The 115,343-nt window shown below is 48.1% G+C and carries 105 protein-coding genes, 6 tRNA genes and 1 rRNA gene (1 of these 112 running past the window's edge); 54 read left to right on the top strand and 58 right to left on the bottom strand.

The window, feature by feature from the left end:
* The 6 genes from ABD980_RS04380 to ABD980_RS04355 form a co-directional block, all read right to left on the bottom strand.
* A protein-coding gene (locus tag ABD980_RS04380; protein ID WP_260649876.1) for an NADH-quinone oxidoreductase subunit A crosses the window boundary here: on the bottom strand, nt 1-263 show its 5' portion. The gene continues 97 nt to the left of window position 1, outside the view; 263 of the gene's 360 nt are visible here — the first part of the coding sequence; it begins with the start codon at nt 261-263; the stop codon falls past the left edge of the window.
* A gap of 353 nt (nt 264-616) precedes the next feature.
* On the bottom strand, nt 617-1,804 hold the full coding sequence (locus ABD980_RS04375; protein WP_345369874.1) for a porin: 1,188 nt from the start codon (nt 1,802-1,804) through the stop codon (nt 617-619).
* Between the two features lie 364 nt (nt 1,805-2,168).
* Nucleotides 2,169-2,253 (bottom strand) — tRNA-Leu (locus ABD980_RS04370).
* 121 nt (nt 2,254-2,374) lie between these two features.
* Nucleotides 2,375-2,788 carry a preprotein translocase subunit SecG gene (gene secG / locus ABD980_RS04365; protein WP_260649878.1) on the bottom strand — a complete coding sequence of 138 codons (414 nt, stop codon included), beginning with the start codon at nt 2,786-2,788 and terminating at the stop codon, nt 2,375-2,377.
* Nucleotides 2,789-2,807: 19 nt separating this feature from the next.
* A complete protein-coding gene (gene tpiA, locus ABD980_RS04360; protein ID WP_345369872.1) occupies nt 2,808-3,548 on the bottom strand; it encodes a triose-phosphate isomerase in 741 nt (246 codons plus the stop codon).
* Nucleotides 3,549-3,624: 76 nt separating this feature from the next.
* Nucleotides 3,625-4,599 (bottom strand): NAD(P)H-quinone oxidoreductase, encoded by a 975-nt coding sequence (locus ABD980_RS04355; protein ID WP_345369902.1) that lies wholly within the window; start codon nt 4,597-4,599, stop codon nt 3,625-3,627.
* A 177-nt stretch (nt 4,600-4,776) separates the two neighbouring features.
* Between ABD980_RS04355 and ABD980_RS04350 the strand changes: the two genes are divergently transcribed.
* Together ABD980_RS04350 and ABD980_RS04345 are read left to right on the top strand one after the other, a co-directional pair.
* Nucleotides 4,777-4,866 (top strand) — tRNA-Ser (locus ABD980_RS04350).
* Between the two features lie 14 nt (nt 4,867-4,880).
* A tRNA-Leu gene (locus ABD980_RS04345) sits at nt 4,881-4,967 on the top strand.
* A gap of 137 nt (nt 4,968-5,104) precedes the next feature.
* On the opposite strand, the gene pnp is transcribed toward ABD980_RS04345, so the two are convergent.
* Nucleotides 5,105-7,255 carry a polyribonucleotide nucleotidyltransferase gene (gene pnp, locus ABD980_RS04340; protein ID WP_345369871.1) on the bottom strand — a complete coding sequence of 717 codons (2,151 nt, stop codon included), beginning with the start codon at nt 7,253-7,255 and terminating at the stop codon, nt 5,105-5,107.
* Nucleotides 7,256-7,344: 89 nt separating this feature from the next.
* Entirely contained in the window at nt 7,345-7,614 is a 270-nt protein-coding gene (rpsO, locus tag ABD980_RS04335; protein WP_260649881.1) for a 30S ribosomal protein S15, read from the bottom strand.
* 181 nt (nt 7,615-7,795) lie between these two features.
* On the opposite strand from rpsO, the gene ABD980_RS04330 reads away from it, so the two are divergent.
* Nucleotides 7,796-8,281, top strand: coding sequence for a hypothetical protein (locus ABD980_RS04330; protein WP_345369868.1), 486 nt, complete (start codon nt 7,796-7,798; stop codon nt 8,279-8,281).
* Nucleotides 8,282-8,299: 18 nt separating this feature from the next.
* On the opposite strand, the gene pssA is transcribed toward ABD980_RS04330, so the two are convergent.
* From pssA to ABD980_RS04285, 9 genes are all read right to left on the bottom strand, one after another.
* Nucleotides 8,300-9,073, bottom strand: coding sequence for a CDP-diacylglycerol--serine O-phosphatidyltransferase (pssA, locus tag ABD980_RS04325; RefSeq protein ID WP_345369866.1), 774 nt, complete (start codon nt 9,071-9,073; stop codon nt 8,300-8,302).
* A gap of 111 nt (nt 9,074-9,184) precedes the next feature.
* Entirely contained in the window at nt 9,185-10,228 is a 1,044-nt protein-coding gene (ilvC, locus tag ABD980_RS04320) for a ketol-acid reductoisomerase (protein WP_260649979.1), read from the bottom strand.
* 15 nt (nt 10,229-10,243) lie between these two features.
* Nucleotides 10,244-10,735 carry an acetolactate synthase small subunit gene (gene ilvN / locus ABD980_RS04315; protein WP_260649883.1) on the bottom strand — a complete coding sequence of 164 codons (492 nt, stop codon included), beginning with the start codon at nt 10,733-10,735 and terminating at the stop codon, nt 10,244-10,246.
* The gene (ilvB, locus tag ABD980_RS04310) at nt 10,735-12,468 is read right to left on the bottom strand and encodes a biosynthetic-type acetolactate synthase large subunit (protein WP_260649884.1); all 1,734 of its coding nucleotides are present in this window, start codon (nt 12,466-12,468) and stop codon (nt 10,735-10,737) included. The genes ilvN and ilvB overlap by 1 nt, the downstream gene beginning before the upstream one ends.
* Nucleotides 12,469-12,944: 476 nt before the next feature.
* Nucleotides 12,945-14,138: an acyl-CoA dehydrogenase gene (locus ABD980_RS04305; protein ID WP_345369863.1), complete on the bottom strand. Its 1,194-nt coding sequence runs from the start codon at nt 14,136-14,138 to the stop codon at nt 12,945-12,947.
* Nucleotides 14,139-14,171: 33 nt separating this feature from the next.
* A complete protein-coding gene (locus ABD980_RS04300; RefSeq protein ID WP_345369861.1) occupies nt 14,172-15,395 on the bottom strand; it encodes a CaiB/BaiF CoA transferase family protein in 1,224 nt (407 codons plus the stop codon).
* A 14-nt stretch (nt 15,396-15,409) separates the two neighbouring features.
* Nucleotides 15,410-15,832 carry a DUF1850 domain-containing protein gene (locus ABD980_RS04295; RefSeq protein WP_345369859.1) on the bottom strand — a complete coding sequence of 141 codons (423 nt, stop codon included), beginning with the start codon at nt 15,830-15,832 and terminating at the stop codon, nt 15,410-15,412.
* Nucleotides 15,823-17,853 carry a TRAP transporter permease gene (locus tag ABD980_RS04290; protein ID WP_345369856.1) on the bottom strand — a complete coding sequence of 677 codons (2,031 nt, stop codon included), beginning with the start codon at nt 17,851-17,853 and terminating at the stop codon, nt 15,823-15,825. Before ABD980_RS04290 ends, ABD980_RS04295 begins: the two co-directional genes overlap by 10 nt.
* Nucleotides 17,854-17,934: 81 nt before the next feature.
* The gene (locus ABD980_RS04285; protein WP_345369855.1) at nt 17,935-18,903 is read right to left on the bottom strand and encodes a TAXI family TRAP transporter solute-binding subunit; all 969 of its coding nucleotides are present in this window, start codon (nt 18,901-18,903) and stop codon (nt 17,935-17,937) included.
* A gap of 271 nt (nt 18,904-19,174) precedes the next feature.
* On the opposite strand from ABD980_RS04285, the gene ABD980_RS04280 reads away from it, so the two are divergent.
* Entirely contained in the window at nt 19,175-21,490 is a 2,316-nt protein-coding gene (locus tag ABD980_RS04280) for an FUSC family protein (protein WP_345369852.1), read from the top strand.
* On the opposite strand, the gene yaaA is transcribed toward ABD980_RS04280, so the two are convergent.
* On the bottom strand, nt 21,447-22,229 hold the full coding sequence (yaaA, locus tag ABD980_RS04275; RefSeq protein ID WP_300648239.1) for a peroxide stress protein YaaA: 783 nt from the start codon (nt 22,227-22,229) through the stop codon (nt 21,447-21,449). The genes ABD980_RS04280 and yaaA overlap by 44 nt on opposite strands.
* A 14-nt stretch (nt 22,230-22,243) precedes the next feature.
* Nucleotides 22,244-23,026 carry a 3-hydroxybutyrate dehydrogenase gene (locus ABD980_RS04270; RefSeq protein ID WP_300648241.1) on the bottom strand — a complete coding sequence of 261 codons (783 nt, stop codon included), beginning with the start codon at nt 23,024-23,026 and terminating at the stop codon, nt 22,244-22,246.
* 162 nt (nt 23,027-23,188) lie between these two features.
* Between ABD980_RS04270 and ABD980_RS04265 the strand changes: the two genes are divergently transcribed.
* Both ABD980_RS04265 and ABD980_RS04260 read left to right on the top strand, forming a co-directional pair.
* Nucleotides 23,189-23,278, top strand: a tRNA-Ser gene (locus tag ABD980_RS04265).
* A gap of 151 nt (nt 23,279-23,429) precedes the next feature.
* Nucleotides 23,430-23,801: a hypothetical protein gene (locus ABD980_RS04260; RefSeq protein WP_345369848.1), complete on the top strand. Its 372-nt coding sequence runs from the start codon at nt 23,430-23,432 to the stop codon at nt 23,799-23,801.
* 97 nt (nt 23,802-23,898) lie between these two features.
* Here the strand turns inward: ABD980_RS04260 and serS are convergent, their stop codons facing one another.
* The 4 genes from serS to ABD980_RS04240 all read right to left on the bottom strand — a co-directional run bounded on the left by serS (nt 23,899) and on the right by ABD980_RS04240 (nt 29,801).
* Nucleotides 23,899-25,239 (bottom strand): serine--tRNA ligase, encoded by a 1,341-nt coding sequence (serS, locus tag ABD980_RS04255; protein ID WP_345369846.1) that lies wholly within the window; start codon nt 25,237-25,239, stop codon nt 23,899-23,901.
* A 65-nt stretch (nt 25,240-25,304) separates the two neighbouring features.
* Nucleotides 25,305-26,639 (bottom strand): replication-associated recombination protein A, encoded by a 1,335-nt coding sequence (locus ABD980_RS04250; RefSeq protein WP_345369844.1) that lies wholly within the window; start codon nt 26,637-26,639, stop codon nt 25,305-25,307.
* 3 nt (nt 26,640-26,642) lie between these two features.
* Entirely contained in the window at nt 26,643-27,275 is a 633-nt protein-coding gene (lolA, locus tag ABD980_RS04245) for an outer membrane lipoprotein chaperone LolA (protein WP_345369842.1), read from the bottom strand.
* 30 nt (nt 27,276-27,305) lie between these two features.
* Nucleotides 27,306-29,801 (bottom strand): DNA translocase FtsK, encoded by a 2,496-nt coding sequence (locus ABD980_RS04240; RefSeq protein ID WP_345369840.1) that lies wholly within the window; start codon nt 29,799-29,801, stop codon nt 27,306-27,308.
* Between the two features lie 45 nt (nt 29,802-29,846).
* On the opposite strand from ABD980_RS04240, the gene trxB reads away from it, so the two are divergent.
* The 3 genes from trxB to ABD980_RS04225 are packed head-to-tail and all read left to right on the top strand — an operon-like array spanning nt 29,847 to nt 31,849.
* A complete protein-coding gene (trxB, locus tag ABD980_RS04235) occupies nt 29,847-30,806 on the top strand; it encodes a thioredoxin-disulfide reductase (RefSeq protein ID WP_260649899.1) in 960 nt (319 codons plus the stop codon).
* On the top strand, nt 30,793-31,518 hold the full coding sequence (locus ABD980_RS04230) for a Smr/MutS family protein (protein WP_345369837.1): 726 nt from the start codon (nt 30,793-30,795) through the stop codon (nt 31,516-31,518). The genes trxB and ABD980_RS04230 overlap by 14 nt, the downstream gene beginning before the upstream one ends.
* A gap of 1 nt (nt 31,519) precedes the next feature.
* A complete protein-coding gene (locus ABD980_RS04225; protein ID WP_260649981.1) occupies nt 31,520-31,849 on the top strand; it encodes a DMT family transporter in 330 nt (109 codons plus the stop codon).
* A gap of 220 nt (nt 31,850-32,069) precedes the next feature.
* Here ABD980_RS04225 and ABD980_RS04220 read toward each other — a convergent pair whose 3' ends face one another.
* Nucleotides 32,070-32,369: a helix-turn-helix domain-containing protein gene (locus ABD980_RS04220; RefSeq protein WP_300648256.1), complete on the bottom strand. Its 300-nt coding sequence runs from the start codon at nt 32,367-32,369 to the stop codon at nt 32,070-32,072.
* Nucleotides 32,370-32,570: 201 nt separating this feature from the next.
* On the opposite strand from ABD980_RS04220, the gene ABD980_RS04215 reads away from it, so the two are divergent.
* The 3 genes from ABD980_RS04215 to ABD980_RS04205 all read left to right on the top strand — a co-directional run bounded on the left by ABD980_RS04215 (nt 32,571) and on the right by ABD980_RS04205 (nt 35,268).
* Nucleotides 32,571-32,885, top strand: coding sequence for a DUF485 domain-containing protein (locus ABD980_RS04215; protein ID WP_300648258.1), 315 nt, complete (start codon nt 32,571-32,573; stop codon nt 32,883-32,885).
* Nucleotides 32,882-34,546 (top strand): cation/acetate symporter ActP, encoded by a 1,665-nt coding sequence (gene actP, locus ABD980_RS04210; protein WP_345369833.1) that lies wholly within the window; start codon nt 32,882-32,884, stop codon nt 34,544-34,546. Before ABD980_RS04215 ends, actP begins: the two co-directional genes overlap by 4 nt.
* 65 nt (nt 34,547-34,611) lie before the next feature.
* Entirely contained in the window at nt 34,612-35,268 is a 657-nt protein-coding gene (locus tag ABD980_RS04205) for a response regulator transcription factor (protein WP_345369831.1), read from the top strand.
* Here ABD980_RS04205 and ABD980_RS04200 read toward each other — a convergent pair.
* On the bottom strand, nt 35,265-38,696 hold the full coding sequence (locus ABD980_RS04200) for a hybrid sensor histidine kinase/response regulator (protein WP_345369829.1): 3,432 nt from the start codon (nt 38,694-38,696) through the stop codon (nt 35,265-35,267). The genes ABD980_RS04205 and ABD980_RS04200 overlap by 4 nt on opposite strands.
* A gap of 127 nt (nt 38,697-38,823) precedes the next feature.
* Here ABD980_RS04200 and ABD980_RS04195 point away from each other — a divergent pair, with 127 nt between their 5' ends.
* Entirely contained in the window at nt 38,824-40,533 is a 1,710-nt protein-coding gene (locus ABD980_RS04195; protein ID WP_300648266.1) for a sulfate adenylyltransferase, read from the top strand.
* A 77-nt stretch (nt 40,534-40,610) separates the two neighbouring features.
* On the opposite strand, the gene ABD980_RS04190 is transcribed toward ABD980_RS04195, so the two are convergent.
* Nucleotides 40,611-41,552, bottom strand: a complete 942-nt coding sequence (locus tag ABD980_RS04190) for a LysR family transcriptional regulator (RefSeq protein ID WP_345369825.1) — start codon at nt 41,550-41,552, stop codon at nt 40,611-40,613.
* Between the two features lie 70 nt (nt 41,553-41,622).
* Between ABD980_RS04190 and scpC the strand changes: the two genes are divergently transcribed.
* Entirely contained in the window at nt 41,623-43,134 is a 1,512-nt protein-coding gene (gene scpC, locus ABD980_RS04185) for a succinyl-CoA:acetate CoA-transferase ScpC (RefSeq protein ID WP_345369823.1), read from the top strand.
* 169 nt (nt 43,135-43,303) lie between these two features.
* Here scpC and icd read toward each other — a convergent pair whose 3' ends face one another.
* Nucleotides 43,304-44,560, bottom strand: coding sequence for an NADP-dependent isocitrate dehydrogenase (icd, locus tag ABD980_RS04180; protein ID WP_260649909.1), 1,257 nt, complete (start codon nt 44,558-44,560; stop codon nt 43,304-43,306).
* Nucleotides 44,561-44,798: 238 nt separating this feature from the next.
* On the opposite strand from icd, the gene ABD980_RS04175 reads away from it, so the two are divergent.
* From ABD980_RS04175 to ABD980_RS04160, 4 genes are read left to right on the top strand one after another with little or no spacing between them, the layout of a single operon-like run.
* A complete protein-coding gene (locus ABD980_RS04175) occupies nt 44,799-45,224 on the top strand; it encodes a DUF1841 family protein (RefSeq protein ID WP_345369821.1) in 426 nt (141 codons plus the stop codon).
* Between the two features lie 9 nt (nt 45,225-45,233).
* On the top strand, nt 45,234-46,073 hold the full coding sequence (locus ABD980_RS04170; protein ID WP_345369819.1) for an AAA family ATPase: 840 nt from the start codon (nt 45,234-45,236) through the stop codon (nt 46,071-46,073).
* A gap of 7 nt (nt 46,074-46,080) precedes the next feature.
* A complete protein-coding gene (locus ABD980_RS04165; protein ID WP_345369899.1) occupies nt 46,081-47,253 on the top strand; it encodes a vWA domain-containing protein in 1,173 nt (390 codons plus the stop codon).
* 22 nt (nt 47,254-47,275) lie between these two features.
* Nucleotides 47,276-50,026 (top strand): M16 family metallopeptidase, encoded by a 2,751-nt coding sequence (locus ABD980_RS04160; protein WP_345369818.1) that lies wholly within the window; start codon nt 47,276-47,278, stop codon nt 50,024-50,026.
* Between the two features lie 86 nt (nt 50,027-50,112).
* On the opposite strand, the gene dnaJ is transcribed toward ABD980_RS04160, so the two are convergent.
* From dnaJ to hrcA, 6 genes are all read right to left on the bottom strand, one after another.
* Nucleotides 50,113-51,246: a molecular chaperone DnaJ gene (gene dnaJ, locus ABD980_RS04155; protein ID WP_345369816.1), complete on the bottom strand. Its 1,134-nt coding sequence runs from the start codon at nt 51,244-51,246 to the stop codon at nt 50,113-50,115.
* A gap of 100 nt (nt 51,247-51,346) precedes the next feature.
* Complete coding sequence (gene dnaK / locus ABD980_RS04150; protein ID WP_300647720.1) at nt 51,347-53,257, bottom strand: molecular chaperone DnaK; 1,911 nt, start codon at nt 53,255-53,257, stop codon at nt 51,347-51,349.
* A 107-nt stretch (nt 53,258-53,364) separates the two neighbouring features.
* Nucleotides 53,365-53,952, bottom strand: coding sequence for a nucleotide exchange factor GrpE (gene grpE, locus ABD980_RS04145; protein ID WP_300647719.1), 588 nt, complete (start codon nt 53,950-53,952; stop codon nt 53,365-53,367).
* 95 nt (nt 53,953-54,047) lie between these two features.
* Nucleotides 54,048-54,608, bottom strand: coding sequence for an LbetaH domain-containing protein (locus ABD980_RS04140; protein WP_260649916.1), 561 nt, complete (start codon nt 54,606-54,608; stop codon nt 54,048-54,050).
* An 86-nt stretch (nt 54,609-54,694) separates the two neighbouring features.
* Nucleotides 54,695-55,765: a ferrochelatase gene (gene hemH / locus ABD980_RS04135; protein ID WP_260649917.1), complete on the bottom strand. Its 1,071-nt coding sequence runs from the start codon at nt 55,763-55,765 to the stop codon at nt 54,695-54,697.
* 11 nt (nt 55,766-55,776) lie between these two features.
* Nucleotides 55,777-56,784 (bottom strand): heat-inducible transcriptional repressor HrcA, encoded by a 1,008-nt coding sequence (hrcA, locus tag ABD980_RS04130; protein WP_300647716.1) that lies wholly within the window; start codon nt 56,782-56,784, stop codon nt 55,777-55,779.
* A gap of 114 nt (nt 56,785-56,898) precedes the next feature.
* On the opposite strand from hrcA, the gene ABD980_RS04125 reads away from it, so the two are divergent.
* A complete protein-coding gene (locus ABD980_RS04125) occupies nt 56,899-57,792 on the top strand; it encodes an NAD kinase (RefSeq protein ID WP_260649919.1) in 894 nt (297 codons plus the stop codon).
* Between the two features lie 6 nt (nt 57,793-57,798).
* The gene (gene recN, locus ABD980_RS04120) at nt 57,799-59,451 is read left to right on the top strand and encodes a DNA repair protein RecN (protein ID WP_345369811.1); all 1,653 of its coding nucleotides are present in this window, start codon (nt 57,799-57,801) and stop codon (nt 59,449-59,451) included.
* A gap of 32 nt (nt 59,452-59,483) precedes the next feature.
* Here the strand turns inward: recN and fur are convergent, their stop codons facing one another.
* Entirely contained in the window at nt 59,484-59,939 is a 456-nt protein-coding gene (fur, locus tag ABD980_RS04115) for a ferric iron uptake transcriptional regulator (protein WP_260649921.1), read from the bottom strand.
* 204 nt (nt 59,940-60,143) lie between these two features.
* On the opposite strand from fur, the gene ABD980_RS04110 reads away from it, so the two are divergent.
* Together ABD980_RS04110 and dapB are read left to right on the top strand one after the other, a co-directional pair.
* Complete coding sequence (locus tag ABD980_RS04110) at nt 60,144-60,572, top strand: outer membrane protein assembly factor BamE (RefSeq protein ID WP_377536066.1); 429 nt, start codon at nt 60,144-60,146, stop codon at nt 60,570-60,572.
* Nucleotides 60,573-60,623: 51 nt separating this feature from the next.
* Complete coding sequence (gene dapB / locus ABD980_RS04105; RefSeq protein WP_345369807.1) at nt 60,624-61,415, top strand: 4-hydroxy-tetrahydrodipicolinate reductase; 792 nt, start codon at nt 60,624-60,626, stop codon at nt 61,413-61,415.
* 57 nt (nt 61,416-61,472) lie between these two features.
* Here dapB and murB read toward each other — a convergent pair whose 3' ends face one another.
* Nucleotides 61,473-62,498 (bottom strand): UDP-N-acetylmuramate dehydrogenase, encoded by a 1,026-nt coding sequence (gene murB / locus ABD980_RS04100; RefSeq protein ID WP_345369897.1) that lies wholly within the window; start codon nt 62,496-62,498, stop codon nt 61,473-61,475.
* A 285-nt stretch (nt 62,499-62,783) separates the two neighbouring features.
* On the opposite strand from murB, the gene ABD980_RS04095 reads away from it, so the two are divergent.
* The 5 genes from ABD980_RS04095 to ABD980_RS04075 all read left to right on the top strand — a co-directional run bounded on the left by ABD980_RS04095 (nt 62,784) and on the right by ABD980_RS04075 (nt 67,466).
* A tRNA-Gly gene (locus ABD980_RS04095) sits at nt 62,784-62,859 on the top strand.
* 131 nt (nt 62,860-62,990) lie between these two features.
* A complete protein-coding gene (locus tag ABD980_RS04090) occupies nt 62,991-63,791 on the top strand; it encodes an enoyl-CoA hydratase (RefSeq protein WP_345369805.1) in 801 nt (266 codons plus the stop codon).
* Nucleotides 63,792-63,807: 16 nt separating this feature from the next.
* Nucleotides 63,808-65,439 carry an acyl-CoA synthetase gene (locus tag ABD980_RS04085; RefSeq protein ID WP_345369803.1) on the top strand — a complete coding sequence of 544 codons (1,632 nt, stop codon included), beginning with the start codon at nt 63,808-63,810 and terminating at the stop codon, nt 65,437-65,439.
* Complete coding sequence (ggt, locus tag ABD980_RS04080; protein WP_425571451.1) at nt 65,429-67,198, top strand: gamma-glutamyltransferase; 1,770 nt, start codon at nt 65,429-65,431, stop codon at nt 67,196-67,198. The genes ABD980_RS04085 and ggt overlap by 11 nt, the downstream gene beginning before the upstream one ends.
* A gap of 73 nt (nt 67,199-67,271) precedes the next feature.
* Nucleotides 67,272-67,466, top strand: a complete 195-nt coding sequence (locus ABD980_RS04075) for a YqaE/Pmp3 family membrane protein (RefSeq protein ID WP_345369801.1) — start codon at nt 67,272-67,274, stop codon at nt 67,464-67,466.
* Nucleotides 67,467-67,505: 39 nt separating this feature from the next.
* On the opposite strand, the gene ABD980_RS04070 is transcribed toward ABD980_RS04075, so the two are convergent.
* The gene (locus tag ABD980_RS04070; RefSeq protein ID WP_300647706.1) at nt 67,506-68,078 is read right to left on the bottom strand and encodes a DNA-3-methyladenine glycosylase; all 573 of its coding nucleotides are present in this window, start codon (nt 68,076-68,078) and stop codon (nt 67,506-67,508) included.
* 127 nt (nt 68,079-68,205) lie between these two features.
* On the opposite strand from ABD980_RS04070, the gene ABD980_RS04065 reads away from it, so the two are divergent.
* The 5 genes from ABD980_RS04065 (at nt 68,206) to ABD980_RS04045 (ending at nt 71,523) form a co-directional block, all read left to right on the top strand.
* Nucleotides 68,206-68,279 (top strand) — tRNA-Cys (locus ABD980_RS04065).
* 130 nt (nt 68,280-68,409) lie between these two features.
* Nucleotides 68,410-68,994 (top strand): NUDIX hydrolase, encoded by a 585-nt coding sequence (locus ABD980_RS04060; protein WP_345369798.1) that lies wholly within the window; start codon nt 68,410-68,412, stop codon nt 68,992-68,994.
* Between the two features lie 17 nt (nt 68,995-69,011).
* Nucleotides 69,012-69,749, top strand: a complete 738-nt coding sequence (gene aat / locus ABD980_RS04055) for a leucyl/phenylalanyl-tRNA--protein transferase (protein ID WP_377536195.1) — start codon at nt 69,012-69,014, stop codon at nt 69,747-69,749.
* A gap of 9 nt (nt 69,750-69,758) precedes the next feature.
* A complete protein-coding gene (locus tag ABD980_RS04050) occupies nt 69,759-70,478 on the top strand; it encodes an arginyltransferase (protein WP_345369793.1) in 720 nt (239 codons plus the stop codon).
* A 1-nt stretch (nt 70,479) separates the two neighbouring features.
* The gene (locus ABD980_RS04045) at nt 70,480-71,523 is read left to right on the top strand and encodes a quinone-dependent dihydroorotate dehydrogenase (RefSeq protein ID WP_345369791.1); all 1,044 of its coding nucleotides are present in this window, start codon (nt 70,480-70,482) and stop codon (nt 71,521-71,523) included.
* 138 nt (nt 71,524-71,661) lie between these two features.
* On the opposite strand, the gene phaP is transcribed toward ABD980_RS04045, so the two are convergent.
* Entirely contained in the window at nt 71,662-72,240 is a 579-nt protein-coding gene (phaP, locus tag ABD980_RS04040; protein WP_300647701.1) for a TIGR01841 family phasin, read from the bottom strand.
* A 213-nt stretch (nt 72,241-72,453) separates the two neighbouring features.
* On the opposite strand from phaP, the gene ABD980_RS04035 reads away from it, so the two are divergent.
* On the top strand, nt 72,454-72,750 hold the full coding sequence (locus ABD980_RS04035; RefSeq protein ID WP_300647699.1) for a DsrE family protein: 297 nt from the start codon (nt 72,454-72,456) through the stop codon (nt 72,748-72,750).
* Here ABD980_RS04035 and ABD980_RS04030 read toward each other — a convergent pair.
* The 3 genes from ABD980_RS04030 to ABD980_RS04020 all read right to left on the bottom strand — a co-directional run bounded on the left by ABD980_RS04030 (nt 72,747) and on the right by ABD980_RS04020 (nt 75,268).
* Nucleotides 72,747-73,541 (bottom strand): IclR family transcriptional regulator, encoded by a 795-nt coding sequence (locus ABD980_RS04030; RefSeq protein ID WP_260649984.1) that lies wholly within the window; start codon nt 73,539-73,541, stop codon nt 72,747-72,749. The two genes, ABD980_RS04035 and ABD980_RS04030, sit on opposite strands and share 4 nt — an antisense overlap.
* A gap of 108 nt (nt 73,542-73,649) precedes the next feature.
* Nucleotides 73,650-74,444, bottom strand: a complete 795-nt coding sequence (locus ABD980_RS04025; RefSeq protein WP_260649935.1) for a competence/damage-inducible protein A — start codon at nt 74,442-74,444, stop codon at nt 73,650-73,652.
* Between the two features lie 11 nt (nt 74,445-74,455).
* The gene (locus ABD980_RS04020) at nt 74,456-75,268 is read right to left on the bottom strand and encodes an EI24 domain-containing protein (RefSeq protein ID WP_300647697.1); all 813 of its coding nucleotides are present in this window, start codon (nt 75,266-75,268) and stop codon (nt 74,456-74,458) included.
* A 46-nt stretch (nt 75,269-75,314) separates the two neighbouring features.
* On the opposite strand from ABD980_RS04020, the gene ABD980_RS04015 reads away from it, so the two are divergent.
* Nucleotides 75,315-75,698 (top strand): thioredoxin family protein, encoded by a 384-nt coding sequence (locus ABD980_RS04015; protein WP_300647696.1) that lies wholly within the window; start codon nt 75,315-75,317, stop codon nt 75,696-75,698.
* Here ABD980_RS04015 and ABD980_RS04010 read toward each other — a convergent pair.
* Genes ABD980_RS04010 through ABD980_RS04000 form a run of 3 tightly spaced genes read right to left on the bottom strand, consistent with a single transcriptional unit; the run spans nt 75,678 to nt 78,118 of the window.
* Nucleotides 75,678-77,009 (bottom strand): DEAD/DEAH box helicase, encoded by a 1,332-nt coding sequence (locus ABD980_RS04010; protein ID WP_300647695.1) that lies wholly within the window; start codon nt 77,007-77,009, stop codon nt 75,678-75,680. The genes ABD980_RS04015 and ABD980_RS04010 overlap by 21 nt on opposite strands.
* 32 nt (nt 77,010-77,041) lie before the next feature.
* Entirely contained in the window at nt 77,042-77,377 is a 336-nt protein-coding gene (locus ABD980_RS04005; RefSeq protein WP_260649939.1) for an AzlD domain-containing protein, read from the bottom strand.
* Nucleotides 77,378-78,118 (bottom strand): AzlC family ABC transporter permease, encoded by a 741-nt coding sequence (locus ABD980_RS04000; RefSeq protein WP_377536193.1) that lies wholly within the window; start codon nt 78,116-78,118, stop codon nt 77,378-77,380.
* Nucleotides 78,119-78,206: 88 nt separating this feature from the next.
* Here ABD980_RS04000 and ABD980_RS03995 point away from each other — a divergent pair, with 88 nt between their 5' ends.
* Together ABD980_RS03995 and ABD980_RS03990 are read left to right on the top strand one after the other, a co-directional pair.
* On the top strand, nt 78,207-78,410 hold the full coding sequence (locus ABD980_RS03995) for a zinc-finger domain-containing protein (protein ID WP_260649940.1): 204 nt from the start codon (nt 78,207-78,209) through the stop codon (nt 78,408-78,410).
* A gap of 24 nt (nt 78,411-78,434) precedes the next feature.
* A complete protein-coding gene (locus tag ABD980_RS03990; RefSeq protein WP_260649986.1) occupies nt 78,435-79,529 on the top strand; it encodes a YheT family hydrolase in 1,095 nt (364 codons plus the stop codon).
* Here the strand turns inward: ABD980_RS03990 and ABD980_RS03985 are convergent.
* Both ABD980_RS03985 and ABD980_RS03980 read right to left on the bottom strand, forming a co-directional pair.
* Nucleotides 79,526-81,007: a beta-barrel assembly-enhancing protease gene (locus ABD980_RS03985; RefSeq protein WP_300647694.1), complete on the bottom strand. Its 1,482-nt coding sequence runs from the start codon at nt 81,005-81,007 to the stop codon at nt 79,526-79,528. The two genes, ABD980_RS03990 and ABD980_RS03985, sit on opposite strands and share 4 nt — an antisense overlap.
* 9 nt (nt 81,008-81,016) lie before the next feature.
* A complete protein-coding gene (locus ABD980_RS03980) occupies nt 81,017-81,883 on the bottom strand; it encodes a cytochrome c oxidase assembly protein (RefSeq protein WP_345369785.1) in 867 nt (288 codons plus the stop codon).
* 138 nt (nt 81,884-82,021) lie between these two features.
* Here ABD980_RS03980 and ABD980_RS03975 point away from each other — a divergent pair, with 138 nt between their 5' ends.
* Genes ABD980_RS03975 through ruvA form a run of 6 tightly spaced genes read left to right on the top strand, consistent with a single transcriptional unit; the run spans nt 82,022 to nt 87,196 of the window.
* Nucleotides 82,022-83,173, top strand: coding sequence for an FAD-dependent monooxygenase (locus ABD980_RS03975; RefSeq protein WP_300647692.1), 1,152 nt, complete (start codon nt 82,022-82,024; stop codon nt 83,171-83,173).
* A gap of 6 nt (nt 83,174-83,179) precedes the next feature.
* Nucleotides 83,180-84,208, top strand: coding sequence for a tRNA dihydrouridine synthase DusB (gene dusB, locus ABD980_RS03970; RefSeq protein WP_300647691.1), 1,029 nt, complete (start codon nt 83,180-83,182; stop codon nt 84,206-84,208).
* A 20-nt stretch (nt 84,209-84,228) separates the two neighbouring features.
* The gene (locus ABD980_RS03965) at nt 84,229-84,468 is read left to right on the top strand and encodes a helix-turn-helix domain-containing protein (RefSeq protein ID WP_260649945.1); all 240 of its coding nucleotides are present in this window, start codon (nt 84,229-84,231) and stop codon (nt 84,466-84,468) included.
* Nucleotides 84,469-84,485: 17 nt separating this feature from the next.
* Nucleotides 84,486-86,075 carry a bifunctional phosphoribosylaminoimidazolecarboxamide formyltransferase/IMP cyclohydrolase gene (purH, locus tag ABD980_RS03960; protein WP_300647690.1) on the top strand — a complete coding sequence of 530 codons (1,590 nt, stop codon included), beginning with the start codon at nt 84,486-84,488 and terminating at the stop codon, nt 86,073-86,075.
* Nucleotides 86,075-86,620, top strand: coding sequence for a crossover junction endodeoxyribonuclease RuvC (ruvC, locus tag ABD980_RS03955; protein ID WP_300647689.1), 546 nt, complete (start codon nt 86,075-86,077; stop codon nt 86,618-86,620). Before purH ends, ruvC begins: the two co-directional genes overlap by 1 nt.
* Before the next feature lie 3 nt (nt 86,621-86,623).
* Complete coding sequence (ruvA, locus tag ABD980_RS03950; protein ID WP_260649948.1) at nt 86,624-87,196, top strand: Holliday junction branch migration protein RuvA; 573 nt, start codon at nt 86,624-86,626, stop codon at nt 87,194-87,196.
* Here the strand turns inward: ruvA and ABD980_RS03945 are convergent.
* A complete protein-coding gene (locus ABD980_RS03945) occupies nt 87,185-88,147 on the bottom strand; it encodes a threo-3-hydroxy-L-aspartate ammonia-lyase (protein ID WP_345369778.1) in 963 nt (320 codons plus the stop codon). The two genes, ruvA and ABD980_RS03945, sit on opposite strands and share 12 nt — an antisense overlap.
* Before the next feature lie 112 nt (nt 88,148-88,259).
* Here ABD980_RS03945 and ruvB point away from each other — a divergent pair, with 112 nt between their 5' ends.
* On the top strand, nt 88,260-89,318 hold the full coding sequence (gene ruvB, locus ABD980_RS03940; protein WP_300647686.1) for a Holliday junction branch migration DNA helicase RuvB: 1,059 nt from the start codon (nt 88,260-88,262) through the stop codon (nt 89,316-89,318).
* On the opposite strand, the gene recQ is transcribed toward ruvB, so the two are convergent.
* The 5 genes from recQ to ABD980_RS03915 are packed head-to-tail and all read right to left on the bottom strand — an operon-like array spanning nt 89,307 to nt 96,189.
* Nucleotides 89,307-91,127 carry a DNA helicase RecQ gene (recQ, locus tag ABD980_RS03935; RefSeq protein ID WP_260649951.1) on the bottom strand — a complete coding sequence of 607 codons (1,821 nt, stop codon included), beginning with the start codon at nt 91,125-91,127 and terminating at the stop codon, nt 89,307-89,309. The two genes, ruvB and recQ, sit on opposite strands and share 12 nt — an antisense overlap.
* 2 nt (nt 91,128-91,129) lie before the next feature.
* On the bottom strand, nt 91,130-92,023 hold the full coding sequence (locus ABD980_RS03930) for a fimbria/pilus outer membrane usher protein (protein WP_345369772.1): 894 nt from the start codon (nt 92,021-92,023) through the stop codon (nt 91,130-91,132).
* Nucleotides 92,024-93,799 carry a ClcB-like voltage-gated chloride channel protein gene (locus ABD980_RS03925; RefSeq protein ID WP_300647684.1) on the bottom strand — a complete coding sequence of 592 codons (1,776 nt, stop codon included), beginning with the start codon at nt 93,797-93,799 and terminating at the stop codon, nt 92,024-92,026.
* 3 nt (nt 93,800-93,802) lie between these two features.
* The gene (locus ABD980_RS03920; protein WP_345369770.1) at nt 93,803-94,852 is read right to left on the bottom strand and encodes a cytochrome d ubiquinol oxidase subunit II; all 1,050 of its coding nucleotides are present in this window, start codon (nt 94,850-94,852) and stop codon (nt 93,803-93,805) included.
* Nucleotides 94,849-96,189, bottom strand: coding sequence for a cytochrome ubiquinol oxidase subunit I (locus ABD980_RS03915; protein ID WP_345369768.1), 1,341 nt, complete (start codon nt 96,187-96,189; stop codon nt 94,849-94,851). The genes ABD980_RS03920 and ABD980_RS03915 overlap by 4 nt, the downstream gene beginning before the upstream one ends.
* Before the next feature lie 110 nt (nt 96,190-96,299).
* Here ABD980_RS03915 and ABD980_RS03910 point away from each other — a divergent pair, with 110 nt between their 5' ends.
* The 4 genes from ABD980_RS03910 (at nt 96,300) to minE (ending at nt 100,042) form a co-directional block, all read left to right on the top strand.
* Complete coding sequence (locus ABD980_RS03910; RefSeq protein ID WP_300647679.1) at nt 96,300-98,057, top strand: glutamine--tRNA ligase/YqeY domain fusion protein; 1,758 nt, start codon at nt 96,300-96,302, stop codon at nt 98,055-98,057.
* A gap of 43 nt (nt 98,058-98,100) precedes the next feature.
* On the top strand, nt 98,101-98,811 hold the full coding sequence (gene minC, locus ABD980_RS03905) for a septum site-determining protein MinC (RefSeq protein WP_300647677.1): 711 nt from the start codon (nt 98,101-98,103) through the stop codon (nt 98,809-98,811).
* A 149-nt stretch (nt 98,812-98,960) separates the two neighbouring features.
* On the top strand, nt 98,961-99,776 hold the full coding sequence (minD, locus tag ABD980_RS03900; protein ID WP_345369765.1) for a septum site-determining protein MinD: 816 nt from the start codon (nt 98,961-98,963) through the stop codon (nt 99,774-99,776).
* Between the two features lie 2 nt (nt 99,777-99,778).
* Entirely contained in the window at nt 99,779-100,042 is a 264-nt protein-coding gene (gene minE, locus ABD980_RS03895; protein ID WP_300647673.1) for a cell division topological specificity factor MinE, read from the top strand.
* A gap of 62 nt (nt 100,043-100,104) precedes the next feature.
* Here the strand turns inward: minE and ABD980_RS03890 are convergent, their stop codons facing one another.
* Both ABD980_RS03890 and ettA read right to left on the bottom strand, forming a co-directional pair.
* Nucleotides 100,105-100,332, bottom strand: a complete 228-nt coding sequence (locus ABD980_RS03890) for a glycine zipper 2TM domain-containing protein (RefSeq protein WP_260649961.1) — start codon at nt 100,330-100,332, stop codon at nt 100,105-100,107.
* Nucleotides 100,333-100,470: 138 nt separating this feature from the next.
* Nucleotides 100,471-102,147, bottom strand: coding sequence for an energy-dependent translational throttle protein EttA (ettA, locus tag ABD980_RS03885; RefSeq protein ID WP_300647670.1), 1,677 nt, complete (start codon nt 102,145-102,147; stop codon nt 100,471-100,473).
* A gap of 85 nt (nt 102,148-102,232) precedes the next feature.
* Here ettA and ABD980_RS03880 point away from each other — a divergent pair, with 85 nt between their 5' ends.
* Nucleotides 102,233-102,706: a hypothetical protein gene (locus ABD980_RS03880; protein ID WP_300647668.1), complete on the top strand. Its 474-nt coding sequence runs from the start codon at nt 102,233-102,235 to the stop codon at nt 102,704-102,706.
* On the opposite strand, the gene ABD980_RS03875 is transcribed toward ABD980_RS03880, so the two are convergent.
* Together ABD980_RS03875 and ABD980_RS03870 are read right to left on the bottom strand one after the other, a co-directional pair.
* Nucleotides 102,675-103,670 (bottom strand): glycosyltransferase family 2 protein, encoded by a 996-nt coding sequence (locus ABD980_RS03875; RefSeq protein WP_345369761.1) that lies wholly within the window; start codon nt 103,668-103,670, stop codon nt 102,675-102,677. The two genes, ABD980_RS03880 and ABD980_RS03875, sit on opposite strands and share 32 nt — an antisense overlap.
* A gap of 172 nt (nt 103,671-103,842) precedes the next feature.
* Nucleotides 103,843-103,971, bottom strand: a complete 129-nt coding sequence (locus tag ABD980_RS03870) for a hypothetical protein (protein WP_260649965.1) — start codon at nt 103,969-103,971, stop codon at nt 103,843-103,845.
* Between the two features lie 127 nt (nt 103,972-104,098).
* On the opposite strand from ABD980_RS03870, the gene uvrA reads away from it, so the two are divergent.
* Genes uvrA through ABD980_RS03855 form a run of 3 tightly spaced genes read left to right on the top strand, consistent with a single transcriptional unit; the run spans nt 104,099 to nt 111,429 of the window.
* Complete coding sequence (gene uvrA, locus ABD980_RS03865; RefSeq protein WP_345369759.1) at nt 104,099-109,666, top strand: excinuclease ABC subunit UvrA; 5,568 nt, start codon at nt 104,099-104,101, stop codon at nt 109,664-109,666.
* Nucleotides 109,667-109,672: 6 nt separating this feature from the next.
* The gene (pabB, locus tag ABD980_RS03860; protein ID WP_345369757.1) at nt 109,673-110,788 is read left to right on the top strand and encodes an aminodeoxychorismate synthase component I; all 1,116 of its coding nucleotides are present in this window, start codon (nt 109,673-109,675) and stop codon (nt 110,786-110,788) included.
* A 2-nt stretch (nt 110,789-110,790) separates the two neighbouring features.
* Nucleotides 110,791-111,429, top strand: a complete 639-nt coding sequence (locus ABD980_RS03855) for an aminotransferase class IV (RefSeq protein ID WP_345369755.1) — start codon at nt 110,791-110,793, stop codon at nt 111,427-111,429.
* Here ABD980_RS03855 and ABD980_RS03850 read toward each other — a convergent pair.
* Nucleotides 111,426-112,214, bottom strand: coding sequence for a tRNA threonylcarbamoyladenosine dehydratase (locus ABD980_RS03850; RefSeq protein ID WP_345369753.1), 789 nt, complete (start codon nt 112,212-112,214; stop codon nt 111,426-111,428). The genes ABD980_RS03855 and ABD980_RS03850 overlap by 4 nt on opposite strands.
* Nucleotides 112,215-112,338: 124 nt before the next feature.
* Here ABD980_RS03850 and ABD980_RS03845 point away from each other — a divergent pair, with 124 nt between their 5' ends.
* From ABD980_RS03845 to purU, 3 genes are all read left to right on the top strand, one after another.
* On the top strand, nt 112,339-112,953 hold the full coding sequence (locus tag ABD980_RS03845; RefSeq protein ID WP_345369751.1) for a gamma-glutamylcyclotransferase: 615 nt from the start codon (nt 112,339-112,341) through the stop codon (nt 112,951-112,953).
* A 2-nt stretch (nt 112,954-112,955) separates the two neighbouring features.
* Nucleotides 112,956-113,585, top strand: coding sequence for a pyridoxamine 5'-phosphate oxidase (gene pdxH / locus ABD980_RS03840; RefSeq protein WP_345369749.1), 630 nt, complete (start codon nt 112,956-112,958; stop codon nt 113,583-113,585).
* A 150-nt stretch (nt 113,586-113,735) separates the two neighbouring features.
* The gene (gene purU, locus ABD980_RS03835) at nt 113,736-114,584 is read left to right on the top strand and encodes a formyltetrahydrofolate deformylase (RefSeq protein ID WP_260649972.1); all 849 of its coding nucleotides are present in this window, start codon (nt 113,736-113,738) and stop codon (nt 114,582-114,584) included.
* 63 nt (nt 114,585-114,647) lie between these two features.
* Here the strand turns inward: purU and ABD980_RS03830 are convergent, their stop codons facing one another.
* Complete coding sequence (locus ABD980_RS03830) at nt 114,648-115,010, bottom strand: DUF4870 family protein (protein ID WP_300647588.1); 363 nt, start codon at nt 115,008-115,010, stop codon at nt 114,648-114,650.
* 120 nt (nt 115,011-115,130) lie between these two features.
* Nucleotides 115,131-115,244: ribosomal RNA gene (gene rrf, locus ABD980_RS03825) — 5S ribosomal RNA — on the bottom strand.
* Nucleotides 115,245-115,343 lie beyond the last annotated feature (99 nt).

Here is a 115,343-nt window from a genome sequence, read left to right as displayed (position 1 = left end):
ACCGTGCCCTGAGCCATAGCCCATGGGAACAAAAAGGCGATTTCCAAATCAAACATAATGAAAAGAATGGCGATAAGGTAGTATCGAATATCGACTTTCATGCGAGAATCGCCAAAAGCCTCGAAACCACACTCGTAGGGAGAGAGTTTTTCATCGTAGGGGCGGTGCGGTCCAAGAATACGCCCCGCTGCAATTAAAGCAAAACCGATTAAGGTTGCCACGATGATGAAGAGTAAAACGGGAAAATAATTTTGCAGATTCATGCAAACACCCACTCACAGTAAGTAAACTCTTTGATTGTAGCATTTTACATCTGGAGTTTACGTAAATCTGCCCATAAAACAAGCATTTATGGGCTTTTTAACGTGTAAGGCGCACCAGCATTCAGTTTAGAAACATTATCAGTTTTATCTAGCTGTACGTAGTGCGTACGAATTATTGCAAGCGTTTTGCAACGCACTTATTTTAACAGAGTTATCACTCTTATATAAGAGTAAACCCCAGATAATGTACTATATAAAACAACACTTTGATGACTTATAGGCATAAAAAAAGCCACTCCGAAGAGTGGCTTTTTATTCCAGTGTATTGCAACGCAGTCATCTGCGTTAAACAATTAGAACTGGTGACGTAGGCCTACACCAACCAAAGTGGATTTGGCATCAGGTGCAAACTGAACGTTTTTGGCGTAAGAACCAATTGCGTACACATTGGTGCGCTTGGATAGGGGGTGTGTGTAACCCAAGCTGTATGTGTGCTGTTTTTTGAACTCGAGGCCAGACAGATTACGGACAGCCTCAGGCGCTTTGTCTAGGTCAGCCATGTGCCAGGAGGCCATTACTTTACCAGCACCCACAGGAGCGCTTAGACCAGCTAGGTAGGAGTTAACACGTAGACCTTTCAAACCCTGGAAGCTAGGCAAGAAGCTCTCATCAGCGTAGGACTGTGTTGCAAACATACCGTCGCGTGTTTGACCACCAGCTAGGTGTAGCTTAACAACCTCGAAGTCGTAGCTGAAAGCCGCTGCCCAAGCTTTAGCCGTTACATTACCTACATCGTTAGCTTTAATGCCATTACGGTCCTTAAACTGATCGTAAGATAGCGCCGCACCGATAGGGCCGTTTACATAACGTAGACCGGTTGTCCAACCTGCCTTGTTGTTTTTGTTACCGTCACGATCCCAATCGTCGCCGTCTTTAGCATCAACGTTGGTAGAGTAACCCACACCAAACTGGAAGCCAGAGAAGTTAGGGGTTTGGTACATGACCATGTTGTCGTAACGAGCGGTGTTCGCTGCAGACAAAGCACCACCGATGTTAGCTTGGTCGAAACCACCACCAAAAGGATCACCCACACCAGGGATGTATTTGGAGGCGATGTTGGTTTGACGACCTAGGTCTAGTTGACCCCAGCTGTCACCAGCCAAACCTAAAGTGGCTTGACGACCGAACAAACGACCACCTTGAGCTTGGTTACCGTTAGCGATGTTGAAACCGCTCTCTAGTACGAATACAGCACGTAGGCCGTTACCTAGATCCTCGGAACCTTTTAGACCCCAACGGTTACCGGACTGAATACCACCGATCAAACCAGTACGCTTGTTTTTGAAGTCCTGACCACGCGTATTAGAGTAAGGATTACCAACAACTTCACCCTCGTCATTAAGTACAGGGTTAACAGAACCTTTAATTTGCTGGAAACCGATACCACCGTCAAGGATACCGTATAGAGTTACAGAAGTTTCTGCTTGAGCGATGCCAGCAAAACCGGCCATCAGAGCAGCAGCGAGCAGAGTCTTTTTCATTTGTGAAATCTCCGTGGATTTTTTGAGTAAATCAGAGCAGCCCAACAATCAATTTGTGTGCTACTGCTCTTTCTAACTCCGCAATGGGAAGTTGATGCTATTGCAGCAAAATTCTGGCCTACTGGCTATGGTTTGCAGCGAAAAACCGACATATTCCTGCTTTTTCGTTGCTTAACCACAACATTTCGTGGTTTTGTTGCCACAACCCAGATTTAGCTCGGGTTATGTAAAACAGCCAGTCCATGCATTTGCTTTGACGTGCATCACTTCAACCAAAGCAGTGAAGTGTTGATTCTATTTAAGCCTGTATCGGCATAAATATGCAAGCATAAAAAAACCGAGCCAGGCTCGGTTTTTAGTATTCTGGTGCCGACGGCGAGAATCGAACTCGCACAGCTTTCGCCACTACCCCCTCAAGATAGCGTGTCTACCAATTCCACCACGTCGGCATTGTCTGCGCTAACGCGCCAAACAACAAGATTTAAACTATAGCACCATTTTCACAAAAAAGGATGGTTTCCAGCAAAAAAACGACAAAACCACCCTGGTTCGTATAAAAAAAACAACAAATTAATCTTGTTGCTCTGCTGGGCTTGTGTTTTCTACATTAGGCACCGCGTCCACTGCGCTGGGCACAGAAGGCACACTTAAATTATTTTCTGGTTGTTGTACTGGTGCAACAACACCACCAGGAATAGCTGGCTCAAAGCCCTGCATAATGCTGCTCTCGGCCTCGACACGCACTGGATGATGAGCTACCCATGCTAAGCCCCCTGTAGCGACAAAGAACACAATCGCCGCCCATTTCGTCATCCGTGATAAAAAGTTAGCCGCACCTGCTGCACCAAACACACTACCCGAGGCCCCAGCCCCAAAGGCAGAGCCCATATCCGCGCCTTTACCCTGTTGTAAAAGCACCAAACCAATAATAGATAGAGAGGCAATGACTTGCACTGCTTGTAAAACGGAAGATAACCATTCCATGAAATATTCTCCGAGCCGTTTAGGCGGCCGCTATAGATAAAAAATCGTTGGCTTTTAAAGAAGCCCCGCCAACCAAAGCACCATCAATATCAGGCATTTTAAACAAATCGGCTGCATTTGTTGGATTTACACTGCCGCCATATAGGATACGTACGTTGGGGGCTTCGGCCTGTTGTAATAAACCACGAATATAAGCATGTACGCTTTGGGCTTGCTCGGGGCTTGCACTTTTCCCTGTTCCTATTGCCCATACCGGCTCGTACGCAATGACCAATCGGCGCAATAAATCAGGGCTTAATTCTAATAACTGCTGGAGCTGCTGCAAAATCACCGACTGGGTTTGGTTTTGCTCATGTTCGGCTTCTGTTTCACCGACACAAACCACCGGTGTCAGTCCGGCCTGCAAGGCGGCCTGCGTTTTAGCTAAAACCAGTGTATCGGTCTCGCCATATAATGCGCGACGCTCAGAATGCCCGAGCAACACCCATTGGCACCCAAAATCTTTTAGCATGGTGGCAGAGACTTCGCCTGTGAATGCCCCCGCTTCGTGCTCGCTCATGTTTTGAGCCCCCCATTGGATGGGCGAACCCGACAAAAGCTGTTGTAACTGGGCTAAATAAGGGTGTGGTGCGCACACAACAATATCTGTCTGTGAGTGGGCATTGCCTAGGTCAGCGATGAGCTGATTTAGTAACTGCGCATTTTGGTCCAAAGACCCATGCATTTTCCAGTTACCCATTACTAATCGTTTTTTAGTCATACAAAAACCCGGTTGTGTGGTTTACACCACAATTATTCTCAAACCCATTATTGTAGCCTGTCGCCCTAGCCTATGCCTAGACAGCCAGAATAATTTTACCGATCTGATCCCCCCTTTCCATTAAGGCATGCGCCTGTGCAGCCTCTGCCAAAGGAAAGGTTTGATAAATTAATGGTTTAACTTTCCCCTGTTCGAGTAAGGGCCAAACCTCTTGATATAAGGCTTGTGCTACCTGAGCTTTAAAAGCGGATTCTCTGGGGCGCAGGGTAGAGCCTGTAATTGTTAAACGACGGCGTAAGATTTGCCCAGCATCCAGCTGCGCTTTAGCTCCCCCTAAGAGCGCAATCACAACAATACGCCCATCATCCGCCAAACACGCTAGATCTCGATTTAAATAATCCCCGGCCACCATGTCTAGAATGACATCAACACCCCGACCATGTGTATGCGCTAACACCACCTCTTCAAAAGATTGCGTTTTATAGTTAATACCAATCGCGCCTAGCTGCTCTACAGCTTGAACTCGCTCATCTGACCCCACCGTCGCAAAAACCTGATGACCTTTAGCAACGGCAAGCTGAATGGCGGTAGTACCAATACCACTCGCCCCACCATGCACTAAAAGGCTTTCGCCTGCTTGTAACTGAGCACGCATCCAAACATTGCTATAGACCGTAAAAAAAGTTTCAGGAATGCCAGCGGCTTCGGTTAAAGACAAGCCTTTTGGCACGGGTAAACAATGCGAGGCGTCAACAGCAGCAAACTCAGCATACCCCCCGCCGGGCAGTAAAGCACAAACCGTATCCCCTATTTTTAAGCTCGTCCCGCGCAAATCCCCCGCTATCAAGGTGCCAGCCACCTCTAGCCCTGGCAGATCTGAGGCACCGGCCGGAGCAGGATAAGCCCCTTTACGCTGAAACACATCGGGGCGGTTAACACCTGCGGCCGCAACCTGGATCAAAACCTGACCTGCTGCTAGAGTAGGCATCGGACGCTGCGTAGGCTGCAATACCTCGGGACCACCTGGGGCGGTGATTTCTACAGCTAACATGGTGTTGGTCATATTTCCTCCTTAAATGGCTTTAAATCGAGACTGATTACATTGTAATTCAGTATTTTGCTCTATTTTCCGTACTTTTATAAAAAAAACGTGACAAATTTATTTTAATCGGTTAATATTATTTTTTTAGCAGTTATAGCAACTACTAAATATGTGTGATTAGGCACCGGAAGCGTGCCAGAGTGGTTGAATGGACTGGTCTTGAAAACCAGCGATGGGGTAACCCATCCGTGAGTTCGAATCTCACCGCTTCCGCCACAACACACAGCGCCGCATCCATGGCGGAATAGGTAGACGCAAGGGACTTAAAATCCCTCGAACGCAAGTTCGTCCCGGTTCGATTCCGGGTGGATGCACCAAAATTCAAAGCCCTGACAGGTAAAAACTTGTCAGGGCTTTTTATATTTGTTTTGCGTATAAAAAAAGCTGAGCGTACTCAGCTTTTCTTTACACCAATGGATTTTCTGTTTTAACAGAAAACCCGTGCTTGCGAAATTTACTCGTTTTCTTTGGTGTCTTTAGGGCCCTGAGGACCGCCTTGGGCTTCGATGCCACCAATGGCTTTCATCGACAAGCGTAAGCGACCCTTGTCATCGGCTTCGATAACCTTAACACGAACCTGCTGCCCCACCGCCAATACATCATTAATGTTATTGATACGGTAGTTAGCAATTTCAGAAATGTGCAATAGGCCATCTTTACCAGGCAGGACTTGAACAATAGCACCAAAGTCCAATACACGCATCACTGGCCCCTCGTATTCTTGACCCACTTCGACTTCGGCTGTGAGCTCTTTAATACGACGCTCTGCTTCTTGGGCTTTATCCAAGTCAGCACTTGAAATAGTAATGGTGCCGTCTTCACCAATGTCAATCTGTGTACCGGTTTCTTCGGTTAGGCTGCGAATCGTTGCCCCGCCCTTACCGATGACATCGCGGATTTTATCGGGATTGATTTTAAGGGTGAGCATGCGAGGAGCAAAAGCGGATAGCTCTGTACGCGAGCCCTCGAGCGCCTCTTTCATTTTTCCTAAAATATGTAAGCGACCCTCTTTGGCTTGAGCCAAGGCCACCTGCATGATTTCAGTGGTAATACCCTGGATTTTAATATCCATTTGCAGTGCTGTAATACCTGCTTCGGTACCAGCCACTTTAAAATCCATATCACCTAAATGGTCTTCGTCACCCAAAATATCGGTCAGAACGGCGAATTTACCACCCTCTTTAATTAGCCCCATTGCTACACCCGCCACGTGATCTGCCATGGGCACACCCGCATCCATCATGGATAGCGAGCCACCACATACAGACGCCATGGAAGACGAACCGTTGGACTCGGTGATCTCAGAAACTACACGAATGGAATACTGGAAGTCTTCTGGGCTAGGCAATAATGGAGTCAATGCACGCTTAGCTAAGTTGCCGTGACCAATTTCACGACGTTTAGGTGCCCCAAAACGCCCGGTTTCACCAGTAGCAAACGGAGGGAAGTTGTAATGCAGCATAAAACGATCACGCGACTCGCCCATCACGGAATCAATAATCTGCTCGTCTTGCTTCGTGCCCAAAGTTGCTACCACCAAAGCTTGGGTTTCACCACGCGTAAAGAGAACGCTCCCATGCGCACGTGGTAATACCCCCAAGCGAATAGAAATAGGACGCACTGTGCGAGTGTCACGCCCATCAATACGAGGCTCCCCGCTGAGGATTTGACCACGTACAATTTCACTTTCGAAATCAAAGAGAATGTTATCGACTTCGACACTATCGGGGGCATCGGTACCGGCGGCTTCCGCTTGCTCGACTAAACCAGCGTGAACTTTAGCATAAACATCGTTCACAGCCGCTGTACGCGCTTGCTTTTGACGAATTTGGTACGCGGCTTTTAAGTCTTCGTAAGCTAAGGCTTTAACCGCATCAATAAGAGGCTGATTCACAGGCGCTGGCTGCCAATCCCACTCGGGTTTACCGGCTTCCTCGACCAGCTCATTGATTGCATTGATCGCTACTTGCATTTGTTCGTGACCGAATGCAATCGCCCCTAACATGACCTCTTCGGAAAGCTGCTGCGCCTCGGACTCTACCATGAGCACGGCGGCCTCTGTACCTGCGACCACCAAATCCAAGGCGGACTGATCGAGCTGGCCAGAAGAAGGGTTCAGCACATAATTGCCATCCACATAGCCCACACGGGCGGCACCAACGGGGCCATTGAATGGAATCCCAGAAATAGCCAAAGCAGCCGATGCCCCAATCAGAGCAGGAATATCCGGACTGATTTCAGGGTTAACCGACAAAGCATGAATAATAATCTGGACTTCGTTATAAAAGCCTTCGGGGAATAAAGGACGCAATGGACGGTCAATTAAACGAGCCGTTAACGTTTCACGGTCAGAAGGCTTACCTTCGCGCTTGAAAAAACCACCCGGGATACGACCGGCGGCATAGGTTTTTTCAACATAATCAACAGTTAAGGGGAAAAAGTCCTGCCCAGCTTTGGCCGTTTTTGCGCCAACAACAGTAGCTAAAATAACAGTATCTTCGATAGAAACAAGAACAGCACCGGAGGCTTGGCGAGCAATCTCACCGGTTTCGATCACAACTTGATGCTGTCCATATTGAAATGACTTCGTCACTTTATTGAACATTAGGAGATATCCTTACAATAAAAAAGCCGCGCACATGCGAAGCTATGTTCGCACCATGCACGGCTGTATCGCGGGGCAATGCCCGTGAATCACTTACGTAAACCGAGTTTTTGAATTAGTTCACTGTAAGCGCTAGGTTTACGGTTTTTGAGGTAGTCGAGTAATTTACGACGACGGCTAACCATACGTAATAGACCACGACGAGAGTGATGGTCTTTTTTGTGGCTCTTGAAGTGCTCAGTTAACACATTAATGCGTGCGGTTAATAGCGCTACTTGGACTTCGGGAGAGCCGGTATCACCTTTAGCACGTTGAAATTGTTCAACGACTTCGGCTTTATTGATGTTTGTTCCAGACATAATTTCCTCGAAAAACTGGCGTTAGGGCCGAGTATGCCCTAACGTGCAATAACAACAAATAGATAAGAGTGTAATTATAGCGGATTTTAACCAAAAAGCCGATGCTTATGTTTAAAATCCGTAAAGTCGCTTATATCCAAGGATATACTACACCATCCAGCTTGATTTCCCGAGATTTACTATGCTTCGTCTTTCAGCTCTTTGCCTGCTGCTATTAGGAGCTTGCACCACTATTAGCGAAACCCCTACGGGCACCCCCATCGAACAGGTTTTACAGCGCTATGGTGCGCCCACCTCTGTGTGCCCTGCACAACACCCTACTCGCTATATCTGGTCACAACAACCTAATGGACGCTACGCATGGGCGATAGAGGTAGACGCTAATAAGCAAGTCACCCATGCTTCTCAAGTACTCACCGATCATGAGTTTGCCCGCCTACAAATAGGCGTTTGGACTAAAGAGCAAGTGCGCTGCCATTTTGGTCCCCCAGCTGAAAGAAGCATTACCCCCTATCGAGGCATAAAAAGATTAGTCTGGTCCTACCGCTATAAACAAAATAGCGTATGGGAATCACTCATGCATGTGTATTTTGATGAAAATGGTGTAGTACAGCACTACCACCCAGGTCCAGACCCACAAGTCATTGATGAATGGAACCTGTGGTAAACAGCAGTGACAACACGATCACATCGAAGGGCCATTCGTCGCTTTACGTTGGCGCAGTTGGCGCGCTTTGCGCCAACGCCAAAACATCACCACCCAGCCCGAAACGCTGTATAAAATAAATAAACTAAATAAGACGATGGGCGGGTCTGATGACACAAAAACAAACAGCAGCACAAATAGCAACATGACCCAAAAAGGAACACTACGCCCTAAAGCAAAGGATTTCCCACTGTAAAAAGGTGCATTTGAGACCATCGCTACCCCCGCATATACGGTTAGCGCAAAAGCCCCCCAAGCCAAAGGTTGGGCGTCGATATTCAACTTGTTATCTACGGAAAGCCAAACAAAACCTGCTATTAATGCCGCCGCGGCTGGACTAGGTAACCCCTGAAAAAAGCGTTTATCTACCACAGCGATATTGGTATTAAAGCGCGCTAAACGCAACGCGGCCCCAACAACAAATACAAAAGCGGCCAGCCAGCCCCAACGCCCTAGGTCTTGTAAGGCCCACACATACATCACAAAAGCTGGTGCTACCCCAAAGGAGATAATATCTGCCATTGAGTCATATTGCTCCCCAAAAGCAGATTGTGTATTTGTCAGCCGAGCCACACGCCCATCCATGCCATCAAATACCATAGCTAAAAAGATGGCAATGGCTGCTATTTCAAAGCGGCCATTCATGGCTTGCACCACAGCATAAAAACCGGCAAATAAATTCGCTGTCGTAAACGCATTGGGCAATAAGTAAATGCCACGGCGGCGTTTATCATCGGAATGGTAATCAGGCATAAGCACCTAACAGATGGAAAAGAAAAGCCTATTTTAACGCCAATCAGACCAAGCGACAAAAAAACCTCCGCCATTTTAGGTGGCGGAGGTTTTTAATAGTGACCAGCAAAATTAGTTCTTGCTTTGGTCTACTAGTTTATTAGCTGCAATCCAAGGCATCATCGCACGTAACTGAGCACCCACTTTTTCAATTTGGGACTCTTCGTTAATGCGACGACGTGCTGTCATGGATGGCGCACCGGCAGCGTGCTCAAGAATGAAGTTTTTCGCGTACTCACCATTTTGAATATTGGTTAAGCACTCACGCATGGCTTTGCGCGTTTCGTCGGTAATGATCTTAGGACCAGTTACGTACTCGCCGTATTCCGCGTTATTGGAAATGGAGTAGTTCATGTTGGCAATACCACCCTCGTAGATCAAGTCCACGATGAGCTTGAGTTCGTGCAAGCATTCGAAGTATGCCATTTCGGGGGCATAACCTGCTTCGACCAAGGTATCAAAACCGGCTTTGATGAGCTCAACCGCACCACCACAAAGAACCGCCTGCTCACCAAACAAGTCAGTTTCGGTTTCTTCACGGAAGTTGGTTTCGATAATACCAGCACGGCCACCGCCATTAGCACTGGCATAGGAAAGCGCGATATCACGAGCAGCACCTGATACGTCCTGATATACAGCGATCAGATGGGGCACACCGCCGCCTTGCTGGTAAGTACCACGTACGGTATGGCCAGGGGCTTTAGGAGCCACCATGATTACATCCACGTCTTTGCGGGGTACAACTTGACCGTAGTGAACGTTAAAACCATGTGCAAAAGCCAACGCGGCACCGGCTTTCATGTTGGGCTCTACTTGGGTGCGGTAAACCTCTGCAATATTTTCGTCAGGCAGTAGGATCATGACCACATCGGCATCTTTAACGGCATCCGCCACTTCTTTTACGTTAAGGCCAGCGGCTTCGGCTTTTGCCCAGGAGGCACCGCTTTTACGTAGACCAACCGTTACGTTAACACCCGAGTCATTTAAGTTGTTCGCATGCGCGTAGCCCTGGGAACCGTAACCGATGATGGCAACGTTTTTGCCTTTAATTAAAGACTGATCGCAGTCTTTGTCGTAAAAAACTTTCATGGATAACTCCAAATTAATTTGTGTAATCTGCTTACTACAGCGTTATAGCTTTAAAATTCGTTCGCCACGGCTAATACCTGAGACACCGGTACGTACCGTTTCAAGAATAGCACTGCGATCGATGGCTTGGATGAAGGCGGATATTTTTTCCTGCACCCCAGTTAATTCAATCGTATAGGTTTTGTCCGTTACATCGATGATACGCCCACGGAAAATATCCGCTAAACGTTTCAGTTCTTCGCGCTCTTTACCTACAGCACGGACCTTGATGAGCATTAGCTCACGCTCTACATGGGGACCCTCGGATAGATCAACGACTTTGACCACATCCACTAAACGATTTAAATGTTTTGTAATTTGCTCGATGACCTCGTCTGAACCAATGGTGACGATAGTCATGCGCGATAGTGTATCGTCTTCTGTTGGCGCGACGGTGAGGGTTTCAATGTTATAGCCACGAGCAGAAAACAAGCCTACCACACGAGACAACGCGCCGGGTTCGTTTTCGAGCAGGATAGAGATTACGTGTTTCATTATTCGTCCCCCTCTAGGTCGGCAGCGCTAAGGATCATTTCCGTGAGGCCTTTGCCCGCTTTTACCATAGGCCATACGTTTTCGGTTTGGTCTGTAATAAAGTTCATAAATACCAAACGGTCTTTATGCTTGGTAAAAGCTTCGCGAATGGCTGGCACCACATCCGAGGGGCTCTCAATATGTAAGCCTACATGCCCATAGCTTTCGACTAGCTTTGTGAAATCAGGCAAAGCATCCACGTACGATTCAGAATAACGGGAACCATAATCGATTTCCTGCCATTGACGCACCATACCTAAATAGCGGTTATTTAAGCATAAAATCTTGGGTGTAAGGCGATACTGACTGCAGGTGGAAAGCTCTTGAATATTCATCTGAATCGAGGCTTCACCAGTGATCACAGCCACATCGGCATCTGGGTTCGCCATTTGTACCCCCATGGCGTAAGGCAAGCCAACCCCCATCGTCCCCAATCCGCCAGAGTTAATCCAACGGCGTGGGTGGTTAAAGCGATAGTATTGTGCGGCCCACATTTGGTGCTGTCCAACGTCTGAGGTCACAAAAGCGTTGCCGCCAGTGACTTCCCAAAGCGCTTCTACTACTGACTGTGGTTTAATGACGCTATCGGATTTTTCGTAGGATAGGCTTTTTACGCCACGCCACTCATTGATCTGCTGCCACCATTTGGCCAATGCGGTTTTTTTCGCATTCGAGGCAGATTTGGTTTGGGCGTAAAACTCGTTTAATTCGGTTAGGACGTCTTTGACACAACCAACAATGGGAACATCGGCTTTAACCCGTTTTGAAATTGAAGACGGATCAATGTCAATATGGATGATTTTGCGTGGTACTTGAGCAAAATGACGGGGATTGCCGATTACACGATCATCAAAACGTGCGCCCACCGCAATCAACACATCACAATGCTGCATGGCCATATTGGCTTCGTAAGTGCCGTGCATACCGGGCATACCTACGTACTGATCATCGCAGCCGGGAAAAGCGCCCAAAGCCATGAGCGTGGTTGTACACGGGGCCCCGGTGAGCTTAACCAGTTTATTGACCTGCTCAGAAGCATCGCCCAAAATAGCACCACCGCCCACATATACCATGGGGCGCTCAGCCTGAGCGAGCAGCTGCGCGGCTTTTTTGATCTGCCCCTGATGGCCTTTAGTGACGGGCATGTAGGAGCGTAGTTTAGGCTCGCCCCGTTTAGGCGTATAACGCGCCATTGCTACGGTAATGTCTTTAGGGATATCGACAAGCACCGGACCAGGACGACCCGTTTTAGCAATATAGAAGGCTTTGCGAATAATATCCGCCAAATCTCGTACATCACGTACTAAGAAGTTATGCTTAACACAGGGGCGGGTGATACCGACCGCATCACATTCTTGGAAAGCGTCCTCGCCAATAGCCTGTGTGCCGACTTGGCCACTGATAATCACCATAGGCACTGAGTCCATGTAGGCGGTAGCAATGCCTGTTACGGCATTCGTTAGCCCGGGGCCACTGGTCACTAAAGCCACGCCGACTTTGTTAGAGGAGCGGGAATAAGCATCTGCAGCATGTACTGCAGCTTGTTCATGACGAACTAAGATATGACGAAATTTGTCTTGTTTGAATATCGCATCGTAGATGTATAAAACCGCACCGCCGGGGTAACCAAAAACATGCTCCACCCCTTCTTCGGCCAACGTGCGAACTACGATATCGGCGCCATTGAGTTCCATAATATAAATATTTCCTTTCAGGTTTTGCTCGAATATCCCACCTGGCACCTAAGCCGGAGTCTGGACCAGCTACAGCAACATGATTTAGCGCTTTAAAGCCCACTGAGCTTTTCCACCTAAACACATTACAGAGCCGTCTGCACTCTGTGGAACACGGCAAGCACGCAAACAGTGCGTATAGCTTGAAACGAAAGCTCGGCACCACACGCTTGTGACGCGGCCAGCAGCAGTAAAAAGGCGCAAATTAACAGGCGGATAACCGTAAAACTTAGCCTATTATCCATTCTGGTAAGAATGAATCAAATAGAATAACCCGTTTGGTTCACCCTAAGCAACCCTAAGCCATCGCATGTTGGTATTGTGCAAAGCAAAACCTACATCGTAACGTGTTTTTACAACAAAGGGAGTAAAAAGCGAAAAAAGCCAGCATCCTGTGAAAAACTGGCTTTTTTACTACAAAGGAATTGCGTTATTTTTTAAAAAAAGGCTTGCAGTCCTGTTTGCGCTCGTCCCAAAATCAACGCATGAATATCATGGGTACCCTCATAGGTATTTACCACCTCTAGATTCACCAAATGACGCGCTACACCAAACTCGTCAGAAATCCCATTGCCCCCTAGCATATCTCGCGCTAACCGCGCGATGTCTAATGCCTTGCCGCACGAGTTTCTCTTCATAATTGAGGTAATTTCTACCGCCGCGATCCCCTCGTCTTTCATACGCCCCAAGCGCAAACACCCTTGAAGCGCCAAGGTGATTTCGGTTTGCATGTCCGCAAGCTTTTTCTGAATAAGTTGATTAGCGGCCAATGGGCGCCCAAACTGCTTACGATCTAATGTGTACTGACGTGCGGTGTGCCAACAATCTTCTGCCGCACCCAATGCCCCCCAAGCAATTCCATAGCGCGCCGAATTCAAACACGTAAAGGGTCCACGTAAGCCCGCGACCTTAGGCAACATATGCTCAGCACCGACTTCTACGCCATCCATTACTATTTCCCCAGTAATGGAGGCACGCAAACCAACTTTGCCATGAATCACTGGAGCCGATAACCCCTTCATGCCTTTTTCTAAAATAAAGCCACGGATTTTGCCGTCGTCCTCACCGCCCACGACTTTGGCCCAAACGACAAACACATCAGCAATAGGGGAGTTAGTAATCCACGTTTTATTTCCATGTAAAACATAACCGTCAGCGGTTTTTTTAGCGCGTGTCTCCATCGCCCCCGGATCCGAACCATGGTTCGGCTCTGTTAAACCAAAACAACCTACCCACTCACCACGCGCAAGTTTAGGTAAGTATTTTTGTTTTTGCTCCTCGGAACCAAACTCATAAATCGGCACCATCACCAACGATGACTGCACGCTCATCATGGAGCGATAACCCGAATCAACGCGTTCTACCTCTCGCGCAATCAAACCATAGGACACATAATTTAAACCTGCCCCACCATATGTTTCCGGTATCGTCGCCCCTAATAAACCTAGCTCCCCCATTTCCTGAAAAATAGCGGGATCCGTTTGCTCATTTCTAAAAGCCTCTAGTACCCGAGGAAGTAACTTTTCTTGGGCGTACGCATAGGCAGCATCACGCACCATACGTTCATCCTCATTGAGCTGCAAATCCAAAAGTAATGGATCTTCCCAATGAAAGGTTGGGTTCACAGACATAATGACTCCTTTAGTCGTAAAAGTTAATGCGCTTTAATTTTGTAGCGCTTGTATTTGTGCCTCGGACAGCCCCAACCATGTCGATAACACCTGTTGGGTATGTTCCCCCAGCAAAGGTGGGGGGGTGTCATAGCGTACAGGACTCGCCGAAAACCGTAAGGGGCTGGCTACAAAGTGAGCTGGTCCTGCCAAAGGGTGATCCATGGTGATTTTCATTTGCCGTGCTTGCACCTGTGGGTTGTCATAGACCTGATCTAACGTATTGATGGGGCCAGCCGGCACATTTACCGATTCAAACAAAACCAACCACTCATCGCGAGGCCGCTGTTGGAGTTGCTCTGCTAGTAAAGGAATCAGTTGATCGCGGTGGCGGACTCGCTCAGGATTAGTGGCAAAACGTGGATCCTTGGCTAACGTCGGCAGCCCTATCGCTTGAGTAAATGCTTTAAATTGAGAGTCATTTCCTACCGCTACAATCATATGCCCATCGGCGACACTAAATACTTGATAAGGCACCAAGTTGGGGTGAGCATTACCCGTGCGTGTAGGCGGTTGCCCTGAAGCTAAATAATTCATATTTTGGTTTGCTAGCATCGCTACCTGACAATCCAATAGTGCCATATCAATATGCTGTCCCAAACCACTACGCTGGCGCTCATAAAGCGCAGCTAGCACCCCAACGGTGGCATACATACCAGTCATCAAGTCCGCCACCGCCACCCCCGCTTTTTGTGGGCCCCCACCAGGTAGATCATCTCGCTCCCCGGTGATGCTCATTAAGCCCCCCATCGCCTGGATCATAAAATCATAACCAGGGCGAGTGGCATAAGGCCCATTTTGACCAAAACCTGTAATCGAGCAATAAATCAAGCGCGGGTTCACGGCTCGTAGGCTTTCATAATCCAACCCATATTTTTTTAATCCGCCCACTTTAAAGTTTTCAACTAAAATATCGCACTGTGCCGCAAGCTCACGGATGGCGTGGGCTCCTGCCGTAGTAGACATATCAATGGTGACGGATTTTTTATTCCGGTTCGCTGCAGCATAATAAGCCGCCTCGGTCGTGTCTTGCCCCTTTTGGTCTCGCAGATAAGGCGGCCCCCAGCCTCGGGTATCATCACCGCTTTGTGGGCGCTCGACTTTAATCACCTCGGCACCTAAGTCCGCTAAATTTTGGGTACACCAAGGCCCAGCTAAAACGCGGGTTAAATCTAAGACACGGATCCCAGTCAAAGGGGCTTGTCGTTGTTCTGTCACGGTTCTTGTCTCCGTTATTGGTTATGTTCTATAGCTTTGATACAAGGGCTCAATAACGTTACACCGCCGTCGCGCGGCATATACGCCGATAAGGGCAAACAACCCGATGAGTCACACCACTCATAATCTGGCGTAAACTCTGAGCGCATCAAAGGAAGCGTTTGCGGTGTAGGTGCTAAGGGCTGATATACGTACCAACCCTGCTCCCAATACGACTGCTCGGGTGGCTCCATCCCTGCCGCGGAGCCCCGTATCCGTGTTTTGAGCGCTTTGAGTACAGGTTGTTTCTGATCGGCGTCATACTCTACTCGATAATGCTCTTCCCAGCGCTGTTTTTCAATCGAATGTGTCCAAGACAAAACAAAATCTGCACTAGGGATAAAAACCGGAGGTATATGCAACGCTGCCGCCAACTGCAAACAGACACCTAATTGCATAAAGGCGGTGTTCCTAATTTGTGCCGGCGTACCCGCCACCCATGCCAAATAAAAAACAATACCGTTGCTACAGCCCCGATTTGATCAGAAACCGGATTTGCCCATACCAACAACGCAGCAGCGGCCACAACATAAATACGCTCAAGCCAGTTTAAATGTGTTAACAAAAACCCGGTGGCGCCCGCCCCCCACAGCACAATGGCCAGTACGGCTTTAACAAGCACAAATATGACTTCGCCAAAATGGCTATAGTTTTGCAGCATCAATGCTGGCGCATACACAGCCATATAAGGCACAACAAAGCCGGCAATCGCTACCCGTATGGCTTGAAAACTGATTTTTAAGCCTGTGCTTTTTGCAATAGGAGCCGCTGCAAATGCCGCCAACGCCACTGGTGGGGTTAAATCCGCCATGATGCCAAAATAAAAAACAAACATGTGGGACACAATCAGCGGTACGCCAAGCTTAAGTAAAATCGGAGCCGCCAACGAACTAGTAATAATATAGTTGGGAATAGTCGGAATCCCCATGCCCAAAATCAAGCATGTCACCATAGTTAAAAACAGGGCCAGCAATAAATTATCTTGCCCGATGGCGATCACTTGCCCACCGAATTCGGCGGCCACACCGGTTAAATTGATCACGCCAATGATGACACCAACCAGCGCGCAGGCCACGGCGACGGGTAAAGCATGACGTGCCCCATCCGCTAAGGAAAGTATGGATTCTTTTAAAACCGGCTCAGACGTGCGACGCCACAGCAAAAGCGCTACCAGTACAGCAACAATCACAAAAAAGCTGATCACGCCAAACTGCAAAAAACCACTGCACGCTAAAGCAAGTAACACCCAAAACAAATAGTGCAGTGAGCGTCTGGAGACACCTGTAATGACCGCAGAGCCAAAAATCAAAATCACAGTTAAACCCAAGCCTACTGTCCCTGAAAACAAGGGCGTATAACCCGAGAATAACAAGGCAACTAAGCCCACGAGAGGAATCAGCAAATACCATCGCTCACGTACAGCAGCCCATGGATTTGGGCACTCTGACTTCGGTAAACCGTCTAACCCCTTGCGACCCGCTTCCAAATGCACCGTCCAAAATACCGTAAAAAAGTAAAGAATCGCTGGAATAATGGCGGCCTTAACAATCTCCACATAGGGCACATTAATGGTTTCAGCCATAATAAACGCCACGGCACCCATCACTGGTGGCATGATCTGCCCCCCCATACTGGATGTGGCCTCTACGCCCCCAGCAAACGAGGGAGAATAGCCAAAACGCTTCATCAAAGGAATGGTAAATTGTCCCGTGGTCACCACGTTTGCTACACCGGAACCATTAATCGTGCCCATTAGCCCTGAGCTCACTACAGAAACCTTAGCGGGTCCCCCGCGACTATGTCCGACCGTACCCATCGCGAAATCACTAAATAACGTGATCATGCCCGCCCGCTCTAAAAAGGAACCAAATAAAATAAACAAAAAAATGTACGTCGAAGACACATAGGTAGGCGTTCCATAAATACCCTCAGTGCCAAAACTTAATGTGCTTATAATTTGATCAAAACCATATCCTCTATGCATAAAAGGCCCTGGTAAATACTCGCCAAATAAGCCATAGAGTAAAAACAACGCACAAATCAACGGTAGAGCCAGCCCCATCACCCGCCGCGTGGCATCAAATACCAATACCAACAACACAATGCCCACGATCATATCGGTCTGTGTCATTTCTCCTGCTCGAGCGGTCAGGTCCGACTCAAACACCCAATGATAAAAACTAAAAACAAACCCTACTAACCCAAATCCTGCCCCTAGCCATGGCACTCGTCGCCCAAAAAAGTAGGGATACAGGCTAAATACCATCCACAGCACAAACCCAACATGTAAGGCTCGAATGACTTGGCTCGACATGGGGCTAAAAGCAGCCGTGTAAATTTGGAACGCTGAAAACAAAACCGCAATGCCAAATACCCAGCCTGTTAACGGGGTAGCGGTTGTACTTTGATCTTGTGTCATGAAACCGACCTTTTTGTATGGCTTAGTGCAGGAGACCCGTTGGATAGCGGTCTCCTGATGAGCTAAAAACAAGACAAAGCTTTATTGCATGATGCCTTTTTCTTTGTAGTAACGCTCCGCTCCCGGATGAATGGGCACAGGCATACCATTTACCGCGTTTTCTATACGAATCGCTTTAGCTGCATTATGTGAAGACTGTAGTACGTCAAGGTTTTCATACAAGACCTTGGTCATCTCATAAGCCAGCTCATCTGATACCCCAGAATGGGTCACCAGAAAATTAGGAATAGCTGCAGTCGGTAAATCCTCGGTTTGACCGGCATAGGTATTCGCTGGAATCACAGCAGGCTGATAGGCCGCATCCCCCACCTTTTCTACCACCTCGTGTGGCACGGGCACTACGACGATTTTAACTGCCGTAGCTAAGTCTCGAATGGAGGCAACGCCCAATCCGGCCGACTGCAAGGTGGCATCCAACTGCCGGTTTTTCATTAGCTCCACCGATTCTCCAAAAGGTAAATATTCCACCTTGGAAAAATCGTCATAGCTTAAACCAGCCGCTTTAAAAATTGCCCGCGCATTCAGCTCTGTACCAGAGCGAGCCGCACCTACCGAAATTCGTTTGCCTTTTAAGTCTTCTAAAGACTGAATCCCCGCTTCAGCATTGGCCACAATTTGAATGTAATTGTTATACGTTGCCGATAAACCGCGTAATTTATCTAATTTTTTCGTAAAACCGGCCTCGGCATTACCTTTCCAGGCATCCGACACGGAATCCGCCAAAGCCCAAGCCAGCTCTCCTCTTCCGGCTTGTAAAAGATTCATGTTCTCTGCTGAAGCCTTGGTAACTTGCGCTATGGCTTTAACCCCTGGGATTTTTTGCGCATACAACTGCGATAACGCCACACCCAATGGGTAATAAACTCCGCTCTGCCCCCCTGTTAACACATTCACAAATTGCGCTTTTTGTGCTTGCACCGCTCCTGACACCAAAGCCGTTAATGAAATCAGACCTGCTGCTGCCCCTACCGCCCATTTTTTTATACGCATAGGATGTCTCCTGTTGTGTTGATAAACACGTTTTATAAAAGTTGATTAGTCATACAATCACGCCAAGCCCCCTTTTACACAAGCAGGGATTTCCCTCAAGCCGATATAAAACACCTTGTACTTTTGGACTTAGGTCCTGATGGCTCACTGGCTTTTTCATTCCTTTGGCTCCCCTAAAAATTACGTCTCTAGGTATACTTAGTCCTTAGGTATTTTTAAATTAGCTCGCCCTAAAACGCCGCCTCTTAAAGCGGGGAAGATATCCACTTCTATGCTATTGCCCATCCCTCCATTACAGCGTTTTATCTACAGTCATTATTTACTGGGTGGCTTGCGACAATCATTAGGGGTATTGCTCCCTGTTACCATTCTGGGTGGCTTTTTTAAGCTGTATGACATTGGGGTGGTGATCTCCATGGGCGCACTCTGCGTAGCTATTGTCGACCAGCCGGGTGGGCCACGGCGCTATCGCAGTAATGAAATGCTGGGCGCGGCAGCTTTAGGTACATTCACTGTCTTTATTACCGGGCTAAGCTCTTCTTCACCGCTCCTAATTTGGTTGCTTGTGCCGATATTGAGCTTTGTGTATTCCATGCTCAATGTTTTTGGTAAGCGCGGCGGGCTCATTGGCTTTGCGTGCTTGCTATTAATGGCGTTGACCTTACGCTTTCCTATGAGTCCAAACGAGGTCTTCATCCATACGTTGTATTCGGGTAGCGGCGCCTTTTTTTATTTTTTATTCAGCAGTTTATTCAGACAAGTTCTGCTCTACCGAGAAGAACGACGCACCTTATCCGTTGCCTTGTTTTCCACAGCCGAATACATGGTGCGGCGCTCTCGTTTTTACGATCCTGACACCGATCTGGATGCTAACTATCGTGATTTAATTCGTATCCAAGCCGATATGACAGAGGCTCACCAAGCAGCACGAGACATGGTTTTACGCGAATTACCCCGAGGCGGAAAAGGCCATGCTGAAACACACCGTCTCGCGCTGCTCAGCCTTTTTGTAAATATGATTAGCTTGTTGGATTCGATGGTTGCCACCCACACCGACTATGCCAATTTACGGCGTCGAATGGCGGACAGCGATTTTATGATTTTTGCGCGCGATGCCTTGTTTAAAATGGCCTTAGATGTAGGACATATCGCTCTAAATGTATCGCGCCATCGTAAAACCAAACAGCGCCAAAGCGTCAAAGCAGAACTACGGGCAATGGAATATGAGTTAGAGCGTTATAAACGAAGTGGACTCAACCGCGAAGAGCCGGAGATTTATGCGCTTTTAGTACAGATTCTAAGGCGCTTGCGCAATGCCCAAAAAACCATCGATCATATGGCAGCGCAGACCCGTAGCCCCAGCACAGATATTCCATTGGATCAATATCTAGAAAAATCGTTAAGCCGCTTTTTATCCCGCGAGGAAATTCGCCTAGGCATGCTAACGAGTAACCTACGTTGGGATTCTTCGAGTTTTCGCTATGCTGTGCGGGTTAGCTGTGCCACGTTATTGGGCTTAACCGTCCCCACTGTCGTTGCTTATTTCTCACCGAATATTGAGATCCTAAATGCAATGACTTCGTACAGCCATTGGATTATTTTGACCTCTTTAGTTATTTTAAAACCCGGCTTTGCATTAACCAAACAACGCAATAGTTGGCGACTGATCGGCACTGTACTGGGTTGCGCGCTAACTTTTTTCCTATTTCGATTCACCTCTAATCTGGATGTGTATTTTGTCATTATGCTGTTTGCTTATATTTTGGGTAACAGCCTTGTCCAGATGAATTTTATGCTCTCCGCGGTATTTAACACCATTTTTGTTTTGGTGTCGTTCCAGTTTTTACATACCGAGGGTAGCTTTGTAATTGGTGAAAGACTCCTCGACACAATTATTGGTAGTGTGATTGCCCTTATTTGCAGTTATGTGTTGCCATGGTGGGAGTCCAATTCCATGAGCAATTTTGCTAACGAAGCTCTAGGTGCAAATAAAAACTATTTACAAACCGGGCTGCACTATGCAGCGCTTCAACGCCAATACAATGCAGCAACCACCACGCCCCATTCCGCAGCTCAGGCACTGGCGCTTAGCCCGGACACGCTTGCGAAACTGGAATATGACTTAAATGAAGCCGACACCCAATGGCAACTGGCGCGTCGTAATGTGCACGTAGCCTTTAGTAATTTTGCCTCGGGCTTTTATCGCATGATGAATGAGCCCACTAGCCGCCAATATAATGTGGCCTTATTGAATAATTTATTAATCCAGAACCATGTGCTGGCATCCCAAATCAGTGCCGCTGTCCCGCTGCTGGCCTCATTAACAGAGATCCCCCCAGGGATAGAAACGGCGCTGGTAGCTATTGAGCGTGAGCTAAATAATGCCGATGCACCACCAGTGGGGTCGTTAGAGACGGAGGGGGATTTTGCAATGCTAGCTTATCCATTACGACAAATGATAAAAGCCGCACAGCTGATCCGACAAGATATGCGCGGCTTAGTATTGAGCTCTGGACCACCCACCCCCACCCAGCTAGATCTACTTAAACCGATTCCGGTCGACGAAAAACCAACTTCGTCGCTGTAGATACTTCGGGGGTATAACGATAGCCATCGCTATTAAACCCCTGTAGCTCCTCCACATGTTGCACTTGGTTATCAATGGCATAGCGCACCATCAGCCCACGCGCTTTTTTGGCATAAAAGCTGATGATTTTCCAATCCTCGCCCTTTTGATCTTGGAAAACACACTCCACTACTGAAGCGCGTAATGATTTGGTATCCACCGCTTTGAAATACTCGTTGGACGCCAAATTCACTACCACCGGATTCGGATCAGCCTGTTGAGCAAAATGCTGATCGATATAGGTCGCTAATTGGCTCCCCCAGTACTCGTAGAGATTTTTGCCTTGAGGTGTAGCAAGCCGTGTGCCCATCTCTAGCCGATATGGCTGCATTAAATCCAAAGGTCGTAGCACCCCATAAAGACCGCTTAACACCAAAACATGTTGCTGCGCCCATTGCAGTTGTGCATCGGATAGCGTTTTCGCTTGTAACCCCTCGTAAACGTCCCCATCAAAAGCCAAAATCGCTTGACGCGCATTATCCAGCGAAAACTCAGGTGACCAATCCGCATAGCGTTGTACATTCAGCGTAGTTAACGCATCGCTTAATTTCATTAGTTTTTGCACTTGCTCTGGCGTTTGCTCTCGTAAGACTGAAATCAAAGCTTGAGCTTGGGGAATGAATTGCGGTTGCGTATGTAAGGTTGTACGCACTGGCGAATCATAGTCCAGTTTTTTAGCAGGAGATAATAAAAATAGCATACTGACTTCCTGTTTTAACGCGCCGTCCAGCCACCATCCAGCGTCATCGTTGTACCTGTCATCTGCTCAGCGGCCTCTGAACACAAAAAGACCACCGCCCCCCCAATTTGAGCTGGTGTCACAAACTGCAAAGAGGGTTGTTTTTCAGCAAGAAGCGCTTTTGCCGCGGTTTCTATGTCACAGTTATTTTTGGCAGCCAAAGCTTCAATTTGAGCCTCGACCAAAGGCGTGCGGACCCACCCTGGGCAAATCGCATTACATGTAATCCCTGAGCCAGCGTTCTCTAGAGCAGTGACCTTAGTCAAGCCGACCACACCATGCTTAGCAGCCACATAAGCCGATTTGTTTTCTGAAGCCACAAGACCATGCGTAGAGGCGATATTAATAACACGCCCCCAGCCTTTTTTCTGCATATGTGGTAAAGCCGCTGCCGTCGTGTGGAACACTGCGGATAGGTTTAAGGCAATAATTTGATCCCAGCGGTCAACAGGAAAATTTTCAATGCGGTCTGTATGCTGGATACCAGCGTTATTCACTAAAATATCAATACCACCTGTTAACTGAGCTGCTTGTTGAATAAACTGGCGCGTGGTTTCAGGCTGACTGAGGTCGGCATGCAAATAATACGCTTTCACATCATTTTGGAGTTCGATATTCACGCGAAGTTTTTCAATCTCATCCGCATCACCAAACCCATTTAACACCACATTTGCGCCATGCGCGGCCAATTGTTGTGCAATTGCTAACCCAATCCCACTGGTGGAGCCGGTAATAACAGCGGTTTTATCAGTAAGCATATATTTCTCCAGATAACTGTGGTGTTGACCACGAAAAGAACCTATTAAGTGTAACGCGTCACCCTAAAAGGGAAAACCGATTTTATCTATTTAAAGGGCTGGTCTTTTTAGTGGTTTTTCTGCTAGAATGACTGCTTTACATTTTTAGTAAAAAATGAATGCGGACAGGTGGCAGAGTGGTCGAATGCGCTGGACTCGAAATCCAGTATACGTGCAAGCGTATCGTGAGTTCGAATCTCACCCTGTCCGCCACCCTATACCCAATCCCGTGCCTAGGCGCGGGATTTTTTTGTCCAAAATATGCTTGCAAAGCACGTGGTTGGCTTTTATATTAGTTAAGACAACATCGTTAATGATTTGTCACCCGTGCATTTTAGGCGGGTCTCTTTTAAAGGAGTCCGTTATGCATATTCAATCTTTTCAATGGGTTATTGATCAAAACGCGGATGGGCGTATCAGCTACTGGGAAACTTGGGAAACCGTGCGCTGGGCCTTCCACCTTCCGGGTAATCTTTTCATTGAACTCTTAGGCCAATTCCCAACTCTAGCTAACCTTTTACATATCTCGGCTTCAAGCTCTACTGGCTATGCCAGCTTAAATAGCTTATTAAGCAAAGCCCTTTCTTTATTTGTTTGGTTAACACTTATGGTATGGCTACTTAATCGTAGCTCTCGTCCAAAACGCCAAAAACACTACCTAGATGAAAACTCTGGTACACAACCTTTACTTTTACCGATGCCCAAAGATTACCCCGTACTACGTAATCGTCACTAAATCATATAATAAGCCCGCTCTAAAGCGGGCTGTTTATATTAGTCTTTTACTGATTTTTCATCTATGACAAACCCAGCTTAAGCTAGGTTAAATAAACTTAAGCCTCAGTGGGGTAAAGATGTGTTTCCCCCCCCATATAAGGGCGCAAGACCTCTGGGATCACCACACTGCCATCGGCTTGTTGATAGTTCTCTAATACGGCGACTAAAGCACGCCCTACCGCTAAACCAGAACCATTTAGCGTATGCACATATTCTGGACGCCCTTTTTCGGGACGGAAACGCGCCTGTAAGCGTCGAGCCTGAAACGCCTCGCAGTTAGAAATAGAAGAAATCTCTCGCCACGTATTTTGTGCGGGCAGCCAAACCTCTAGGTCATACGTTTTGGCAGCAGAAAACCCCATATCCCCAGTGCATAAGGACACCACACGATAAGGTAAGCCCAAGCGCTGTAAGATGCTTTCAGCATGGCCTACCATCTCTTCCAGTGCAGCATACGAATGCTCAGGATGCACGATCTGAACCATTTCTACTTTATCGAATTGGTGTTGACGAATAATCCCTCGTGTATCACGCCCACCACTACCGGCCTCGGAACGGAAACAAGGCGTGTGCGCCGTTAAACGCATGGGTAGCTCTGTCGAAGCTAAAATCTCATCACGCACGGTTCCTGTCAAAGTAATTTCCGATGTGGAAATCAAATAGAGGTCCTCGGCAGGGCCTTCTTCCTCGTCCGTATGGTTCTGCCCACCTTTGGTGACCCAAAACATATCCTCTTTAAACTTAGGTAACTGTCCGGTGCCATACAAAGTAGAGCTATTTACAATATAGGGGGTATAGCATTCGGTATAGCCATGCTCCTCGGTTTGCACATCCAACATAAATTGTGCTAGGGCCCGATGTAGCTTAGCTATCTGCCCACGTAACACCATAAATCGAGCCCCTGATAGTTTTCGTGCTGCCTCAAAATCCAAGCCCAGCTTTTCGCCTACAGCAACATGATCTTGGGTTTCAAAATCAAAAGGGGTAGGCAAAGCATCCGCTGCTGCATTTCCTGGTACCCAACGACGTACCTCTACATTCTGCTCCTCGGACTCACCAACAGGAACGGATGCATGGGGTAAGTTAGGAATACCGCTCAACCACTCGTGCAGTTCGGACTGGATGGCAGTCAACTCTTTTTCTAGTTCATGCAACTGCTGCGGAATGGCTTTGGACTCAGCCATTTCTTTAGAAGCGTCTTCGCCTTTCGCTTTTAGCTGCCCAATGAGTTTAGACACGGTGTTACGACGCGCCTGGAGGTTTTCTGTTTCTACTTGTACGGCCTTACGACGCGACTCGAGTCGGTTAAAACGCTCCGTATCAAAAACAACCCCACGGGTGGCCAAGGCCGCTACGACCTCATCTAAATTTTTACGCAACAGTGTAATGTCTAACATAACAATAGGCTCAAGGAATGATAAGAATTAAAGAATTGTAGCGAAATCAGCGCGAATAATTAAGCTTAGGAGGTTTTTTTAGAGCGTGCCTGCCGATCCAGCTCGGCTAAAAACTGTAACTTCGCTTTGATTTTTTGCTCTAAACCTCGATCGGTTGGCTGATAAAAGCGCGGCTTTAAACCGTCAGGAAAATAGTGCTCGGCCGCCGCATAACCATGGGGCTCATCATGGGCATACCGATAAGCTTTGCCATGCCCTAGCTGTTTCATGAGTTGAGTTGGCGCATTGCGCAAATGCACAGGGACCGGGGCACTGCCATGCTCTGCAGCAAAACGACGCGCTTGATTGTAAGCCATATAACCCGCATTGCTTTTAGCCGCAACCGCCAAATAAATCACAGCTTGTGCCAAAGCGAGCTCGCCCTCGGGTGAGCCTAGCCGCTCATACGTAGTGGCTGCATCATTCGCAATTTGTAGCGCCCGAGGATCCGCCAAACCAATATCTTCCCAGGCCATGCGCACAATACGACGTGATAAATAGGAGGCATCAGCGCCACCATCAATCATCCGACAAAACCAATATAATGCGGCATCTGGGTCCGAACCACGCACGGACTTATGCAACGCGCTGATCTGGTCATAGAATGCATCGCCCCCTTTATCAAAACGGCGTAAACTTTGTGACAAGGCCTGCTCCAAATAAGCCTGATCGACCGTTTGCACCTGTGCCGTTTGTGCTGACTCAGCCACTACCTCTACGGCATTAATCAAGCGTCGCGCATCGCCATCAGCCCATGTTGCTAACTGTTGCTTCGCTTCTGGCGTAAACACCAAATTCGCCTGAGCATCATTAACATACACGGCCACCGCTCGATTCGCTAAAACGGTTAGCTCCTCGACACTCAAGGGTTGGAGCACATAAACGCGCGCACGCGACAGTAGCGCCGAGTTGACCTCAAAAGAAGGGTTTTCTGTTGTGGCACCGATAAACGTTAACAAACCGCTTTCTACATAGGGTAAAAACGCATCCTGCTGAGCTTTATTAAAACGATGGACTTCGTCTACAAATAAAATCGTACGTCGCCCTTGGCCTTGGGCCACTTGGGCTTTGACCACCGCATCACGAATATCTTTAACACCACCAAGCACTGCAGAAATTGCAATAAACTGGGCATCAAAACCATCCGCCATCATACGCGCCAAGGTCGTTTTCCCCACCCCTGGGGGGCCCCAGAAAATCATAGAATGCGGGCGCCCCGAGGCAAAAGCGACACGCAACGGCTTGCCCTCGCCGATGAGATGGCTTTGCCCCACAACCTCATCCAGCTGACGCGGGCGCAAGCGTTCTGCCAACGGAGCATAGTTTTGGGGCGAGGAAGATTGAAAAAGGTCGGGTTCCATACACTAGGGTAACGTCACCACATCCACATCGGCTGGTGGCGTAAAGGTAAACATATCCGCCGTTAAATCCACCTTGGTTTGTAGCTGACTTAGCGTAATGCGTGTTTGCTGTCCAAACGCATCTAACAACACCAGCTGGACAGGAGTACCTGCCTGAAAGCCTATATCCATATAGTCAAAGCCAGCATCCTTGCTTTTAGGTGTGGCACGCAGCCACAAAAGCCCATCTTGTTCTGGACGATCCGACAAATGAAAACTTTGCTCTAGCTGCCCCGAACCAAACAAAATAGCAGCAGGAGATGTGCCGATAGCCTGATCCACACGGCGCTGAGTAAGCTGATTTAAATCGGGGTCATATTGATAAAGCTGCTTACCATCAGACAAAACTAGCTGCTCATAAGGCTTAAGTACCTGCCATTTAAACTTTCCAGGGCGTTGAAAAGCAAACTCTCCCGCTTGCTCTGGCCGTGCTTGCCCTTGTGTGTCCATGGTGTGCTGCGTGAATTTACCTGTGGCACTGCGGACCTCTTGTACAAACTGTCGTAGCTGATCCGTAGCGCTTTGCGCATAAAGCGAGGCACTAACACAAAGCGCACTCGCTACAACCGCCATTTTTTTCCAAAATGAATTCATCATGTTGACCTTGTCAAATAAAAACGCATGGGGTTATTCATCGGCATGCGGAACAAGAATCTCTCGACTCCCATTAGGTCCCATCGGCGATACAATGCCAGCTTTTTCCATCTGCTCTACCAAGCGTGCGGCACGGTTGTAACCCACACGCAACTGTCGCTGCACCGCAGAAATCGAAGACCGCTTGCTCTCTAACACAAAAGCAACCGCTTGATCATAAAGCGGGTCCGTTTCTGTGTCTGCAAAACCCGTAATCGCATTGAGCCCATCACCGGTTTCCCCTGGAGCGCCGCCTTCCAGAATGCCTTCAATATAATCGGGCTCGCCTTGTTCTTTTAAATACTCGACGACTCGATGTACCTCATCATCAGCCACAAACGCACCATGCACTCGGATCGGCACCGAAGTGCCTGGTGGTAAATACAACATATCCCCTTGGCCTAATAAGGTTTCTGCCCCCATCTGATCTAATATCGTACGCGAATCCACTTTGGACGATACTTGAAAAGAAATACGGGTAGGGATATTGGCTTTGATAAGCCCAGTAATCACATCCACACTGGGACGCTGTGTGGCTAAAACCAAATGGATCCCCGCTGCACGCGCCTTTTGCGCTAAGCGTGCAATGAGTTCTTCGATTTTTTTACCTGCCACCATCATGAGGTCGGCAAGCTCATCAATAACCACCACAATAAATGGTAGTGTTTCTAATGGTTCGGGTGCATCTGGCGTTAAAGAAAAAGGATTGGGAATGGATTCCCCTTGTGCTTGAGCCTCTTTAATTTTGTTATTAAAGCCCGCAAGATTACGCACCCCCATTTTACTCATGAGCTTATAACGTCGCTCCATTTCGTTCACACACCAGGTCAACGCATTCGCCGCCTCGCGCATATCGGTTACCACGGGAGCCAGCAAATGAGGAATGTCTTCGTAGATGCTCATTTCCAGCATTTTGGGATCAATGAGAATCATACGCACCTGATCTGGATTTGCTTTATACAGAATGGATAAAATCATGGCGTTAATCCCCACAGATTTCCCCGACCCTGTCGTACCCGCTACAAGCAAATGCGGCATGCGCGCTAAATCCGCCACCACGGCGTGCCCCGCAATATCTTTACCTAAGGCCACCGTTAAAAGGGACTTGCTGTTCACAAAACTTTCCGAACCGATGATTTCCTCAAGACGAACCATCTGCCGCTGTGGATTAGGCAGCTCCAGCCCCATTAGGTTTTTACCTGGAATGGTTTCCACCACACGTATGTCGACCAAGCTCAACGAGCGCGCTAAATCCTTTGAAAGGTTGACGATCTGATTTCCTTTTACCCCTGTCGCCGGCTCAATCTCATAACGCGTAATCACCGGTCCAGATTGAGCCTCCATGACAGTCACATTCACCCCAAAATCACCTAGCTTTTTCTCAATTAAACGGGAAGTAAACTCCAGCGTTTCCTCTGAAATTGGTTCACCTAAGGCTTCGGCGGGGTCTAACAGGTCAAGCGGCGGCAAACCGACCTCGGTAGGTAGCTTTGCGGCTTTAGTCACTGTTACCTGGGTTTGCTTCTGTATAGGACGAACAGGCACCGTATCCGGTTCAGGCATAACATTCGCCGGAGTTGGATCTGGATCATCAAAAATAGGATGCTTATAAGGACGAGAAGGCGGATCGGCCACCAAAGAAGCCGCTTGGCTTGTTGCCCCCCCACCCAAAGTTGGCTCAGCACGCGTCTGGATTCCCGTAGCGGTTAACACAGGCTCCATACGCTCTGACGTTTCTGTTTGCGCTGGTTTATGCTTGGCTAGCAAGCTTTTTTTGCGGTTAGCGCTATTTTCCTGCCCAACCCGACGGTCTTCCCATGTGGCCTTTTGACGCATGAGCCAGAAAAAAACCTGCTCTACCCAGCTACCGATTGTCTCGGCAACATTTAACCAAGAAAAGCGGAAAAACCAGCTCGCCCCAATACATAGAGCCAAAAGCAGCACAATAATACCGCCGGCCATTCCTAAGTACAAAATCAGGAAATGAGCTAGCAATTGTCCAGCTTGGCCACCCGGCCCTGCCGGTAGATCTAAACCTATGCGACTTTGCAAGGCCTCAAAGCCTATTGCACCGATCAATAGCAAAACAAAGCCCACCCCAAGCTCCCAGGGCACGCGCGGTAGGGGTTCTTGAATTTTTGCACTAGGCATTACAATAGAGGTAATACGATAAAAGCCAACGATTAACCGTTGAACCAATAGTGCTACCCACAACCAGGTGCTATAGCCGAACAGATAATACAGAATGTCGGATACATAAGCACCCAGCTTGCCGCCTTGGTTATGGATGCTGCCTGCGTGTAAAGATTGCGACCATGCCGGATCGGAACTATTCCACGTAAACAGAACCAAAGATAACCAAGTAGCAAGCAACAAAAACACCACCCAACGCGCTTCGCGCATTAGGGTGCTCAGTCGTTGTTGCCAAATAGACGGCCCATTACGGACGTTTTTTGCAGATCGATTTGAAGTTACAGGTATTCTAGCCATGACTCATTATAATTGGCTGGTCATTGATTTTTGGGAAATATAAATATGTCTACTGTTAAGCACGCTAAAGTTTTAATCCTCGGCTCTGGCCCTGCTGGGTATACGGCAGCCATCTATGCTGCTCGCGCTAATTTAAATCCGGTTTTAATTACCGGTCTAGAACAAGGTGGGCAGCTAATGACAACCACCGATGTAGAAAACTGGCCAGCCGATGCAAACGGTGTTACAGGCCCAGATCTCATGGCTCGCTTCCAAGCCCATGCGGAACGCTTTGAAACTGAGCTCATCGTAGATCAAATTGTATCGGTAGATTTAAAGCAGCGTCCATTTACTTTACAGGGTGACAGTGGCAACACATACACATGTGACTCACTGATTATATGCACAGGTGCCTCAGCCATGTACCTTGGCTTGCCTTCAGAACAAGAATTTATGGGTCGGGGCGTGTCTGGCTGTGCTACCTGCGACGGTTTTTTCTATAAAAACCAAGACGTTATCGTCGTTGGTGGTGGAAACACAGCCGTTGAAGAAGCATTGTACCTGTCCAACATTTGTAAAACCGTAACATTAGTTCACCGTCGCGATACCTTCCGTTCCGAGCCCATCTTAACCGACAAGCTCATGGATCGTGTTGAAAACGGCAATATTAAACTGAAACTGTTCTACGAGCTGGATGAAGTCTTAGGCGATGCTTCGGGTGTCACAGGAGTGCGTTTGCGCAACAATCAGGACAATACCACCGAAGAGCTTGATGTCATGGGTGTGTTTATTGCTATCGGTCACCACCCCAATACCGAGCTTTTCAAAGACCAGCTAGAAATGGATAATGGTTATATTATCACTCGCAATGGGCGCGAGGGTTTAGCCACCATGACTTCTGTTCCCGGCGTTTTTGCAGCTGGCGATGTTCAAGATACCATTTACCGTCAGGCTATTACCAGTGCGGGCACCGGTTGTATGGCCGCTTTAGATGCACAGCGTTGGTTAGAGAGTGAAGGCAAATAAATCCCCCTCCTTTAAGCAGCTTAAGCAGCTTAAAACCTTGCGCAAACAATTGCGCGTTCAACCCTCTGCACCGCCAAGGGAAGAGTGCGCTCGTCTCGCCCCAACGGGCGAGACTTTTGCGTCTATGCAGTCCCCTAAATCCTCTAGCTCTCCACTACAAGCCGAGGATCAGGCCTTATTTCGACAAGCAGTCAAAGGGGTAATACCACTTAAAACCACCCCTCGTCATCATCCTCGCCCAGCCACCTCCAAGCCCTACAACGCCGAAAAGCGCCAACGACAGCAGCATGCGATGGGACAAAGCCACTTAACCGCTTTACACGTCACCTCTGATTTTTATGACCCTTGGGATAGCGCAACCACGCCTCTTGCCGAATACCTGAACCCTATTTGTGGTACAGATGTATTACGGCATCTTAAAAAGGGGCGTTGGCCAATTCAAAATACTATTGATCTACACGGTGCCACGGTAGATCGAGCTCGTATTCGTTTAGATTATTTTTTACAACATAGTCTAGCTGAACAGTTCCGATGCGTACGTATTGTTCACGGAAAAGGCTATGGCTCTAAACAAGCTGCCCCAATTCTACCCACCACGGTAAGACGTTGGCTTAGTCAATTGGACTTTGTGCTTGCTTTTACTAACTGCGAACCACACGAAGGAGGAAGCGGCGCAGTCAAAGTCTTACTACGGCATTCTGCCCGCCATTAATATCATGAGCTGGACTTATTTATCTATTGCGATCGTGGCTGAAATCATTGCCACCAGCGCCTTAAAAAGCGCAGAAGGCTTTACTCGACTTTGGCCTTCCCTAGTCACAATAGTGGGCTACGCGATTGCTTTTTTCTGCTTATCTTTGTCTTTACGACATATTCCTGTAGGTATTGCGTATGCCATTTGGTCAGGGGTAGGAATTGTCGCGATTTCGATTATTGGTTTTGTTTTATTTAAGCAATCGCTTGATCTGGCCGGCTTTATCGGTATTGGACTCATTGTCGCGGGGGTTGTTGTACTTAACGTTTTTTCTAAAAGCAGTCTCTAACTACCCTACTAGAAAGCACAAAAGCCAATCTGAAAACCAGATTGGCTTTTGTGGGTTTTATTCTAGTTATAGGTACTGCTAAGCCGTTTTACGGCACCGCCCTTTTGGGCTGTTATCGTCTCCTCACCTGCATGTAGCTATTGTGCCTTATCTTTTAGGCTTTGACACTTAGGGTATGCACTAGGTTTATAGCCCTAATAAGTTTTACTAATACTTGAGGCTATTTATCTAAAAACTGAAACGCCTGTGCTAAAGCCTGAATCTGTGCTTCGCCCTGATCCTTATCTATGGTCTCACGGCGTCGAGCACGTGCCGTTTTCACCTGCAGCTGCACATCAAGCTCAGCAAGCACCTGTAACACCATCCCTAATTCCGCCCGCGGCTTGCCTTTTTCAATATCAATAAGCCACTGTCGACTTGCGCCGACTTTTTCTGCTAACTGCGCTTGGCTTAACCCTAATGCCCGCCGTCGATTACGAATTAATAACGCAAAGTCCTCTACGGTTTGCACAGACTGCATAGTGAATACTCCTTAGCGTGTCATCGTTCGTCTACAGTGTACTACCAAAACCCCTTAATATCTGAAAAATCTACAACCAAAGTCGCGTATTAGAAAAGCCATACTAAACGTATATTGATGACACAGAGCGTATACATACGCCACCTTATTGCCTAATGCAATAAACCCTTAACGATGCAAAAAAACATCAAGGAGACAATCATGAGTTCATCGCGCGATCTCGTCGCAGAGGTGATCCGAAATCCTAAATATCAAGAGCTATTACAACGACGCAACCGTATTAGCCTGACTTTTTTTGTGATCACTCTCATCATTTATGCGGGTTTTATTTTAACGTTAGCTTTTGACCCTGAACTATTTGGACGTCCCATTGGCAACATGACCATCAGTATTGGCGTATTTACCGCAACCCTAGTATTAATCAGCGCCAGTATTTTAGTTGCTTTGTACGTCTATTTATCTAATAAGATCTTTGACCCACTACTCAAAGACATTATTCAGGAGATCCAAAAATGAACAAATGGCTCTCTTCGTTGATTTTGCTCGCTGGGTCCTCATCCTTAGCCCATGCAGCAACAGAAAACAAAAGTAATACTTCCGCCATTATTATGTTTTTGGTGTTTATTGCGGCCACCATGGTTATTACCTGGTGGGCTGCCAGACGCACTCAAACCACCTCTGATTTCTATACAGCGGGGGGCGGTATTACGGGTTTTCAAAATGGTTTAGCTATTGCGGGCGACTATTTATCTGCTGCCTCCTTTTTAGGGATCGCAGGTATGGTATATGTCAGCGGTTTTGACGGTATGATTTATGCCATTGGCTTTATGTTTGGCTGGCCAACCGTAATGTTTTTAATTGCTGAACGACTACGCAACCTGGGTCGCTATAATTTTGCCGACGTTACCTCATTTCGTCTAAAGCAAACCCCCATGCGTATTTTGGCTGCGAGCGCATCCCTTTTAATTATCGCTCTCTACCTGATCGCCCAAATGGTAGGGGCTGGTAAGCTTATTGTTTTACTCTTTGGTATTGACTATAAGCTCGCCGTGGTCATCGTCGGGTCTCTCATGATGATCTACGTGGCCTTTGGGGGAATGACGGCAACCACTTGGGTCCAAATCATCAAGGCTGTGCTCATGCTGTTTGGCGCTACCCTTATGACCTTTTTGGTGTTGGCGGCTTTCCGCTTTAATGTGGATGAGCTCTTAGCCGAAGCCGTCACGGTACACCCCGATGGTCGTGGTATTTTAGCTCCTGGCTCTTCTGTCAGTGGCAACCCGCTTAATGCTCTGTCTTTAGGAATTGCGCTGGCCTTTGGTACAGCTGGATTACCGCATATTTTAATGCGATTTTTTACCGTAGCAGATGCCAAAGAAGCACGTAAATCCGTAATTTGGGCTAGCAGCTTTATTGGTTATTTCTATATTCTGACTTTTATTATTGGTTTTGGGGCAATTGCCTTACTAGTACAGCATCCCGAATACTACATCACGGACGCCGATGGCAATTTTGATATGATCAAAAGTCTAATTGGTGGTACGAATATGGTGGCGGTGCATTTAGCGAACGCCGTCGGGGGCGACTTACTGCTTGGGTTTTTAGCAGCCGTAACCTTTGCTACGATTGTTGCCGTTGTCGCGGGTTTGGCGCTAGCCGGTGCTGCAGCGATCTCCCATGACCTCTACGCTAACGTCATTGCCAAAGGCGAGGCCACCGAACACAACCAAATGCGCATTTCACGAATCTCTACCGTTGCGCTCGGTATTTTGTCTATTATTCTAGGCATTGTGTTCGAAAACCAAAACGTCGCGTTTATGGTTGGTTTGGCTTTTGCTATCGCCGCTAGCTCCAACTTCCCCGTCTTGGTGCTCTCCATTTCTTGGCGTGGTTGTACGACTCGCGGTGCAGCAATTGGTGGTTTCCTCGGTTTAATTACGGCTACGATTTGGGTAATGTTAAGCTCTACGGTATGGGTAGACGTCTTTGGTTTTGCTGAGCCAATTACGCCTTTCCCCAACCCTGGTATTCTATCCATCCCTTTAGCTTTTGGTGCAATCTGGTTATTCTCTGTCCTTGATAAAAGCCCAGAGGCTACCCGTGAAAAGGTTGCTTTCGATGCACTTACCGTACGTAGTCAAACCGGTTTAGGGGCCAGCCAAGCAAGCGCTCACTAAGCTGTCTTTTTGACTATTACTAAAGGGAGCTGCGGCTCCCTTTGTGCTTTATGGCGTATACAACAATGAACGAACTACTTATTGCGGATGATCATCCTTTATTTAGAGAGGCTCTGCGTGGGCTCGTTACTAAACTTTATCCTAGCGCGACCATTTATGAAGCGAATACCATTAGTTCGTTATATGCTCTTGTCGAAGATCGCCCCAACGCAGATTTACTGTTATTAGATCTAACAATGCCAGGCGCCGCCGGCTATAGCGCACTGGTACACCTGCGCGCCCAACATCCTCTTTTACCTATTGTGATTATCTCTGCTCACGAAGACCCGGTGCTTATGCGCCGAGCAATTGATCATGGAGCGATGGGGTTTATTCCTAAGTCTGCTGATAGCCAAACACTCAGTGTGGCCTTACAGCAAATTCTTTTAGGGGATACGTGGCTACCCGAGGAGGCTCACGCATTGCCCCCCATTAGCCCTGATGAGAAAAAAGCCGCACAGCTACTCAGCGAGCTCACACCACAACAATTTCGCGTATTACAAATGGTCAGCACTGGTCAGCTTAACAAGCAGATCGCCCATGAATTAGGCGTATCTGAGGCGACGATCAAAACCCATATGACGGCTATTTTACGCAAGCTAGGGGTAAATAATCGCACCCAAGCTGTTCTCATTGCCAACCAGCTTTTATTGCAAAACCAAACGGATACGGGGCAATTTTAACTACGATAATGGGCTGCCAAAAAAGACCGCAACGAGGCCGGCTTAACTGGCTTGGTTAATACCAAATACCCACGCTGGCGGGCACGTTGTTTTAACTCATCACTGCCATCCGCGGTCAGTAACGCACCATGCAAATGACGCGCATTTTCTCGTAAAGCATCCAATGCATCCAAGCCATCTAGCCGATCATGCAAATGAAAATCCACCAAAAGCACCTGAGGATCCAAATCCATCTTGGTTAAGGCCTCATCAATTGTGATCGCCGTGATAACCTCTACCCCCCATTGCGACAATAATGCCTGCATACCCATTAAAATCTCCACATCATTATCCAGGCACAACACGCGTAAACCAGCTAAAGGAAGCTGTAAGTTTTGCTTAGCTAAAGCACTCACGGGAGTGGGCTCATTTTTTTGAGCGAGAGGAACTTGAATACTAAACATACTGCCTTTACCTACCGTAGACTGGGCTCGCAACGCATGCCCTAATAAAGCCGCGATACGCTGACAAATGGATAAGCCAAGCCCCAAACCCCGCTCGCCCCAATCAAAACTTTGTTCATAACGATGAAACTCGGCATATATTTGTTCAAGATGATGTGGTGGAATCCCTTGGCCGCTATCCCATACTTGAAATTCGACTTGATCGCCTCGGACTCGACCGGCAAGAATAATGCGCCCCTGCCGGGTATAACGTAGAGCATTCGCCATAAAATTTTGAAGAACGCGTCGTAAAAGGCGATGATCACTACGTACATAAACGGGGCGCATATACATGCGTAGTCGTAATTGGCGTCGTTGTGCAAGCGGTGCGTACTGCTCTAACAAGTCTTGCAAAAGCTCTTGCGCATCAAATACAGTAATTTCTGGTTTTAATGCCCCTGCATCCAACTGGGAAATGTCCAGCAGCCCATCTAATAGCTCCTCGGCAGCACGCAAAGACGCATCGACTCGCTCGGCCAAATGCTGCATTTCTGTCGGGTCTTTGCTCCCATACAAGGCAGAAGCAAATAAGCGCGCCGCGTTAATTGGCTGCAATACATCATGACTGACGGCCGTCAAAAAATGCGTGCGTGACAGCTGTGCCAACTCCGCTTCTTGCGTACGCGCCTGAACACGCTGCTCTAAATTTTCATTAATTTCTAAAAGCTCTCGTTCTACACGTTTATATTCTGTAACGTCCGTATAGCTCGTCACATAGCCCCCACCCGGCAAAGGGCGGCCGCGCAGCTCAATAACCTGCTTATTATTTAATGTACGCTGAAAAACATGAGACGTACCCGCACGCATAAAAGCAATACGCCGGCTCACCGCATGCTCAATATCCTGCTCGTTGCGATGTTGAATTTTCCCCCGCTTGGCATTAAAGCGAATTAAATCAGCGACCGGACGCCCTACATACAACATACCAGCAGGATAATCAAAAAGCTGTTGATAGCGTTGATTCCAAGCCACTAAACACATATCCGCATCTACAACGCTCACACCCTGATCCAGGTTTTCTAAAGTCGCTAATAAAATATCGCGATTAAAACGTAGCTCTTGCCCTGCCTCATCTAAAATCGAGACAATTGCTGTAATCTCCATGCCAGTACCACGTAATGCGCTCGTTAATACTAAACGCGCAGAAGCCGCCCCAATCGCTGCCGCCAACATCAGCTCTGTAAATTGAATCCACTCACTATCAGCGCGTAAGTCTTGATGCAACGCCTGTCCACGTCGATGGGCCTCTTTATCAAAATCCCATTGTGCTTTTTTCTCTCCTACTAAGCGCCCCGCTAACGCCAATAAGTCTTGAACAAAAATCTCACCATTCCAGGCAGAAGCAGCCAAACGACGGCGCTGTGCATAAGGGTCCAAAAACGGCTCAACACGTAATCGGTCTCCTAGCCCCGGACGCTTATACAAAGACACGAGCAGAAATGCTGAGGTATTAAGTAGTAAAGACCAGAAAGTGCCGTGAGTTAAAGGGTCCCACCCAGTTAAACCAAACAGCTGATACGGCTTTAGCCACAACATGCCGAATAAACCATGTTGTAGCCAATCGGAAGCAAACCAACCCGACTCTGTTAACGCCGGCAGCATCAAGGTATACGTCCACACAGCAAAGCCCAGCACCAAGCCAACTTCTACGCCTTGACGACTTGCCCCCTGCCAGTACAACCCACCAATAAGCCCAGGAGCAAACTGCGCCACCGCTGCAAAAGCCATTAAACCGTAAGCGGACAGAGCAGTATCGCTACCACTACCAAAGTAATAACCATATGCAGCGGCAGCCACTACTAAAATAGCAAAACGTCGAATCCACAATACGGTCGCGGACATATCGCCTTGTGGCTGCTGCGCCCACCCACGTCGTAATAATAATGGCATGATTAAATCATTACTGACCATGGTCGATAGAGCCACACTGGTCACAATCACCATACCCGTTGCCGCAGAAAAGCCACCAATATACGCCGCAAGCGCTAAAGTCATTTGGTTTTGCGATAGCGGCAAAGCCAACACAAAACTGTCTGCGGGTACACCGGCCTTATCACCAAATAAATGTACCCCTACCGCCGCAATGGGTAACACCATTAGGCTAACAATCACCAAATAAAAACCAAATAACCATCGAGCGCGGCGCACATCCACCACATCCCCACATTCCACGATCGCAACATGAAACTGGCGGGGCAAACAAATAATGGCCGCAAAAGCCAATAGCGTTTGTCCTAAAAACCCAACTGGTGGGGCTTGTTCAACCAAAGTTTGTACCGCCCCATACACATCGAGCTGATTTTTATTAGCCCAAATCAAAGCAAAAAAACCAACCGCAATCAATGCAATAAGCTTAACTAGCGACTCAAATGCTACGGCTAACATCAACCCTGGCCGATGCTCCGTAGCATCTACCTGCCGTGTTCCAAACAGGATAGAAAACAGCGCCATGATGATCGCCACATATAAGGCGGGGTCACCAAAAATAGTCGCTTGAATTTCCTTCCCTGTTAACACCGTTAAGCTCAAGGTCACCGCTTTATACTGCAAAGCCAAATAGGGCACACCAGCAATCACAGCAATTAATGCCACTAAGCCTGCCAGACGCTGCGATCGCCCATAACGGCTAGCCATAAAGTCAGCTATCGATACCGTATTTTGGGACTGCGCCACCAAAGCGAGCCGCTCAATTAAGCGCCACCCAAACATCAACATCAAAAAAGGGCCTAGATAAATAGGCAAATAGCCCCAGCCATAGCGAACTGCCGAACCAACCGCCCCATAAAAAGTCCATGATGAACAATAGACCGCTAACGCTAAGCTATAAACCGTAGGGCGCAGCCAAGGACGCTGAGTATATAAAGGGTGCCGATCCCCTACCCACGCAATCGCAAACAAAATAGCAGCATAGAGAAAAGAGGCAAGAATGACCCAAGCGGGCAACATACATATCTCCTACTTTGGTATAGCCTAATGACTTTAGGGGCTTTTTCTAGTTATATTAAGATCAATAAGCAACGGTCGCTACTATTAAAAACGCTTAGACATCACGACCAAAAAATACGGAGGATCTATGGAGTCAACACAATTACGTTTCGATCAATACCCCCAACAACCCCATGGGGGCACATTGGTCAATCAGGTCGTACCTGAACACCTACGCCAAGCTGAAATCGAACGCGCTCGCCAGTTGCCCTCGATTCGCGTGGACCTCGAGGCCATCATCACCATCGAAATGATCACCACTGGGGTGCTTTCGCCTAACAAAGGCTTTATGAGCGAGGCCGATTATTTATCGGTACTTAAAGACGGGCGCCTCAGTAACGGAACCATTTGGCCCGTACCCCTGAGCTTCGCCCCCATTGGGGACAAGAACGCAGAAACGATCAAGTCCTTAAAAATTGGGGATCAGGTTGCCCTTACGGATGCTAATAATGAACCCGTTGCCATCTTAGATATTGAAGATATTTTTGCCTATGACAAGGCGCATCGGGCACAAAACCTATTTGGCACCACTGATCGCAACCACCCTGGTGTCGACTCCATCTATCGCCGCATGGGGGATACGTCTTTAGGCGGTACCTTACATTTACTTAACCGCGTGGATTGGGGGCCTTTTGAAAAACTACGCCGCGAGCCCAAAGACACCTGGCATTTGTTTTACGAGGAATTAAAATTCAACTCGGTTGCTGGTTTTATTACGGGGGCGAACCCTTTACACCGCGGTCACGAATATATTCACCGTAATGCCCTCGAAGAAGTAGACGGCTTATTTTTACAACCCCTTGTCGAAATGGCTAAGCGCGAATACGTACGCCACGAATACCGCATGCTCGCTTATCGGAACGTGCTCGATACGTATTATCCAAAAAACCGCTCCATTTTATCGCCCTTGCGTGTTACCTATATTTTTGCGGGCCCGCGCGAAACCGTACTGCATGCCCTCATCATGAAAAACTATGGGTGTACTCATGCTCTTATCGGGCGAGACCACGCTGGTATCGGTAGTTATTACGATAAATACGCTAGCCATAGTATTTTTGACCAGTTTACCCCCGAAGAACTCGGTATCGATGTCCGTCTCTTTCACGAGGTGTTCTACTGTGCTCGTTGCGCTTCGCATGCCACCACCCAGACCTGCTCGCATGACGAACGCTATCGCTTAAATATCTCTGGCACAGGCATACGCGAAATGCTGCGCCATGGCATTATCCCCCCCAAAGAGGTCGTACGCCCAGAGTCCGCGTTAGCCGGTATCCAAGGGGTACAACCTAAAGGCGTGGATGAAAATGCTGAGGGCACATTACCTGTCGCCAAAGTCATCCAAAGCATGTACCCCTTCTACGTTAACTACACGCGTTTAGGTGGTACAAAACGTCCGCAACCACTGGATCCATCTACCCTTAACGTGCGCGACCTAGAAGCCGCTACCTTAGATGCACGTAACCATGCAACAGACATCTATGCGGATGTTTATAGCGAATACAATGCGCTTCTCGACCATAACCGTAATCTACAACCCACTTGGCAGGAAGACGCACGTCAGGCCATGCGCGCTCAGCAAGAGCGTATCATTAGCGACCTAGAAGAAAAGCTGAAACAAGCTCCAGAGTCCGCCTCGGACGAGTTCATGTACCAAGACCGCGCCGAAGTCGAGCGCGAGCTTGCTGTAGCCAAAAAGCTGCTCGAGGAAATCCCCCCCTCCTTATGTCCCGAGGGGTTGCAAGAGCGCACCTGGAATATTCTGCCTTATAAGCGTTATCGTGGCGCTGATAACGACTGATCATTTTATCCATCATCCCTTACCCCCAAGCCTTAATACATGCTTGGGGTTTTTTTATGTATGGGCGGTGCGCCTATTTATAGCTCGCTTTCCTCTGCTTCTAGCCACGTGCCTCCAAGCAAATCCTGACAGCACTCCAACCACGCCCGTGCCGCTTGAGATAAATAACGACCATTCCATAACAACACTACCTGCCAAAATAATGGTTCCGACTCTTCAATCAAGCGATAAGTTAGCGTTTCAGGCAAACGCTGACAAAACGGCTCTGGTAATAGCGCCACCCCCAACCCAGCTTGCGCCATCGAAATTAACCAGTCCCACTGGCTGCTTTGTGCATAAATCCGTGGCTGTAATTGTTCTTTTGCAAAACGCTGTCGCAATAAACGCGTCAAACCAAAATCATCGTTCAATAATAAAAGTGGTTTTTTAGCGACTTGAGCTAGGCTTAACCCACTTTTGCTGCGTGGCAACAATTCAGGCGTGAAAATAGCATAAACAGGATAACTTGCCACCGCCTGCCCAACCACAGGTAAGTACTGGTCAATCGGCGCAATACTAAAACCTACATCCAGCTCATCTTTAGCCACTAACTGCTCAATCGCCGGTCCAGGCTGCTCTTGAATATGTAACGCAATGTTGGGATATTGCTCTCTAAAATGCTTCATCACATCGGTAAATAACAGATTGATCATAGGGGGAATACCGATATGAACGCGTCCTTTACGCAATGCCTGGATCTCGTGAACCTCTTTTTCCAAATGCAAAAGCGCGTCAATGACCGTTGCCCCTTTTTCATAAAGGACTCGACCAGTATCGCTTAGCAATAAGGGTTTTCCATTACGAATAATGAGCTGCTCTCCCATCTGATCCTCGAGGTTTTTCACCATTTTACTGACTGTCGACTGGCTAACCCCTAGCGATTGTGCAGCTGCGGTAAAACTACTTAAGCGCACCGTTTCTACAAAATAGCGCAACGCAATCACATTTAACATAGCATAGACAAAAGGAATGATATGCAAAGATTTTAGTCATATTTGTAATGCTATGCTGAACTCATAGTACAAAAACAACATATGATAGGAGCAATCTATGTGGCAGCAACGTATTCGTTTATCGAGCTTGCACAATAAAGTCATGCCAGCTGAGCAAGCGGTGCAGTTTATCCAAGCAGGCATGACAATCGGTATGAGTGGTTTTACCCGCGCCGGAGACAGCAAAGCCATTCCTATCGCTCTGGCCGCCAAAGCGGCAACACAAGGCCCATTAAATCTAACGCTTTTTACCGGTGCTTCCTTGGGTAATAACAGCGATGGTTTAATGGCAGAATCCAATGTGTTAGCTCGCCGCTCACCCTTTCAGGTCGATGCCACCATGCGACGTGCGATTAACCAAGGCAAAGTACTGTTCTATGACCAGCATTTATCCGAGCTCGCCGAGCATTTACGTGCAGAGCCCGGTAAGCCCATTGATGTAGCTGTAATTGAAGCCGTTGCGATCACCGAAGACGGCCACATAGTGCCAAGTACTTCTGTCGGCAACTCAGCCAGTTTTGTTGCTCAAGCCAAGCAGGTGATTGTTGAACTCAACACCGCTATGCCCGCCGAACTCGAGGGCTTTCATGATGTCTACTTACCTAAAAAACGCCCTGGTCGTGCCCCCATCCCATTAACCAGCGTGAATCAACGCTTAGGTACAAACGCTATTGCAGTTGACCCCGAGCGTATCGTCGCTATTGTGCTTACCGATACCCTAGACAGCCCTTCTACTGCAACTCCTCCCGACTCCGAAACGCAATCTATTGCTCAACACATTGTGCGCTTCTTAGAAAACGAAGTCGCTGAAGGGCGTCTAGATCACTCTCTCCTCCCGCTACAGGTCGGCATAGGTAGCATCGCCAACGCCGTCACTCAGGGGCTAGTGGAGTCTGATTTTAAAGATCTCACCATGTATTCCGAGGTCCTACAAGACAGCGCTTTTCATTTACTCGAATCTGGGCAGCTGCGCTTTGCTTCGGCATCCTCAATCACCGTAACCGCTCCTATGATGCAGCATTTTTTCAGCCATCTTGATCAATATCGGGATCGTATTGTGCTGCGTCCTCAAGAGATCAGCAACCACCCCGAAATCGTACGCCGTTTGGGGATTATTGCTATCAATGCCGCCTTAGAGTTTGATCTCTATGGCAATGTCAACTCCACCCATGTAAGCGGAACCAAAATGATGAATGGGATTGGTGGCTCAGGGGATTTTGCCCGCAATGCTCACCTATCTATTTTTGTGACCAAATCCCTGGCTAAAGGGGGAGCGATTAGTCGTGTAGTCCCCATGGTGTCGCATGTAGATCATTGCGAGCACGATGTGGATATTCTTGTCACCGAACAGGGCTTGGCGGATTTACGTGGTTTAGCCCCACGCGAACGAGCCGAGCTCGTCATCCAAAACTGTGTTCACCCAGATTACCAAGCCGCACTTCAGGATTATTTTGAGCGCGCTTGCCAACGTGGCGGTCATACACCTCACCTCCTAGAGGAGGCCTTATCATGGCACTTACGCTTTGAAGAGCACGGCAGTATGCACCAACAAGAAACAGCTAAAGCATAAACCTATACACTATTTACCTGTCGTCTCCTTTGCGGTCATAACGTTTGTTATGGCCGTTTTTTTATTTAGATATTGGGTTATCGCTACTAGCCAAGACCTAAACCAAAAAAACCCGTACCACCATCGGTGATACGGGTTTAGCATAACAATCAGGCTACCAAAAACAGATTTACATGTTTTCGATCATGACATTACCAAAATCAGAGCAGGAAACCTGAGTCGCGCCTTCCATGAGTCGGGCAAAGTCATAGGTGACTTTTTTGGACTGAATGGCTTTTTCCATGCTGCTGATGATCAAATCAGCGGCTTCTGTCCAGCCCATATGACGTAGCATCATTTCGGCCGATAAGATCAAAGAACCTGGGTTTACATAGTCTTTGCCAGCGTACTTAGGTGCTGTACCGTGGGTGGCTTCGAACATGGCAACCGAATCGGATAAGTTAGCGCCAGGAGCAATACCAATACCACCAACTTGAGCCGCTAATGCGTCAGAAATGTAATCACCGTTTAGGTTCAGCGTCGCGATCACATCATATTCAGCGGGACGTAACAAGATCTGCTGTAAGAACGCATCCGCAATGGAGTCTTTAACAACAATGTCTTTACCTGTTTTAGGGTTTTTGAATTTGCACCATGGGCCGCCATCGATCAGCTCTGCGCCGAACTCGCTCATCGCTAGCTCGTAGCCCCAATCGCGGAAACCGCCTTCGGTGAATTTCATGATGTTGCCTTTGTGAACGAGCGTCACAGAGGAACGATCATTATCAATAGCGTACTGAATGGCTTTGCGCACCAAACGCTGCGTTCCCTCTTTGGATACGGGTTTAACACCAATACCAGAAGTGTTGGGGAAGCGGATTTTATTTACACCGAGTTCATTTTGCAAAAACTCGATCAGTTTTTTAGCGTTCGCTGACTCGGCTTCGAATTCAATACCTGCATAGATGTCTTCAGAGTTTTCGCGGAAGATCACCATGTTGGTTTTTTCTGGCTCCTTAACGGGGGAAGGTACACCAGCAAAGTAACGCACGGGGCGTAGACATACGTACAGGTCAAGCTGCTGACGTAAAGCCACGTTTAAAGAGCGAATACCGCCACCTACGGGAGTGGTCAACGGGCCTTTGATGGACACAACGTAGTCTTTAACGGCGTCGAGGGTTTCTTCGGGTAACCAAACATCAGGACCATACACCTGCGTGGATTTTTCACCCGCATAGACTTCCATCCAGTGGATTTTCTTTTCGCCACCGTATGCTTTTTCGACAGCCGCATCCACGACCTTGATCATAACGGGGGAAATATCAACACCGGTACCATCACCCTCGATGTAAGGAATGATAGGCTGATTGGGTACGTTTAAAGAGAAATCGGCATTTACCGTAATTTTTTCGCCCTGTGCAGGGACTTTAATATGCTGATAAGACATGGATGCTCCAATAGAGTGAACAGGGAAGATAAAACCTATGTTTTATCTGAGTCGTTAGTCTTATATAAGAGTTTAGCCTAAATCTGTACTAAAGACGAAAAAAGCCTGTGTTTTTATCACTAAATCGAGACAAAAACTTGGCCTCATAGAGAAAATTTTAAAAAAAGGTCACAAAACAAGACAAAGTGGCTTTAGCCATCTACCATAATGTTATGGATTTCATTTTGTGGATCTTTACATGTTTAACCCGTCTCGAGAACAAGTACGTCAGTTTTTCATCGAAGCCTGGCAAAAATATCGCCAGAAGCAATTGGTAAGCCCATTAGAAAATATGGCGGTGCAACTGATTCAACAGCACCCCGAATACCACGAACTACTTGAAAAGCCAGAGGCGATCAATCAAGATTACACGGTAGAAAAAGGACAAACCAATCCGTTTTTACACCTATCTATGCACTTGGCTATTCAGGAGCAAGTCTCAATTGATCAACCCCCTGGCATCAAAGCCGCTTACGAGCGGCTTGCAGCTACTCTTGACCCACACGAAGCAAGCCACCGTATTATGGAGGCCTTAGGTGAGGTCATTTGGGAGGCACAACGCTTAAATAAGCCATTGGATAACGAGCGTTATCTTGAACTGATTTATCGTCATACTTCTATCTAATCCATACCTATGAGTCACACTAATCGCTTTGAAGGCACCCGCCGTTACGTTGCTACAGACGACCTGAAAATGGCCGTTAACGCCGCCTTAACGCTACAACGACCCTTACTTATCAAAGGTGAGCCCGGCACCGGAAAAACCCTCTTAGCCGAAGAGGTCGCCGCTGCGCTCGACCGTCCCTTACTACAATGGCACATCAAATCCACAACTAAAGCACAACAAGGTCTCTATGAATACGATGCTGTTTCCCGCCTACGGGATTCACAGTTAGGTGATGAGCGAGTACATCAGATCAGCAACTATATTGTAAAAGGTGCGCTTTGGGAGGCGTTTGAATCCCCTGAGCCCACTGTGGTGCTTATTGATGAAATTGATAAGGCAGATATTGAGTTTCCTAATGACTTACTACGCGAAATCGACAAAATGGAGTTTCATGTTTATGAAACCCAGCAGACGATCCGCGCGCAGCACCGGCCTTTAATTATCATCACCTCGAATAACGAAAAAGAACTCCCCGATGCGTTTTTACGGCGCTGCTTTTTCCATTACATTCGTTTTCCCGATGCCGACACGCTCAGCGCCATCGTTAAAGTCCACTTCCCGCAACTCGCCGATGACTTGCTACAGGCTGCATTAGATACTTTTTATGCCTTGCGTAATGCACCAGGCTTAAAGAAAAAACCATCCACATCGGAACTCTTGGACTGGTTACAACTGCTCCTTAGTCACGATGCCACACCAGAAAGCATCCGTCAGGCAGACCAAGCCACAACCCCTCTCATTGGTGCATTAATCAAAAATGAACAAGACCTATCGTTGTTAGAGCGCATTGCGCGCTACGGTCGTTAACCCCATGATGCTTATTCGGTTTTTTTATTTTTTACGTCAGCACCGCCTGCCTGTTTCGATTCAAGAGTTTATAACACTGATCGAAAGTCTATGTAGTTCTGCAGCAGCGCTTTCTATTGACGAATTCTACTACTTAGCCCGACTGGTGCTAATTAAAGACGAAAGCCTATTCGACAAATATGATCGGGCTTTTGGCCAGTTTTATGGCTTGCTTAGCAAAGAGATCGCAAAGGGTCATACCATTCCCGCAGACTGGCTTATCAAAACCCTAGAGCGCCAACTTAGCGACGCCGAAAAAGCCGCATTGGCGACTCATGATCTTGCCGAGCTCATTGAAAAATTTAAAAAAACCCTAGAAGAACAAAAGGAGCGTCATGCCGGTGGCAATAAATGGGTAGGCACAGGCGGCAGCTCCCCTTTTGGTCACGGCGGCTATCACCCCCAAGGCATTCGCGTTGGGGGGCCGTCTAAGGGCAATTTCACCGCCGTTAAAGTATGGGAAAAGCGCGAGTTTAGTGATTACGATGATCAGGTTGAACTAGGCACCCGAAATTTTAAAATGGCATTACGGCGCTTACGCCGCTTTGCACGTGAGGGAGCTGCAACCGAACTGGACTTGGATAAAACCATCCACCACACCGCCCAACAAGCCGGTCTGCTCGACATACAAATGCGTCCTGAGCGACGTAATACAATTAAAGTGCTTATGCTGCTTGACGTAGGTGGCAGCATGGATAGCCATATTCGACGCGTAGAGGAGCTATTTTCAGCGGCGCGTAGCGAATTCAAGCACTTAGAGGTTTTTTATTTTCATAACTGTCCTTATGAGTGGCTTTGGAAAAATAATCGCCGACGTTTTGATGAGCGCATTTCTACTTTAGATGTATTGAGTAAATACAATGAGGACTGGCGTGTCATTTTTGTCGGTGATGCCACCATGAGTCCCTTTGAAATCACTCATGTAGGGGGCTCGGTCGAGCATCATAATGAAGAACCTGGGCACCTTTGGTTACAGCGTTTTATAGAAACATGGCCTAAAACAGTCTGGCTAAACCCTACCAAGACCGAACGGTGGATGTATCATCAATCGGTGCTCATGATCCGACAACTGCTCCAGGACCGCATGTACCCGTTAACTGTGCATGGCTTAGAGTCCGCCATGCAACAACTCTCGAAATAATTCCGACCCATAGGATGGCTATATGTTGACAGCATTTAAGTCTGTAGCGAAACAGGCTCACTACTTAAGCCTTATTGGTATTTTTTTATCGCCAACGATAGTATATGCCCTACCTGCTGGTGTAGAACAAATCACCAGTGTCGAGGGTGTCACCGAATACCGATTAAAAAATGGCTTAAAAGTACTCTTTGCCCCTGACGCCTCACGCCCAAACACAACAGTTAATATGACCTATTTGGTTGGCTCCAGACATGAAAACTATGGGCAGACAGGCATGGCACACTTGTTGGAGCATATGCTTTTTCGTGGCACGCCCAGCATGCCAAATGCGCTTGGTGAGTTTTCTAAGCGGGGTTTAGCCGCTAATGGCACCACTTCTTTAGACCGCACTAACTACTATGCCACTTTTGCTGCTAACCCAGAAACCTTAAACTGGTACTTAGACTGGCAGGCCGATGTCATGGTCAACGCCAGTATCGCCAAAGCCGATCTGGATGCAGAAATGACCGTGGTGCGCAATGAAATGGAGCGTGGGGAAAACAGCCCATTTAGAGTCCTGATGCAGACCATGCAGTCTGCTGCATACCAGTGGCATAACTATGGCAAAAGCACCATTGGCGCACGCAGTGACGTAGAGCAGGTAGACATTGAACAACTACGCGCTTTTTACCGCCTTTATTATCAGCCCGATAATGCAGTGCTAATTGTCAGCGGACAGTTTGACGAAGAGCAAACCCTTGCTCACATTGCCAAGCAGTTTAACGCTATCCCTAAACCGGAAAGAGAGCTCCCCCCAGAATATACCGAAGAGCCAGTCCAACATGGCAGCAAAACCGTTATGGTGCGTCGTCAAGGCGGCTCCCCCATTGTGGCCGCGCAATATCATATTCCTGCGGAAGCAGATCCCCAATTTACTCCACTTAGCCTGGGTATTAGCGCTTTAGGTGATACTCCCTCGGGCTTACTGTATAAAAATCTGGTCGAAAAAAATCTAGCGACTAGTGTATTTAGTTATGCGGCTGGACTACGCCAACCGGGCTATGCGTTATTTTTAGCAGAGCTCAAAGACGATATGGATCCACAACAAGCGCTCACAACACTAAATCAAACCATTGAAGAACAAAATCAGGCGCTTAGCCAAGAGGACCTTGACCGTATTCGCAACCAATGGCTCAATGGCTGGTCTCAAACCTATGCCGACCCAGCTAGCCTTGCGGCAGCCCTATCAGAGAGTGCCGCCACCGGAGACTGGCGTTTGTTTTTCTGGGCAAGAGACCAAGTTGAAAGTGTACAACTCGACCAAGTCAAAACCGCACTAAAAACCTGGCTAGTCGCAGACAACCGTACTAATGGTATTTATGAGCCTACCTCTGCCCTAGCTCGCGCTCCTAAAGCCAACACCCCCAACGTCGCGGCTTTACTCAGTGATTACAAGGGCAAAACGCATCAGAATTTAGCCGATGCTTTTGACCCTAGCCCAAACAATATTGACCACAGCACACAACGCGAAATCATCGAGCTAGATGATCAGCTAGGTATAGTACGCGTAGCATTGTTACCTAAACCCACCCGCGGCGATCGGGTTCATGCGAACCTAGCCATTCGCTTTGGGGATCCAGACAGCTTAAAAGGCAGCCGCACTATAGGTAGCGCTACGGCAAGCCTTTTAGCTCATGGCACTAAAAAATATAGTCGTCAGCAAATAGAAGACCGCTTTACTGAATTACAAGCCTCGGTCTTCTTTAGTGGTGGACCAAACGGTGTCAATGTAGATATCGAAACGGTGGGCAATAACCTTGCGCCCACTCTGGATTTGGTATTGGAGATATTACGAGAGGCCAATTTCCCCGAGAGCGAGCTGAATAAATACAAAGCCCAGCGCTTAACCCAAATTAATAACGCTAAGGCAGAACCTTCTGCCTTAGCCAATCTCACTTTAAGTCGACACCTAAACCCCTGGCCTAAAGATGATATTCGCTACACCCCAACCTTCGAGGAGTCGGCTCAATATGTTCAAAGCCTAAGCCAAGCGGATTTGCTCGCATTCCACGAGCGCTTTTATGGTGCCGGAGACATTCGCTTTAGTGCCACTGGCAGCTTTGACAGTGAAACTATCAAGCAACAACTTAAAAAAGGATTAAAGGGCTGGAAACGAGCACCTGACTATAAGCGTGCAGCAGACCCCTACCATGCCGTCAAAGCCGAGCATTTCACCATTAACACCCCCGATAAAGCCAATGCTTTCTATATCGAAACGCTCCCCTTAAAGCTCCAAGACTCCGAGCCCGATTTTGTTCCCTTGTATTTGGCCAACTATTTACTTGGTCAGTCGGAGACCTCGCGCTTGTGGAACCGAGTTCGCGTCTCTGAGGGGCTGTCTTATGATGTACGAAGCCGCCTACAAGTCTCCTCGTATGAGCCTTCAGCTAGCTGGACAATTTACGCTATCCACGCCCCTGAAAATTCCGCGAAGTTACAAGCCGTTATTCAAGAAGAGCTGGCAACAGTGCTCAAAGAGGGCTTCTCAGAGCAAGAGGTTCAAGAGGGCATCCATGCACTCCTACGCTACCGTCAGTTAGCTCGTAGTAATGACGCGGTGTTAACCAGCACATGGCAAAGCTATCTCGATTTGGAGCGCACCTTTGCTTGGTCAGCCCATATTGATGAAGCGTTGCAAAAGCTCACTGCTAAAGAAGTAAATGCGGTGGTCAAAAAATACTTGCAACCGACCGCTTTTAGCTCTGCACTAGGAGCAGACCAAAGCAAACAATAGCACCATAAAAAAACCCTTTGGGGCCTCTTAGTGCCCCAAAGGGAATCATTTCCTGGTTTTTCGCGCCAACGCGCGCTTAATGGGGATTAGGAAAAAAAACTTTTCACCTTATCCGTCCATGACTGGCTTTTAGGCGAATGCTTATCCCCCCCGCCCGATAAAGACTCTTCGAACTGGCGCAAGATGGCTTTTTGCTCCTCGGTCAACCGCACAGGCGTTTCCACTTGAATATGACAATACAAGTCACCAGGATAGCTAGAACGTAGCCCTTTGATGCCCTTACCACGCAAACGAAACACTTTCCCTGCTTGCGTGCCTTCTGGAATAGAAATTTCACCCCGCCCGGTTAAGGTCGGTACCTCGACTTCCCCACCTAAGGCTGCCGTCGTAAAGGGGATGGTGAGCTCACAATGCAAATCATCGCCGTCACGCTGGAAAATCCCATGAGGTTTAATGTGAATTTCCACATATAAATCACCAGGAGGCCCGCCATTAGCACCTGGCTCCCCATTTCCCGAAGAACGAATCCGCATGCCATCATCAATACCGGCTGGGATATTCACCTGCAAGGTTTTGGTTTTGCGTACGCGCCCAACCCCATCACATGAGGGGCAAGGGTCAGTAATTTCTTGACCAGTACCATGACACGTAGGACATGTTTGCTGCACGCTGAAAAAGCCCTGTTGCATGCGTACCGCACCAGCCCCATTACATGTGGTACATGTACGTGGTGATGTACCAGGCTTGGCGCCGCTGCCATGACACGTATCACAATTCTCCCAACTTGGTACTCGGATCTCAGTATCAAAGCCTGTCGCAGCCTGCTCTAAGCTGATGTCCAGCGAATAGCGCAGATCTGCACCACGCTGTACACGCGGACCGCCACCACGACGACCACCACCAAAAATATCGCCAAAAATATCGCCAAAGGCTTCAGCAAAGTCAGCACCACCCATGCCACCCATGCCGCCGCCCATGCCGCCCATCCCATTCGGGTCCACACCGGCATGACCAAAACGGTCATACGCAGCACGTTTTTCATCATCGTATAAGATTTCGTAGGCCTCTTTGACTTCTTTAAATTTTTCTTCGGCCTCTTTGCTGTCCGGGTTGCGATCAGGATGGTATTTCATCGCTAACCGGCGATAGGCTTTGCGAATATCGTCTTTTGACGCATTTTTCGCAAGACCTAATATTTCATAAAAATCGCGTTTTGCCATAATGACTGTGAGCGTATAGACGCTGTCTTAGTAAACAAGAATGCCCGATCCCTGGTGACCACCAGAAACCGGGCTTGTGAGCATTTAAGCCAATTGCAAATTAGTCGCGCTTAACTTCTTTGAAGTCAGCATCAACGACATTGTCATCAGCAGGCTTGTCGGCTTCGGCACCAGCGGCTTGTTGCGCTTGCATATCCGCGTAGATTTTTTCACCAAGCTTTTGTGCTGCGGTGGTCAACGCTTCGGTTTTCGCCTCGATATCTGCTTTGTCGTCACCTTTTAAGGCGATTTCTAGATCAGCAATGGCTTTTTCAATAGCTTCTTTTTCGGAAGCCTCGAGCTTATCGCCATAGTCCTCTAGGGATTTGCGGGTAGAGTGTACGAGCGCTTCGCCTTGGTTACGTGCGGTAGCCAGCTCTGCAATACGGCGGTCTTCCTCGGCATGAGCCTCGGCGTCAGCCATCATGCGCTGAACCTCTTCTTCGGTCAGACCAGAGCTTGCTTTAATGGTGATCTTGTTTTCTTTACCGGTACCTTTGTCTTTGGCCGATACATTCAAAATACCATTCGCATCAATATCAAATGTGACCTCGATCTGTGGCTCCCCACGGCGTGCCGGTGGAATCCCCTCCAGGTTAAATTCACCTAATAGTTTGTTCCCTGCCGCAATCTCACGCTCACCTTGGAAAACTTTAATCGTTACAGCTGGCTGGTTATCATCAGCTGTAGAGAACACTTGCGAGTGACGAGTAGGAATCGTGGTGTTTTTGTGAATCATTTTAGTCATTACACCACCTAGGGTTTCAATCCCTAAGGATAAAGGTGTTACGTCTAAAAGCAACACATCAGAACGGTCACCCGACAATACGGAACCTTGGATTGCAGCCCCAGTAGCGACGGCTTCATCGGGGTTAATATCACGGCGTGGGTCACGGCCAAAGAACTCTTTTACCTTTTCTTGGACCTTGGGCATACGTGTCATCCCGCCCACTAAGATCACGTCATCAATATCGGAAACTTTTACGCCAGCATCTTTAATGGCGATACGGCAAGGCTCAAGCGAACGCTCAATTAAATCCTCGACCAAGGCTTCGAGCTTGGCACGAGAAATTTTCAAGTTCAAGTGCTTTGGACCAGAGGCGTCTGCAGTAATATACGGCAGGTTGATCTCGGTCTGCGTGGTCGAAGAAAGCTCAATCTTGGCTTTTTCTGCGGCTTCTTTTAGACGCTGCAAAGCCAGAACGTCTTTGGATAGATCGGCACCACTCTCTTTTTTGAACTCTTCGATGATGTAGTCGATGATACGCTGGTCAAAGTCTTCACCACCTAAGAAGGTATCGCCGTTGGTCGACAACACTTCAAACTGTTTCTCTCCATCGATGTCGGCGATCTCGATGATAGAAACGTCAAAGGTACCACCACCTAAGTCATAGACAGCGATTTTGCTATCGCCTTTAGCGGCCTTATCCAAACCAAATGCTAAAGCAGCGGCGGTTGGCTCGTTAATAATGCGCTTGACTTCAAGCCCAGCAATTCGGCCAGCGTCTTTGGTTGCTTGGCGCTGACTATCGTTAAAGTAAGCGGGCACCGTGATGACGGCTTCGGTGACCTCTTCGCCTAAGTAATCTTCGGCGGTTTTTTTCATTTTACGCAAGATATCAGCTGATACCTGCTGTGGCGCTAACGCTTTGCCTTGTGCTTCGACCCAGGCGTCGTTATTGTCGGCCTTAATGATTTTATAAGGCATTTTTTCAATGTCGTCTTGAACGGTTTTCTCGTCAAAACGACGACCAATTAAGCGTTTAACCGCAAAAATGGTGTTTGTGGGGTTAGTGACGGCCTGACGTTTAGCTGGAGCCCCGACCAGAATCTCGCCATCGTCCATATAAGCCACGATGGAAGGCGTGGTACGACCGCCCTCGGCGTTTTCGATAATACGAATTTGATCGCCTTCTTGGACAGACACACAGCTGTTGGTTGTACCCAAGTCAATACCAATGATTTTGCTCATTTTTTATTTCCTAGCCTGTATTTGGTTTTGCGCTGATTCGCAATAAATTAATTCGTTAATTCCTATATGGGGTAGGGTTTTTATTTTTCAAGCCCCAACTAGGCGCTCTACTGACCCGCTGAAACCATAACAAGTGCAGGGCGTAAAACGCGTTCGGACAAGGCATAGCCTTTTTGAAGCACTTGGGCAATGGTGTCCTTGGGCTGATCTGAAGGAATAGAAGAAATGGCTTGGTGATGATGTGGGTCGAATTTTTCCCCGACCTCTGGCGCAATTTCAACAAGCTTATGGCGCTCAAAAGCGGAGTTTAGCTGACGTAACGTGGTTTCTACGCCTTCGATAAGCACTTCTAGGGTTTGGTCTTCTTGGGCAAGCGCTGCTTCTAGGCTATCTCGCACGGGAATAAGGCTCTCAGCAAAGCTTTCTACCGCAAACTTGCGCGCTTTTGCGACATCCTCAGCGGCGCGGCGACGAATATTTTCGACTTCGGCTTTGGCGCGTAAAAGCTGGTCGTAGTATTCGGAGACTTTAGCTTGGGCTTCGGATAGCTCGGCCGCCAAATCCGACGTTTCGGGAACTTGAATCGTCTCGTCGTTAGCATCGTCCATAGCAGATAGCTCTTCTGCGGGACTGGACTGTTCTAAATCTGCAGTTTGTTCTTGCGTATTATCCTGCGGTTGCTTCGGTGCGGACATAGGTTTCTCCACGTATAAATCAAAAATAATAACGATAGAAACCATATGGGGGCATACGCCCCCACTTCAAGCCCACTTTTGTGTTTTTTATAAAATTAAAACTGGTTTTGAATACGACGATACGCTTGCGCTAACGATACATTTGTATGCATCACGGATTCAGAGAAGTCCTTTGCTGACTGAGGCACGGTTTTTAAGGCGCTTAGGTCAGTGGCTTCTTTTACTACTGTAGCCGAAGGCAAGTAAAAATGCTCGGGGATATCATGCCCATCTACCACACAGTTGTGGCGCACTACAGCCGAATCACCCACCGTGCAGTTAAACAACACCGTGTTAAAACCAATAAACACATGGCTGCCTACAGTACAAGGCCCATGCACAATAGAGCGGTGCGCAATAGAGGTGTGCTCACCAATGGTTACCGCTGCACCGTCTTTGGAGTGAATCACCACCCCGTCTTGGATATTGGAGTTAGCTCCAATCACAATAGGCTCGAGATGGCCATTTTCATCAAGCTCATCCGCGCGGATAACCGCATAAGGACCTATAAATACGTGGGGGCCAACTTCGATACGACCACACAATACAGCAGTAGGGTCGACAAAAGCCGTTTCGTGTACAACCGGATAATCACCCCGTGGATTTTTTCTTAACATCAGATCTTCCTGAATAAAAGACCGCTTTTAGTAAAGCTTTCTAAAAAAAGCACAACCAAGCTGCGGACAAACGGTTTTATTTTAGGCTAATTTGTGACCTTAGGTAATTCCCATCCACCTAAATTTTGCAACACAATGTCGCTCAAACCAGCAATCCAGTCTTTGTCATCGTTTAAACAAGCAATATAGCTAAAGTTTTGCCCCCCCTCCTCTAAAAAAGCGTCTCTACACTCTTGTTGTATTTCTTCCAATGTTTCCAAACAATCGGCCAAAAACCCCGGACAGGCCACCTGTACAGACTGCACTCCCTCTTTAGCCCATTGGCGCAATGTCGGTTCAGTATAAGGCTCAAGCCACTGATCGGCACCAAAGCGACTCTGAAAACTAGCAAACACAGGCACATCGGCATCGATCAAGGCTTCGCGCACCGCCGCAGTAGTCAACATGCACTCGCGGTAATACGGATCCCCCGCCACCACAGAACGACGCGGTATGCCATGAAAACTAAGTAACAAACGCTGCGGCTTCCCATGCTGCTGCCAATGGCGTTGAATACTTTGCACTAGTGGTTGTATATAGGCTGGGTGCTGACAAAAACTTTTAATAAAGCGCGTTTCGGGCTGGTTACGACGCTTACGCAAATAGCGGTTAAGCTCATCGACCGCTGTAGCAGTGGTGCTGGCCGCATATTGTGGATACATCGGCACCATTAAAATGCGCTCACATCCCAAAGCAGTTAGCTCATTAAGCACATCATGCATTGCAGGCTTTCCATAGCGCATGGCTAAACGCACCGGAATAGAATGCCCATGGGCTTGTAGTTGCTGTTGCAAACCCTGTGCTTGTGCCTGACTATAAACCAATAACGGAGACCCCTGATCCATCCAGATGGACGCATACTTAGGAACCAGTTTTCGCGGTCTAAAAGGCAATACAAAACAGCGCAAAATAATCTGCCACAAGGCGGCGGGTAGCTCCACCACCCGCTGATCCGATAAAAACTGAGCTAAATAGCGCCGAATATCACCGGCTGTCGCGGTGGCTGGCGTACCTAGGTTCACGAGCAGCACCCCTACCCGAGGTGCGGCTAAGGTACGAATATGAGGATCAAGCAAATTATTTTCCGCTGCTTCCGCGTAGTATTTTTTTGAACACATAATAAAAATGATTAGACGTGATGACTCAAGGCATTAGATAACATTCGAGCCGTAATATCTACTATAGGGATAACTTTATCGTAAGCCATACGCGATGGGCCAATTACCCCTAAGGTTCCTAATACTTGACCATCGACCTCGTAAGGGGCTGTGACCACAGAGATTTCTTCTAAAGGCACCAAATGCGAGTCTCCCCCAATATAAATCTGCACCCCTTGTGCTTTGCGAGACACATCTAATAAATGTAGCCATTCTGTTTTCTTTTCAAACAAATCAAATAGATGGCGTAATTTATCCATGTCTGCCACCATCTCGCTGACATTAAGCAGCTTGCTTTCGCCTGAAATTACCACCGCCTCGGCATAATCGGGCTCACTATCACCGGTTTCTACTGCCACCTGCATTAAACGCGTAATATCTTCACGCAAAGAAGATAACTCTCCGGATAAAGCTTCCCGTACTTGGGTAAATGACATCCCAGAAAAATGCTGATTAAAGAAATTGCTGGCCTCAATGAGCTCGTGTTCTTTGTAGTCTCTGGACACAAAAAGAATACGGTTTTGCACATCGCCACTTGGAGTCACAATAATTAAGAGCACCCGCTTTTCTGATAATCGAATAAAATCAATTTGTTTGAACGTATTAGCACGCTTAGGCGCTAGCACCACCCCGGCAAACTGTGACAGGTTCGATAACAGTTCTGCTGCTGAGCTAACCGCACGCGCAGGCTCATAACGAGGGATCTGTAACGCCAGTTTTTCCGAAAAGGAAAAATCATTGCGTGGTACCGCCAGGAGCTGATCTACAAAAATACGATAGCCTTGCGGTGTAGGCACACGCCCCGCCGACGTATGTGGACTTTGTATAAGCCCCAAGTCTTCCAGATCCGCCATCACATTGCGGATCGTCGCCGGAGACAAATCAAACATTTTGGATAATGTTCTAGACCCTACTGGCTGACCATCGGCAATATAACGCTCAATCAATACATTTAATAATGCGCTTGCTCTATCATCCATAGCAGTAAATAAGCAAATTATGCGATTCGTTACGATTACCTACCCAACATAAATGGGCTAGCACCTCTATAATTCTAATCTAATTATTACTAACAAATCATAAGGTCTTACCTCATGCATTTTAAGTCAGTGGCAATTATCGGCCGCTACCAAGACAGTGGCTTAGATGCGCCCTTACGCGCTTTGGCAAACACCCTACAACAAGCCGGCTGTCACGTCATGGTCGAAGCCGACACCGCTCGTTATATCGGGGTTACCGAGCTCCCCACACGCACATATGCCGAAATTGGCGCGCAAGCGGATCTTGCCGTTATTATGGGTGGCGACGGTACGATGATCGGCGCTGCTAGGAATCTAGCTAATTACGATGTACCTTTAATTGGTATCAACCATGGTCGCTTGGGCTTTATTACAGATATTCCTATCAATAATGCGCATGAAGCAGTAAGTAGCGTCATTGCAGGACACTATCAAGCCGAGGACCGCAGTCTACTTGAAGGACGTATCGTACGCGATGGCGAAGTGTTGTACTCTGGTATTGCCCTCAATGATATTGTGATCAATCGTGCAGGGCGTGGCGGTATGATTGAGCTCCGCGTAGAGCTAGACGATATTTTTATGCATCGCCAACGAGCAGACGGGGTGATTATATCTACCCCAACAGGCTCTACAGCCTATGCTTTAGCAGCCAACGGTCCCATTTTACATCCCTGTTTGAACGCTTTACTTTTAGTGCCAGTTGCCCCACAAACACTGTCTAACCGCCCTGTCGTCGTGCCCGATACCAGTACGTTAAGCCTGACCATCACAACCTTAGGGCGGGTAGAGTCTGGAGCAAGCGTACATTTTGATATGCAAGCCTGGTCCGACTGCCAAGCAGGAGATCGCGTCGATATTCGACGTGCTCAAAACACAGTGCGCTTTATTCATCCAGAAGGCTATAGCTTTTTTTCCACCTTAAGGCAAAAATTAGACTGGAATCGAATCCCCGCCGACGAGAACGAGTAAATTCATATGCTATGTTCCCTACATTTACGCGATTTTGTGATCGTTGAACACAATCACATCGAGTTTGCCTCAGGTTTTACCGTGTTCTCAGGTGAAACGGGCGCTGGTAAGTCAATCTTAATTGATGCACTCTCTCTTGCTCTTGGTGGGCGGGGGGACGCAAGCGTGGTGCGCCAAGGCAAAGAAAAGGCCGAAATCATCGCCACCTTTGCCCCGCCAGCTTCTGCCTTAAGCTGGCTAGCTGAGCACGACTTGCCTACCGATGAAAGCCTGATTTTGCGCCGCCTCATTGATAACCAAGGCCGTAGTCGGGCCTATATTAATGGTATCCCCTCTACAGTAGGCCAGCTACGCGAGCTCGGGGCGCTTTTGGTTGATATCCATGGCCAGCATGCTCATCAAAGCCTGCTACAGCCCCATGCCCATGCGTTGATTTTAGATAGCCAAGGGCAACACCTAACCCTTAGTCAGGACGTCGCACAACGATGGCAGGCATGGCAAAAAGCAAAACAGGCTTTTGATAGCGCACAACAAGATAGCCAAGCCCATGAACAAGAGCTTGAGCTCCTTGAGTGGCAAATTCAACAGCTCGACGAGCTCGGCTTAGTCGAGGGCGACTGGGAGCAGTTAACAGCCGAACATGAGCGTTTAGCCCACGCGCAGTCTTTACTGGATGGGGCTGCCCATTGCGTACACTGTCTGGACAACGATGAGGCGGGCGCGCTATCCGCTCTTCATATCGCTCTACAGCATCTACAAAGCTTGCTCAAACACGACCCACAGCTTGAGCCGATCTATCAAACGCTGGAGTCTGCGCAAATAGCCTGTGCAGAAAGCCTTTCTGACTTGAACAGCTATTTAAATAGTGTAGAGCTCGACCCAGAGCGTCTTGCACAATTAGAACAGCGTATGTCCATGGCGTTTGATTTAGCACGCAAACACAAATGCGAACCCGAAGCACTCCCCGAACGCTTATCAGAGCTTGAAAAGCGCCGCCAGCAATTACAGCAATCCGCCGACCTTGCCGCACTTGAGCAAACGATGCTCCAAGCCAAGCAACACTATGATGCGGCAGCGGCACAACTGAGTCACGCTCGCCAGCAAATTAGCTCTCAATTAAGTCAGCAGGTTACGGCAGCTATGCAGCAGCTCTCGATGGAAGGCGGTCAGTTTCAGGTATTACTCACCCCTCATGAGCCAAGTAGCCATGGCAATGAAAAAGTAGAGTTTTTGGTTGCCGGCCATGCTGGAGTCAAGCCTGCTCCGTTAAGCAAGGTCGCTTCGGGTGGAGAACTAGCTCGAATTTCTTTGGCCTTATCGGTCATCGCCAGTCAAGCAGCCCGCGTGCCAACTTTAATTTTTGATGAAGTCGATAGTGGGATTGGTGGGGCTATTGCCGAAGTGGTAGGACGGTTATTAAATGAGCTTGGCCAACGCCATCAAGTGCTCTGTGTAACCCATTTACCCCAAGTTGCCGCTTGTGGTGAACATCATTTTTTAGTCAGCAAGCACTCAGACGGCCAACAAACCGTTTCTAAAATACAACAGCTTCATACCAAGGAGCGCGTGGAGGAGATCTCAAGAATGTTAGGCGGCATAGAAATCACCGCCACCACAAGGCAGCACGCCCAAGAAATGTTAGGGCTACGTACTTCATAAAAAAAGGGGCTATATGAGCCCCTTTTTGGTGTTTAACGAGATCTTGAGCGTGTAGGCTTAGCGCTTTCTACACAATCATTACATATGCCATAAAGCACCAATGTATGGCTCTCGAGCTCAAACCCTAAATTATCAGCGATATCGTATTGTCGCTTTTCGATTTCGGGGTCGGAAAACTCCACAACTTTGGCGCAATTAGTACAAATGAAATGGTCATGATGATCGCCATCGTTTAGCTCAAATACCGCTTTACCACCATCAAATTGACTTCGCATTAAAATGCCTGCTTGTTCAAATTGAGTCAGCACGCGGTACACTGTAGCTAAACCAATATCGACATCTTCGGCAATTAATAACCGGTAGACGTCTTCGGCGCTAAGGTGACGCATTTCTTCGGTTTCGTCATGGCGACGAAATACATCTAGAATCTTTAGGCGCGGAAATGTCGCCTTAAGCCCCATGTTTTTCAGTTCATTTTGGTCTTTCATGGCTAGAATTATATATCTGATTGGGGGTAAGGCTCGTTGCCCGCACTGCATAATGCAGACGGATTTCGAGGTGATTTCACAATGCACACGATGCGCATTTCTATAAACCCTTATATGATAACGATTTTATCCTAACAGGGGCAAAGTAACGCAATGAACGCAAAAAAATACTCCACTCTCTTGCGCATAGGCCTAATCGCAGGTATGACGGCTTTGACTCTTAGCGCCTGCAGCGGTAGCAAATGGGGCTTCCCCTACAAGGCTCCTGTACAACAGGGAAACTGGTTAACTACCGCCCAAATTGAACGCCTAGAGGTCGGCATGACCCGCGAGCAGGTTCGCTTTTTACTTGGTAGCCCAACCCTGCAGGACATTTTCCACAGCGATCGCTGGGAATACCCGTACTATCATAAACCAGGTTACGGCAAAGAAGAGTTACGGTTATTTACTGTTTGGTTCGAAGACGATGTACTCGTTCGCTGGGAAGGGGATCAGCAACCCAACCGACAACCCTTTGAACAGTCGGACTCAGGGGCTTCTGCTATTAAAAACACCCCCAACGATGAGCCCGTCACTCGTCCTCTGGAATCTCACCCAGAAAGTGCCGTCATGGAAGTCGAGCCCTTGCGCTAGTACATCGGCGTTTCGCTCTCTTGGACTGATTTACTTAACAAAGGAATTTTTATGCGTATTGCTATTGCAGGCGCTAACGGCCGCATGGGTCGTATGTTGATTGAAGCCGTTTTATCCAGTCATGATATGCAGCTTGCGGTTGCTCTAGACCACACTGGCTCAGATGCGATCGGCAAAGATGCGGGTGCATTTCTAGGCAAAGAAACTGGCGTGTTGATTAGCGATGACTTGAGCCAACTACAGCAGGCGGATTGCTTGATCGACTTTACCCGCCCAGAAGGGACAATGAATCATGTCACTGCATGCCTAGCTCATAATTGCCAGCTCATCATCGGCACTACGGGTTTTAACGAGGAACAAAAAGCACGCATTCAACAAGCCGCTGAGCAAATCGCTATTGTTTTTGCTCCCAATATGAGTGTGGGTGTTAACGTTACCCTGCGCCTCATTGAGCTTGCCGCTAAGCTAATGCAAGAAGGCTTTGATGCAGAGGTATTCGAAGCCCATCACCGCAATAAAGTCGACGCTCCTTCAGGCACGGCGCTAGCTATGGGCGAGGCCATTGCAAAAACGTGGGGGGTCAACCTAAACGATGTGGCTGACTGGACACGCTACGGCCACACTGGAGCCCGAGAAGATGGCCGCATTGGCTTTTCCGTGGTGCGCGGTGGCGATATTATTGGTGATCATACTGTGTACTTTTGTGGCGAAGGGGAGCGTATTGAAATCACGCATCGCTCCAGTAACCGCACTACCTATGCACAAGGCAGCTTGCGCGCTGCGCGCTTCCTAAAAGGCAAAAGTCATGGCCTCTATACTATGCAGGACGTGTTAGGTAGCTAAAGCCATTTTCTATGCCCCCTGCCCAGTTTGGGGGCTATGGATTATCATGGACCAGCCTTATTGCACAGCAATAGGCTCTTGCTCTAGCTGCACTTGAAAAAGCTCAAACACCTGCTGCTGAACTTGCTGCACCAAAGCCGCCACATCGGCTGCTCTTGCTCCACCATAATTCACTAAAACCAATGCTTGGTTTTTGTGCATCCCAACAGGGCCTAGGCGTTTACCCTTCCAGCCAGCATGATCAATCAACCAACCTGCTGCTAGCTTATACTGGCCTTGGTAAGGGTATGCAACCAAGTCTGGATACTGTGCTAACAGCTGCTCATAATGCGCCGTAGTTACAATAGGGTTTTTAAAAAAGCTCCCTGCATTCGCCAGCACAGCGGGATCAGGGAGTTTTTGTTGACGAATCGCCATTACCGCCTGAAAAACCGCTTGCGCTGTTATAGGTGTTTTCTGTAAAAGCGGGTGATGCTGCAAATCCGGATAACGCAATATCGGTGTCCACGCCCCCGCCGTCACTAATTTAAACTGCACCGCAACAATCATATAGCGCCCCTGGGGAGCTCGTTTAAAAAAGCTATCCCTATAGGCGAACTGGCAGTCCGCTGTATCTAACCACAAATATTGTGCCGTCAAAAAATCCCATACTTTCACCGCATGCACAACCTGCTGCAGTTCTATTCCATACGCACCAATATTTTGTACTGGCGCCGCACCAACCGTACCAGGAATCAAAGCCAAGTTCTCTAGGCCATACCAGCCCTGGTCCAAACAATAATGAACAAAATCATGCCAGACCTCACCTGCCTGTGCCTCCACCCATACCTCATCCCCCTGCTGCGCTATTAAACGAATCCCTTTGTTTTGCATATGGATCAATAAGGCATCAACAGTATCAGCCATCACCATATTGCTTCCACCACCTAATACCCATCTTTTTGACGAGGTTTGTATTTTCTCTTGCAACTCAGGTAGCTGTGCTTCATTCTCAAAACATAAAAACTGTTTCGCCACAGCGGGTAAAGCCAAAGTATTTAAGGCTTGCAAGCACATATTTGAGGTTATTTGCACCGGTAACATCCATATAAAAACACACACAATAGCGCTCATCATGGCGCATTTTTTATTTTTTTTCAAAAATATTTGACAAGACCTATATTTTTCCTATATAGTTATGTTTTTGCAGCGAGCCTAGTTGTTTGTTGCCACGTAATCAAGACGGATTAGCTTGACAAACACACCAGACTTGATTACAATTATTTTTTAATTTGATTTTCACCTAGATTGAACCGAAAAACAAAACGGTTGACAACATAAAAAATCTAGGATAAAATTTCAAATCATTGGGAATCAGCCCAATAAAATGCGGGAATAGCTCAGTTGGTAGAGCGCAACCTTGCCAAGGTTGAAGTCGCGAGTTCGAGTCTCGTTTCCCGCTCCAGAATTTAAAAAGCCCTTGATTGTAATCAAGGGCTTTTTTTATATTTATCATCTACTCCACTTTCCTAGTTGCAAACTCATATTCCACAGGTAAGATTAGTAAATAAAGACTATTAACTGTGGAGTAGACAAATGCAATCCCCCTCCTCTGAACTAGTGCTTCGCGCCGATCACAATGGCATCACCACTCTAGAGCTCAATCGTCCTGAGCGCTATAACGCACTTTCTGAAGAGTTACTCGACTCGCTCCAACAGCACTTAGACCAAATCGCAGAAGACACCAGCGTACGCTGCGTGGTACTCGCAGCAGCAGGCAAAGCTTTTAGTGCTGGACACGATTTAAAACAGATGCGCGGCAAACCTCGGTTAGATTATTACCAACAGCTTTTTCAGCAATGCGCCGGGGTCATGCAAAGCATTCAACAGCTTCCTGTACCGGTCATCGCCCGCGTTCATGGTATCGCAACCGCTGCAGGCTGCCAGCTCGTTGCCAGCTGTGATCTGGCTATTGCCTCTACAGAGGCTCAGTTTGCCGTTTCAGGTATCAATGTAGGTTTGTTTTGCTCAAGTCCCGCTGTTGCTTTATCCAGAAACATCCCTACTAAACATGCTTTTGATATGCTTGTTACTGGACGCTTCATTGATGCGCAAACCGCAGCTCAATGGGGATTAATTAACGAAGCCGTTGCCCCTGAAGCTTTAAACGAAGCTGTTGCACAAAAAGTAGCGACTATACTCACTAAAAGCCCGGCCGCGATTCGCTACGGCAAGTCCATGTTTTACAAGCAACAACAAATGGATTTGGCCTCTGCATATGCCTATGCAGCCGAGGTCATGGCAAAAAATATGATGGAAGAGGATGCCGCAGAAGGCATTGATGCTTTTATTGAAAAACGCACACCAAACTGGAACCGTTCATCACAATCATTTTGATACGCGGAGAATCCACATGGAGAGACAAAACCCTTACAACCATGGCTTAGATAAAAACGCAGCCAACTACGTCCCGTTATCCCCGCTTAGTTTTATTGAGCGTACCGCTGTTGTCCACCCACAACTTACCTCAGTCATTTATCACCAGCGTCGCTTTACCTGGGCTCAAACCTACCAACGCTGCAAACAACTCGCTTCTGCTTTGAGTCAAAAAGGTATCGGAGAGGGAGACACGGTCAGCACCATGCTTCCCAATATTCCAGCAATGTATGAAGCGCATTTTGGGGTGCCTATGACTGGCGCGGTATTAAACACCCTTAATATCCGCCTTAACCCTGAAAGCCTGGCATTCATGCTAGACCACAGCCAATGTAAAGCGATTTTGGTCGACCCGGAATTTTCAGGGGTGATCCAACAAGCTTTAGCGCTAATGACAGGACCTAAGCCCTATGTGATTGATGTGGATGATGCCCACTTTACACAAGGAGGTCGTATTGGCGATATCGAATACGAAGCCTTTATCGCTCAAGGCGACCCAAACTTTGATTGGCAGCTACCTAGTGACGAGTGGAATGCTATTGCTCTTGGCTATACTTCTGGCACCACGGGCAACCCTAAAGGGGTAGTCACCCATCACCGCGGAGCCTATCTGGCAGCTCTAAGCAATGCACTTGCCGCACAAATGCCTGCACACCCGACTTATTTGTGGACCTTACCGCTATTTCATTGCAATGGCTGGTGTTTTCCATGGGTGATGGCGCTGCTCGCCGGCACAAATGTGTGCCTACGTCGCGTAGATGTTAAGGTCATTTTGGATCAAATCCGCGAGCACCGCATCGAATACTATTGTGGCGCTCCCATTGTGCATACCATGATTGCCGACGCCCCCGATGCTTGGCGAGAGGGCATCGATCATACCGTCCATGGTTTAATCGCTGGCGCCCCACCACCCGCTTCTGTTTTCAAGCGCATGGAAGAAATCGGTTTTGACCTGACGCATGTGTATGGCTTAACCGAAACCTATGGTCCTGCCGTGGGCTGTACCAAACAACCCGAATGGGCTTCCCTATCTATTGATGAGCGCGTAGAAAAAAATAGCCGGCAGGGTGTACGCTACCCCCTAGAGCAAGATGTTGCCGTCCTGGATCCTATCACCATGGAACCCGTGCCCTGGGATGGGGAAACCATTGGCGAAATCATGTTCCGCGGCAATATTGTCATGAAAGGCTACTTAAAAAACCCAGCAGCTACAGCCGAGGCCTTTGCCGGCGGCTGGTTTCACTCGGGTGACTTAGGTGTGGTCGACCCCGACGGATACATCAAAATCCGCGACCGAGCTAAAGATGTGATTATCTCTGGCGGTGAAAATATTGCTTCACTAGAGATCGAAGAGGCTTTGTTATTACATCCTGCCGTGGCCGCCGTTGCTGTGGTTGCTCTTAAGGATGAAAAATGGGGCGAGGTGCCCGCTGCTTTTGTCGAGCTGCGCCCCGGCCAGCATGCGGATGAAAAGCAGTTACACCAGCATTGCGAACAACACCTAGCCCGCTACAAACTACCTAAAAAATATATTTTTGGCGAATTAACTCGTACCTCTACCGGCAAGGTACAGAAATTTGCCTTACGGGAGCAAATCAATGCGAACTAACTCCATGCTTTTTACTCGTTTAAGCGCTGGCGCTGCAATTTTAGCGCTACTTACCGCTTGCGCGCATCCCCCTCATCAACCCCCAGCTCAAACCGCCGCCGCCCAAGCGGTGGCGGCCGCCTATGACCATACGCTTTCCGTTTTTCATCCTGTCGTAGCTAAGCATGGCATGGTTGCCTCTGAGCACCATCTCGCCTCGGCGGTTGGCCTACAGATTCTCCAACAAGGCGGCAATGCAGTAGATGCAGCCGTTGCTGTTGGTTTTGCTTTGGCCGTTGTGCTGCCTAACGCCGGTAATATCGGTGGCGGCGGATTTATGATGTATCACGATGCCCAAAGCCAGCAATCCATCGCCCTCGATTTTCGTGAGGTAGCACCAAGCGGCGCCCATCGGGATCTTTACCTCGATGAGAACGGTGATGTCATTGATGGCAAATCGCTTTTCACTCACTATGCCGTGGGGGTGCCTGGCACGGTTGCCGGCTTAGAGCACGCGCTAAAAAAATGGGGCTCCCTGCCACTAAAACAGGTGATGCAGCCGGCCATAGACTTAGCTGAAAATGGGTTTATTGTTAGTGAAACTCTAGCAAAAGTCTTAGCCGCATCGGCCAAGGAAATGGGCAAGTGGCCTGCCACAACCGCTATATTTTGGCGTAATGGTGCCCCTTTAAAAGCAGGCGATCGGCTCATTCAAAAAGACTTAGCCCAGTCCTTGCGTCTCATTGCCGACCAAGGCAGCTATGCTTTTTATCAAGGCGAAATTGCTAAAAAAATTGCAGCAGAAATGCAACCTTATCCTGGCGCGATCCGCCTTGCTGATCTGGCGGCCTATCAAGCCGTGGAGCGTCAGCCTGTCCATGGCCGTTATCGCGGATATGATATCGTCACCATGCCTCCTCCCTCATCGGGGGGCGCCCACTTAGTCCAGATTCTGAATATACTTGAGCGCTGGCCTCTAGGCGAATGGGGACACAATAGTGCGCAATCCGTTCATTACATGGCTGAAAGCATGAAACTAGCCTATGCCGATCGTGCAGAGTATCTCGGTGACCCAGATTTTGTGAAAGTCCCCCTAGAAGGTCTCATTTCCAAGCATTACGCGGACAATCTCGCACAGCGCATCAACGACAAAGCCACACCAGCTCAGCAGATTAAGCCGGGCAACCCATTACCCTATGAAAGCGACCAAACCACCCATTACTCCATTATGGACCGTTTTGGGAACGCAGTTGCTGTCACCTATACATTGAATACAAATTTTGGGACGGGCATTGTTGCTAAAGGTACGGGTATTTTATTAAATAATGAAATGGATGATTTTTCAGCAAAACCCGGAGTAGCCAATGCTTATGGCTTAGTCGGTGGAGAGGCCAATGCGGTTGCCGCTGGCAAGCGTCCTTTATCCTCCATGACGCCTACCCTTGTGCTAAAAGACGGTAAGCCCGTTTTAGTAACAGGTAGCCCCGGGGGTGCGCGTATTATTACTACAGTGCTACAAACAGTGGTAAATAAAATTGATTACGACATGAACCCAGCCGAAGCGGCTTCTGCTTTGCGCGTCCACCACCAATGGACACCCGATGAGCTCCGTGTAGAGCAAGGTTTCAACGTAGATACCATCCGCTTACTCGAAGAGCGCGGACATCAAGTCAATATCAAAGCCTCTATGGGCCGCACCCAAACCATTCAACGCGAGGGCGATATGCTCTGGGGCTACTCTGACCCGCGCAACCCAGATGGCTCCACTCTTGGCTATTGACACAATTTTTTACGATCGATTGTGAACCGGCTTTTATAATAGCGGCGACTGTTTTGATTCTTAGGATGATGTAATGCGTCTTTTACTTGCTATCTTTTTACCTTTTGCGGTGTTCTTTACCATCGGTCGCCCTATTGCCGGTATTATTTGCCTAATTTTGCAGATCACGTTAATTGGCTGGATTCCTGCCGCTATCTGGGCAACCTATGCTCTAAGCCAATATAAAACCGATCAAAAAATTAAAAACACCCTATCGAGCCGCACTTAATCCCTTATCTGTTTTTACTAAGCCGTTTTTACGGCTTAGTTACTTTTTTGAAACAAAAGCATTATCTTTTTCATAGAAACGCAATAGCTTCTGCGCCCATACACCTGCATAGTCCACACCCACACGAGTGGTTTTTACTATAGAAGCTACCGCTACTTCAGGTGCATCAGCAATATATAACGGCCCATCGCATACATCCAAGCCATTGTGACGCCGATCAATTTCCATCGCTTTACATAACCGGCCAGGCCCATGCGTAGGCAGCTCAATGCCCTCTATTGGCTCTACGGCGCGTATCAACACAGCAGATCCACTGCCCAGCGGCCCTGTCACTACATTCATGCAGTGGTGAATACCATAAATCAAATAGACATAAGCATGTCCCGCTGCACCAAACATAACCTGAGTGCGCGCCGTCACCCCTTTCGATGAGTGGGCAGCCAGATCATGCGGACCTAAATAGGCTTCTGTTTCTACAATACGTCCCACATACTTTTTATTACCCCTCTCATGCACAAGAAATTTTCCTAATAAGCGTTGAGCGACTTGCGCACAATCAGCCTCCTCATAAAAAGCACGCGGTAAACGTCGCATCAGATTCTTTGGGCTCATTGCTCCCCTCCTAAAAATAACAACCTGTCTTTGCAGGCATAATTTTTATATTTTTAAACAAACCTAGTCTTCTTTGGGCTTATTTCTTGCTAATTTTTTGTCATTTTGCTATACTCTTTTTTTAGCTGGCGCAATGGCAGAGTGGTTATGCACCGGATTGCAAATCCGTGTAGATCGGTTCGATTCCGGTTTGCGCCTCCAGTTTTAAAAAGCCGCTTTATTTAAGCGGCTTTTTTGTATCTAGACTAACCCTAATAAGGCTTGGGTCACCCTACATCATTTACGCCAACTGTTCTACAATCAATCACAACCTATAAAAATGTGGAACACTATGACGACCAAACCTTCCGACTTCTATTTTCCTAATCCACGCTCGCTGCATTATTGTACTCAATGCGCCAACCCGTTAGCCCGTATTATTCCACCTGATGATAACCGTGTGCGCGATGTCTGTTTGCAATGTGGTTCCGTCCATTATCAAAATCCCCGTAATGTTGTAGGCGTGATTCCTATTTGGGAAAATAAGATTTTGTTGTGTAAGCGTGCTATTGAGCCACGCTATAACACTTGGACTTTGCCCGCTGGCTTTATGGAACTTAAAGAAACATCAGCAGAAGGCGCATTACGTGAAGCCGACGAGGAAGCTGGTATTGCTGGTATTGAACTTGGGCCATTGTTTTCTGTCATTGACGTTCCTTCGGCTGGGCAGGTTCATATTTTTTATTTGGCGACTATCACTCAGCCAGAGCTTAACCCTGGCCCTGAATCCCTTGAGGCCCGTTATTTTGAGTTTGATGCTATCCCTTGGGATAATTTATCCTTTAGGACGGTTAGCACCACGCTAGAACACTATTTAGCCGATGCTAAAAAAGGACAATTTTCCATTCATTATTACAGCTTGGATGAAAATCACTAATTAGCACGATGCCATTGATTTCTATTCCTTGGATAGACGCGGATGAGCCTTTTCCTCCCGTCTCTACGGCCTTAGCTAATGGATTACTGGCCGCGGGGGCCGATCTATCGACTCCCCGCTTGTTACAAGCCTACCAACAGGGCTTATTTCCCTGGTATAACCCGGGTGAGCCTGTTTTATGGTGGTCACCGGACCCTCGTGCCATTTTGCGCTGTGATGCTTTTAAACTCTCTAAGTCTTTAGCCAAAACATGCCGCCGTATCGCACGCCAAGAACAAGATAGCAATGCTCGCTGGCGTATTACCACCGATGTGGATTTTCTTGCTGTGATCCAGCAATGTGCGGCCGTACGCCAATACCAAGAAGGCACCTGGATTTCTGATGAGATCATTCAAGCTTATTATCAGCTCCACCTTCAAAAATACGCCCATAGCATTGAAGTTTGGCAGGACAATCAATTAGTTGGTGGTCTCTATGGAGTGAAAATTGGACGTTTTTTCTTTGGTGAGTCCATGTTTAGTTTGGTTTCAGATGCAAGCAAAGTGGCGCTTTATTATCTGACACGTTGCTTGTTACAGCTTGGGATTCCATATATTGATTGCCAACAAGAAACGGCTCACCTGCTGTCTTTAGGAGCACATACCGTACCTCGCAGCACTTTTATCGAGCTTTTACAACAATACACCTCCGCTCCCCCTACACCATGGCATGTCGGTCAGCTCTCTGCGCAAGGCCAGTGGATCGCTCTGCAATAGGACATAACAATGGGTACGATAGAACCACCTCTGCCAACAGCGATTCAGTTTTACACAACCTCTAGCTATGATTGCAGCTATTTAAGCGGCCAGCGCGCTCGTTCTTTAGTTGCCGCGCCGTCTCATCTTATACATAGCTCCTATTATGGACGCCTGATTGATTTAGGCTTTAGACGCAGTGGCACTTTTACCTATCGCCCACACTGCGATCATTGTCAAGCCTGCGTGCCCATTCGTATTGATACCCTTAATTTTACGGCTACTAAAAACCAACGGCGCCAACTAAAGCGTTATCAACACCTGCGTGCCGCACGCCGTCCCTTAGTCTGGAACCCTGAGCATTATGCGCTGTATCGACGTTATCAAGCAGCACGCCATGCCGGCTCCGATATGGATAACGACGATAAGTCTCAATATATCCAGTTTTTATTGAGTAGCCACGTACATTCTTATCTGATTGAGTTTTCCGATATGGATGGGGTGCAAATGGTCGCTTTGGTTGATGAGGTTGAGCAAGGACTATCGGCCGTGTATACCTTTTTTAACCCGGACCTTTCTGGTTTGGGTACTTTTGCTATTTTATGGCAAATTCAATATTGCCAACAACATCACTTGCCGTGGCTTTATTTAGGCTATTGGATAGAACAAAGTCGTAAAATGGCTTATAAAACACGTTTTACTCCTCATCAACTTTTTTTACATGGTGAATGGGTTAGCCCAGCCTCCTAATATGTCACTTTTACTCCACACCTACGGTTTAGTTCGTCCCGCGCTTTTTCAAATGGAAGCAGAACAAGCACATGAGTTCACACTACGATGGTTAGATCGCGTCCATCAATGGGCCAAACCACTAATCAGCCAAGAGCTGTTATTGCCTACCGAACTCATGGGGCTAAAGCTAAAAAATCCCGTTGGTTTGGCCGCAGGACTCGATAAAAACGGCGCTCATATTGATGCACTTGGCTCTTTAGGTTTTGGTTTTGTAGAAGTCGGAACGGTTACGCCTTTAGCACAAGCGGGTAACCCTAAACCCCGTTTATTCCGCTTGCCTGCAAAGCAATGCCTAATCAACCGCTTTGGCTTTAATAATGATGGTTTAGAACAATTTATAAGCAATGTACAAAAAAGCCAATGGCGCCATACCGGAGGGATACTCGGGCTAAATATCGGTAAAAATGCCGCCACCCCAATCGAGCAAGCAACGGATGACTATTTAACAGGTTTAGATGGGGTGTATGCGCACGCAGACTATATTACCGTTAATATATCTTCACCTAACACGCAAAACCTACGCGCGTTGCAAGCTGAAAATGAGCTGGTGCAACTCTTAGGTGCTCTCAATCAACGACGCGAGCAACTGCAAGCCCAGCATCAGCGTTATGTGCCCATCGCGGTAAAAATTGCCCCCGACCTGGAACAAAGCCAAATCGATAGCATTGCTGCAGCGGTGCAGCAGTGCCAGATTGATGGCATTATTGCGACCAATACAACCTTAAGCCGAGACTATGTCGCAGGGTTAACTCATGCACAAGAACAAGGCGGCCTTTCCGGTCCAGCTGTTCATACACTCTCTTTAAAAGTCATCGAGCGGTTACGTAGTCAGCTTGGCAAAGATTTTCCTATTATCGGAGTAGGTGGTATTAACTCTGGAATAAACGCAGTAGAAAAAATCCAAGCAGGTGCCAATGCTATCCAGCTTTATACAGGCTTAATCTACCAAGGTCCCCTACTTATTCGTGACTGCGTAGATGCGATTCGTAATCTACAGCGGTAATTAAAAAGAAAAAAGCCCTTAGCAAAAGCCAAGGGCTATAAAAAACAACACACCACACAGGATGGCATAGATATGATTCTAACTATGCCATGTTATTGCCTTGCGCTTTACTACCCCTAGCAAGGCAAGACAATTCTATTATTTCGTATTTCGAGCACGCGCGATATTCTGCTCTACAACCTCGGCAGCTTGCTCGGCAGTTTTCATTACCGCACCAGTAGCAGCGTTTACGTTAGCTTCGCTAAGCTCGGCAGCCTGACGAGATGCTTTTAATAGCGTATCTGTAGCATTACCTGCTGCAACTAACCCAGACTTTACAAGAGCAATAGCACTCTCGCTGCCAGCCGGTGCATTTTTAGCTAACTGCTCAACAAATTCAGCGGCTTGTTGCTGATTGTCTGCAATTTGTTTTTCTGTCAGAGCCGTGATTTCCTTTTGAACCTGACTTACTACTTCAAATACACTTTTACCGTAGTTAAGCACTTTTTCAGCGGAAGGCTGAGCCAGTTCTGTTACAAAAGCAGCTGCTTGTTGTACATCTTGTAAGCCAGCAACTTGTTGAGATTTGGCAGCAATTTCATCTAAAGAAGATTTAAAAAGCTGGATATTTAAATTTACGAGCTGCTCAAAACCAGAAAAAATATGATTTTGTGCTGCGATTAAGTTATCAAAATTACGCTGTTGGTTGGTTAAAAACTGTTGTGCTGGTACGCTCATGGTAGTTTCCTTTAACGTCTATATGACATTGATTGATCAACATTACCGAAGGCCTCAACCGTTAACGCACAACGGATAAACCTTCCATGCTGCACTGCAGCAATACATTCATTCTACCTATTATCTCTGTTAGGTCAAGCTATCTTTCCAATTAAACCACAAACAAAAGGTTTATATGCTGCGCTACAGCAACACTTTTTTCTTTTATTTATTATGAAACCTACCCAACTTCTTCTACATGCCGCATGTGCCGACTCACTACAACGTGCTCGCAACAATGCCACTCATTTTCTTCACGCTGAACCTGATGCTCACGTGATCATCGTGGCAAACGCCGGCGCCGTTGAAATGGCACTATCGCAACCTCACCCTACAGACCCCCTATTAAAACTCTGTAGTAACACGCTTAAAAATATAAAAAAGCAGGCAACGACCCAAGAAGTCGTGCCTGCTGCGATTGCTTATATTGTGCAAAAACAAAAAGAAGGTTGGTTGTACGTACGCGCTTAAGCTTGACGCTCAGGACGCATAGGCTCAAAACCTAAAGCGGCAGAAATGTCGCGTGCGGTGTCTTGTAATAATGGAATCCAAGCATCACGCAAACGCTCAGAGGGAGCAGAAAGCGATAAGCCGGCTACTAACGTACCCGTATCATCATAAATCCCTGCCGCAATGCACCGCACCCCTAATTCTAGCTCCTCGTTATCACGGGCATAACCATGACGACGTACCAAAGCCAGCTCTTTTTCTAGGTCAGCAACCTGAGTAATACTATTGCGCGTGTTACCCGCCAACCCTGTACGCATGACATAAGCTCGCACTTGTCGGGTGTCTAGCTCAGATAAAAACAATTTACCACTGGAGGTGAGATGTAGCGGTGCATGTCCACCGATAGCACGCACCACCTGCATGCCAGAGTTCTCACTCCACGAGCGCTCTACATACACAATCTCATCGCCCTGTTTCAAAGCAAGGTTAACCGTCTGACCAGTAATTTTATGTAGCTCACGCATCGCCTCAACGGCTGCTGCGCGCACATTTAGACGGCCTTTGACTAAAGAGCCTAACTCTAACAAGCGCATACCTAGACGATACAAACCGTTATCTACACGCTCTACATAACGCCCTACAACCAAATCATTTAAAATTCGATGAGCCGTAGATGTATGTAGGCCTGTGGACTTGGCTAGATCTTTTAAAGCTACAGGCTCAGACTGACGCGCTAATTCATCCAATAAAATCATGGCGCGCTCTAAAACTTGAATCGTAATCAAACCGGAGCTTGGGTTAGGTGCTGGCATAGTATCGGTCACTAGAGATCAAAAAGATAGTCCCTCTTTGCATTGTGGGAAAAGTTGATGCATTGCAACAATTCCATATTATGAAATTTCATCTAAGATGGCAAGCATTTACTCTGCAATAGGGGTCAACTTACCCCCTAATTGCTGAACTTGCTCTTTTAAAAATGCTAAGGCAGCCGTACACGCCTGAGGGTCTCCCTTTACGCCTAATTCTATATGCGGACGACGCCTATTATCTCCCACGCTGGGTAAGCTGAATGCCTTTACTGTTGGCCATTGGCTCTCGACCTGCTGTAACGCCGGAGTAATACGTGACTCAGGCAAAGAAAAAGCCAAAAAAGAATACTCGACCTGATTATCTAAATGATGCAAATGGGCATACTTATTATCTAAGACCCACTCCATCATCGGCCACGCCATTACAGGAAAACCTGGCATAAATGTATGGTTATGAATAAAAAAGCCTGGGATTTTATTGTAAGGGTTCGGGACGATTTCAGCGCCAACCGGGAACACGCCCATCTGTAAGCGCTGCTGGTGTTCCGGTAAACTCATATCAACGGTTTGGCTCCCGACCTGTTCTTGTGTGCGCTCGGTAATAAGCGCCGCGGCTTCGGGGTGTAACGCCAGATCTACGCCCAGCGCGCGTGCTGCAGCTTGACGCGTTTGGTCATCAGGAGTCGCACCAATACCACCACAACTAAACACGATATCATCCGTCGCAAAACTCGCTTTTAGTGTGGTTTCAATATGATCAGGATCATCGGAAATGATTTGCGCACTATGTAAACGGAGCCCACGCGCATTCAGCAGCTCCACTAGCTTTGAAAAATGCTTATCCTGACGACGTCCCGATAGAATTTCGTCACCAATAATAATTAAACGTATAGCGGGTTTATGCATAAAACATCCTGTTATAGCGATAACTCATGCTGATGAATGGTATTTTCCGCTCGGAGCTCAGCCAGTGCCGCTAAATTAAAATGGGCAAAGACCAGCGCAGAAAAAACGGGCAACACCAACCAAGCTGGGGGGATTAAATTTAACAAAGCCATCAACAGCCCCATCAGCCAGTATTCTTTTTGATGGCGCATTAAAAGGATCTTACGCTCTTGTAGGCTAGCATGCTCTACCATCGAGTCCACCCGCAATAAGCGGGTAAAAGCAAAAGCCCACCACCACACCGGCAGCACCACAGCGAGTGGAGCTATGAGCCATAAGGGCAAAGTTAATAACCAGCCCACGCAAAAAAGCACACCAACCCAAAGGGCATTCATCACACTATAACTAAATGCGTTTTTGCCTTGGCGTTTTAATTGAGGAAAATAGCGATGTTGTACAAAGGACAACACAATAGGCATGGCGACAACTGCGGATACAATCAACCCCAAAATCCCCGCTATAGGTAATAAGGCACCCGCAGCTAATAATGGAATAATGAATGTTTTGACGACCAGCAAGCCCGCCCCTACTAGCCACAAATCAGCATGTGCATCAAGTATGCCCCACTGCTCTAACCATATGGCAATATGTGTTTTAAGTGGCGTCCAAAATAACCACAACAACACAACAGCTCCAATCAATGCCACCAAAAAAGGCAAGAGCAGCGCCCCCAGCATTTTAGGGTGCAACTGTGAAGACAAGGCACGAGTAAAGGCCCGCTTTAAACGCTGAGTCGCCGTGGACGACGTGCCAACCTGAGTAGAAAGGGAATTAGGTGTAGGCATGGTTTTCGCTCTATGATTAATCCATATTGATTTTAAGGTGATAAAAGTGTTTTACCCTGAACATAACCGATCGGAAATACAACAAAAACTAACACAGCTTACTGATAACGACTATGCCGTTGTTTGCTTTTGTGCTGCCTGGTGCCGCACTTGCGATGGATTTAAGCAACAGCTAGAACAGGTGGCGCAGCGCTACCCCCAGCATATTTTCATCTGGGTTGATGTAGAAGAGCATGAAGACTTACTCATCGATGAGGACATTGAGGACTTTCCCACCTTGTTGATCCAAAATAAAAAAGGAACCATCTTTTATGGTCCCCTTTTGCCTTTTGCGCAGCATTTGGAGCGGCTGTTAGATCAAGCCGCCGCACAACCACGTTATCGTGATCCCGTGCCAGCCTTTGTTGACTTAATAATAGCCTCCGCCTAATAACACACCAACAAAGCGCTTTTTCTGCCCACTGGCTACCGTTTTCTCTTTAGTAACACGAGTGGGGGCTTTAGCCGTGCTGGGCTGATAGGGCTTATAAAAAATCTCATCTTGTGGTGCTCGCGCACGCGCTGTGTGGCTGGACGCATTTGGTAAGGATAAACGCTCAAGTTTTAGCTTCGACCCTATGAGCTTTTGAATATCCTGCCACAAGTGCTGCTCATCGGCACTCACTAAAGCAATGGCCTCGCCTTTAGCACCTGCACGTCCAGTACGCCCAATTCGGTGTACATAGTCCTCGGGGTTAAAAGGCAGGTCATAATTAATTACACACGGCACTCCCGCCACATCCAAACCCCGCGCAGCCACATCCGTAGCAACTAAAATCTCTAAAGCATCGGCTTTAAACGCATCTAATACTTTCATGCGTTCTAACTGACTTTTATCGCCATGAATAGCCGCGGCCTTAAAGCCACTGCGTTCTAATTGACGCGTAAGACGGTTCGCCCCTAGCTTCGTATTGGTAAACACGATTACTTGTGTTAGCTGTTGACTACGCACAATGTGTTCTACTGCTCGACGCTTAGCATCGCCTTCCGCCGCATAAGCACGTTGCGTCACGGTATCTGCTGTGGCATTACGAGCCGCCACCTCGATACTTACTGGGTCACGCAGAAAGCTCGTCGCTAGCTTACGAATCTCTGGACTAAAGGTTGCTGAAAACAATAAGCTTTGGCGCTGTTTAGGCAATAAGCGGACGATTCGATCCAAGTCCGGCAAAAAGCCCATATCCAGCATGCGGTCGGCCTCGTCTAATACGAAAATACCAACTTGGCTTAAGTTCACATTTTTTTGCTCAATGTGGTCTAACAGGCGTCCTGGTGTGGCGATGAGTATTTCACAACCGCGCCGCAGCTCATCGCGTTGGGCGTTAATATCCACCCCCCCAAACACCACAGCCGACCGCAAGGGCGTGTTTTTACAATACAGCTTAACACTCGCTCCAACTTGGTCTGCCAATTCACGTGTAGGCGTTAAAATAAGCGCGCGCACGGGGTGACGGGCGGGTGATGCACTATGCGTAGCAAACGGCATCAAACGATGCAATATAGGCAAAGAAAAAGCAGCGGTTTTACCGGTGCCGGTTTGTGCCGCCCCCATCACATCACGCCCTTGCATCACTACAGGTAATGCCTGCGCTTGAATTGGTGTCGGCGAGGTATAACCGGCCGCTAAAATCGATGAGAGTAAATCAGGATGTAAACCAAAACTGGCAAAACTAGGTGTTGAATCTGCGTTTGTTTCTTTCATTGAAAATCATGCTTACTTGCAGCGTAAAGGGATTAGGCTAAGGCTTTGAGTAACCAATATATGGCCATACCAGAAACCATGAGCCACACGGAGTTATGTGTGCGTAAATAAACCAGCACCGCTACCCCCGCTGCAATGAGTTTATAGAGGTCTAGACGAGGATAAGAACCCACAGACCAAGGGAAAATTTCAGGGAGAATAATAGCAGTCAATGCCGCTACCGGAGCATAACGTAAGGCTCGACGCACTCCATCGGCTAAGGGCAAATGGTCCCCGAATAAAAAATAACCTGCTCGGGTCAAAAAGCTTACGACCGTTAAACAGGCCACTGCCCCTAAAATATACCAATCATACTGGTTAAATGACATTTAAGCGCCCCTTTTATGTTGTAGTTGCTCTGTCACCACGCCAGCCACTACCCCTGCAACTACGGCAGCCACGAGACCCAAACGTAGCGGTAACAGCTGCCCCGCCCACGCTACACTCCCTGCCACAACCAAGCACATGATAAAGGGACGCGTTTTAATTAAAGGCATAATCACAGCAATCAAAGCTAAAATCGCTGCATACTCTATCCCCCACGAAGCAGGAATAAATCCCCCTAAGTAAATCCCAGCAAAAGACAAAGACTGCCACACAATCCAGTTAGGTAAAATAATACCCAAAAAATACCAAAGGTGTTGTGGTCTGCCTACAGGACGATCGTCCCCAAAACGCGACATAAACAACACAAAAGAAATATCGGTAGTGATATAGCCTAAAAACAGACGCCTTTGCCAAGAGAGGTGACGAAAAAAGGGTTGTAAAGCCGCACCAAAAATCACAAAACGGATGTTAACAATAAACCCAGCCGCAAAAATCAACCACAAAGGGGCATTAGACTCAATCAACGGCAGCGCCGTTAACTGTGCTGAACCCGCATATACGAACAACGTCATCAACCCCGCATAGGTTTCTGAAAGGCCAGATTTAAGCATAGCTATGCCTGTCACAAACGCCCAAATCCCGGTTGCGATCAAGGTTGGTGCCGCTTCGCGCAAACCTAAGCTAAAATAATGGCGCTCTCTAGGAGAAAGCGCACCAAGACGTAGTTTTTTATATAAAGACACCTTGTCTCCTAGGTTAAATCCACTCAAGAACGGCTTGGTCTTGCTACAATTATGATGTTTAGTCGATTACTGCCATCAAGGAGCCCTCATGAGTTCTCTCTCGTCTAGCAGCACCCCCTTTGAAACCATTACCGTTACCGCTTCCGATTTGCCGGTGTATTGTCCCGGCCCACAAGCCCCATTATGGAGCATGCACCCACGCGTTTATATCGAAATTGAAAAAAATGGCACAGCAAGCTGTCCTTATTGTAGCGCTACCTATCAATTGGCAACCGAAAACGACTCCAAATAACTTCGCCTTTTCTTTTTGCGCGTAATTGTGACCGCTAAAATTGACTTATCAGACTGCCCGACACCCTTTTGGCTGCCAGGTGGACACCTCCAAACCATTTATGGTGCGCACCTTGCTCGCCATCACCGCATTGCCTTCGTCCGGGAGCGTATTAACACTCCCGATGGTGATTTCTTGGATTTAGACTGGACAGGCCCAGGGCTTTTTGCCGACCGTCTTGCCAATGGCAGCACCGCACCTCATGACGCCCAGCTCAACAAAACAGCAGCGCGACGTTGGGCTCAAGACGACGACTGGGCGACCTTACCCCAAAGCCCACACACGCAAGCGCTTGTTCTCTTTCATGGTCTAGAGGGCAGCAGCCGCAGCCATTACGCCCAATCCATTGCACAATATTTTCGGGCGCGGGGTTGGGTGGTAGTGGTAGCACATTTTCGCAGCTGCTCAGGCTTTCCTAACCGCATGGCACGCGCTTACTATTCTGGCGATAGCGAGGAAATAGGCTTTATCTTGCAGAGCGTACGTAATCGCCTACCACATGCATTATGGCATGCCGTAGGCGTATCACTAGGCGGTAATGCTTTGCTGAAATACCTGGGCGAGCAACAAACACAATGCGCCTGGCTGCACGCAGCGGCGGGAATTTCTGTGCCCTTAGATTTGGTTAGCTGTGGTAATGCGCTTTCTGAGCGATTTATCGGCAAATGGGTATATAGCCCCTACTTCCTAAAATCCATGAAGGCCAAAATCTACGAAAAATCACGGCGCTTTCCCGGTATGATTGATATTTTACGCCTAGGGCAAGCACGCACGATTCGCGATTTTGATGATATTTACACAGCCCCCATGCACGGCTACCAACACGCTTTAGACTACTGGACACAAGCTTCTAGCAAGCCATTGTTGCGCTCTATCGCGATCCCAACCCTTTTGCTCAATGCCAAAAACGACCCCTTTGTACCCGAGGAATCCCTTCCTCAGCCACAAGAGGCTTCTGCACAGGTATTACTACACCAGCCCGAGCAGGGTGGGCACGTCGGCTTTACCACTGGTGCTTTCCCAGGCCATATTCATTGGCTCCCCACACGTTTAGCCCGTTTTTTTGAGACCAATACCTAGCCTTTAAAGCGTTCCAGCAACAAGCGATCGCGCTCTAGGCGCTCACGTAAATCACGGATTTGCACATCTAGCTTAGACTGCTGATAAAAGTCAGTACTTAGGCTTCGCGCCTGCTGCAACTGATCAACCGCACTAGATAACGCCCCGACCAAAATATAATACTGAGCCATGGCCTCACGGGCTTCTACGGGCTGCTGCCGCTTATCTAAAGCCTGTGCTAGCAGCTGATGAAAACGCGGCGCTTGAGGCCACTGTTGAATACGCTGCTCTAAAAAAGGGATAGCCTGCTCCAACAAACCTTGTTTTTGCAAAGCCTCTACATAATCTAAGGCTATAGCTTGATTATTTGGCCACTTAGCCCATGCTTGTTTGGCTAACTGCCAGGCTTTTTCTGTTTGCCCCTGTGCCCAGTACACATCGATCTGCAAACTATCTAACGCCGCAGACTCCACACCAACCTGTCGAGCCTGTTGTAAATACTGCTGTGCCGCGGCTTTATCATTGCGCTGTTTTGCGGCATAAGCCAAACCATAATACGCCGCGGCTTTAGATGCGCCCGATTGACTTGATACGGCCTCTTGTAAACGCTGCTGCACCGACAGCAACGCCGAGCCACCTTGGGCCTGTAAAACAGCCGCCGCTGCCTGCACAAACCAAAAATCGGTACTTTGTGTATAGGTTTGGGCGGGTGTCGACATAATCCTATTTTCTACGTCGGCTAAACGCTGTGCCGATAATGGGTGCGTGGTGGCATAAGCATTCGGGGACTCATTTAAGCGCGAGCTATGCATGAGCCGCTTAAACATTTGAGCCATGCCATTTGGATCAAAACCCGCGCCCTGCAGCATGTGATAACCAATCCGATCGGCTTCTTGTTCAGCCTGACGTGAAAATCCCAACTGCCTATCAACAGCCGCGGCTTGCCCAAAAGTCGCTACCCCCATCGCTAAATCCGCACTACCTGCTAAACCAGCCAGCAGCGCCCCCACCAAAGAAGCCAACATAATATGACTTGACTCTGAGCTTTGTGTCATCCCCCGCGCCACATGTCGTTGTGCTACGTGAGCGATTTCGTGGGCCACTACAGATGCGAGCTCAGCTTCACTTTCAGCCGCAACCATCAAACCGGTATTGATGCCAATATACCCACCCGGCAATGCAAACGCGTTAATGGTTCGATCCCGCATCCCAAATACCTGAACCTCATAATGTAAAGGTACCGAGGAATGCTTAGCCAGCTTTTGTCCTAGCTCCGTTAAGTATTGATTAATAATGGGCTCCGTCACATACTGCGGATCACGTCGCCCCTGCTCCATAATGGCATCACCTAAAGTGCGCTCCAAGTTGGGAGATAACTCTGCCCCTGAAGCCGGCCCCATACTGGGAATACCCATCGGCTGAGATAAGGCTGGCGTAACAACCAATAATTGAGCGCTTAATATCGCCGCTAAACCTTGAGTAAGAGCACGGTATTTCATGACGACCCTTTAGGAAGAAAGCGTGGTTTTTTGTGTAGATAAGCCCAAACGCTGCACTAAATCTGATTGCAAGCGTCCTTTTGCAGACAAGCGTACCACAGTGGCCAGCGCATAAGCGATGCCAAACGTCTCAACCAGCCCCGCTGCCACCCACATCACTAGTCCCCCTACCGCCTGATCTTTAAGCGCATCAAAGCTAGGAATCGCCCGACCGCATAAATCAAAAATGGGGTAAAGGTCTTGTGTTGCAAAAGTAATATATGCCCCCACGACGATTTGCGGTGCCATGGTAATCAATGGCGATACCACCCGCCCCCACGGCTTCATACGGGCAGGCGGGGCGGGGCGTCGATCTAAAATCAAGTTCCAATACATCAGTCCACTAATCACTACCGACCAATTCATGAAACGATATAAACGCCAATCAATCATGGAGTAGAACTGGGGTATAGGCAGCAACCAAACCAATACAAAAAATACAAATAAAAAGGGCACCAACACAGGGTGAGTAAAGGTGTTTTTGACGCGTAAGCCTGTAGGTGTGCACAAAAAGTCACGCCAGCGACGCCGCCATGCTAAGGGCAAGCCCGCACGCATAACTTGCCCTGGATACGACAGCATGATGAGCAAAGGCAACAAATGATGCAAAAACAAATGCTGAATGCGATGAATAAAAAACATCCGCTCTGAATAATAATCCACCAAGGTATGAAGATTTAAATACAGAGCAATAAAGCCAATCCAAAACAACCATTGTCGGCTTTTTTGTACAGCGTGCACACGGCTACCGCGCCAAAACAGCACGCCACAAATCACAAAGGTAACAATTAAGGTGGGGGAAAATTCCCACGGGGTTAACCACTCCAACCAGTTCATGCGGGTATCACAAGTAAATAGTCAAAAAACAAAGCCATTACTTAGGCAGAGAATAATCAGCAAAGTTTCCTAACCCAAAAATAGCTATCCATTACAATAGCGTTATTTAGTTGATTTCGCACCTTTTTCTCAACGCCTATGACACGCCCTGATTTTGATATTGCCATTTGTGGTGCTGGTCCAGTTGGCTGTGTACTTGCTCTTTTGCTTGCACGATACAGCCCACACCCCGAACGCATTGCCCTTTTTGGACAAAAACCACCTGCTCAAGGTCAAAAACTGGATCCTCGTACCCTTGCGCTTAACCACGGTAGCCGGCAGTTGCTTGAGCCACTTGGGGTTTGGCCCTCGCGAGCAGCAAGCATGCATACCGTCCACGTTTCACAACAGGGTCGCTTGGGGCGCACCCTCATTACGGCGGCCGAGCTTCAAGTAGATGAGCTGGGCAGCGTGGTGAACTATGACGACCTGTTGTCTCATTTACGCCAAGCAGTACAGCAACACGCTATTCGCTATATCGAGGTCGATCAACCCGTATACGCACAAAGTCAGAAAAATGGCGTTTATGTACAAGCGGGTGCCCAGCGCTATGAGGCGGCTTTAGCCATTCAGTCGGATGGCACCCGTCCCAAAAACCTAAAACGTGACTATAACCAATGCGCTCTACTGGCTACCATACAAAGCTCAGCCCCCCGTAGCGCTTGGGCCTTTGAGCGCTTTACCTCTTCAGGCCCCTTAGCCTTATTACCTCACCCAAACCAGGCCGACTGTTATGCCTTAGTCTGGTGTAATTCGCCCGCACGCACACAAGAACTACTTCAGCTATCCTCGACTGCCTTTGAAAAAGCCCTACAGACGGCCTTTGGTGCACGCTTAGGACAGCTGCAGCTAGTAAGCGAGCGCTTCGTTTTTGACTTGCAGCTGTCTGCCGGACCGAGTTTACCCGCCCCTTATATTGCGGCGATTGGAAATGCGGCTCAAACGCTTCACCCCGTAGCAGGCCAAGGGCTAAATCTAGGGTTACGAGACACAGCACAACTGGCGCTGTCTTTACGTCCATGGCTCGCTCAAACACAACAAGACCCGCTTCGCTATTTGCACCATTATGCAGAGCAACGTCGCCCCGACCGTTGGCTTACCGGCTCGATTACAGATTTTCTGCCTCGAGTTTTTGCCACCACCAACCCGCTCATTCAGCATGCCTGTGGACTTGGCTTGTTAAGTATGGACTGTTTGGCCCCCGCACGCTTCCCTTTAGCGCGTCAGCTCCTTCAAGGTTTACGAGTTTAATTAACCATGCAAATTGGAAATTGGCTTTTTACTAACCCAGCCGTTGTCGCCCCTATGGCTGGCGTGACTGACCGCCCTTACCGGCGTCTCTGCAAAGCACTTGGTGCCGAATATGCCGTTACCGAAATGGCCGCGAGCAACCCCAAACTGTGGGACAGTGTTAAAACGGCTCGTCGCCTTGATCACACCGGCGAACCCGACCCCATTGCAGTACAAATCACCGGCTCAGATCCAGACATGATGGCAGAGGCGGCCTTATTTAACATCGATAAAGGAGCCCACATTATTGATATCAATATGGGCTGCCCGGTAAAAAAAGTCTGTAATGTACTTTCAGGCTCTGCTTTACTTAAAGATGAAGACTTAGTTGCGCGCATTGTGGAGCGCGTCGTGAACGCCTGTCTCCCTCATCAGATCCCTGTTACCTTAAAAACGCGCACAGGCTGGGATCGTCAAAACAAAAATGCCCTACGCGTAGCAAAGCGCGCCGAAGACGCCGGCATTGCCGCCTTTACTTTGCATGGACGCACACGCTGTGACTTTTACCAAGGCGAAGCTGAATACGATACAATTCGAGAAGTCAAAGCGGCATTACGCATTCCGGTTATTGCTAACGGCGATATCGACTCTCCCCAAAAAGCCAAATTTGTGCTCGAATACACAGGAGCCGATGCCGTTATGGTGGGACGTGCAGCGCAGGGGCGACCATGGATTTTCCGAGAAATTTATCACTACCTGAAACATGGTACATTGCTTGCCCCACCCACCTATGGCGAAATGAAACATATTCTCTTGGAACACCTCCAAGACCATTATGATTTTTATGGGGAATTCATCGGGGTGCGCTCTGCGCGTAAACATATCGGCTGGTATTTTGCCAATACCCCAAACGCGGCACCGTGGCTAGCACAAATCAATCAAATTGAATGCACACGCACACAGCTCCAAGCGGTTGCAGAATGGTTTGACCAGCACGACCCGCATGACTTTCTTGAACAACCCACGGCTCCTATTACAGATGCCGTTTCTTGTTGATCATTTGAACTGATAAAAACATGCCCAACACCAATCCTCTAGAGCAATCGGTACGCGAAAGCCTTGAACGCTATTTTGCAGACCTCGGTGACTCCCAACCTCGCGATATCTTAGCGATGGTCATTCATTATGTGGAACGCCCTGTCTTAGAGATCGCTCTAGAAAAAACCAATGGAAACCAATCTAAAGCCGCAGAAATGCTGGGTATTACACGTAGTACCTTGCGCAAAAAACTGCTGGCTCATAATATCCAACCTTAACTCATAGTGTAATCATCATGAAGATCCAAACCGCCCTCTTATCGGTTTCCGATAAAACAGGAATTGTTGAATTTGCCCAAGCCCTCGCCCAACGTGGTGTGCGTTTACTCTCTACGGGAGGCACAGCCAAACTCCTTCAGGAGGCCGGCCTGACCGTCACCGAAGTCGCCGACCACACTGGCTCGCCCGAAATCCTTGATGGCCGTGTCAAAACCCTGCACCCGAAAATCCATGGCGGTTTACTGGCGCGTCGTGATGACCCACAACACCTCAGCACCTTAGAGCAACATCAAATCGACCGTATTGATATGCTCGTAGTCAATCTCTACCCTTTCCGTGAAACCATTGCCAAAGCGGACTGTACCTTTGCTGACGCGGTAGAAAATATCGATATTGGTGGCCCAGCCATGTTACGCGCTGCTGCCAAAAACCATGGCACAGCAGCTGGTGGGGTCACAGTCATTATTGATCCAAACGATTATGAACGTGTACTCAACGAAATCGATGCGCACGGCATGACCTCTTATGGTTTACGCCTTGAGCTCGCCACCAAAGTCTATGCCCATACGGCCGCCTATGATGGCGCGATTGCTTCCTATCTCAGCAGTCTTAACACTAAAGAACCAGCCCAAGACCAAAGCCCTGATCGTAATGAGTGGCCCCAAACGCTAACACTACAAGTTCAACAACACCAAATCATGCGCTATGGGGAAAACCCACACCAAAGCGCTGCCTTTTATCGTGACCCCCAAGTAGGTGCCGGCCTGTTAGCTAACTACGAACAACTACAAGGCAAAGCCCTGTCTTACAACAACATTGCCGATGCCGATGCTGCTTGGGAATGTGTGCGTAGTTTTGAAACGGGTGCATGTGTGATTGTGAAGCATGCGAATCCCTGTGGCGTTGCTCTTGGCGAAACTGCCGCTAAAGCCTACCAAAATGCGTTTAAAACCGATCCCACCTCTGCATTTGGAGGCATTATTGCTTTTAACCAAACGGTGGATTCCGCCGCAGCCAATGCTGTGTCTCAACAGTTTGTCGAGGTCTTATTAGCCCCTGACTACACCGAGGAAGCCCTCGCGATTTTTGCTGAAAAGAAAAACGTACGAGTACTCAAAGTAAAATCTGGTCAGGCTCATAATCCCTTTGACATCAAACGCGTAGGGGGGGGCTGGCTAGTACAAACTCCTGATACCTATCGCGATAATAGCGACGCTTTTAAAGTGGTCAGCGAAAAACAACCCACTACAGAGCAAATGCAAGACATGTTGTTCGCCTGGAATGTAGCAAAATACGTGAAATCCAATGCTATTGTGTTCTGCGGCCAGGGGATGACTTTAGGCGTGGGCGCTGGACAGATGAGCCGCGTCGACTCTGCACGTATCGCTTCGATCAAAGCTGAAAATGCAGGGCTCTCTTTACAAAACTCAGCGGTGGCTTCCGACGCGTTCTTTCCTTTCCGTGATGGGCTGGACGTGGTCGCTGACGCCGGTGCAACATGCATTATTCAACCTGGCGGTAGCATTCGTGATGACGAGGTCATTGCCGCAGCCAATGAGCGCGATCTCGTGATGGTATTTACGGGTACACGCCACTTCCGCCACTAATGCGCATTTTAGGCATAGACCCCGGCCTACGAAAAACAGGATTCGGGGTCATTGACGTCCATGGGTCGCAGCTGACTTATATTGCTAGCGGCACCATCGTGGTGCCCACAGAACAGCGGCTCGCGGCCCGCCTACAGGTTATCCTTGATCACATCCGCGAGATTGCCGCCTTACATCAGCCCACGCATAGCGCTGTAGAAAATGTATTCGTCAACATGAACCCCCACTCTACTTTATTATTAGGCCAGGCCCGTGGTGCGGCACTTTGTGCCTTGGCCGATAGTGGATTAGAAGTCTATGAATACACCGCCCTGCAAATTAAAAAAACCATCGTCGGTCGAGGGCATGCAGATAAAGCACAGGTACAACATATGGTACAACACTTACTACGTCTTAACGGCACCCCAGCCCCTGACGCAGCCGATGCTTTAGCTTGTGCCATCTGCCATGCGCATCACTACCCGCTACAACAACAGCTGCAAACTCAACAACACGTCTCCCCACACCTTACGCGCACCCGTGGTGGGCGTTTTATCGGAAAGTAAATCATGATTGGTCGTATTACTGGCATCCTTATTGAAAAAAACCCACCTACCATTTGTGTGGATGTAAACGGTGTGGGCTATGAGATGGACGTCCCCATGAGCACGCTTTATGATCTGCCTGATACTGGTGCTAAAGTCTCTCTTTATACTCATTTAAGTATCCGAGATGATGCTCATGTGCTTTTTGGGTTTGGCAATGCTAACGAACGTCGTACATTTAGAACCCTTATTAAAGTCAGCGGCATTGGTCCCAAAACAGCCTTAGGCATTTTGTCCGGCTTGTCTATTGACGAGCTTACCGCCGCTATTCAAAACCAAGATATCGCCCTCCTGACCAAAGCCCCAGGTATTGGTAAAAAAACCGCCGAGCGTATGATTCTTGAGTTACGCGATAAGCTTCAAGGCAATACCACTATCACTCCCACAGCAAGCTCGGACCAAAGCGATATTCTCAATGCATTACTGGCCTTAGGCTATAACAACACCGAAGCCAACAAAGTCATTAAAAAACTGCCTGCCGATATTGCTGTTTCCGAAGGAATTCGCCAAGCCCTACAGCTACTATCAGGTCGTTAGCAACTGTGCATACTGGGTTAAATCAACATTACCACCACTGACAACAACCCCCACTCGCTTACCCTGCAGCGGCAGCGCGCCAAACAAAGCGGCAGCTGCACCTAAACAACCCGTTGGCTCTACTACGATTTTCATACGCTCCGCAAAAAACTGCAGGGTTTTGATGAGCTGAGTATCCGTCACCGTCAATACCCCTTTCGCATATTGCTGAATGAGCGAGAAGGTAAGCGGTGACAACGCGGGCGTTAGCGCCCCATCTGCAATAGAATTCGGATAATCCACCCGCACAATCTGCCCCTGCGCCAAGGACTGCTGAGCATCATTACCCCCTTCTGGTTCCACCCCATACACTGCTGTAGCTGGGCTCAAAGCATGTGCAGCCAACAAAGACCCTGATAACAACCCGCCTCCGCCTAAAGGCACCAGCAACACATCCATATCGGGAACTGTTTCGAGCAGCTCTTTTACTGCCGTACCCTGACCCGCGATCACATGAGGATGTGAAAAAGGAGGAATTAATGTCATTCCTTCTTTTTCTACAAACTCTTGCGCCATTTGCTCTCGATCCTGCGTAAAACGGTCATACTCAATAACCCGTGCTCCATACGCTAAAGTCGCTGCTTTTTTAGCAGCAGGCGCTGTGGCTGGCATAATAATCGTGGCCGGCACCTGAAACAACTGGGCAGCTAACGCCACCGCTTGGGCATGGTTTCCCGATGAAAAAGCAACCACCCCCCGCTGACGCTGTTCAGAGTTAAGCTGAGCTAAAGCGTTATAACCGCCCCTGAACTTAAATGCCCCGATCCGCTGAAAATTCTCACATTTAAAAAAAACCTCAGCACCTAATTGTTGATTTAAGGTTCGCGAACTCAACACAGGGGTTCGATGCGCGACTTCTTTTAATTGTGCTGCCGCCTGTAAAATGTCTTCATAGCTGGGGATATGCACCATGACTCCTTTAAATAGCCGATAAGCTATCTATTATGCCGCATCTGTGTTTTGACTTTAATCTATCCCCCTAACTGGTGTAAGATAGACTGGATATTTAATCAGCAGGTTATGTATGGCTATTTACTCCGACTCGCTTAGCTCCACTCCCGTACCTGAACGGGTGGTAACTGCCGCCCCTCTCTCTCCTAACGAGGAATCCATCGAGCGTGCCCTACGCCCTAAGGCCTTAAATGACTATGTGGGTCAGCACCGCGTGCGTGAGCAGCTGGAAATTTTTATTACTGCTGCTAAACGCCGTGGCGAATCCCTAGACCATGTGCTGCTCTTTGGCCCCCCTGGACTAGGCAAAACCACGTTGGCTCATATTGTGGCGCAGGAAATGGGAGTGCAGCTGCGCCAAACCTCGGGGCCTGTCTTAGAACGACCTGGGGATTTAGCAGCTATCTTAACCAGCTTAGAGCCACACGACGTACTATTTATTGATGAAATCCATCGGCTCTCTCCTGTGGTCGAGGAAATCCTCTACCCCGCCCTAGAAGATTTTCAAATTGATATTCTAATCGGCGAGGGTCCGGCTGCCCGCAGTGTCAAAATCGACTTGCAGCCATTTACGCTTGTTGGTGCTACTACCCGCGCTGGCATGCTCAGCAACCCATTACGCGATCGTTTTGGTATTGTCTCCAGACTCGAGTTCTACTCGATTGCCGATCTACAACATATTGTGACGCGCAGCGCCCAGCTTTTACAGGTGGAATGTGTTCCCGAAGGCGCTCTGGAGATAGCCAAACGTTCCCGCGGTACCCCACGCATAGCAAACCGACTATTACGGCGGGTTCGCGATTATGCTGATGTAAAACATAACGGTGTAATTGATGCCCATTGTGCTGCTCAAGCACTCTCTATGCTCGAGGTCGACCCTTTAGGCTTAGACTTAATGGATCGCAAACTACTTGAAACCATTGTGCATAAATTTAACGGTGGTCCTGTAGGCGTAGACAGTCTGGCCGCTGCCATTAGCGAAGAGCGCGACACCATCGAGGACGTGATTGAGCCTTATTTAATCCAACATGGTTTTTTACACCGCACCCCTCGCGGCCGGGTCGCTACGCCAAGCACATGGACGCACCTTGGGCTGACACCACCTCGGTCCACACCTGACTTATTCGACTAGGGCTTGCTCATAAGCATCCAAACACGCCAACACGGCTTCCCCATAAGCCGCTAGCTTACGTGCGCCAATACCTGAAATGCGCCCGAGCTCATTAAGCGTAGCGGGGCGTAATAGCGCCACCTCTTTGAGTGTGGCATTATTAAAAATAATATAGGGTGGCACCTCGTGCTCTTTTGCTACCTGCGCGCGCCACTGGCGCAATCGCTCAAAGCAGGCTTGAGCCACAGGCGGTAACTGCTCCTCTTGCGGGCGCGATGCCCCCACGGGTTTAGTATGTGAATCTTTGCGCAACATAACAGCGCGCTCCCCCTTGAGCACAGCGCGACTATGCTCTGTTAGGGTTAAGGTACCAAACTGATGTGCCTGAACCTCGATAAGCTTATACGCAATCAGTTGCCGCAAGATCCGGCGCCACTCTTTGACACTCAGATCCGCCCCCACGCCAAATACTGATAAAGCCTGATGCCGATTCTGCTGAACGCGCTCTGTTTCTCGGCCACGTAAAATATCAATCACATGCCCTGCCCCATAGGCTTGGCCACATTCTCGCCATAAACGATAAATAGTCGATAGCAACTTTTGCGCCGCTACCGTACCATCCCACGTTTGCGGAGGATCTAAACAGACATCGCAATTACCACAAGGCTCGATTGGCTGCCCAAAATAATCCAAGAGTAATTGACGACGGCAAGTAACCGTTTCACACAGCCCTAGCATGGCATCAATTTTACGGGCTTGATTACGCTGATGTTGGACATCGCCATTGGATTCTGCCACCATACGATGAAGCTGCACCACGTCTTGTAAGCCATAAGCCAACCATGCGGTAGCAGGCTCCCCATCCCTGCCGGCACGCCCTGTTTCCTGATAATAGCCCTCGATGGATTTAGGTAAATCAATATGTGCTACAAAACGCACATCCGGCTTATTTACCCCCATACCAAAAGCAATGGTCGCGACCATTACCACCCCGTCTTCACGTAAAAAACGACTTTGATGGGCTGCCCGCTGCTCCGCTGGTAGCCCCGCGTGGTAGGCCAATGCCGAAACCCCATGACTTTGTAAAAAGGCAGCAGTCTCCTCGACTCGATTACGCGACAACGCATACACAATACCGCAGTCTCCCCGATGATACTGTTGGATAAACTGCAATAACTGCTTTCTTACCTCGGTTTTTTCAACAATGTGATAACTGATATTTGGACGATCAAAACTCGCCACAAAATGCGGGGCCTGCTCTAAATGCAGCCGCTGCGCAATCTCTGTACGCGTTTCCGCCGTCGCTGTCGCCGTCAAAGCGATGCGAGGCACATCGGGCCAACGTTGAGCTAAAAACGATAAGCCTAAATATTCCGGCCTGAAATCATGCCCCCATTGCGATACGCAATGCGCTTCATCGATCGCAAATAATGCAATGTGCCCGCGCGCCAACATATCTAAACAGCGATCCGTTAACAACCGCTCTGGCGCCACATAAAGCAGGTCAAGCTCACCTGCTAAAAATTGCTTTTCTACTTGACGCGCAGTTTGCCAGTCTTGGGAGGAGTTTAAATACGCAGCGCGCACACCGAGCTCGGTCAAGGCATCAACCTGATCCTGCATCAGCGCAATGAGTGGTGAAACCACCACCCCAGTGCCAGCGCGTACCAAAGCCGGAATCTGATAACACAGGGATTTACCCCCACCTGTAGGCATGAGCACCAGCGCATCGCCACCCGCAATCACATGCTGAATAATGGTGTGCTGCTCACCACGAAAAGCCTCGTAGCCAAAGACCTGTTGCAAAGTGCGTAAAGCAGGATCAGACATAATTAAAAAATGGGTAGGGAAAATCGTAATCCCATATTATAGTCGCCACTATGAGTTTGGCGCTGTGCATCCACATCGATACGTAGATTTGGGCTATACCAAAACTGCTGACTTAGACCAAAGGTATGTTGACTATGTCCTAATCGCGGCGCCGTGCTGGCATAGCTGGCGCCTAGTTTTCCCCAGCGCCCAGCATCCCACTGCAAATCAACCGCATGCTTGTCTTGCGAAGCTGTATAACCGTGGTTCTGATGTTGCAACAGATCACTAAATAGCCCCTTGTAACTTTCCGATTGCAGTCCCACCGCGAGAGTATCGGCGACTTGCAGCTGGTATCGCCCCTGGTAACGCCAACCCTTACCCTCTTGGTGATGGCTTTGCACCACATTCAGCGCGCCGGTACCCATAAGACCAAAATCATAACGCCCCCCTAGGCCCAGTTGCTCATACCCCTCAGCACGCTGATATAAACCATCCAGAGATAAAGAAGGAGAGATCTTGACATCTACCCACGCACGACCAGCACCACTGCCATACTGAAAAGACGTCACGGTTGGTTTTTTATCCACGGCTCCAAACGCAGCACCGTAACGCCACTGTACATGTTGCCCCAACCACCCAGAAGTCTGATCCGCAATACTTACCCCACCTAAAGGCACAGAGGCCAAACCTGAAATTAACTTAGGACTATAGTTACCAAGAACAAAACGCACCGCGCTCGTGGACTGATAGCGCCACGTACCCTGACCCACATGCCACTGTTGGGCGGCTTGCTCAGAAACCTGTGGGGCAATAGACAAACGTAGCGGCTGCGCGGGGCGAGGCTGAGCGCTGATCCCCGTGCTCATACCGACTAGCACGAAATAAGCCACCCATCGCCATTGTATTTGTCGCATTTATCGATTCAAGCTAATTAAAGCCTCGCTGGTTGCATCAAGAGAACGCTTTAAGGCGGAATATTTCTCGAGCAAAGCCGATTTATACACCACACCGATTAAACGCGGTTCGGCCACGCTACGCACCACCGGCAAGCGCTCACCTACAAAATCCACAAACTGTGCTTGCGCCTGATCCAAACGCATATCTGGAGTTAATGTTTTAACATAATCTAATTGCAGGAGCTCACCAATAGACTGCTCTTTGACATCATTGTGGTTTAATACCAAACGCATCAGCTCTGGTTGAGCAATCACTCCCAAATAATAGTTTTTTTCATCAACAACATAGATAAAGCGAACCGGGTAATCAAAGAACATCTGCAACGCATCAGCTACTGTTGCAGTGGTAGCTAAAACCGTATCTGCCGGACGCACAAGCTCACTTAACTTAGTATTACGCAACGTAAAGCGCAGCAACTGGTCGCGCTCGCGATTAAGCGTGACATCGTACATGGCTACCTCGGCAAGCGTACGCGACATAAAATAAGCCGTTACCGCCGCAATAATCAATGGCAAAACCAACTGATAACTCAGCGTCATTTCAAATAGCATCAAAATGGCCATCAGTGGTGCACTGGTAGCCGCCCCCAAAAATGCGCCCATGCCCACTAGGGTATAAATCGCTATATCAATGGTCAAAGCGGGAAAAATGCCATGCACCAATTGCCCAAACAAGGTGCCCACAGCAGCGCCTACAAACAGAGCGGGCGTAAATACCCCACCTACCGCTCCAGAGCCAACTGTAATCGTTGTTGCAAACACCTTGGCAAATAACATCAACACAATGGCATACCATGACCAAGAGTCAAATAAAAAAGAACGAACAACGCTGTAGCCATTACCGGCCACGTCTGGGATCATGATCAACAAGAGTCCCAACATAAACCCGCCTACCGTTAATCTAGCGACTAAAGGCAAACCACTGCGTACAAACACCCGTTTCATTAGGTTTAAAAGTTTTAAGAACCCGGGTGCCACCACCCCAATCATGATCCCTAACACCACAAAAAGTATGATCTCCCACCCTATCGAACCGGATAAATCTAGCATCTGATACGGGGCTTGGTAATGCCCAGAAAGCCGCATGGTAATATTCGCCGTGGCAGAGGCAATCAACAAAGGACCCAACGTATGAATACTCATGGACCCCAGAACAATTTCCGCCACAAAAATCGCCCCAGCTAAAGGGGCTCCATACGCCGCCGCCACCCCTGCTGCAGCACCACAAGCCACCAGTAAACGCAAACGTTCTGGTTTGATGAAAATAAAACGCCCAAACAACGAGGCGGCTAATGAAGATAAATGAATCATCGCCCCCTCTCGCCCAATGGCCCCCCCTGAGGCGACGGTACACAAGGACGATAAGGACCGTAATAGACCTTGGCGTAATGACATACGACCATCGCCAATGACTACGGCCTCCATGTAATCGGAAGCCGTACTGGCTTTTTTACGCCCCGCCAACCAAAGTAATACCCCAGCCGCTAATCCCCCGAGTGTGGGAAATAATAGCCGCATATCCCAGCTTAAGGCTCGCGTGACTTGGGTAATCCCTCCAGATTGTCCTGTCACTACCCGCTGGATTAAATAAATACCCTCATAAAACAGCTGGACAACCCAAGCTCCTAATACCCCCATTATGACCGCCCAGCAAAGCATCGCTGGCGTATCTGACAACCAATGCCATTTACGCACCCGCTGTCGTGTCAAACGAAGGTATTTTTTATATGGCATACATTACACTTTAAAATCAGGCGGAGTAGGTGGTCGAGACACGCCAAACATTCGCCAATACACCCAAACCGTGAATAACACCAAAAAGGGCAAGGCAATCAGGCTAATGTTCCAAAGTAATACCAAGGTTGTCAGATCCGCCGCTGCATCCCAGATCGTGATCTGATCCAGTACCAAGAAAGGAAATAAACTAAACGCCAGGCCTATTAAAACGGCTAAAAAAATAATGAGCGTCAATAAAAAAGGGAGCACAGTACTGCGCACACTCTCATTGATTAAGCGCTGTAAATTCATTTCAATGATAACAAAACCCAATAAGATGGACACCCACAGTGCTAAAACCGCTAGGCGCGGTGCACCCTCACTCCATTTCAATAACACACCCGGATTGGCCAAGGCCAGTACTACCGAGGCCGCTATTGCCCCCGCCGCAAACCACCGTACTGCTCGTCGTCCCCACAACACAGCTCTGATACGCAGCTCCCCCGTTTCGCGCATGACTAACCAAGCCGCTCCCAACAACACATACGCCGCCACCGCACAAAAGCCCATAAACCAAATAAACCAGTTGTAGCCTGTGCCGCTTTGATAGTTAATGACGACTTTGGCTAGCAACAAGCCATGAGAGAACGCTGTGATCAGCGAGCCCACCGCAAAGCCCAACTGCCACCACGGCTGCTGCTCAGCCGGCGCACGTAGACGCAACTCAAAACAAAGTGAACGGGCCATCACTCCCAACGCTAATAACATCAAGGGCAAATGCAACTGTCCCATCACACTGCCCCACGCATGCGGAAACACTAACGCAAAAACCCCTAATCCCAAAAACAACCAAAACTCATTGGCATCACGCCAAGGGCTCAATAGAGCCATCATCCGTGGACGTAGGCTCTCTGGGGCAACCAATGACAAACAGCCTACTCCGATATCAAAACCATCTAATAAGGTGCCCGCAATAATCGTAATAAACAACAATCCTAAAAACACCAAAGGCAACCAAAAGGCCGGGTCTGTCGCTGAGACCCCTAGCGCTAACGCTAAATCTGTGATCATGCCCGCCCCCTATGTCTTGCCACAGCCACCACCCCATAACGAGCTACCGAGCGCACCAGAGCAATAAAACCAATAGTCAACAAGCCATATACCAACCCATAAGCAATAAAACTCACTACCGTAGGTAAGAGCTGATGTTGAGCATAAATTTCATTTAGCGTGATGGTTTGTCCAACCACAAAAGGTAAGTTCCCGAAGAGCTGATACATTAGCCCCGCCACCCACAGAATGGGACCTAACCATCCCCCATAAATCATTAACGCTTTAATACGCGGTGTTAATGCACTCGGATCGTAATGACGGGTTAAACCCAAACGCCACCCCACAGTCAGTAAGGCTAGCATCCCCAGACCGGCAAGCATCGCCACACGCACCGCTATAAAAACCCATAAAACGGGAGGACTCATACCCGCGACCTGATCCAAACCTAATAACATGCCATCCGCATCCTGACCTAACCACATTTGACCACGCTGGTTCAAGCCTACGCTCCAATGATTACTTAAGTCTGCCGGCGAAGGCCAAGCAATAAGTAACCAGCTCGACACCGAGTCTGACTGCCAGTAAGCCATCGCGGCCGCTGCTTTAATAGGCTGATGCTCTGCAACCATATGGCCATTACCAACAAAAGCCACCAACAACCCCACCCAAGCCACCGAGCCCACATAGACCGCTAGCTGAAAAACACGCCGCTCCCCTTCGCCAAGTGGGCGACGCACAGAGCGTAGTGCTAATACCGCCATCATCAGGCACGCAACCATGGCAAAACTTGCCGTAATAAACAACAAGCCATACCATAACAGGCTTGGATTAGCGATCACTTGCAACCAATGGCTGACCTCGTAATTGCCGTCCACCCACTTTACTCCTGTGGGGGTATGCATCCAGGAAACCAAAGCAATCAAACATGCCGCCACACCGCTATAGCCTAAAGCAACCAAGAACACTACCGCTGCATGAAGCCAATCAGCAAGCTGACGCTGAGCAAACAGCATCAGCCCAAGTAAACCGGCTTTTAAAACCAGCGCACCTAGCAGCGCGACAGCTAATAGTGGACTACTCACGGCATGGATTTTTGCAAACAGTGTTGGCCACAAGCTGCCAAGTTGAATGAAGACTGGCATACTAGAGGCAAAGCCCAGCAAAAATGCCAAAGCAAAAATCCGCACCCAAAATCGATACATAGGTAGCCACAACAACTGTTGTTCACCTATAGCTCGAAGCCGTAAATAAAACAGCAGCCATGACAGCCCTAAGCTCATACCAAAGAATATGGTCATAAAGCTCAAGCTGCCAAAAAACTGCAACTGGGAAAACCAAAGTGCGGAATAGGTCATAATAGGCGCTAAATCTACGTTATTTTGTTTTTCTTGCTATAAACATTAAGTCTAACCACAATACGTGGCAAAATAGACCATTATCCAATTATTTATTCGTTTTTTTGCGTATGAGCACTGCATCTACCACTCCTCCCGTATCGAATTTTTTACGGAATATTATTGACCAAGATCTAAAAAACCAGCGTCATGCGACGAAATTGTGGGCAGGTCGTCCCGGCCCAGCAGCCATACAATCTACCGGTCAGGTAGATACAGCACGTATACGCACTCGCTTTCCCCCTGAGCCCAACGGTTATTTACACATTGGTCACGCCAAAAGTATTTGTTTAAACTTCGGACTCGCCGAAGACTACGGTGGCGCATGCCACTTACGCTTTGATGATACGAACCCAGAAAAAGAAGAGCAAGAGTATGTTGACGCCATTATTGATATGGTGCAATGGCTCGGCTACGACTGGAAGTATCAAAACGAAGACAATTTATACTTTGCCAGCGACTACTTTGGCTATATGTACGAGTTTGCTGAAGCCCTTGTACAAGCCGGCTATGCCTATGTCGACGAGCAAACCCCTGAGCAAATTCGTCAAACGCGTGGAACACTCACAGAAAAAGGTACAAATTCGCCTTGGCGTGATCGACCAGCAGAGGAATCGTTACAGTTGCTGCGTGAAATGCGCGATGGCAAACATCCTGATGGCAGTCTCTGCTTGCGCGCTAAAATCGATATGGCTTCGCCCAATATCAATATGCGTGACCCAGTGATGTACCGTATTCGACACACTGCACATCACCGTACCGGTGACCAATGGTGTATTTACCCCATGTATAGCTGGGCTCACCCGGTAGAAGACGCGCTCGAAATGATCACGCACAGCATTTGCACGCTGGAATTCGAAGACCAACGCCCTTTTTACAATTGGATCTTAGAGCGTTTACGTGATCTGGGTTTTTTTACGGACCCATTACCCCAGCAGTACGAATTCGCACGCCTATACCTAAGCTATGTGGTCACTAGCAAACGCAAACTACGCCAGCTTGTAGAGGAAAAACACGTAGACGGTTGGGATGACCCGCGCTTACCAACCCTGGCGGGGCTGCGTCGCCGTGGCTATACTCCAGAAGCCATTCGCTTATTCTGTGATCGCATTGGGGTCTCCAAGGCCGATTCACGCATAGATTACAGTGTTCTTGAACAGGCCTTGCGTGATGACCTGGATCCCAAAGCACCACGTAGCGTTGCTGTGCTAGACCCAATTAAACTCGTACTAACCAATTTCCCCGAAGACAAAGAGGAAATATGTTACGCCCCCGTGCATCCACATAATCCCGATGCTGGCAAGCGCGAGTTCCCGCTCACACGCGAGCTCTGGATTGAGCGCGATGACTTCCGCGAGGAACCCGTTAAACGTTATTTCCGCTTATTCCCTGGTAATACAGTACGACTTAAGTACGGTTACATTATCCAATGCACGGGCTTTGAAAAAGACGAAAACGGTCAAGTAACAACCGTCTATGCCGAATACCTTCCCGACACCAAAAGCGGCACTCCTGGCGCCGACTCCGTTAAGGTCCGAGGCAATATCACTTGGGTCAGTGTCAAACACGCTATTGCGGCGGAAATCCGCCTCTATGATCGTCTCTTTACCGATCCTCATCCCGATGTTGGCGATAAGGACTTCCTGCAGCTCATCAACCCTAACTCCATGCAAGTGGTACAAGGGTGGGTAGAGCCTGGCTTAGTAGCCACCCCAGACGCTCATTGGCAGTTTGAGCGGCTTGGCTACTTTGTGGCAGACCGGGAGCTCTCCACACCGGAAAAGCCGGTGCTTAATCGTACTGCCACATTAAAAGATAACTGGAGTTAACCACACAAGGGGCCATGGCCCCTTTATCATAATTGGGTATGACGTGAACGCACCAACAACTCGTAAAGGCCCTCAGGCTCTAGATATTAAAAGCGCAACCATCTACACCGTACGACTTGTACTACATAGCGCTAACACCAGCGAATTACTCGAAGCGTTACAGCAACGCATGGAAGGCGCCGGCGCTTTTTTCCAAGGTGAGCCGGTAGTCATTGATTGCTCAGCAATCATGGACCCCATTGAATGGGAGCCTCTATTACAAGCCTTACGACATTATCAGCTACATCCAATTGGGGTCACAGGCTCTACTGAGCAAGAACAAGCCGCTGCTCAACATGGTTTAACTGCGGTGGAGCTCTCTTTGGCCAAAGCCGCGATCGAAATCCCCGAGCCGGAGCAAACGCCACCCTCCCCCGTTACCCCAGCCCCACTCATTTTGCATCAAAACCTACGCTCAGGACAGCGCTTTGTGGCTCCCGAAGGCGACCTGATTGTGATTGGTATGGTTGGACACGGCGCAGAAATTATTGCCACTGGTAACATTAGCGTCTATGGGCCACTACGCGGCAAAGCCATAGCCGGCGCAAATGGTAATACGAATGCGTGGATTAGCACGACCGAGTTTGAGCCCGAGCTCATCGCTATTGCAGGGGTCTATAGTGTTATTGAAGACTTACATACTAACCCCCACCACAAAAAGCCTGTGCTCATTCAGCTAGAGGGGGACTCCTTAAAATTTGAGCCATTAGGTTAATAGATGTTAATACGTCTTGCACTCCAGCGCAGATCATGCGAGGGTATAACTTTTACACATTGGTCTAATCACTTTCATAGTGCTTTTTGCTTTTATTTTTTATAATAATAAACACACATGAACCGAAACGATAAAGGATACATAACATCATGGCGCGAATAATTGTGGTGACCTCTGGCAAAGGTGGTGTGGGCAAAACCACAACCAGTGCTAGCTTTGCTTCCGGCCTAGCGATGCGCGGCCACAAAACCGTAGTCATCGACTTTGATGTCGGTTTACGTAACCTGGATTTAATCATGGGTTGTGAACGACGGGTCGTTTACGATTTCGTTAATGTCATCCAAGAGGAAGCCAGCTTAAATCAGGCTTTAATTCGCGATAAAAATCTTGATAACCTTTTTATTCTACCGGCATCACAAACACGCGATAAAGACGCCCTAACCAAAGAAGGGGTAGCCAAAGTCCTCAATGACCTAAAAGAAATGGGCTTTGAATATATTGTTTGTGACTCCCCCGCAGGCATAGAGACCGGTGCCTTGATGGCCTCCTACTTCGCTGATGATGCAATTGTGGTTACTAACCCTGAAGTCTCTTCAGTACGTGACTCTGATCGTATCTTAGGAATACTTTCCGCTAAATCCCAACGTGCCGAAAATAGCGATCCTCCCATTAAGGAATACTTGCTAATTAGTCGCTACAGCGCCAAACGAGTCCTAGCCGGTGAAATGTTATCCTTACAAGACATAGAGGATATTCTTCGCATTGAACTCATTGGGGTAATTCCAGAATCCGAAGACGTTCTTCATGCTTCCAACCAAGGCACTCCTGTGATTCACCTTGAAAACAGTCCTGCAGCTCAGGCCTACGAAGATGTGGTTGCTCGCTATTTAGGCGAAACTCGCCCCCTACGCTTTGTAGAATACGAAAAACCCAGCTTTCTTAAGCGCCTCTTCGGGGGTAAATAATTATGTCTCTGCTCTCCTTTTTTACGGGCAAGAAAAAAAACACTGCTAGCGTCGCCAAGGACCGCCTACAACTGATTCTTATTAATGAACGCGGCCAAGGTGGGGTCAGTCCCGACTATTTGCCTCGCCTCCAAAAAGAGCTCATTGAGGTCATCTCACGTTACGTCAAAATCGAGCCGAATGACATTCAAGTCAATGTTGATCGACAAGATGCTCTCGAAGTGCTCGAAGTTAAAATCGAGCTACCACCCCACTTGCAAAAATAAATCGTATAAAAAACCCCATCTGGTAACCACCAGATGGGGTGCTTGTCTTGATACCTTGAAGCCTATTGGCGCTTGCCGATTTGGTCACCTACAACGCCACCAATCGCCGCACCACCAACAGTACCCAATACGCTTCCTCCGCTAATAGCCGCACCAGCGACCCCACCTACGCCAGCTCCTGCCGTTGCTCCTTTTTGACGCGAGCTCATACTGTCCCATGTTGAGCAACCCGCCATCACAAAGCACAAAGCAGTAGCAGACAAAGCTTTTAATGTGGTCGATCGTTTCATAATGCACTCCTTAGCATGATTCAATTCCATTACCTTTACCATACCTCTGGCCTACTATAGACTCAAGCCAGTAATTGCATATTTCTGTTAATGGCCGCAAAAAATGTAACAGCCACATAAAGTGGCTGTCTACTAATATTATTTAAGTGGTTTATAACGAATCCGCTTAGGCTGGGCGGCGTCCTCGCCAAGTCGACGACGCTTATCTTCCTCGTATTCCTGGTAGTTCCCGCTAAAGAACTCCACGTGAGAGTCCCCTTCAAAGGCAAGAATATGAGTGGCGATACGATCTAAGAACCAGCGGTCATGGCTGATGACTAATACACTACCGGCGTACTCTAATAGCGCATCCTCAAGCGCACGTAAGGTTTCTACGTCTAGGTCGTTAGAGGGCTCGTCCAAAAGTAAAACATTACCCCCAGAAGCGAGTGTTTTTGCTAAATGCAAACGACCTCGCTCCCCGCCAGAAAGCTTACCCACAATTTTATTTTGATCTGCACCACGGAAATTAAAACGACCAATATAAGCACGAGCAGGGATTTCAAAACGCCCTACTTGTAAAATATCTGAACCGCCTTCGGATATGGCCTCAAAAACAGTTTTATCCGCAGGTAAAGAGGAGCGAGACTGATCTACATAAGCCAACTGTACGGTTTGACCAATTTTAATTTCCCCCTGATCCGGCTGCTCTTGCCCAGCAATCATTCGGAATAAAGTGGACTTACCCGCACCGTTTGGTCCGATAATCCCAACAATGGCACCAGGGGGAATCGTAAAGCTCAAATCATCAATTAATAAGCGATCGCCGTAACCCTTTGAGACGTTTTTAAACTCGATGACTTCATTACCAAGACGCTCTGCCACGGGAATAAAAATCTCTTGGGTCTCATTGCGACGCTGATAATCATGGGAGGCAAGCTCCTCGAACCGATTCAAGCGCGCTTTAGACTTGGCCTGACGACCTTTCGGGTTTTGACGTACCCACTCCAGCTCTTTACGGATCGTACGCTGACGTGCCGACTCTTGAGCCTCCTCTTGCTTTAAGCGATTTTCTTTTTGCTCTAACCAGGAGCTATAGTTACCTTTCCATGGAATCCCATGCCCACGGTCTAGCTCCAAAATCCACTCTGCGGCATTATCTAAAAAGTAACGATCGTGAGTAACAGCTACCACCGTACCCGGGAATTTACTCAAAAACTGCTCTAACCAATGCACACTTTCCGCATCAAGGTGGTTAGTTGGTTCATCGAGCAACAACATATCAGGTTTGGATAACAATAACTGACACAGAGCCACACGACGCTTTTCCCCCCCAGATAGATGCCCAATCACTGCATCCCAAGGAGGCAAACGTAATGCATCAGCGGCAATCTCCATCTGGGTATCCGTGTCATCACTTCCACTTGTGGCCGCGGCGGCAATAATGGCCTCGAGCTCGGCTTGCTCTGCTGCCAACGCATCAAAATCCGCATCGGGTTCAGCATAAGCCGCATAAACCTCATCTAAGCGCTGCCGCGCCTCAAAGACCTCGCCTAAGCCAGCCTCTACAGCTTGGCGCACGGTTTGGTTGGGATCCAACTCGGGCTCTTGAGGCAGGTAACCAATTTTAATCCCGGGCATCGGGATGGCTTCGCCATCGATTTCTTTGTCTACACCTGCCATAATACGAAGCAAGGTGGATTTACCGGATCCATTTAACCCCAATACGCCAATTTTGGCACCGGGGAAGAAAGATAAAGAAATATCGCGTAGAATTTGACGCTTGGGTGGCACAGTTTTGCCAACCCGATTCATGGTGTAAACGTATTGGGCCATAGATACCTAAATAGGATTAATAAGGCTATAAGTACATAGCATCGCAAAAAGCGACTTCATTATATATTGAGAACTGCCAAGCAAAATGACTGATACCCCAGCACTTGTATTTAGTACCGATGACATCGATTTATTAGCCCGTACCGCCGATGCACTCAGTGCCTATTTGGGCAAGCCGGTCTTAGTTGAGCTGGTGGATGCCAGTGAAACCGGTTTTGAATGGGCTATATTTGCTATACCCCTAGATATTAACGAAGATGATACAGATATTCCAGTCGTACAAATTGGTGGGGCTAAAGCTCGCTTATTAGGTAGCCAGGGCGGCTTTAAGGTCAATGAAAATGAAACCTATAGCTGTCGTTTCATGTGGGCAATTCAACGTAGTGATATCGAATCCATCAAGTACATCAAAATTAATCACGAGGGCGACGAAAACGCTTGGGGAGAAACCCTTCAGGAAATTTTGCCCTTTGATTTAAGCACAGACCCACTTGCAGACGAGAACGAAGCGAGTACCCACTTAGCTTTTATGCAACCCGCTTCCGATCAGCGTCACTAGGTCTTCCCCCCATGTGGAGCTTATCTCTCAAAAAAAGCAATAACCCAAATGGGGCTGTCGCTACGACCAAAGCAATAGCCCCTAGCCCATGCAACCGATAGCCATGAGGACGAGCTATGGATTGATCCCTCATGTGTAGTGCAAAGCGTGTATATCTCATACCCGCTTTGATAAACGCCACAGGTTTGTAATGAAACCAGGGCAAGCTATCCACAACCGTATCATAGGCCAACAACCACAATCCTAAAGCATGGGTAGCAGCATTATTTTTTCCTTGTCGAGATAAAGAATCGCTACTATCGTGATACACCCTGTACACCTGATTGACAAATCGTGTCAGATAACCAGCTCGCGCCATGCTCCGCCACACAAGGCTTTCGGGAACAAAACCTTCAATATTCTCTGGAAAAGGAAAGCGCTGCAAAACAGCAGTGCTTAAGCAGCCAAACTTTTCACCGGTTACACCAAACTTGAATTGAATATCTAAAGGGTTAGCATCCAGTACATCGTAAGGATACATATCCCCTACAATATTTCCTTCGGGCGTTTTACATAACCCCGTGACAGCGACAAAACGCTCACGCTCTTTTTGGGGGATCTCTTTCCATGTGCGCGCCATGTCATACAACGCATTGGCTTCTAAGCTATCATCACTATCTAAGGCTACCACCAGTTCACCCTGAGCCATACGCACGCCACGATTAAAAGCCGCTTTTTTATGTTGATTCGGCTGCCAAACATAGTGGATAGGGAAAAGGACTTCTTGTTGCCACTGCTGAATGCGTTTTTTTGTATGATCTGTGGACCCGTCATCCACGACCACCCACTCGAAATCTTGAAATGTCTGCTCGCATAGCGATTCATACACACGTTGTAACGTATGTGCTCGATTATACGTTGGCGTTAAAATCGTAAACTGATAACGCCACGCTGGGGGAACATAGGAGGCAGATCTCCAAGGCATTAACGCAAATCTCCTCAAAAACAACAAATTCACAGCAGTAATTCATCATAGACGAAAAAAAACCACAGATCATAAATCTGTGGTTTTTATTGCCTTAATTACAATTGGTAGTTGTTTTTTATACGTTGCTTAAACACGACAACAAAAACTGTTACCCTTGTTTTTAGTGTAATTAAGCACGCTTCACTTTTTCAAGCATTTTAAAAACGCTTTTGGGGGAACGTGCATATAAGCGTTTAAAAGCTTTACCTAAGCAGCGACGCTCTAGGGTGTTGCGGCTTGTGCGTTTGATTTCAGCCATGAAACTCTCCGATACATAAACAAAGCTAAGAATTATACAAGTAACCTTAGCTACACATACAATAGATTTTAGCTCATCCCATCTTATATACCAAATATCTATTTTTTCAGCTCCTCACGCTATTACTATGAGTTCTCAAATTCGCATTTTCGGCGCGCGCCAAAACAATCTCAAAAACCTGAATGTGCATTTTGATACAGGAAAAATCACTGTACTAACTGGTGTATCCGGTTCAGGCAAATCCTCTCTGGCCTTTGATACGCTCTATGCCGAAGGGCAGCGTCGTTATGTGGAAACATTTTCTCCTTATGCCCGCCAGTTTTTGGATCGCATGGATAAGCCCCAAGTCGATCGTATCGAAGGAATTTTACCGGCTATTGCTATTGACCAAGTAAACCCCGTACGCAACTCGCGTAGTTCCGTTGGCACCATGACAGAGCTCAATGACTACTTCAAGCTCCTCTATGCCCGACTCAGCCACCTTCACTGCCGACAATGCGGTCAACCAGTTCACGCCGAAGATGCACAGCGTGTCGCTCAAACCTTAAAAAAGCGCTGCTTAACGCAAGATCCTCGTTTGGTTATCACTTTTGCTGTGGATGTACCAAGTAATTTCAGCGAAGAAGAAATCAAACAATTTTTAGAGCAACAAGGCTACACTCGCCTGCACGAACCACAGCACACGTCCTCAAAAAAATCTAAATCAGCCACCCAACGTTTATACGTTATTCAAGATCGTTTCCGCTTAAGCCGTGCTGAGCCTAGCCGTGTGATGGAGGCCCTAGACGCCGCCCTACATTATGGCAATGGCCATCTTAGTGTGTTTGCTCTGGATGAGGAAAAAAAAGAGCAGGAGTGGTCTTTTAGCGCCGGCCTTCACTGTGCTACCTGCGATATTGATTACAGTGCCCCTCAACCCAGCACTTTTTCTTTTAACTCCCCATTGGGAGCCTGTGAAACATGTAAGGGTTTTGGGCGTGTGATGGGAATTGATTACGGTTTAGTTATTCCTGACGAAAGCAAAAGCTTACTCGAAGGCGCCATTAAACCATGGCAAACCGACTCAAACCGTGTGCACCAAAAAGACCTAGAGCGGTATGCGAAACAAGCTGCTATTCGTTTGGCGGTACCATGGCAGCAGCTTAGTCAAGCAGAAAAAGACTGGGTGATTTACGGTGACCCCGAGTTTAAAGGTGGAGCACGTGCTTGGAAGCAACAGTGGTACGGTGTCGCTCGCTACTTTGACTGGCAAGAAACCCGAGCCTACAAAATGCACGTCCGTGTCATGCTATCTAAGTATCGCAGCTATACCACTTGCCCCAGCTGTCGGGGCTCGCGATTAAAAGCCGATGCTCTATTGTGGCGGTTGGGTCAACACACGCATGCCCATGATCCACAACCCTATACCCGCTTTATGCCCGTAACAGCAGAATGGAGCCAAGAGCAACTCAACCAGATGCCAGGGTTGCATATTCATGACTTAATGCGGCTTCCTATCGAATCGGTACGCACCTTTTTCCAACAGCTCCGTTTTGATGGTGAGCTTAACGCCGCCACCCAGCTCTTACGAGAGGAGATCAACACCCGACTTGGTTTTTTATGCGAGGTAGGCCTTGGCTATTTATCCTTAGACCGCCAAAGCCGCACCCTTTCTGGGGGTGAGGTTCAGCGCATCAACCTTACCACCGCTTTGGGCACATCATTGGTCAACACGCTGTTTGTTTTAGACGAACCCTCTATCGGCTTACACCCACATGATATGCACCGTATCGTCCAGATCATGCAACGCCTACGTAATAATGGCAATACGCTCGTCGTTGTAGAGCATGATCCGCAAGTCATGGTGGCCGCCGATCGCATCTTAGACATTGGGCCTGGGCCAGGTAAGGCTGGGGGGCATATTTTATTCGATGGCTCACCAGCAGCACTACGCCACGCCTCTACTCTCACCGGAGACTACCTCAGTGGTAAAAAGCAAATTACCGCTCCGCACCCTCAGCCGGTAAAAACGACTACACCGCGCTTAACTCTTACTGGCGTGCGTGCCCATAATCTCAAAAATATCACGGTGGATTTTCCATTAGAGCGCCTCGTTTGTGTCACTGGCGTCTCTGGCTCTGGTAAATCCACCCTTATCCAAGATGTTTTATACCCAGCCTTACTTAAACATTTTGGCGAGGCTACCGAAGCACCTGGCGATTTTGATTGCTTAGTCGGTGCGGATCAAATAGCCGAAGTCGTAATGGTAGATCAATCCCCTATTGGTCGCACCGCTCGCTCTAACCCGGCTAGTTATGTCGGTGCCTTTGATGCCATACGTAAGCTCTTTGCCCGCGCCCCTTTAGCCATAGAGCGCGATTATAAGCCTGGCACATTTAGCTTTAATAGTGGCGCAGGACGATGTCCCACTTGTGGGGGCACAGGCTTTGAGCATATCGAAATGCAGTTTTTATCGGATGTTTACTTACGCTGCCCCGATTGCGATGGTAAGCGTTTCCGCCCCGAGATATTAGAAATTCGCCTAGAGCATTTAGGCCGAAACGCATCCATTGACGAGGTCTTAGACATGACCGTTGATGAAGCCATCGATTTTTTTGCCGGCTTACAAGATGTGCAGCGAGGCTTAGCACCTCTTGCTGATGTGGGCTTGGGGTATTTAACTTTAGGGCAGCCGGTTCCCACCCTTTCTGGTGGCGAAGCGCAACGCTTAAAACTGGCAGGCTATTTAGCCGAAGCCGCAAAAAGCCGCTTAAGCCGCGCTAAAGTTGTAAAAAAAGGAAAGCTGTTCCTATTTGATGAGCCCACGACGGGTTTGCATTTTGATGATATTGCTAAACTCATGCAAGCCTTTCGTAAACTCTTAGCCGCGGGACACTCGCTCATTGTCATTGAACATAATCTAGATGTGATCCATGCTGCAGACTGGGTGATCGACCTAGGCCCATATGGGGGTACGGCTGGGGGAGAAGTTGTGGCATGCGGTACCCCACAAGCCCTATTAGAGAACACTCACTCCCTAACTGGAAATGCTTTAAAAACCTATCAACAGCAACTTATCGGCACAACCATAGAAACGGAAGTTACCGAACCAGCTCTCCCCTATAATGCCAATGCGCATCCTGCCATTCAAATTCTTAATGCTCGTGAACACAATTTAAAAAACATTCAGGTATCAATCCCTAGGGATACATTTACCGTAATTACCGGTGTATCCGGCTCTGGCAAATCCACCTTAGCCTTTGATATTTTATTTAACGAGGGACAGCGACGTTATTTGGAGTCACTTAATGCCTATGCGCGCTCCATTGTCCAACCTGCTGGCCAACCCGACGTAGATGCCATTTATGGTATTCCCCCTACCGTAGCCATTGAGCAACGCACAAGTCGAGGCGGCTATAAGTCTACCGTCGCTACCACAACAGAAATCCACCATTTTTTGCGTTTACTCTACGTCAAACTCGGCACACAAATGTGTCCAGCTTGCCATGTTCCTGTGCAACCCCAAAGCCCCGAGCAAATTACAGCACAATTACTCCGAGACTATAAAAATCAAACTATTCACATCTATGCACCCCTTATTGTGGCGCGCAAAGGCTACTATACCGATTTAGCAAAATGGGCTCATACCAAAGGCTATACTCACCTACGCGTGGATGGGGAGCTTCTGCCAACCGATGCTTGGCCACGTTTAGATCGTTACCAAGAGCATAATATAGAGTTACCGATCGCTGACATTTTAGTTCGAGCTAAAGATGAACAATCGTTACGCCAAGCCATCCATGATGCATTACTACATGGACAGCAAAACATATTGATTGTGCATCAAGATACAGAGCTACGCCTATCTACAGCACGTGCTTGTCCAAACTGTGGTTGTAGCTTTCCCGAACCGGACCCCCGCCTTTTTTCCTATAACTCTAAACACGGCTGGTGCCACAGTTGTTTTGGAACCGGTGTCAGTTTAAGCGGCTTTGATGCAGAGCAAAGTGGTGAGGAAAGTAAATGGTTACCGGATGAAGACGAAACCTCCACCGAAAACAAATGCCCTAGTTGTCATGGACAACGCCTAAATCCGGTTGCACTGGCTTTCCGCTGGCATGATCAAGGCATTGCAAATTTGTCGGCTTTATCGATCGATGATGCTAAGCATTTTTTTCAACAGGTACAACTCAGCCAACGCGAACAAGAGATTGCTCGTGACATACTGAGCGAAATTCAAAACCGCCTCGCTTTTTTACAAGAAGTGGGTTTAGGTTATTTACATTTGGATCGAGCTGCTCCCACCCTATCGGGTGGCGAAGCTCAACGTATTCGACTCGCCGCTCAATTAGGTTCTAATCTGCAGGGCGTCTGTTACGTCTTGGATGAGCCAACCATCGGTTTACACCCACGAGATAACCGTATATTGCTCCAAGCTCTACAGCGCTTGGAACGCAACGGTAACACCCTTGTGGTGGTAGAGCACGATGAAGATACCATTCGTCAAGCCAGCCATATTATTGATATTGGACCCGGTGCAGGAATACGTGGTGGCCAAGTCGTTGCACAGGGCACTTTAGAAGATATTATGCAAAATCCTGACTCACTGACAGGACGCTATCTAAAACATCCCATATCGCACCCCATGCAAGACTACCGACCCGTGACCGACTCGACCCCCGCGCTGCTGGTAGAAAATGCACATCGCCACAACCTACAAAATGTCACCGCTCGTATACCTTTAGAGCGACTTACGGTCGTAACAGGTGTCTCTGGATCAGGAAAATCCACCTTTGCCCGCGAAGTTCTTTTACACAACCTTAAACAAAAACTCGCTCAACCCGAGCAATATATATGGCAATACTGTGAGCGTATACTTGATTGGGAGCAAGTCGATCGCGTACTCGAGGTCGATCAAACACCCATTGGTAAAACCCCACGCTCTTGCCCAGCAACCTATGTCGGGTTTTGGGATGATATTCGTAAGCTCTTTGCACAAACACGCGATGCAAAACTACGTGGCTGGAATGCTTCTCGTTTTTCCTTTAATACCGGTGATGGACGTTGCGCTGAATGTAACGGCCAAGGACTCGTAACCTTTGAAATGAGCTTTTTGCCGGATATCAAAATCCCGTGCGAGCGTTGTCATGGGCAACGATTCAATGACGATACGCTACACGTCAAATGGCAAGGTAAACACATCGGCGAAGTTTTACAAATGGAAGTGGATGAAGCCGTCGAGTATTTTGCTTCTCACCCACGTATTTTACGCCCTCTGCAACTACTGCAAGATGTTGGCTTAGGCTATTTAACGCTGGGCCAACCATCGCCCACCCTATCCGGCGGCGAAGCCCAGCGGATTAAACTGGTCAGCGAACTCAGTAAAGTTCGCCTTGACGAAGGCCTACATAAAACAGGGCGAGCCTCCCGGCAGCCACACACTTTATACGTACTCGATGAGCCTACAGTAGGGCTTGCTATGGCCGATGTGGAAAAACTCCTGCGGGTACTTCACCGACTTACAGACGCCGGACAAACTGTAGTTGTAATCGAACATAATTTAGACTTAATCGCTGAAGCAGATTGGGTTATTGATATGGGACCCGAAGGCGGTATCCATGGTGGGCAACTTGTAGTTGAAGGGAATGTCCAGACCGTGCAAAATACCTCTTCCTCACATACCGGCCAAGCCCTCACCGCGTTTTTGCAGTCCTAATCCATTATGTTTTGTCGTTTTGAAAACCGTCTGGAGCAAACAGCTTTAACTTTTGCTCAACCTACCACCAAAATCACCGCCTACAATGCGGCAGATTTAGAACAGGCCTGGCGCCGCATTGATACGGCTCACCAGGCCGGCCATTGGGTAGTCCTTGTTTTAAACTATGAGCTGGGAGCGCATCTACTCGCTCTCCCATTTGCTCGCCCCAGCACTACACCTTTACTTAGCGCCTATGTTTTTGCGCAAGCTCACTACACCACACCATGGTTAGCACACCCCTCATCACCAATATCCTTAGAGGCGCAAGCAACCATACGGCGTCACGACTACCTAAAACAAGTCGAATCCATCCAGCGCGGCATTCGCGAAGGCTTGTTTTATCAAATCAACCACACTATTCCTATACAAATCCAATCAACAGCTACCCCGCAACAACTTTACACTCAACTGGCAACAGCACACCCAGTGGAATATGGAGCCTATCTCGAGGATGGTGAGCGCTGTATTCTGTCTTTTTCACCTGAGCTTTTTGTACGGCGGCAAGACAACACGCTTACTGTCAAACCCATGAAAGGCACGGCTGCCAGACATAACGACCCCGCCCGAGATCAAGCCGCCGCACATCAACTGCGTCATAGTGCCAAAGACATTGCAGAAAACATCATGATCGTGGACTTACTACGTAATGATCTAGGCCGCATTGCAGATACCGGCTCCGTTCAAGTTCGCCAATTACTCAATGTCGAAGCCTATCCTTCCGTTTGGACGATGACCTCTACCATCGAGGCCACCACCTCTCATCACTCCTTAGCACATTTACTCACCGCTCTTTTCCCTTGTGGCTCGATTACCGGCACCCCTAAAATAGCCGCGATGCAATGCATCCATGAACTTGAACAACGCGAGCGGGGCATCTATTGTGGAAGCTTAGGTTGGTTAGCTCCCAATGGAGACCTACAGCTGAACGTGGCTATACGTACCATAGAGTACACCTCTAAGCAGCACGCACAGTTTGGGGTAGGCGGGGCGATTGTGATTGACTCCGACCCATATCAAGAGTGGGAAGAATGCCTTTGGAAAGCGCGTGTACTAGGCACCCCTATTTCCTATGAGGAATAAGTATGCATAAGCGCTCCCCTGACTTTTGCTTAATTGAAACTATGCGTTTAGAGCGTACTGGGCAAGTTCTACGTCTAGCGTTGCATTTACAACGACTACGGCGCTCTGCGCAACAATTGGGGTTTAGCTATGAGCATAAAGCTATTCTACAAGCCTTAGCCCCCTCGATGCGGCGTCGCTACCACTCAGCCCAGCGCTTACGTCTTAGTCTGGCTTATAACGGTGCCATCTCTATACAACAGGCACCTCTTACCCCCACGGCAACGCCTGTGCTCCTGCGCTTGTCTCCTTTTTCAGCGCAGCCCCAGCCCCTTTTCTTACGTCATAAAACGGATGCGCGTCACCACTGGCACACAGGGGAGCAATTCCTTGCCCAACACCCAAACTATTTTGATGTCATCTATTACGATCAACACGGCTATTTAACCGAAGGGACACGTACGAATATATATCTATGGACAAATGGGCAATGGGTAACACCACCCGCCACCCAAGACTTATTAGCCGGCGTACAACGACAATATCTCATCAATAAAGGCTGGGTACAAGAACAACCCATTCACTACCAACAGCTTCTGCCCTCTAGCCGATTACGCGTTTCTAATGCTCTGCGTGGCTGGCTAGATGCTACCCTTTACTAAAAAAGAAGATAATCAAGTGCTGCCTGTGCTGCCGCAAACCCCATCGGGGCCGTTACGGTCACACTCGACCCATACCCCGCGCAGGATAAGCCTTGGGGTGTCATGATCTGATTCTGCCACGCGGCAGGCATCACGGCATTCTCCTCTACCCACAATACATCTACCCCCATTTTAGGGATACGTGTTTTGGCGGTGACCTTTTCGGCTTTGACCCTAGCAAAACCATGCTCCTTACGTAAGCGCGAACGCAGCTTTGCTAGCATGGCATCATGCGTAGCCTGAGACAAGTCTCCTCGTTTTAACGCTAAAGGATTACGCTTTCCGCCCGCTGCTCCACAAACTATCAGTTTAATTTTTTGTTTTTTCGCCGCTAGTATCATAGCAATTTTGGCATCGGCCTGATCCGTACAGTCAATCAATACATCAGGCGAGCGCTGCAAATAATCATAAATATTAGCCGCTTCAACAAAATCATCAATAAGCTCCACCTGACAATGAGGATGAATGTCCAAAATGCGCTGCCGCATGGCTTCGATTTTAGATTGCCCTATTGTGGAACCTAAGGCTGGTAACTGCCGATTAATATTCGACTCACTGATGTGATCCATGTCGATAAGCGTAAGACGCCCCACTCCGCTACGCGCCAAAGCCTCCACACACCAGCTCCCTACCCCACCAATGCCCGCCACCATGACATGAGCGGCCAGCAAATCACTTAATCGTCCTTCTCCGTATAAGCGATTTAATCCACCAAAACGTCGCTCCAGCTGTTCTTGCTGCACCACTATATATTCCTTATATGATTTCGCTAATGCTTAATCCTAAGTTTATACTTTAGGTAATAAGCACATAGCACACAAACACATCAAATACGCTATGTTAATCTTTTTGACTTAACGCTGTATCGCAATGACCGTTTTTACCTCGCCACCTGCTGCACACCATTTTAAAAAACTCACGCCAACGGAGCTAGAGCATTCCATGTGGCAAAGCTTAACTCACTGGGATCAAAAAAGTGACGTCTGGGTGTTTGCTTACGGCTCACTTATTTGGCGCCCAGATTTTGAGTATGTAGAGCAACGAGCAGCTACTCTACACGGTTACCACCGTTCGCTTTGCTTATGGTCACGGATCAACCGTGGTACCCCTGATACGCCCGGTGTGGTTTTTGCACTCGATCAAGGCGGAAGCTGCGAAGGCATCGTCTATCGTATTGCGGCAAATCAGATAAAGCACATTTTTCCAACTTTATGGCAACGCGAAATGCCTAGTGGAGCGTACAATCCTAAATGGGTAGATTGTTACCTGGATCCGCATACTGTGGTCAGTGCACTGGCTTTTGTCATTAACCCCAATACCGATGCCTATGTACCCACCATGCCCTTGGAACAACTACGCCAAGTCATTCATGCTGCACATGGTTTAAATGGGCCGTGTATTGAATATGTGCTAGAAACGGCCCATGCTTTAAAAAAAGCAAACATTGCAGACCCAAAACTTGAACATCTTGTGCAATATTTATAATTATGAGCCTTGCCGACTTCCGTAACGAATACGATAAATTCGATTTACCAGAACACCAGCTCACAGCGCACCCGCGCGATCTTTTCCAGCGTTGGGTAGATGAAGCCATTCGTCTTCAAGCCCCCGAGCCTACCGCCATGAGCTTATCAACTGTAAGTAGCGATGGGATGCCTAGCTCTCGTATTGTTTTGCTCAAAGGCTTCGATGAGCACGGTGTGCAATTCTATACCAACTACGAATCCCGTAAAGGCCAAGACCTAAAACAAAACCCAAAAGCTTGTTTACTTTTTTTCTGGCCCACACTGCAGCGACAAATTCGCCTAGAAGGACAAGTCCAGAAAATGCCAGCTGCGCTTTCCGCTGCCTACTTCAATAGCCGTCCCTTACCCTCACGCATTAGTGCCATGGCCTCTCCCCAAAGCCAACCCATCACTCGTGCCGAGCTCGAGCAGCGCAGCGATGCCCTTAGCAAGCAGTACGGAGACAATCCCCCCTGTCCTGAATTTTGGGGTGGCTATTACCTCCAGCCCGAGCGCATTGAATTTTGGCAAGGTCGAACCTGTCGTCTACATGACCGCTATCTCTACCAAAAACAAGAGCAAGGCTGGTCTATCCAACGTTTAGCACCATAACTCATACTCATCAGACAAGCTTGTTTCTGCTATGTAAAACCCTTCGCTTAATTAGGCAGCACACGGCACATGCGTTAAAATTAAATTTTGTGTAAAAGGCTAAATCCATCCTATATTAGATGGGTTTAGCACTTTTTATTTTGAGGCAAAATGAACGATTACATCTTAACCATTTCCTGTCCAGACACCACAGGAATTGTGCACTCGGTAACAGGCTGGCTCTTAGAACGACAAGGTAATATTGTAGAAGCAGAGCAATTTGGTGACGCCGAAACCCAACGCTTTTTCTTACGTATCCACTTTAGCCTACCTCAAGCAAGCCAGGTCCAGCAGCTCCAACAAGCTTTTGCTCCCATCGCTAGCCAGTATCAAATGGATGCGCATATTTACGATGCTCAACAAAAAGCGCGTGTTCTATTATTAGTTAGTCGCCAAGGGCACTGCTTAAATGATTTGCTCTTTCGCACTCATGCAGGACAGCTTCCCATTGAAATCGTTGGTGTGGTCTCTAACCACACAGACCATGCCTCGCTAGCAGCATCGTATCAGGTACCTTTTCATCATTTACCTGTTACTCCAGAAACCAAAGCTACTCAAGAAAAGCAGATTCTACAACTTGTCGATGAACTCCAAGTGGATTTAGTCGTTTTAGCACGCTACATGCAGATTTTGTCTCCTGAAATGTGTCGGGCTTTATCTGGGCGTGCCATCAATATTCACCATAGTTTCTTACCCAGCTTCAAAGGTGCGCGCCCCTATCATCAAGCGCATGCTCGTGGCGTAAAAATTATTGGTGCAACCGCCCACTATGTCACAGAGGACTTAGACGAAGGCCCTATCATTGAACAAGATATTGAGCGCGTCAGTCACGACATGAGTCCTAATGAGCTTACACAAGTCGGAAGCGACGTCGAATCTCTCGTCTTAGCCCGCGCTGTTAAAGCGCATGTAGAACATCGCATTTTCTTAAATGGACAACGTACCGTAGTTTTTAAGTAAGCTCATATACTCTTGCCCTAGCAAAAAGGCATCATGATCATGATGCCTTTTTATTTATTCTAATTACTCTAAAGAAGGAGTTTGATTTTCAAACAATGCAAACCAACCCTTAGCTATACGATAAATCAGCCAAACAAAAGCCATTACACCGGTTAACCAGCCAATAAAAATCACCAATAGCATAGCGCTTAGGCCTATCCACAAAACGCCCCACCAAAAGGTTTTAATCAGCCAATCAAAATGCGTAGCGTAAACAGTACCTGCTACATCACTACGTTTATAATATGCCACCACAACCGCAGCAATCATTGCCGCACCAAACACAGGAGCTCCGATTAGGCCAAGCAAAAATACTGCATATAAGGCATGCGTAAGATGCTTAGGAGAAAGGCCAGATTGTGGTTCAGGCATAGTAGATTGGGACATGCGTTCCTCCAAATGCTAAATAAATCAGACTGCTATAATTAGCCTATTCTACCTTGTTTAAAAGCACACAGGCATAAAAAAACCCCCATCGGATCACCGATGGGGGTTTTTGGTATAAGAGCTTGACGATGACCTACTTTCACAGGCGTACGCCCACTATCATCGGCGCTAAGGCGTTTCACTGTCCTGTTCGGAATGGAAAAGGAGTGGGTCCACCTTGCTCTGGTCGTCAAGCGGTAACTGGTCGATACGGGGTGGGCAGCACCACGTATCCAATCTGGGAAAAAGCACGAACTGATCAAGATCAGTTTTGATATGTATTCGTTTTATGGG

It is taken from the genome of Paenalcaligenes hermetiae (assembly GCF_039543645.1).
GTDB classification, from domain to species: Bacteria; Pseudomonadota; Gammaproteobacteria; order Burkholderiales; family Burkholderiaceae_B; genus Paenalcaligenes; species Paenalcaligenes hermetiae.
Note: the sequence above shows the minus strand (reverse complement) of the source record. Positions and strands in the feature narration are given on the sequence as shown.

Bases quoted from the DNA above. Each gene is read 5' to 3' on its own strand.
- ABD980_RS04045 (WP_345369791.1), top strand. From the start codon at position 70,480: ATGTCACTTTTACTCCACACCTACGGTTTAGTTCGTCCCGCGCTTTTT.
- ABD980_RS04020 (WP_300647697.1), bottom strand. From the start codon at position 75,268: ATGCCTACACCTAATTCCCTTTCTACTCAGGTTGGCACGTCGTCCACG.
- ABD980_RS04205 (WP_345369831.1), top strand. From the start codon at position 34,612: ATGAACGAACTACTTATTGCGGATGATCATCCTTTATTTAGAGAGGCT.
- ruvC (WP_300647689.1), top strand. From the start codon at position 86,075: ATGCGCATTTTAGGCATAGACCCCGGCCTACGAAAAACAGGATTCGGG.
- purH (WP_300647690.1), top strand. From the start codon at position 84,486: ATGAAGATCCAAACCGCCCTCTTATCGGTTTCCGATAAAACAGGAATT.
- ABD980_RS03995 (WP_260649940.1), top strand. From the start codon at position 78,207: ATGAGTTCTCTCTCGTCTAGCAGCACCCCCTTTGAAACCATTACCGTT.
- minD (WP_345369765.1), top strand. From the start codon at position 98,961: ATGGCGCGAATAATTGTGGTGACCTCTGGCAAAGGTGGTGTGGGCAAA.
- ABD980_RS03965 (WP_260649945.1), top strand. From the start codon at position 84,229: ATGCCCAACACCAATCCTCTAGAGCAATCGGTACGCGAAAGCCTTGAA.
- recQ (WP_260649951.1), bottom strand. From the start codon at position 91,127: ATGTCTGATCCTGCTTTACGCACTTTGCAACAGGTCTTTGGCTACGAG.
- ABD980_RS04125 (WP_260649919.1), top strand. From the start codon at position 56,899: ATGCATTTTAAGTCAGTGGCAATTATCGGCCGCTACCAAGACAGTGGC.
- pnp (WP_345369871.1), bottom strand. From the start codon at position 7,255: ATGTTCAATAAAGTGACGAAGTCATTTCAATATGGACAGCATCAAGTT.
- dapB (WP_345369807.1), top strand. From the start codon at position 60,624: ATGCGTATTGCTATTGCAGGCGCTAACGGCCGCATGGGTCGTATGTTG.
- ruvA (WP_260649948.1), top strand. From the start codon at position 86,624: ATGATTGGTCGTATTACTGGCATCCTTATTGAAAAAAACCCACCTACC.
- ABD980_RS03845 (WP_345369751.1), top strand. From the start codon at position 112,339: ATGACCGTTTTTACCTCGCCACCTGCTGCACACCATTTTAAAAAACTC.
- ABD980_RS04305 (WP_345369863.1), bottom strand. From the start codon at position 14,138: ATGTCTGTGAACCCAACCTTTCATTGGGAAGATCCATTACTTTTGGAT.
- ABD980_RS04085 (WP_345369803.1), top strand. From the start codon at position 63,808: ATGGAGAGACAAAACCCTTACAACCATGGCTTAGATAAAAACGCAGCC.
- ABD980_RS04280 (WP_345369852.1), top strand. From the start codon at position 19,175: ATGCTATTGCCCATCCCTCCATTACAGCGTTTTATCTACAGTCATTAT.
- ABD980_RS04165 (WP_345369899.1), top strand. From the start codon at position 46,081: ATGCTTATTCGGTTTTTTTATTTTTTACGTCAGCACCGCCTGCCTGTT.
- ruvB (WP_300647686.1), top strand. From the start codon at position 88,260: ATGGCTATTTACTCCGACTCGCTTAGCTCCACTCCCGTACCTGAACGG.
- ABD980_RS04330 (WP_345369868.1), top strand. From the start codon at position 7,796: ATGCTTCGTCTTTCAGCTCTTTGCCTGCTGCTATTAGGAGCTTGCACC.
- ABD980_RS04110 (WP_377536066.1), top strand. From the start codon at position 60,144: ATGACGGCTTTGACTCTTAGCGCCTGCAGCGGTAGCAAATGGGGCTTC.
- ABD980_RS03945 (WP_345369778.1), bottom strand. From the start codon at position 88,147: ATGGTGCATATCCCCAGCTATGAAGACATTTTACAGGCGGCAGCACAA.
- ABD980_RS04250 (WP_345369844.1), bottom strand. From the start codon at position 26,639: ATGGAACCCGACCTTTTTCAATCTTCCTCGCCCCAAAACTATGCTCCG.
- ilvB (WP_260649884.1), bottom strand. From the start codon at position 12,468: ATGGAACTCAATGGCGCCGATATCGTAGTTCGCACGTTGGCCGAAGAA.
- ABD980_RS03855 (WP_345369755.1), top strand. From the start codon at position 110,791: ATGCATAAGCGCTCCCCTGACTTTTGCTTAATTGAAACTATGCGTTTA.
- ABD980_RS03830 (WP_300647588.1), bottom strand. From the start codon at position 115,010: ATGTCCCAATCTACTATGCCTGAACCACAATCTGGCCTTTCTCCTAAG.
- purU (WP_260649972.1), top strand. From the start codon at position 113,736: ATGAACGATTACATCTTAACCATTTCCTGTCCAGACACCACAGGAATT.
- tpiA (WP_345369872.1), bottom strand. From the start codon at position 3,548: ATGACTAAAAAACGATTAGTAATGGGTAACTGGAAAATGCATGGGTCT.
- pabB (WP_345369757.1), top strand. From the start codon at position 109,673: ATGTTTTGTCGTTTTGAAAACCGTCTGGAGCAAACAGCTTTAACTTTT.
- serS (WP_345369846.1), bottom strand. From the start codon at position 25,239: ATGTTAGACATTACACTGTTGCGTAAAAATTTAGATGAGGTCGTAGCG.
- ABD980_RS03985 (WP_300647694.1), bottom strand. From the start codon at position 81,007: ATGAAATACCGTGCTCTTACTCAAGGTTTAGCGGCGATATTAAGCGCT.
- ABD980_RS03910 (WP_300647679.1), top strand. From the start codon at position 96,300: ATGAGCACTGCATCTACCACTCCTCCCGTATCGAATTTTTTACGGAAT.
- actP (WP_345369833.1), top strand. From the start codon at position 32,882: ATGAACAAATGGCTCTCTTCGTTGATTTTGCTCGCTGGGTCCTCATCC.
- minE (WP_300647673.1), top strand. From the start codon at position 99,779: ATGTCTCTGCTCTCCTTTTTTACGGGCAAGAAAAAAAACACTGCTAGC.
- ABD980_RS03880 (WP_300647668.1), top strand. From the start codon at position 102,233: ATGACTGATACCCCAGCACTTGTATTTAGTACCGATGACATCGATTTA.
- ABD980_RS03870 (WP_260649965.1), bottom strand. From the start codon at position 103,971: ATGGCTGAAATCAAACGCACAAGCCGCAACACCCTAGAGCGTCGCTGC.
- trxB (WP_260649899.1), top strand. From the start codon at position 29,847: ATGTCTACTGTTAAGCACGCTAAAGTTTTAATCCTCGGCTCTGGCCCT.
- murB (WP_345369897.1), bottom strand. From the start codon at position 62,498: ATGTTACCGGTGCAAATAACCTCAAATATGTGCTTGCAAGCCTTAAAT.
- ABD980_RS04285 (WP_345369855.1), bottom strand. From the start codon at position 18,903: ATGCGTATAAAAAAATGGGCGGTAGGGGCAGCAGCAGGTCTGATTTCA.
- ABD980_RS04220 (WP_300648256.1), bottom strand. From the start codon at position 32,369: ATGCAGTCTGTGCAAACCGTAGAGGACTTTGCGTTATTAATTCGTAAT.
- uvrA (WP_345369759.1), top strand. From the start codon at position 104,099: ATGAGTTCTCAAATTCGCATTTTCGGCGCGCGCCAAAACAATCTCAAA.
- ABD980_RS03930 (WP_345369772.1), bottom strand. From the start codon at position 92,023: ATGCGACAAATACAATGGCGATGGGTGGCTTATTTCGTGCTAGTCGGT.
- ABD980_RS03875 (WP_345369761.1), bottom strand. From the start codon at position 103,670: ATGCCTTGGAGATCTGCCTCCTATGTTCCCCCAGCGTGGCGTTATCAG.
- ABD980_RS04295 (WP_345369859.1), bottom strand. From the start codon at position 15,832: ATGCAATTAGGTGTCTGTTTGCAGTTGGCGGCAGCGTTGCATATACCT.
- dnaJ (WP_345369816.1), bottom strand. From the start codon at position 51,246: ATGGCAAAACGCGATTTTTATGAAATATTAGGTCTTGCGAAAAATGCG.
- pssA (WP_345369866.1), bottom strand. From the start codon at position 9,073: ATGCCTGATTACCATTCCGATGATAAACGCCGCCGTGGCATTTACTTA.
- ABD980_RS04215 (WP_300648258.1), top strand. From the start codon at position 32,571: ATGAGTTCATCGCGCGATCTCGTCGCAGAGGTGATCCGAAATCCTAAA.
- ABD980_RS03980 (WP_345369785.1), bottom strand. From the start codon at position 81,883: ATGAACTGGTTGGAGTGGTTAACCCCGTGGGAATTTTCCCCCACCTTA.
- ABD980_RS04375 (WP_345369874.1), bottom strand. From the start codon at position 1,804: ATGAAAAAGACTCTGCTCGCTGCTGCTCTGATGGCCGGTTTTGCTGGC.
- ABD980_RS04025 (WP_260649935.1), bottom strand. From the start codon at position 74,444: ATGCATAAACCCGCTATACGTTTAATTATTATTGGTGACGAAATTCTA.
- grpE (WP_300647719.1), bottom strand. From the start codon at position 53,952: ATGTCCGCACCGAAGCAACCGCAGGATAATACGCAAGAACAAACTGCA.
- ABD980_RS04005 (WP_260649939.1), bottom strand. From the start codon at position 77,377: ATGTCATTTAACCAGTATGATTGGTATATTTTAGGGGCAGTGGCCTGT.
- ABD980_RS04170 (WP_345369819.1), top strand. From the start codon at position 45,234: ATGAGTCACACTAATCGCTTTGAAGGCACCCGCCGTTACGTTGCTACA.
- pdxH (WP_345369749.1), top strand. From the start codon at position 112,956: ATGAGCCTTGCCGACTTCCGTAACGAATACGATAAATTCGATTTACCA.
- ABD980_RS04030 (WP_260649984.1), bottom strand. From the start codon at position 73,541: ATGCCAGCACCTAACCCAAGCTCCGGTTTGATTACGATTCAAGTTTTA.
- ilvN (WP_260649883.1), bottom strand. From the start codon at position 10,735: ATGAAACACGTAATCTCTATCCTGCTCGAAAACGAACCCGGCGCGTTG.
- yaaA (WP_300648239.1), bottom strand. From the start codon at position 22,229: ATGCTATTTTTATTATCTCCTGCTAAAAAACTGGACTATGATTCGCCA.
- ABD980_RS04010 (WP_300647695.1), bottom strand. From the start codon at position 77,009: ATGAAAGAAACAAACGCAGATTCAACACCTAGTTTTGCCAGTTTTGGT.
- lolA (WP_345369842.1), bottom strand. From the start codon at position 27,275: ATGATGAATTCATTTTGGAAAAAAATGGCGGTTGTAGCGAGTGCGCTT.
- ABD980_RS04075 (WP_345369801.1), top strand. From the start codon at position 67,272: ATGCGTCTTTTACTTGCTATCTTTTTACCTTTTGCGGTGTTCTTTACC.
- ABD980_RS03920 (WP_345369770.1), bottom strand. From the start codon at position 94,852: ATGATCACAGATTTAGCGTTAGCGCTAGGGGTCTCAGCGACAGACCCG.
- ABD980_RS04240 (WP_345369840.1), bottom strand. From the start codon at position 29,801: ATGGCTAGAATACCTGTAACTTCAAATCGATCTGCAAAAAACGTCCGT.
- rpsO (WP_260649881.1), bottom strand. From the start codon at position 7,614: ATGTCTGGAACAAACATCAATAAAGCCGAAGTCGTTGAACAATTTCAA.
- ettA (WP_300647670.1), bottom strand. From the start codon at position 102,147: ATGGCCCAATACGTTTACACCATGAATCGGGTTGGCAAAACTGTGCCA.
- hemH (WP_260649917.1), bottom strand. From the start codon at position 55,765: ATGTGTTCAAAAAAATACTACGCGGAAGCAGCGGAAAATAATTTGCTT.
- dnaK (WP_300647720.1), bottom strand. From the start codon at position 53,257: ATGAGCAAAATCATTGGTATTGACTTGGGTACAACCAACAGCTGTGTG.
- ABD980_RS04090 (WP_345369805.1), top strand. From the start codon at position 62,991: ATGCAATCCCCCTCCTCTGAACTAGTGCTTCGCGCCGATCACAATGGC.
- ABD980_RS04175 (WP_345369821.1), top strand. From the start codon at position 44,799: ATGTTTAACCCGTCTCGAGAACAAGTACGTCAGTTTTTCATCGAAGCC.
- ggt (WP_425571451.1), top strand. From the start codon at position 65,429: ATGCGAACTAACTCCATGCTTTTTACTCGTTTAAGCGCTGGCGCTGCA.
- ABD980_RS04140 (WP_260649916.1), bottom strand. From the start codon at position 54,608: ATGTTAAGAAAAAATCCACGGGGTGATTATCCGGTTGTACACGAAACG.
- phaP (WP_300647701.1), bottom strand. From the start codon at position 72,240: ATGAGCGTACCAGCACAACAGTTTTTAACCAACCAACAGCGTAATTTT.
- icd (WP_260649909.1), bottom strand. From the start codon at position 44,560: ATGTCTTATCAGCATATTAAAGTCCCTGCACAGGGCGAAAAAATTACG.
- ABD980_RS03915 (WP_345369768.1), bottom strand. From the start codon at position 96,189: ATGACCTATTCCGCACTTTGGTTTTCCCAGTTGCAGTTTTTTGGCAGC.
- ABD980_RS03975 (WP_300647692.1), top strand. From the start codon at position 82,022: ATGACACGCCCTGATTTTGATATTGCCATTTGTGGTGCTGGTCCAGTT.
- ABD980_RS04260 (WP_345369848.1), top strand. From the start codon at position 23,430: ATGCATATTCAATCTTTTCAATGGGTTATTGATCAAAACGCGGATGGG.
- ABD980_RS04050 (WP_345369793.1), top strand. From the start codon at position 69,759: ATGGGTACGATAGAACCACCTCTGCCAACAGCGATTCAGTTTTACACA.
- ABD980_RS04035 (WP_300647699.1), top strand. From the start codon at position 72,454: ATGAAACCTACCCAACTTCTTCTACATGCCGCATGTGCCGACTCACTA.
- ABD980_RS04070 (WP_300647706.1), bottom strand. From the start codon at position 68,078: ATGAGCCCAAAGAATCTGATGCGACGTTTACCGCGTGCTTTTTATGAG.
- secG (WP_260649878.1), bottom strand. From the start codon at position 2,788: ATGGAATGGTTATCTTCCGTTTTACAAGCAGTGCAAGTCATTGCCTCT.
- ABD980_RS04355 (WP_345369902.1), bottom strand. From the start codon at position 4,599: ATGTTAGCTGTAGAAATCACCGCCCCAGGTGGTCCCGAGGTATTGCAG.
- hrcA (WP_300647716.1), bottom strand. From the start codon at position 56,784: ATGGATGATAGAGCAAGCGCATTATTAAATGTATTGATTGAGCGTTAT.
- fur (WP_260649921.1), bottom strand. From the start codon at position 59,939: ATGAAAGACCAAAATGAACTGAAAAACATGGGGCTTAAGGCGACATTT.
- ABD980_RS04290 (WP_345369856.1), bottom strand. From the start codon at position 17,853: ATGACACAAGATCAAAGTACAACCGCTACCCCGTTAACAGGCTGGGTA.
- ABD980_RS04060 (WP_345369798.1), top strand. From the start codon at position 68,410: ATGACGACCAAACCTTCCGACTTCTATTTTCCTAATCCACGCTCGCTG.
- ABD980_RS04195 (WP_300648266.1), top strand. From the start codon at position 38,824: ATGGAGTCAACACAATTACGTTTCGATCAATACCCCCAACAACCCCAT.
- ABD980_RS03925 (WP_300647684.1), bottom strand. From the start codon at position 93,799: ATGCCATATAAAAAATACCTTCGTTTGACACGACAGCGGGTGCGTAAA.
- ABD980_RS04270 (WP_300648241.1), bottom strand. From the start codon at position 23,026: ATGCTTACTGATAAAACCGCTGTTATTACCGGCTCCACCAGTGGGATT.
- dusB (WP_300647691.1), top strand. From the start codon at position 83,180: ATGCAAATTGGAAATTGGCTTTTTACTAACCCAGCCGTTGTCGCCCCT.
- scpC (WP_345369823.1), top strand. From the start codon at position 41,623: ATGTGGCAGCAACGTATTCGTTTATCGAGCTTGCACAATAAAGTCATG.
- ABD980_RS04160 (WP_345369818.1), top strand. From the start codon at position 47,276: ATGTTGACAGCATTTAAGTCTGTAGCGAAACAGGCTCACTACTTAAGC.
- ABD980_RS03890 (WP_260649961.1), bottom strand. From the start codon at position 100,332: ATGAAACGATCGACCACATTAAAAGCTTTGTCTGCTACTGCTTTGTGC.
- ABD980_RS04200 (WP_345369829.1), bottom strand. From the start codon at position 38,696: ATGTTGCCCGCTTGGGTCATTCTTGCCTCTTTTCTCTATGCTGCTATT.
- recN (WP_345369811.1), top strand. From the start codon at position 57,799: ATGCTATGTTCCCTACATTTACGCGATTTTGTGATCGTTGAACACAAT.